The organism is Mycobacterium sp. NGS29 (assembly GCF_059812965.1).
In genome coordinates this window covers 1-109,409 of record NZ_JCALDR010000020.1, presented here as the reverse complement: position 1 = coordinate 109,409, position 109,409 = coordinate 1, and the positions used below count along the sequence as shown (strand labels likewise).

The window sequence follows — 109,409 nt, the reverse complement described above, 5'->3', positions numbered from 1 at the left end:
TTATTCGCTCGACCAGAATTAGCATAGGCAAGGCTGCCCTAATTTCGCAAGCACCGATTGCGTAGTGTTGTCGACGTACCGAGCCGGAAAGATCGTGACGGCCAGGTACGACACTCGGTAGTAAGCCGGAGTACGCTGGTACCAACGCTCAGGAGATGAACTATGGCCAAGCTGACGCGGCTGGGGGATCTGGAACGCGCAGTCATGGATCACTTGTGGTCTATGGCCGAACCCCAGACCGTACGCCAGGTGCACGAGGCATTGTCTGCGCGCCGCGACCTCGCGTACACCACCGTGATGACCGTGTTGCAGCGGTTGGCGAAGAAAAATCTCGTCTCTCAGATTCGCGACGACCGGGCACACCGCTACGCTCCTGTGCACGGCCGCGACGAACTGGTCGCCGGACTGATGGTCGACGCCCTGGCCCAGGCCGAGGACTCCGGCGGCCGCCAGGCCGCCCTGGTGCATTTCGTCGAGCGGGTCGGGGCCGACGAGGCCGATGCGCTGCGGCGCGCCCTGGCCGAACTGGAAGCAAATCACCGCAATTCGCCATCTGCTGGACCTCCGGCCGACGACTAAGGGAGAATTACAGCGTGTCTGCGCTGGCCTTCACCATCCTTGCGGTGCTGCTGGCTGGCCCGACACCGGCTGTGCTGGCCCGTGCGTCCTGGCCGCTGCGCGCTCCCCGGGCCGCCATGGTGCTCTGGCAGGCCGTGGCGCTGGCCGCGGTCCTGTCCACCTTCAGTGCCGGTATCGCGATCGCCAGCCGATTGCTGATGCCCGGCCCGGACGGCCGTCCCACCGCCGGCATCCTGGACGCCGAGGGGCGGCTCGGCTGGCCGCTCTGGGCGGCCTACGTCGCCGTTCTCACGCTGACCGTGCTGGTCGGCGCGCGCTTGATGGTGGCTGTGGTGCGGGTGGCCATTGCAACGCGCCGCCGGCGCGCCCATCACCGGATGGTCGTTGACCTGGTCGGGGTCGGACGTGACTCGGCCCGGTGCACTCAGACCCGCGACCTGCGGGTGCTGGACGTCAAGCAGCCACTGGCCTACTGTCTGCCCGGCGTGCGCAGCCGCGTGGTGGTCAGCGAAGGGGCGTTGAACACCCTCACCGACAGCGAAGTCACCGCCATCCTCACCCACGAGCGGGCCCATCTGCGTGCCCGTCACGACCTGGTCCTGGAGGCATTCACGGCTGTACACGCCGCGTTTCCGCGGCTGGTGCGCAGCGCCAACGCTCTGGGCGCAGTGCAGCTGCTCGTCGAACTGCTGGCCGATGACAGCGCGGTACGCGCCACCGGACGCACTCCCCTGGCGCGGGCGCTGGTCGCCTGCGCATCGGGGCGCGCACCGTCGGGTGCGCTGGCTGCCGGCGGCCCGAGCACCGTGGTCCGTGTGCGGCGGCTCTCCGGCCGGCCGAACAGCCTGCTGTTGTCGGTGACGGCCTACCTGGCCGCCGCGGCGGTGCTGGTGGTACCGACCATCGCGCTGGCCGTACCGTGGCTGACAGAACTACACCGGCTGGTCAGCTTCTGAGCCGAACCCACCCCGGGAGTGCCGCAGGTCCGCTGTGTCACAGTGTGATCCGAATGGCTTGCGGGCGCCCTAGTTCGCCAACCTGGAGAGGCAGGACATGAGTTCATCGGATTCGCCGACCGCGACCGCCCAGATCGGAGTGACCGGCCTGGCGGTGATGGGTTCGAACCTGGCCCGCAACTTCGCCCGGCACGGTTACACCGTGGCGCTGCACAACCGGTCGGTCGCGAAAACCGATGCGCTGCTCAACGAACACGGCTCCGACGGCGAGTTCGTGCGCACCGAGACCATCGCGGAATTCCTTGACGCACTGGAAAAGCCGCGCCGGGTCATCATCATGGTCAAAGCCGGAGAGCCGACCGACGCCGTCATCAACGAACTCGCCGACGCCATGGAAGAAGGCGACATCATCATCGACGGCGGCAACGCCCTCTACACCGACACCATCCGTCGGGAGAAGGCGATTCGCGAACGCGGACTGCACTTCGTCGGCGCCGGCATCTCCGGCGGCGAGGAGGGCGCCCTCAACGGCCCGTCGATCATGCCGGGCGGGCCCGCCGAGTCGTATGAGTCGCTGGGCCCGCTGCTCGAGGAGATTTCCGCCCACGTCGACGGCGTGCCGTGCTGCACGCACATCGGCCCCGACGGCGCCGGTCATTTCGTCAAGATGGTGCACAACGGCATCGAATACTCCGACATGCAGCTGATCGGCGAGGCCTACCAACTGCTGCGCGACGCGCTGGGCAAGTCCGCCGCGGAGATCGCCGACGTCTTCGACGAGTGGAACAAGGGCGATCTGGACAGCTTCCTGGTGGAGATCACCGCCAAGGTGTTGCGCCAGACCGACGCGAAGACCGGCAAGCCGCTGGTCGACGTGATTGTCGACGAGGCCGAGCAGAAAGGTACCGGTCGCTGGACCGTCAAGTCAGCTTTGGACCTCGGGGTACCGGTCACCGGCATCGCCGAGGCGGTGTTCGCCCGGGCGCTGTCCGGGTCGGTGGCCCAGCGCAAGGCGACTACCGGACTGGCTTCGGGGGACCTGGGCGACAAGCCCGGCGACGCAGCGCAATTCATCGAGGACGTCAAGCGGGCCCTGTACGCGTCGAAGATCATCGCCTACGCGCAGGGCTTCAATCAGATCCAGGCCGGCAGCGCCGAGTACGACTGGGACCTCACCCCCGGTGACCTGGCCACCATCTGGCGCGGCGGCTGCATCATCCGGGCCAAGTTTCTCAACCGGATCAAAGACGCCTTCGACGACGACCCCGACCTGCCCACGTTGATCGTGGCGCCGTATTTCCGGGACGCGATCGAGGCCGCCATCGACAGTTGGCGGCGCGTGGTGGTGGCTGCCACGCAACTGGGTATCCCGATTCCGGGGTTCTCTTCGGCACTGTCCTATTACGACGGTCTGCGCACCGAACGGCTGCCGGCCGCGCTCACCCAGGGTCTGCGCGACTTCTTCGGGGCGCACACCTACGGACGGACCGATGAGGAGCCCGGCAAGAAGTTCCACACCCTCTGGAGTGGAGACCGAAGCGAAGTTCCTGCTTAGCGAGTAACTAAACGATGAGATTTCTCGACGGGCACCGTCCGGCGTTCGACCTGACCTACAACGACGTGTTCATCGTGCCCAATCGGTCCGAGGTCGCCTCGCGGTTCGACGTCGACCTGTCCACGGTGGACGGCTCCGGAACCACCATCCCGGTGGTGGTCGCCAACATGACCGCGGTCGCCGGTCGGCGGATGGCCGAGACGGTCGCGCGCCGCGGCGGCATCGTGATTCTGCCGCAGGACCTGCCCATCCCCGCCGTTCAGCAGATGGTGCAGTTCGTCAAGGGCCGTGACCTGGTGCTCGACACCCCGGTGACACTGACGCCCGACGACTCGGTGTCCGACGCGCTGGCGTTGATCCACAAACGTGCCCACGGTGTCGCGGTGGTGGTCTTCGAGGGTCGCCCGATCGGCGTGGTGCGCGAAGCGTCGTGCGCAGGTGTGGACCGGTTCACCCGGGTGCGCGACGTCGCCGTCACCGACTTCGTCACCGCACCGGAGGGCACCGAACCGCGCAAGATCTTCGACCTGCTCGAACACGCCCCCCTCGACGTCGCGGTGGTGACCGCCGCCGACGGCGCGCTGGCCGGCGTGCTGACCCGCACCGGGGCGATCCGCACCGGCATCTACAGCCCGGCCCTGGACAGTGCGGGCCGGCTGCGGATCGGCGCGGCGGTGGGCATCAACGGCGACGCGGCCGCCAAAGCCCGGGCCCTGGCCGAGGCCGGAGTGGACGTGCTGGTCATCGACACCGCGCATGGACATCAGGCCAAGACCATCGAAGCGATCAAGGCGATCGCCGCGCTGGACCTGGGGGTGCCGTTGGCGGCGGGCAATGTGGTGTCCGCACAGGGCACCCGCGACCTGATCGAGGCCGGTGCCGGCATCGTCAAGGTCGGGGTGGGGCCCGGAGCGATGTGCACCACCCGGATGATGACCGGCGTGGGCCGCCCGCAGTTCTCCGCGGTGGTCGAATGTGCCGCTGCGGCAAGACAATTGGGCGGACATGTGTGGGCGGACGGCGGCATCCGGCATCCGCGTGACGTGGCGCTGGCGTTGGCCGCCGGTGCGGCCAACGTGATGATCGGGTCGTGGTTCGCCGGCACGTACGAATCCCCCGGCGACCTGATGCGCGACCGCGACAACCAGCCGTACAAAGAGAGTTACGGCATGGCCTCCAAGCGGGCGGTGGTGGCCCGGACCGGCGCGGACAGCCCGTTCGACCGGGCCCGCAAGGCACTGTTCGAGGAAGGGATCTCGACGTCGCGGATGGGGCTGGACCCGCAGCGCGGCGGGGTCGAGGATCTGATCGACCACATCACCTCCGGCGTACGCAGCACCTGCACCTATGTGGGCGCGGCGAACTTGGAGGAGTTGCACGAGCGAGCCGTGGTCGGCGTGCAATCGGCCGCCGGGTTCGCCGAGGGGCATCCCTTGCCCACCGGCTGGTGATCGGCCTGTGACAAATCCCGGCACTCTGATCAGCGTGCTGGCCATCCTGGGGCTGACCCTGGGGACGGCGATATTCGTCGCGGCGGAATTCTCGTTGACCGCCCTGGACCGCAGCGTCGTCGAGGCCAACGCCCGCAGCGGCGCCACCCGGGACCGCTTCATCCGGCGGGCGCACCGCCGGCTGTCGTTCCAGCTGTCGGGCGCGCAACTGGGCATCTCGGTCACCACGCTGGCCACCGGTTACCTGATCGAGCCGTTGGTGGCCGACCTGCCGCACCCGTGGTTCGACGCGGTGGGAATGCCGGACGAGGTGGCCAACACGGTCACGGTGATCCTGGCGCTGCTGGTGGTCACCTCGGTGTCGATGGTGTTCGGCGAGCTGGTGCCCAAATACCTGGGGGTGGCCCGGCCGCTGCCCACCGCGCGGGCGGTGGTGCTGCCGCAGTGGTTGTTCTCATTCCTGTTCACCCCGGCGATCCGGCTGACCAACGGTGCGGCGAACTGGATCGTGCGTCGACTCGGCATCGAGCCCGCCGAGGAACTACGCTCGGCCCGCACTCCGCAGGAACTGGTCTCGCTGGTGCGCACCTCGGCGCGCAGCGGCTCCCTGGACGACGTCACCGCGGCGTTGATGCACCGCTCGCTGCAGTTCGGTGCCCTGACCGCGGAGGAGCTGATGACACCCCGGTCCAAGATCGTGGCCCTGCAGACCGACGACACCGTTGCCGACCTGGTTGCCGCCGTCGCAGACACCGGCTTCTCCCGATTTCCGGTGGTGCGCGGCGACCTCGACGAGACGGTCGGCATCGTGCACGTCAAACAGGCGTTCGCGGTGCCGGCCGGCAAGCGCGCCCAAACTCTGCTGACCACGGTCGCCAAGCCGGTCCCGGTGGTGCCGTCGACGCTGGACGGCGACGCGGTGATGGCCGAGATACGCGCGAACTCGTTGCAGACTGCGATGGTCGTCGACGAGTACGGCGGCACCGCGGGGATGGTAACCGTGGAGGACCTGATCGAAGAGATCGTCGGCGACGTCCGCGACGAACACGACGACGCCACCCCGGACGTGGTCGCCTCCGGCGACGGCTGGCAGGTCTCCGGCCTGCTGCGCATTGATGAAGTGGAGACGGCCACCGGGTACCGGGCCCCGGAGGGCCCGTACGAGACGATCGGTGGGCTGGTGCTGCGCGAGCTCGGACACATCCCGGAGGCCGGCGAGTCGGTCGAACTGCCCGCGTTGGACCGCGACGGCCTGCCCGATGCCTCGGTGCGCTGGCAGGCCAAGGTGGTCCAACTGGACGGCCGCCGCATCGACCAGGTCAAACTGTGGGAGGTGGGCCAGGTGCCGGATGACCGGCAGGAAGCCGGCTCGCAGCGGGGCACCCTATGAGCTCCCTGCTGGCGGTGCTGCTGGCGATCCTGCTGATCGCCCTCAACGGGTTCTTCGTGGGCGCCGAATTCGCGTTGATCTCGGCCCGCCGCGACCGCCTCGAGGCGCTGGCCGAGCAGGGCCGGGCCAGCGCGGTGACCGTAATCCGGGCCGGTGAACAGTTGCCGGCCATGCTGGCCGGAGCCCAGCTGGGCGTCACAGTGTCCTCACTGCTGCTCGGCCGGATCGCCGAACCGGCGGTCGCTTCGCTGCTGCGCAGCTGGCTGGGGCTGACCGGCATCCCCCCAGCGCTGCTGCACACCCTGGCCTTCGTCATCGCGCTCGCCCTGGTGGTGACCCTGCACGTGTTGCTGGGTGAGATGGTGCCCAAGAACATCGCACTGGCCGGCCCGGAACGCACCGCAATGTTGCTGGTGCCGGCGTATCTGCCTTACGTGCGGCTGGCACGGCCCGTCATCGTGCTCTACAACAAGTGCGCCAACGCGATCCTGCGGCTGTTCGGCGTGGAGCCCAGGGATGAGCTCGACAGCACGGTGTCCACCGTGGAGCTTTCAGAGATGATCGCCGAGTCGCTGTCCGAGGGTCTGCTCGACCAGGAGGAACACGTCCGGCTGACCCGGGCGCTGCGGGTCCGCACCCGGGTGGTCGGGGACGTGGCGGTGCCGCTGGCCAGGGTGCACGCGGTGCCGGTCAGCGCGCCCGGATCCGGACCCACCATCGGCGCGATCGAACGGGCGTTGGGCCAGACCGGTTACTCCCGGTTCCCGGTGGTGGACGGCGACGGCAACTACCTCGGTTACCTGCACATCAAGGACGTGTTGGCACTCGGCAGCGATCATCCGGACACCGTGATCGATCTGGCGCTGGTCCGCGCCCTGCCGCGGCTACCCGGATCGTTGAACGTGCCCGATGCGCTGTCCCGGATGCGGCGCAGCAACAGCCACCTGGCGCTGGTGACCGCCGGCGACGGAGCGGTGGTGGCCATGGTCGCGCTGGAGGATCTGGTGGAGGACCTGGTCGGCAACATGCGCGACGACGCGCCCCGCGACTGAGCGGCCGCGGATCGCTCGCTCAGCGCGCCATCACCTGGTCGCGCAGGTCGCCCAGGCTACGCTCGTCGAGTTACCGCTCGGTAGTCTGACACCAGTGAATTGGGTCCAGAACAAGGCTGCGCGAGGGTGTCGAGGGGCCGGCAGTGGCCAGTACGGAGGAGAACGATGACTGATCGGGTTACCGAAGGCAACCTGCGTGTCGCCCGGGTGCTCTACGACTTCGTCAATAACGAGGCGCTGCCCGGCACCGGCATCGACCCGGACAGCTTTTGGGCCGGCGTCGACAAGGTGGTCACCGACCTCACCCCGCGCAACCAGGAACTGCTGGCCATTCGCGACGAGTTGCAGGCCCAGATCGACCGGTGGCACAAGCAGCGGGTGATCGCGCCGCTCGACGGCGAGGCCTACCGCCAGTTCCTCACCGAGATCGGCTACCTGCAGCCCGAACCGGACGACTTCACCATCACCACCTCCGGTGTCGACGACGAGATCACCAGCACCGCGGGCCCGCAGCTGGTGGTCCCGGTGCTCAACGCGCGCTTCGCACTGAACGCCTCCAACGCGCGCTGGGGCTCGCTGTACGACGCGCTGTACGGCACCGACGTCATCTCCGAAGCGGACGGCGCCGAAAAGGGGACGAGCTACAACAAGGTGCGCGGCGACAAGGTCATCGCCTACGCCCGCCAGTTCCTCGACGTCGCCGCGCCGCTGGCGTCGGGCTCCTGGTCGGAGGTGACGGGCCTGAGCATCGAGGACGGCCGGTTGCAGCTCGCCACCGGTTCGGAATCCACCGCACTGGCCAGTCCGGAGAAGTTTGTCGGATATTCCGGCGAACTCGGCTCCCCCAGCTGGTCGGTGCTGCTGGTGAACAACGGCCTGCACGTCGAGATCCTGATCGACCCCGAGTCGCCGGTCGGCCAGACCGATGCTGCCGGCATCAAGGACGTGGTGCTGGAGTCGGCGATCACCACCATCATGGACTTCGAGGACTCGGTGACCGCGGTCGACGCCGACGACAAGGTGCTCGGCTACCGCAACTGGCTCGGCCTGAACAAGGGTGACCTGTCGGAGAAGGTCAGCAAGGGCGGCGAGACGTTCACCCGGACCCTCAACGCCGACCGCACCTACAGCACCCCGGACGGCTCCGGTGAGCTCACCCTGCCCGGCCGCAGCCTGCTGTTCGTCCGCAATGTCGGGCACCTGATGACCAACGACGCCATCGTCGACACCGACGGCAACGAGATCCCCGAGGGCATCCAGGACGCGTTGTTCACCGGTCTGGCCGCGATCCACGGCCTGCGCACCGGGGACGACAACGGGCCGCTGCAGAACAGCCGGACCGGCTCGGTGTACATCGTCAAGCCCAAGATGCACGGGCCCGACGAGGTCGCGTTCACCTGTGAACTGTTCAGTCGCGTCGAGGACGTCCTCGGACTGCCGCAGGGCACGCTCAAGGTCGGCATCATGGACGAGGAGCGCCGCACCACGGTCAACCTCAAGGCGTGCATCAAAGCGGCCGCCGATCGGGTGGTGTTCATCAACACCGGCTTCCTGGACCGCACCGGCGATGAGATCCACACGTCCATGGAGGCGGGTCCGATGATCCGTAAGGGCGCCATGAAGAACAGCGTGTGGATCAAGGCCTACGAGGACGCCAATGTCGACACCGGCCTGGCCGCGGGCTTCAAGGGCAAGGCCCAGATCGGCAAGGGCATGTGGGCGATGACCGAACTGATGGCCGACATGGTCGAGCAGAAGATCGGCCAGCCCAAAGCCGGCGCCACCACCGCGTGGGTGCCCTCCCCCACGGCCGCCACCCTGCACGCCATGCACTACCACGCGGTGGATGTGTTCGAAGTGCAGAACGAGCTCGAAGGCAAGAAGCGCACCACCATCGACGAGCTGCTGACCATCCCGCTGGCCAAAGAGCTGGCCTGGGCATCCGAGGAGATCCGCGAGGAGGTCGACAACAACTGCCAGTCGATCCTCGGGTACGTGGTGCGCTGGGTCGAACAGGGCGTGGGATGCTCCAAAGTTCCCGACATCCACAACGTGGCCCTGATGGAGGACCGCGCCACCCTGCGCATCTCGAGCCAGTTACTGGCCAATTGGCTGCGCCACGGCGTGATCACCCGCGAGGACGTCCGCGCCAGCCTGGAGCGGATGGCGCCGCTGGTGGACAAGCAGAACGAGGGCGACCGGTCCTACCGGCCGATGGCACCCGACTTCGACGACAGCATCGCCTTCCTGGCCGCCCAGGAGCTGATCTTGTCCGGCGGTCAGCAGCCCAGCGGTTACACCGAGCCGATCCTGCACCGCCGCCGGCGGGAATTTAAGGCCCGCGCGGGTGGGTAGGCACAGCAGACCCGACCCCGAGGATTCGCCGCTCGACGAGGATCCGGCGCCCTTCGACGAGGCCACCGCGGAGGTGGCTGAGGAGACGCCACAGCCCCCGGGATTCGTCGACGACCCGGACGACCGCGGCTACCCGGAGGACGACTACTACGCGCCGTTCTCGGTGCAATCCCAGCCGGAGTTGCGTCCCGAAGATCGTCCAGATCCGCCGTTTCCGCCGGAGACCCCCGCGGACGACTACCCCGACTTCGGCACCCGCCCGACCGATGCGCAGTCGTCGGACTCGGAACTGCCGGCGACGCCCCCGCCGCCGCTGTTCAGCGCCGGCCAGCGGGGCGTCAACGACTGGCAGGGCGGACACCGCAGCAGCGGCGGGCGGCGCGGGGTGAGCGTCGGCGTGATCGTGGCGCTGGTCAGCGTCGTCGTACTGGTCGCCGGCGTGATCTTGTGGCGCTTTTTCGGCGACGCGCTGTCACACCGGTCCCACACGGCCGCCGCCGGGTGTGTAGGCGGTAAGGACTCGGTCGCCGTGCTCGCCGACCCGACGATCGCCGACCCGGTGAAGGAGTTGGCCGACAGGTTCAACGCGCAGGCGGGCCCGATCGGGGACCGCTGTGTCACGGTGACGGTGAAACCGGCCGGATCCGACGCCGTCATCAGCGGGTTCATCGGCAAATGGCCGAGCGAGCTCGGCAACCAGCCGGGCCTGTGGATCCCGGGCAGCTCGGTCTCGGCAGCGCGACTGGCCGGGGCCGCGGGCCAGAAGACGATCAGCGACAGCCGGTCGCTGGTGACCTCTCCGGTCGTGCTGGCCGTCCGTCCCGAATTTCAGCCGGTGCTGGCTAAACAAGACTGGGCGGCCCTGCCCGGCCTGCAGTCCAACCCCAACTCGATGGCCGCCCTCAACCAGGCGCCGTGGGGCTCCCTGCGGCTGGCGATGCCGATCGGCGGCAACGGCGACGCGTCGTTCCTGGCCGGTGAGGCGATAGCCGCTGCGTCGGCCCCCGCGGGTGCGCCCCCGACCGCCGGGACCGCCGCGGTGCGCACTCTGATGGCCGGTCAACCCAAACTGGCCGACGACTCGCTGAACGAGGCGTTCACTGCGCTGCTCAAGTCCGGGGATCCGGCGTCCGCGCCGGTGCACGCAGTGGTCACCACCGAGCAGCAGTTGTTCCAGCGCGGTCAGTCGACCCAGGATGCCAAGAGCAAGCTGGCCTCCTGGACCCCGCCCGGACCGGTCCCGGTGGCCGATTACCCGACGGTGCTGCTCAACGGCACGTGGTTGTCGCAGGTCCAGACGACAGCGGCCAGCGCCTTCGCCCGATTCCTGCACAAGCCCGAGCAGCTGGCCAAGCTGGGTAAGGCCGGTTTCCGCGCGAACGACGTCAAACCGCCCAGCAGCCCCGTCACCAGCTTCGCGGCACTGCCCGGCACCCTGTCGGTCGGCGACGAGGCGACACGCGCCACGCTGGCCGACACCATGGCCACACCGTCGGCCGGACTGGCCGCGACGATCATGCTCGACCAGTCACTGCCGGTCGACGACGGCGGCGGCAAGACGCGGCTGGCCAATGTCGTGGCGGCCCTGAACACCAGGATCAAGGCGCTGCCGCCCACCGCGGTGGTGGGACTGTGGACATTCGACGGTCACGAGGGGCGCTCGGAGGTGGCGGCGGGACCGCTGACCGACCCGGTGAACGGCCAGCCCCGGTCGGCGGCGCTGCAGGCGGCGCTGGACAAGCAATTCTCCTCCAGCGGTGGCGCGGTGTCGTTCACCACGCTGCGCATGATCTATCAGGAAATGCAAGCCAATTACCGCGCCGGGCAACAGAATTCGATCTTGGTAATCACCGCGGGACCGCACACCGACCAGTCCCTGGATGGACCTGGCTTGCAGGAGTTCATCCGGTCCAGCGCCGACCCGGCCCGGCCTATCGCAGTCAACGTCATCGACTTCGGTGGCGACCCGGATCGCGCCACCTGGGAAGCCGTCGCCAAACTCAGCGGCGGCAACTACCAGAATTTGGCCACCTCGGCCGGCCCGGAACTGGCCACCGCGGTCAACGACTTCCTGAGCTGAACGCTTCTCACCGGGTGACCGGCTCCGGTGCCTCGCCGAACCGGGCCAGCACCATCGTCGCGGAGACCGCGACGGCGAAGCCCAGGATGACCACCCAGCCCAGGCCGGGGCGGGCGCTGTCGCCCAGCCATACCACCCCGACGAGTGCGGGCGCGATCGTCTCGCCGACGACCATCGCCGCCACCGTCGTGGTCACGGACCCGCGTTGCAGCGCGGAGGTGAGCAACAGGAACGCGACCAGGCCACCGGCACCCGCCGCGTACAGCGCCGGGTTCGCGTAGAACGCGAGCTTGGTCGGGTTGGTCACCTCGATCAGCCGCACCCCGACCTCGACGACGCCGAACCCGGTGCCGGCGCCGAAGCCGAGCACCAGCGACCGTGCCCGGTCGCCCAACCGGCTGGTCAGCGCGCCCCCGAGCAGCACCACCGCGACCACCACCAGCAGCGCCCAGCCGAGCCCGGCGGGGGCGCGCCGATAGTGCCCCGGCCCGGCCGCGAGCGCCAGCATCGCGAGGCTGACGCAGACCACGCCGATGGCTGTCCACTCGACCGGCGACAGCCGCGCGGACAGCATCCACGCCGCGACGATGCCGGTCACTGCGATCGAGGCGGCCAGTGCCGCGGCCACCACATAGATCGGCACCAGCCGCAGCGCCGCCACCTGCAGCAGAAAGCCCAGACCGTCCAACCCGATACCGGCGAGATAGCGCCACTGCCGCAGGGCGCGAAGCACCAGCATCGCGTCCACCCCGGAGTTGCCGCCGGGTTCGACGGCCCGGGTCGCTGCGGCCTGCAGTACCGTCGCCGAGCCGTAACACACCGAACAACCGAGCGCGAGCAGGAAACCGATCAGCACCCCTCGACACTACGAGGACATACCATCGGTTGCTGACGCAAGGAGGGTGATGACGATCAACTTCACGCCGGATCCAGCGCTGTACCCGTTCGAGTCGCGCTGGTTCGACAGCTCCCGGGGTCGGATCCACTACCTCGACGAAGGGGACGGCCCACCGATCCTGTTCTGCCACGGCAACCCGACCTGGAGCTTTCTCTACCGGGACATCGTGGTGGCGCTGCGGGACCGGTTCCGCTGCATCGCACCGGACTACCTCGGTTTCGGGCTGTCCGAGCGCCCGCCCGGATTCGGCTACCGGATCGAGGAGCATGCCGGGGTGGTCGGCGAACTCGTCGACCATCTCGGCCTGGACGGCTTTGTGACCATGGGTCAGGACTGGGGCGGCCCGATCGGCATGGCGGCCGCGGTCGACCGGGCCGACCGGGTGCGCGGCGTGGTGCTGGGCAATACCTGGTTCTGGCCCACCGACGTGCTCAGCACCAAGATCTTCTCCCGGGTGATGTCGAGTCCGCCGCTGCAGTATGCGATCCTGCAGCGCAACTTCTTCGTCGAGCGGCTCATCCCGGCGGGCACCCAGCGCCGCCCCGACGCCGCGGTGATGCAGCACTATCGCGCCGTGCAGCCCGACGCCGCCGCGCGGGTGGGCGTCGCCCGCATGCCCAAGGAGATCCTGGCCGCCGAACCGCTGCTGCAGCGGCTGGCGCGCGAGGTGCCGGCCCGGCTGGGCGGCAAACCCGCACTGCTGATCTGGGGCATGAAGGACTTCGCCTTCCGGCCGGGGCCGTCGCTGCCCCGGATGACGGCGGCGTTCCCCGATCACGTGCTGGTCGAGCTGCCGGCGGCCAAGCACTACATCCAGGAAGATGCGCCGCAGCGGATCGCGGCGGCCATCGTGGAACGCTTCGGTTAGGCGAACGCCTCGATCGGCGGGCAGGAGCAGACCAGGTTGCGGTCGCCGTAGGCGCCGTCGATGCGCCGCACCGGCGGCCACACCTTGGGCCGGAACGCCTTGCCCAGCGGGTACGCCGCCTCTTCGCGGGTGTAGGGGTGGTCCCAGTCGGAGGCCACCAGGCATTCGGCGGTGTGCGGGGCGCCGCGCAGCGGATTGTCGTCCACCGGCCACTCCCCTCTGCCGACCCGGTCGATCTCCCCGCGGATACCGATCATCGCCTCACAGAACGCGTCGACCTCGGCCAGGCTCTCGCTTTCGGTCGGCTCCACCATCAGGGTGCCGGCCACCGGGAAACTCATGGTCGGTGCGTGAAAACCGTAGTCCGCCAACCGTTTGGCGACGTCGTCGACGGTCACGCCGGTGGCCTTGGTGATGCCGCGCAGGTCCAGGATGCATTCGTGGGCGACCATGCCGTTCTCCCCGGTGTAGAGCACCGGGAAGTACTCGTCGAGCCGGCGGGCGATGTAGTTCGCTGAAGCGATCGCGGTCAATGACGCTGCCCGCAGCCCGTCGCCGCCCATCATCCGGATGTAGGCCCAGCTGATCGGCAGAATCGAGGCCGACCCGTACGGCGCCGACGACACCGGATGCCCCTGGGGAAGTTCCGGAGCGTACGGGTGACCCGGCAGGAAGTCCGCCAGGTGTGCGCGGACCGCGACCGGACCCACGCCGGGACCGCCCCCGCCGTGCGGAATGCAGAACGTCTTGTGCAGGTTCAGATGGCTGACATCACCGCCGAACCTGCCCGGCCGGGCCAGGCCGACCAGCGCGTTGAGGTTGGCGCCGTCGACGTAGACCTGGCCGCCGGCGTCGTGCACGGCCGCGCAGATCTCGGCGATGTCGTGCTCGTAGACGCCGTGCGTGGACGGGTAGGTGATCATCAAAGCCGACAACCGCTCGGCGTGTTCGCTCACCTTGGCGCGCAGATCGTCGAGGTCGACGTCGCCGTTCTCGTGGCAGCCCACCACGACCACCCGCATCCCGGCCAGCGCGGCCGAGGCGGCGTTGGTGCCGTGCGCGCTGGACGGAATCAGACAGATGTCGCGGTGCGGCTCGCCGCGGCTGGCGTGGTAGTCGTGAATGGCCAGCAGGCCGGCGTACTCGCCCTGCGAACCCGCGTTGGGCTGCAGCGACACGGCGTCGTAGCCGGTGATGTCCACCAGCCAGCTCTCCAGGTCGGCGATCAGCCGGCGCAACCCCGGGGTGTCGGAGGCCGGGGCGAAGGGATGCTGACGTCCGAATTCCGGCCAGGTGATCGGCTCCATCTCGGCGGCGGCGTTCAGTTTCATGGTGCATGAGCCGAGCGGGATCATGCTGCGGTCCAGGGCGATGTCCTTGTCCGCCAGGGTGCGCAGGTAGCGCATCATCGACGTCTCGGTGCGGTATTCGCTGAATGCGGGGTGGGTCAGGAAATCCGAGGTGCGCGTGCCGATGTCGGTCCCGGCTGATGGCCGGGCCGACACGCCGAGCGCCGCCAGCACCACGGCCACGTGCGTGTCGGTGGTGGCTTCGTCGCACGCTATCGACACGTGGTCGGCGTCCACCCGCCACAGGTTGATGCCGTCGGCTTTGGCCGCGGCCACCACCTGCTCGGCACGGCCGGGTACCCGGGCCAGCACCGTGTCGAAGTAAGTGTCGTGCACCAGCGCGGCACCCAGGGCCGCGGCGATGGTGTCGGCGTGGGCGTGCACCCGCCGCGCGATTGCGGTCAGGCCCTCGGCGCCGTGGTAGCTGGCGTACATGGCGGCCATCACCGCCAGCAACACCTGTGCGGTACAGATGTTGCTGGTCGCCTTGTCGCGGCGGATGTGCTGTTCGCGGGTCTGCAGCGCCAGGCGGTACGCGACGTCGCCGTCGGCGTCCACCGACACCCCGACCAGCCGTCCGGGCAGCTGCCGGGCGTGCTTGGTGTGCACCGTCAGGTATCCGGCGTGTGGGCCGCCGAATCCCATTGGCACGCCGAACCGTTGGGTGGTGCCGAACGCGACGTCGGCGCCGATCTCGCCGGGCGGCGTCAATAAAGTCAGCGCCAGCAGGTCAGCGCCGACGGCCACCAGCGCTCCGCGGTCATGGGCCTGCGTGACCAGGGCGCTCCAATCGGTGACCCGGCCGCTGGCTCCCGGCAGTTGCGCGATGACGCCGAAGAACTCCCCGTCGGGCAGGCCGTCGCGCAGGTCCGCCGTCACGATCTCGATGCCCAACGGCTTGGCCCGGGTGGCCAGTATCGCCGCGGTCTGGTCGAACACGTCGGTGTCCACGGCCAGGCGGTTGGACTGACCCCGGAAGGCCCGGTGCATCAACGTCATCGCCTCGGCCGCCGCGGTGCCCTCGTCGAGCATCGACGCGTTGGCGATCTCGAGCCCGGTGAGGTCGGTGACCATGGTCTGAAAGTTCAGCAGCGCTTCCAGCCGGCCCTGGCTGATCTCCGGCTGGTACGGCGTATAGGCCGTGTACCAGGCCGGATTCTCCAAGATGTTGCGCAGCAGCACCGGCGGGGTGAACGTGTCGTAATAGCCCTGCCCGATCATCGACACCGCGACGGTGTTGCTGTCTGCCAGCGCTCGCAACTCGGCGAGCGCCTCCGACTCGGAGGCCGCGGCCGGCAGCCGATCCAGTCCCGGCGCAGCGCCCGATTCGCTCAGCTTGTCCAGGATGCCGGACGGGACCGCCTTGGCGGCCAGCTCGTCGAGCGAGTCGACACCGATGATGGCGAGCATGGTGGCGACGGCGTCGCCGTCCGGGCCGATGTGCCGGTCTGCGAAGGTTTGGTGGAGCACAGCGGGAATCTCCTGACATGGGGGACGCGACCAAGGTCCTCCCCCTCTGTCCTCACCCGAGTGCCGGGCGCCTGAGAGATTCGGCGGCTACGCCTTTCCCCATCGGCGGGTGTGGGGGTGGATCCCGCACCGCTTTCCAGAGGCATCGTTGTCTGGCGCGGTCCGGGTGCCTGAGAGGTTGACGGAGAGGTGTTGCTCCTTCGGCGTCTGTAGCTGGCGGCCACAGAGCTCTCCCGCGCGAGAGCGATGCGGGTACCAGTTTACTGCGCGCGGTTTGAGCGCGTCAGCCGATCTTGCGGTCGCGGTGTTTGCGCCGCGAAGCCAGCTCGTCCTCGGGGGCGGCGATCGACTCGCCGCCGTCGGCGCGCTCGCCGGGGAAGTCGGCGATCACACCGGTCAACTCGCGCATCGCACCCGAGACGGCGATCCCGAACACGCCCTGGCCGCCCTGCAGCAGGTCGACGACCTCTTCGGCCGAGGTGCATTCGTAGACGCTGGTGCCGTCGGAGAACAAGGTGATGTTGGCCAGATCCTGCACGCCGCGCTGCCGCAGATGGTCGACCGCGACGCGGATGTTGTGCAGCGAGATCCCGGTGTCCAGCAGACGCTTGACGATCTTGAGGACCAGGATGTCCTTGAACGAATAGAGCCGCTGGCTGCCGGATCCGGCCGCGCTGCGGATCGAGGGCACCACCAGCGAGGTACGTGCCCAGTAGTCCAGCTGGCGGTAGGTGATGCCGGCGATCTGGCAGGCACTCGGCCCACGGTAGCCCACCAACTCGTCCGGCACGGAGTCGTCGGGGAACAGTCCGGGCTGCACCGGTTCGCCGGCCACCACCGGCTTGGATCCGGTAGCCGGGTGATCGGCAAGGTCAAGCTGTCCTTGACGTGGCTGCTCGCTCACGGTGCATCCTCTCGCCGATCGCGCTGGTGGTTCAAAGCTGCGTCACTGACTGCCCCAACAGCCACGTTATTCTCAGGCCCGAGTGTGCTAGAGCATACGCCGTTCGGTGGCTGCCGTGCTGTGGGTCCATCATCAACTCGTCATCAAAGTATGGCGGCCGCCCGAAGGACTGAGTGATATCCGGCAGGCGTGTCGACAATCCGTTGTGTGATATGAGACGCATCCGTGATCTCGGGCGGGTACCCGATCACGTCGCCTTGAAATCGTCGGGCGACACGCTGTCGAGAAACTCTTTGAATTTCTCCACCTCGTCCTCGCGGACGGGGCTGCCGCCCTCTTCGTCGCTTTCATCCGGAATCAGCAGACCGGCTTGGGCGAGCACCGACTCCTCGACATAGATCGGCACGTTGACGCGCAGGGCGATCGCCACCGAGTCCGACGGCCGGGCCGACACCTTGATGTCCCGGTCGAAGATCAAGTCCGCGTAGAAGGTGCCTTCCTGCAGATCGACGATGCGTACCTCTTTGAGCGAATGCCCAAGCGCGGCAATCAAATCCCTGATCAGGTCATGGGTGAGCGGGCGCGGGGGTTCGACACCCTGTTGCTCCAGGGCGATCGCGGCGGCCTCCGACTGACCGATCCAGATCGGCAGGTACCGGTCACCGTTCGTCTCGCGCAGCAGCAGCACCGGCTGATTCTGCGGCTGCTCGACACGAATGCCGACAACACGAACTTCACCCATCTGTGTCTGCCCTCCGCACGCCGCTGCCGTCGAAGGTGAAGTCTAGTCCTCAGCGATGCAGTACGTCGCGAACGGCCGACTTGATCAGCGAGGTGTGCAGCGTGATCGCCAGTGCGGCGACTTCGCGCGCCAGCTCGTCGGCCCGGTCCCGCGCGCCGGCTTTGCCCGCCTTGACCAGCGGCCCGGCGATCTGGGCGATCAGGTCCGATTGCCGGTCCGCCGCGGAGCGGAACGCACGCAAATGCCTTGGCTCCACGCCGTAATCGGCGAGCGCACGCGCACACTGCAGAATCACCACCGCGTGCTCGTCGAAGAATCCGCCTGGGCCGGTGGTGATGACCCCCGCCTTCAGCAGGGCGGTCAGGGTGCCCTCGTCGACGCCCGAACGGTCCAGCAGATCGTCGCGACTGAGCCGGACGGCGGTGGGTGAGACCGCGGCCGGCTCCGGGCCCGAGTCGGTGCCGTCGCCCGCCACCGACACCAATCGCGGTACCGCGTAAGGAGATCCGACCGCCGGCAGCTCCCCGTCGGGCTGGGCGTCGAGCTGTGCCCGGATCACCTTCAGCGGCAGGTAATGGTCGCGCTGGGCGGTCAGGATGAAGCGCAGCCGCGCGCAGTCATAGGCGGTGAATCTCCGATAACCCGACGCCGCGCGTTGCGGCGTCACCAGCCCCTCGGCCTCCAGGAAACGAATCTTGGAGATGGTGACATCGGGGAAGTCCGGTCGCAGCAGGTCCAGGACCGCCCCGATCGACATCCCGGAAAGTGCCGGGCTATCGGGTGCGCTCACTAGCCGCCGGATCCCCCGTCGTCGTCACCCTTGGGTCCGGTCAAGAAGACCAGCCGGAACTTGCCGATCTGAACTTCGTCACCGTTGGCCAGCACCGCGGAATCCACCGGTTCACGATTCACGTAGGTGCCGTTGAGGCTGCCGACGTCGACGACGTTGAATTCCGAGCTTTCCAAGCGAAATTCGGCATGGCGACGGCTCACCGTGACGTCATCGAGAAAGATGTCGCTGTCGGGATGCCGGCCGGCAGACGTGATGGCCTGGTCCAGCAGGAACCGGGACCCGGCGTTGGGCCCGCGTTTGACGACCAGCAACGCCGACCCGGCCGGGAGCCCCTCCACGCCCGACACCGAACTCTCGGTACCCGCCTGCGCGGGTGCGTCCAGTTCGTTGAGGAAGTCGGCGCGGAAGACCGAGGTGGTCTCCACCGTGACTTCGTCACTCTGCTCGTTATCCGTCACCCGCTGCTCCTCACTGGCCGCTGTGGCGTCCATATGCCGGCGTAGTACGGGCCGTAGCTCGGCCCGCTTCCCACTCGCATTTACCGCTTGTACTGCTGTCTACCGCTTCACGTCCGTGCTGCCTTGACCGTACCGCGCACAGGTTGTCGATGTGGCAACCACCTGCAGGATCGTAAGCCCCGCACCCCGGCTTGTTCTACATCCGGCGCGCGACCCGCGATCCGCCCCGAAACTGGGAGGTTAGCAACCGTCATTCGGCCAGCGTGCCGCGGTAGGCCTCAGCGTCGAGCAGACCGGCGATAGCCGAGTCCAGGGCGGCGACGTCGGCGCTGCCCACCTGGAGTTCCAGCAGCCAGCCGGCGCCGTACGGGTCGGAATTCAGCAGCTGCGGCGTGCCGTCCACATCGCCGTTGACCGCAGACACGGTGCCCGACACCGGCGCATACAGATCGGACACGGATTTGGTGGATTCCACCTCACCGAACGAATCTCCGGCGCGCAGTTCGGTGCCCACGTCCGGCAGCTGGACGAAAACCACGTCACCCAGTGCCGACTGCGCGAAATCGGTGATCCCGACCCGCACGGTGTCTTCCCCGCTGCGGCGCACCCATTCGTGTTCGGCGGTGTAGTGCAGATCGGAGGGGATATCGGTCACGGTGATCCTGTTCTGGTCGATGGCCGGGGCTGCTTCACTTGACGGGCTGAGCGTATTGGCGCGTTTTCGGTGGCCGCAAGGTGGTCACCTCGACGTGGTCGGACTGCTGCACCGACATCCGTCCGCCGACGCGTTTGACGCTGTCCTCCGCACCGCCCGGAATGTTCATCGCCGCCGCCAGGGTCGGCGGATCACCAATGGCCAGAAGCGAATACGGCGGGGCGAAAGCTTTGTTGTCGATGGTCAACGAGCCGGCCGAGCCGACCACCCAGGTGTCGACGCCGACTCGCACCGACTGCTGCGCGTCGTTGATCTGGATGGCCTCGGCGCCCGCGGCGCGCAACTCGTTGATCACGTCCAGCATCACCTCCGGCGCCACCCCGGGGCCGGGGTCGTCGATCCTGATGGTGACGCCCGGTCCGGTCGCACCCACCGCGCCGACCAGGATGGACAGCGCGGCCAGGCGTGCCTGGGCGTTCTCGATGGCGGCCTGATCGGTGTTGCCCGACGCCTGCAACCTGTTCAGCGTGTTCTGCAGGTCGGCGACTTCGGTGCTCAGCGTCGCCTCCCGCTGCCGCAGCGAATCCAGCAGCACCAGCAGGTCGGCGGGTCGGGCGGTTTCCAGGGAGTCGCCGGACTCGTTCTGCCGGACCTGGGTGACGATCGCGACACCCAGCACCAGGCACAGCAGCACGGCCAGCGTGCCGAACGCCAGGCGGGACCGGCCGGCCTTCGGGCGCCGCCGGCCGTCCGGGGGCAGCTCGTGCCGCCCGCGGTGCGCAGCCTCGGGCGACTTCGCCTCGTCCTGGCTCACCCACACCTCATCTCAGAGCTCAAGTCACGCCCCGAACAGTCGGCGGCGCAGCGCGGCTGCGTTGCCGAAGATCCGGATGCCCAGTACGACGATGATGGCGGTGGACAGCTGAGTGCCGACGCCCAGTTGGTCGCCGACGTAGACGATCAGCGCCGCCACCAGCACGTTGAACACGAACGAGACGACAAAGACCTTGGGGTCGAAGATGCGTTCCAGGTAGGCACGCAATCCGCCGAAGACCGCGTCCAGCGCGGCGACGACGGCGATCGGCAGGTACGGCTGGATCACCTCGGGAACACTGGGGTGAAACACCAGGCCCAGCACGATGCCGATGGCGACGGCGGCGATTCCGATCATGCCGGCAGATGACTTCTCACTTGACTTTCCTTACGGCCCAATCTGGTTGGCGAACGTGACCTCCCGGACAGCTCCGGCCGGCAGCGCTAGACCGTCCCCCACGTTGACGTTGACGCCCACACCATAGGAGACCTCCAGCAGCCTAAGCCGACGCAGTCCGGGACTGCGATCGAAGGCGTCCCGCATCGCCTTCGGGGGCCCGATCGCCACGATGGTGTACGGGCTGGTGGTCGGGTTGTTGTCGACCAGGATCGCGCCGCCGGCTTGCCGGATGGTCACATTGGGGCCGATCCGGGCGCCGTCGATCGAAATCGCTTCGGCGCCACTGGCCCACAACGAGTTGACGACGAGTTGCAGGTCGCGGTCCAGGATGATCTGTTGCCTGCCGCTCACCCGCTGCTTGGAGGCGTCGGACAGGTTCGGTCCGGCGCCGGGGTCGGTGACGGTGACGGTCACGCCCGGGCCGATCACCGCGGTGCTGGCGGCGGCCAGGCTCAGCGCGTCGAGGCGGGTCAGCAGACGTTGCCCCTCGGCGTCGTCGGTCAATGCGAGCCGCTGCACCTCGTCGACCTTCGCGGCCAGCGCGCTGCGCTGCCGGAACAGCCGGGTCGCGGCGGACTGCGTGGACCGGACATTCGCGGTTAGCAACTGCTGAGCCGTCCGCACCCCGGGCGCAACCGAACGGGCCTGGGCCACGGCGGCGGCGAACACCGCGGCGACCAGGGTCGCTGCCAACGCCTGCCACATCCAGCCGAAAGCTCGGGCGCGGTGGGTTTCCGGCGCGCCGCTGCGCTCGCGTGCGGCGGCCGCAGCCGCGTAACCGGGGTCCAGATGCTCCGACAACAGGGCGCGGAGCAGCGAGGGCACCGGGATACGTTTCGGGCGGGATGTGTGCGCGCTCAGGCCGGCGTTGGGGTCGTAGCCCCCGAGCAGCCGATCGGGCTCAGTCATGCTCCTGCCTTCGGGTCGGCTGCAGCGCGGCTGACCTTCGGCATCGTGCGCAGGACCAGCACCACCTGCACCAGGTACAGCACGAACGCCCACAGGTACATGTACATGCCCCAGATCAGAAACGCCCACCCGCAGTACCCCACGACCCGGCTCCACAGCGCGTCCCACTGACCCAGCAGGACCAGCGGGAAACCGCACATCAGGGCAAAGGTCGCGGCCTTGCCCACATAGGAGACCGGCAGCGCCGACAGGCCGCGGCTGCGCAGCAGTGGCAGGGTGGCGGCCAGCAGCGCGTCGCGGCCCACCAGCGTCAGCACGAACCACCAGGGCGCTATCCCGCTCAGGGCGAACACGATCGGGACGGTGACCATGTAGAGCCGATCGACGGCCGGGTCCAGCAGCGCCCCCAGCCGCGACGACTGGTCCAGCAGCCGGGCGATCTTGCCGTCCGCCCAGTCGGAGAACCCGCTGAACATCAGGATCGCCACCGCCCAGCTGTGGATATGGGCGACCAGCATCAGATAGATGAAGACCGGAATGAGGGCCAGCCGCACGATGCTCAGCACATTGGGCACCGTCAGCACCCGATCCTGTGCCAACCCAGGCTCCATGAGCCGTGACCTTAGCCCGCCGACGATGCCGTCCGCACGCGGAGGGTTGAGGAGGTGGGCGATGCAGCCGGGCCCGCCGACGATGCCGTCCGCACGCGGAGGGTTGAGGAGGTGGGCGATGCAGCCGGGTCCGCCGACGATGCCGTCCGCACGCGGAGGGCGTGTCTAGCCGGAGCTCAGCGGAAGACGCCGGGCAGGCTCAGCGTGGACAGGGTGTCGTCGGACAGCGGGTTGTCGTTGACCATGTAGGTCCACGTCGACGTCGGCCGGGCGAGCTTGGACAGGTCCAGCCCCTGCTCGTCTTCGAGGATGTTCGCTGTCTCGAACGTCTGCTGCGCCGCCTCGATCGCATCGGCGGCCAGCGAGGCGAACGCATCCACTGCCATCCGGTGGAACTCGTCGAGCGGATTCTGCCGACCCAGTGCCCGCAGGTGGATGCTCTCCCGGATATCGGCCAGATACGCGAGGTGATCAGCCCAGCCGCGGTCGAGGTGATAGAGCATGATCAACCGGCAGATCTTCTCCAGTCGCTCCTCGGAGAGATCTTCGGCCAGCTCCTTGTATCGCTTGGGGGCCAGCTCCTCGAGTTCCTCGCGCGCGGTCGCGTCGCGCAGCAGCGTGTTCCGGCGATCGACGATGATCGCCCGCTGCTGGGCGATCAGCTGGTTGTAGCGCCAGGTGTTGGCGTGCACGTCGAGCATCCGGCCCTCGGCGACCCGCTGCGCGTGATCGAGCAGTCCGGCCGCCTTCGGACTGACGATGCGGCCGTCTTCGTCGGTCTGCATCGGCAGCTTGTTGTGGTCGAGGTTGGCCGACACCACGTCGTCCTCCCAGCTGGAGAAGAATACCGACGAGCCCGGGTCACCCTGGCGTCCCGCGCGGCCCCGGAGTTGGTTGTCCAGCCGCTGGGTGTGGTGCCGGCCGGTGCCCACCACGTGCAGGCCGCCCAGTTCCGCGACGCGGTCGTGGTCGGATTCGTCGGATCCGCCCAGCCGGATGTCGGTGCCCCGGCCGGCCATCTGCGTCGACACGGTGACCACGCCGTGCTTGCCGGCCTCGGCGATCACCTGCGCCTCTTCCGCGTCGTTCTTCGCATTCAGCAGCACCGCGGGAACGTCGCGACGCAACAGCCGCTCGTGCAGGTCCTCGGATTCGGCGACGTCGCGGGTGCCTACCAACACCGGCTGCCCGGTCTTGTGCACCTCGGCGATGTGCTCGACGATCGCGTCGTTCTTGGCGGCCGCGGTGATGTAGACCCGATCGGATTCGTCCTCGCGGATATTGGGTGTGTTCGGCGGAATCGGCGACACACCCAGCTTGTAGAACTGACGCAACTGCTCACCGGCGGCCAGCGCGGTGCCGGTCATGCCACACACTGTGGTGTACCGGTTGATCAGCGCCTGCACGGTGATGGTGTCGAGCACCTCACCGGTCTCGGTGGTCTCGATGCCTTCTTTGGCCTCGACGGCGGCCTGCAGACCGTCGGGCCAGCGCTGCAGCTGCGCGATGCGCCCGCGCGAGGAGTTGATCAGGTGCACCGCGTCGTCGCGCACGATGTAGTGCACGTCGCGCTGCAACAAGACGTGCGCATGCAGGGCGACGTTGATTTCGGTCAGCGTGGTGCCGACGTGTTCCTCGGAGTACAGGTCGATTCCGCCGAGCGCCTTCTCGACCTTGCGGGCACCCGATTCGGTGAGATGGACGTTGCGGCTGTCGGAATCGGTGTCGTAATCGGTCTCCGGGTTCAACCGGCCGACCAGGTTGATGATTTCCACCCGCGGGGTCTCGCGGTGGCTGGTGCCGGCCAGGACTAGCGGTACCAGCGCCTCGTCGACCAGTACCGAGTCGGCCTCGTCGATCAGGGCGACGTCCGGATTCGGGGAGACCAGGTCCTCGACGTCGGTCACCAACTGGTCGCGCAGCACGTCGAACCCGATCTCGTTGACCGAGGCGTAGGTGACGTCGCAGTCGTAGGCCGCGCGGCGGTCCGCACTACTGGACTCCGCGGTGATCCAGCCGACCGTCAGGCCCATCGCCTCGATCAGCGGACCCATCCATTCGGCGTCCCGGCGGGCCAGATAGTCATTGATGGTCACCACGTGCACATGTCGGCCGGCCAGCGCGTACCCGGCCGCCGCGATCGCACCGGCCAGCGTCTTGCCCTCACCGGTGGCCATCTCGATGACGTCCCCGGCGAGCATGCGCAGCGCACCCAGCAGCTGGACGTCGAACGGGCGCAACCCGGTTGTCCGCTCACCGGCCTCCCGGGCGATCGCCAGGAACTGGGGGATGTCGTCGGAATCGGCGAGATCGTCGAGGTTGAGCAGTTTGGAGGCCTTGCGCAACTTTTCGTCGCTGAGGTCGGCGGCTTCCTTGTCGTAGTCCTCGGAAGCCGTCACGACCTCCATCGAGCGGCTGCGGTCCTTTTCGGTGCTGGCGCCCAGCAGACGCCAGAAGCGGCCGCTCAGACGGCCGGGTTGGGAACGGGTGGTCTTAGGCACAGCCCAACGGTACGCGGCGGCATTTACGCCAGGTTGGAGCGGCGCGGGTAGGCGACGCTGGGATCGGTCAGGACGTTGACGACCGAAGGCAGCCCGCTGGCGAAGGCGCGGTCCAGCGCAGGGCGAAGCTCGGCCGGTGCCGAGACCAGTTCGCCGTGCGCGCCCAGGGCACGGGCCACCTCGTCGTACCGGGTGCCCGGACGCAGTTCAGCCACTACCGAGTAGCCGTACAGCGCCTCCATCGGGTGTTTCTCCAAACCCCAGATGCCGTTGTTGCCCACCACCGACACCACCGGCACGTTGTGCCGGACCAGGGTGTCCCATTCCATCCCGCTGAACCCGAACGCGCCGTCGCCCTGCAGCAGCACCACCTGCCGGTCCGGGTGAGCGAGCTTGGCCGCCAACGCGTATCCGGGACCCGAGCCCAGGCAGCCGAACGGGCCGCTGTCCAACCAGCAGCCCGGCTGGTAGCTGTCGATCACCCGGCCGGCGTAGGAGCCGAAATCTCCGGCGTCGATGACCACGATCGCGTCGCGATCCAGCAGCGGGGCCAGCTCGGCGTAGACGCGCATCGGGTGCAGCGGGATGCGGTCTTCGGCGAGTTCGGCCTGTTCCAGGTCGCGCGCGGCGGATTCGGCCAGCCGCAGCTCGTCGATCCAACTCTGGTGCCCGGTCGCGCCGCATCCGGCCAGCGTCGACAGGATCGCGTCGAGGTCGCCGTACAGCTCGGCGGCCACCGGGCGCGGATGGCCACGCTCCGGGCGGGCCCGGTCGGCCACCACCAGCTGGGTCTGCTCGCCGAACACCTTGCCGAAGCCCAGCCGGAAGTCCATCGGGACGCCGACGATCAGCGCCACGTCGGCGCCGCCCAACGCTTTCGAACGAGCCCGGGAGAACGCCAGCGGATGGTCGGCGGGCACCGCGCCGCGGGCCATCCCGTTCATCAGCACCGGAATGCCCAGCTGCTCGGCGAGGCGCAGCAGTGCGATCTCCCCGCGACCCCACCAGACATTCGTGCCGGCCATGATGACCGGCCGCTGGGCCTTGGACAGCAGGTCGGCTGCCCGGTCCAGCGCGTCGGTGTCGGCGCTCGACGGTTCCGGCAGGTCGAACAGGGCACCGACGCGCCCGTCGTCGTCGGCCATGGAGAACACGTGATCCATCGGGAAGTCGACGAATCCCACCCCCGACGGTGCGCCCACCGCGGCCCGCAGTGCCTGGTCGACGAGCCGGCCCGCGTCCTCGGCTGACTGGGCGGTGGCAGCGAAACGGGTCAGCGGCGCCACGAAAGGCACATGGTCGATCTCCTGCAGCGAACCCATTCCCCAGCGCAACGCCGGTGCCCGGCCGCCCAGCACCACCAGCGGGGACTGATTCTGCTGCGCGGCCGCCATGGCGCTCATGCCGTTGGTGATACCCGGCCCCGCCGTCAACGCGGCCACACCCGGCACCCGGGTCACCTTCGACCAGCCCTCCGCGGCGAACGTCGCGGTCTGCTCGTGGCGGGTGTCGATCAGCCGCACCCCTTCGTCGCGGCAGCCGTCGTAGATCGAGAACAGATGCCCGCCGGACAGAGTGAACATCGTGTCGATGCCGCTGGCCTTGAGCCGGCGGGCGATGAGCCGGCCGGCGTGGACGGTGGGTGGAGCTGCGGTGCTCATCCCGGCAGCCTAACCGCCGCGCTCGGGTACCTTCGCGGGGAAGTACGCGTCGCGTGCCAGCCTGCTAGGAGGCGTCGAAGTTGGACAAGAAGCCGTTCCAGCCGTCCATCGACTGGTCTGCGGCACCCCTGGACTCCATTGAATGGCTCGCACTTGCGTGGCTGATCAGTGCGGCCTGCATCGTGACAGTGGTGGTCGTGCTGCGATATGCGACCGTGTGGGGCCGGCAGTTCTGGCGGATCACCGGCGACTACTTCACCGGCCCGCACGCCGTCCGCGTGTGGCTGATGCTGGGCGTGCTGCTGATGATGGTGCTGTTCTCGGTGCGGCTGGACGTGTTGTTCAGTTACCAGGGCAAGGATCTGTACGACTCGCTGCAAACCGCGTTCGAAGGCATGGGCGCGGGAAATGCCGCAGTCACCCGTTCCGGCAGGCACGGCTTCTATATGTCATTGCTGCACTTCAGCGTGTTGGCCGCCATCTTCATCGGGCGGATCCTCCTCGACATCTATCTGACCCAGCGGTTCGTCATCGGATGGCGCATCTGGCTGACCGCCCGGCTCACCGACGACTGGCTGGACGGCCGGGCCTACTACCGGGACCTGTTCATCGAGGAGCCCATCGACAACCCCGACCAGCGCATCCAGCAGGACGTCGACGTCTTCACCGCCGGCGTCGGCGGCACCGCGAACGCACCCGGCAACCAGGCGCAGGGGATGTTGCTGTTCGGTGCGGTGCATGCGATCGCCGCGGTGATCTCGTTCGCCTCGATTCTGTGGAACCTGTCCGGACGGCTGGAAATTTTCGGTGTCGGGCTGCCCCGCGCGATGTTCTGGATCGTGCTGGTCTATGTGGTGGTGGCGACCGTGGTGGCCTTCCGGCTCGGCCGGCCGATGATCTGGCTGAGCTTCTCCAACGAGAAGCTCAACGCCGCATTCCGTTATGCCCTGGTGCGGTTGCGCGACGCGGCCGAGGCGGTGGGCTTCTACCGCGGCGAGGGGGTCGAACGTGCGCAGCTGTGGCGGCGCTTCACGCCGATCATCGACAACTACCGTCGGTACGTCCGGCGGACCATCATCTTCGACGGCTGGAACTGGACGATGGGCCAGTCGATCGTCCCGCTGCCCTGGGTGGTGCAGGCACCGCGGTTGTTCTCCCGGCAGATCACCTTGGGCGACGTCGGGCAGACGGCGAGCGCGTTCACCCACATCGAGGGCGGCCTGTCGTTCTTCCGCTACAGCTACGACAGGTTCGCGCCCTACCGCGCCGCGATCATCCGGCTGCACGGACTGGTGGACGCGAACCAGAAGGGTCGCGCGCTGCCGTCGGTGCTGGTGCAGCCGAGCCGGGACGCAGTCGTCGAACTCGCCGACATCGAGGTGCGCAGTCCCGCCGGGGACCGCCTGATCGACCCGGTCGACGTGCAGCTCGATCGGGGTTCGTCGCTGGTGATCGTGGGCCAATCCGGGTCGGGGAAGACGACGCTGCTGCGTAGCCTCGCCGAACTGTGGCCCTACGCTTCGGGCACGTTGCGCTGCCCGGCCGGTGAGAACGAGACGATGTTCCTGTCCCAGTTGCCCTACGTGCCGCTGGGCACCCTACGCACCGTAGTGAGCTACCCGAATGCACCCGACGACGTCGCCGACGACACGCTGCGCGAGACGCTGATCAAGGTCGCGTTGGCGCCCCTGTGCGATCGGCTGGACGAAGAGCGCGACTGGGCCAAGGTGCTCTCCCCCGGTGAGCAGCAGCGCGTCGCGTTCGCCCGCATCCTGCTCACGAAGCCGAAGGCGGTATTCCTCGACGAGAGCACGTCGGCTCTCGACGAAGGGCTGGAATTCGCGCTCTACCAGCTGCTGCGTAGCGAACTGCCGGATTGTGTGGTGGTCAGTGTGAGCCACCACCGGGCCGTCGAGTTGCTGCACGAACGCCGGCTGGAGTTGCTGGGCGGCGGCCGGTGGCGGCTGGGCCCGGTGGATCAGGAGCCCGCGCAGGTCTAGGTCGTCGCCGCCGCGGCCGCGTGCGCTCCGGCGCGGCGCCCGAAGAAGGATCCCTCACCCAACTGCGTCCCGCTGGCGTATCCCTTGCCGTCCTGGGCGATGTTGGAGGCGCTGGCGCCGGCGGCATACAGACCCGGGATGACGCTGCCGTCGGCGCGCTGCACCTGCCCGTCCAGGGTCACCGCCAGGCCACCGATGGTGAAGCCGGAGTACATCGCCCGCCCGAGCGACAGGTCGAACACCGCCCAGGGACTCTTATCTTGTGCCGCAAGGTATTCCGGCTGCTTGTGAAACTCCGGGTCGTCGCCCTTGGCGGCGAATTCGTTGTAGCGCTGCAGCGTCGCGGCGAGGTTGCCGGCGGGGATGCCCAGCGCTTCCTCCATTTCGGCGATCGTCTCGTAGCCGTCCAGGAACTTGATCAGCGGCATCTCGGGCATCTGCATGTGTGCTTCGTCGACCACCAGGTACGCGGTCTGCTCTGGCTGTTCGAGGACGAACGCCGAGGTACGCGAGTGATAGGAGTCCTCGGCGACGAACCGCTTGCCCTCCTTGTTGACGATCACCCCGGTCAGCAGGATCTCCGGTGGATAGGCCGCCGCGGTGATGAACAACTCGTCCATGAATTTGGTCGCGCCGCCTGCCGAGACACCCAATCGGATACCCAGGCCGTCGTCGTTGGGGTTGCCCAGGATGTAGGGCGCGACCATCCCGTGGTGTTTGGTGCGCCGTTGCTGGCCCAGGGCGGGCGTGTGACTGGCGACCATGTCCGGGTTCATCGCGAAACCGCCGGCGGCGATCACCACCGCCTTGGCCCGGACGGCCCCGGTGTCGGCGAAATGCTTCCAGCTCACCCCGACGACCGCACCGCCGTCGTCCACGATCAGATTGGTGGCCCCCGTCTCGTAGCGGATGGCTACGCCGAGCTCGTCAGCGCGCTTGAGCAGCAGGTCGATCACCATCGCCGCACCACCCAACTCGCCGGGCACCGGCACGGAGTGCCCGCGCGGCGCCGGGACGGCCTGCTCGCAGAACGGCCATACCTTCTCGTTGCCGGTGTAGCTGAGACCTTCGGTGCCCGGGGGTACGACCACCTTGCCCGGGTAAAAGCTGCGCTCGAACTGGAACCCCAGCCCCTCCAACCAGTCGAAGTGCTCCACGCTGCCGTCGCAGTAGGCGCGAATCTTGTCCAGTTCGGGCTCGCGCGACACCGCGACCAGGTACTTGTACATCTCCTCCGCAGAGTCGGAGTGCCCGGTGGCCTCCTGGACCGCGGTGCCCCCACCCAGATAGAAGTGCCCGCCGGCCATCGAGGTGGTGCCACCGGCCGCGGCCGCGCGTTCCAGCACCAGCACCCGGGCGCCTTCGGCGGCTGCGCTGACCGCAGCACACCCGCCGGCGATACCGAAACCGAGCACCAGCACGTCGACCTCGTCCGACCAGGACCCGACCGTGTCCACCCGGACCGTTGCTGGGATGTCGGTACTCATCGGGGCCCCTCCTGGTTGTTGCGCACGTCGTCGGAGCGGCTCATCACTGCTCCCGTTTCAGGTAGTCGTAGAACGCTTTGATCTCGTCGGACAGGTAGGCGATCTCCACGAACGGCACGCCCGCCTGCGGCGCCGACACGTAGGCGAAATGCATTCCGCCGGGCATCACGCCCTGTTGCACGACCGTCGCACCCCGGGTCGCGGCATCGGCGAGGGCCGCGTCGAACTTCGCGAGTGTTTCGGCCGCCACGCAGATGTGGTGCAGACCGGGGCCGTGGTCCCGCAGAAAGTCACTATAGATATTCTCCCCGCGGACCGGCTCGATCAGCTCCAGCTGCATGTCTCCGAGGTAGCTCAGGGCGATATTCGCGACGAAATCCGCCGGCTCGCCGCGGTACGTGCACGTCTCGGGACCGAAGTGCACCTCTGGGATCCGCACCCACTTGCGAACACCTAACAGGCCGGTGAGAGCGGTTTCGGTGGTGCCGAGATCCGCCGCCACCCAGGCGATTTGAATGGGCGACTGAACGAGGAGGTTCATCGTCTCGCAGAATATCCCAGTCGCGCGCCGGCCAGGACTGCTGGTGAGCACTTTGCCGTGTCCGCCGCGCCGCGGGCGCGGACACGGCGGTGAACGTGTTCTAGTTGATGCTCAGTGTCGGGCCAGAACCTCGACCAGCAGGCGCACCTGGGTGTCGAAAACCGTCGCAGCATCGCCGAGGGTGTCGGTGCCGTACTTTCCGAACACCTCGAGGCTGATCGCTCCCACCACGCCGGCGAACAGCAGGAAGCACTTGCCGACGACGTGGTCGTCACCGGGGAAGGCGTACACGTCGCGCAGCCGCCGGAAGTCGGAGGATGTCGGTTGCGGCGCGTGGCTGTCGACGAGCACGATGTCACCGGTCGTGATCCCGGCGGCGACGGCATCGAGGAACGACGCCACGATGCGGGTGCCGATCGGTCGGGCACGATCTTCGGGCGCGGGAAAGCCGGGCTCTGGACTGCCGTAGAGCAGTCCCCACCGGGCGGGGTGCGCCACCGCCCACTCGCGCATGGCGTGAGCCATCGCGATCACCTCGTGGCTCCACGATTCGCCGCCGGCCCCGTCTCGTGCCCGGTCCACCTGGTCGGCGAGGTCGGCATAGGCATCGATGACCGCGGCCTCGATGTCCTCCGGCGAGTCCTGGCGTGTGCCCACGGTCAAGTCTGACACGATCGCCCTGCGCCCGCGTTCGGGCCGAGCTCGTGCCGCTAGCTCGCGCCGGCCCCCAGGTCGTGGCGGGCCTGCTCGGAGGCGCTCTGCCAGGACACCGCGGCCGGCAGATCGCCCCAGATACTGTTGAAGATCCCGATGATCTGACCTGCGGAGCCGTTGGTCAGGTACACCGGCCCGCCGGAATCGCCCTGTTGGGTCTGCACACCGTGCGACATGGTGAACCAGCCGTTGTTGACGCTTTCCACGGTGCCGCAGGTTTCGCCGGTGGTCACACCGAAGTGGCAGACGGCCTGTCCCGGGGCCGGTGCCGCGCCGGTGGACACCAGGCCGCGGCCGCCGGGCAGAATGTTGCTCATGGTGACGCCGTTGGCCAGCGCGATCGCCTCGTAGTCGTCGATGGGCTGATCGGTGGCCACCGTCGACCCGGTCGGGGTGTTGTCCCGCGACGCCACCACGTGACCGATCAGGTTGTTGTTGCCGTCGTAAACCGACCCGCCGCCGCGGCAGTGCCCGGCGCTGAACGCCATGCGCCGGGCGATGTCGACGAACCCAAGCGTGCAGACGCGATTGTCCTGATGGATTTCCATTCCCGGGAACACCAGCGGCGGGTCGGCGCTGGCGGTGGCCGGCGACAGCCCGAAGGCCGCTGCCGCGGACATCATCGACGCGAGGACTGCCCGCGCTAGTGTGCGGCCCACGAAGGCCTCCCATCCGTCGTGATCGACACGCCGTCCATCAGGTCACGGCGCTATAACGTCAACATTAAGGCTTTCGCGCGGACGGGCTGCAGCGTTACCGAGCGCTGGCCAGCGGGGTGGCGTCCGCGGTCTGCCGCCTCTCGCGCGGCGTCCAACCGGGCGGGCCGAAAACATATCCCAGGCGGGCGCGCAGCCCCCGCGCCGAGCGCAGGTCCCGAGCGATCGCCACGTATTCGCGGGTCTGCAGTTTCCAGATGTTGAAGGTGCCGACCGGCTTGGTCAGCCCGTAGTGGGGCCGGAACAGTTCCTGCTGGAAGCTGCCGAATAGCCGGTCCCAGACGATGAAGATGCCGCCGTAATTCTTGTCCAGGTACGGCTGGTCCATGCCGTGATGCACCCGGTGGTGCGACGGCGTGTTGAAGATGAACTCGAACCACCGGGGCAGTTTGTCGATGCGCTCGGTGTGCACCCAGAATTGGTAGATCAGGTTCAGCGACCAGCTGAAGAAGATCAGCCACGGCGGCACGCCCAGCAGCGGCAGCGGCACCCACATCAGAATCTCGCCGCTGTTGTTCCACTTCTGGCGCAGCGCGGTGGCGAAGTTGAAGAATTCGCTTGAGTGATGAGCCTGGTGGGTAGCCCAGATCAGCCGAATACGGTGGGCGGCGCGGTGATAGGCGTAGTAGAGCAGGTCGACACCCAGGAACGCGACGACCCACGTGTACCACTTGGTCGCAGGGAGGTGCCATGGTGCGACATAGGCATACAACGCGGCGTATCCGAACAGCGCCAACGCTTTCCAGGCCGCCGTGGTCGCGATCGACACCAGGCCCATCGAGATGCTGGCCATCGAATCGCGAGCGAGGTAGGCACCTGACGCCGGCCTGGCATGCCCCGGGTCCCCGGTGCCGGCCGCCGCGTCAAATTTCTCGAGTTTGCGCGCCGCCGTCCACTCCAGCGTCAGCAGCAGCAGGAAAAACGGAATGGCGAACAGCACCGGATCCCGTAGCTCGGCGGGAAGGCCGGCGAAAAAGTCCGTGACACCATTCACACTGGACAGATTACTGAACCCGTGCCGATTGACGAACCGAAGACGAGATGATCCGCCCGATCCGGAAACCGCACGTCACCCAGCGGCTGCTGCGCGCGTCCGGCGTGCGCAACCGGATGTTTCCGCCGGCCAAACTCGAACACTGGGCCGCGCATCCGCGCCCGCCCTACTGCGGCCGGCCCTCGTCGCTGGTACTGAAGAAGATCGACGTGGTCCGCACCGACCTCAACGGCCGCCCGGTGTATCAAGTCACCCCGCGCCACGTCGACGCCGGCGAACTGACCGGCCACGTGCTCTACCTGCACGGTGGCGCCTACGTGCTGGATCTGCTGCCGCACTTCCACTGGCCCGCCATCGCCCGGCTGGCGCACGTGCTGCGCCGCACCCTGGTGGTGCCGATCTACCCGATCGCCCCCGAACACAGTTACCGCCAGGTCTTTCCGTTCCTGTTGCAGGTCTACCGGCAGGTACTGGACACGCACGATCCGAAATCGATTGCTTTCATGGGCGATTCAGCCGGCGGTGGGATGGCCTTCGCGTTGTGCCACGCGGTGCGCGACGCCGGACTCCCCCAGCCCACCGACGCGCTGCTGCTCTCCCCCTGGATGCACCTCGGACTACCGGACCCCGAGGTGCTCAAGGTCGCCAAGATCGATCCGTTTCTCAATCTCGACGACCTGCGGGCGGCCGGTATCCGCTATGCGGGCGGGGACCCGCTGGACCACCCCTTGCTCAGCCCGAGCATCGGACCCCTGGACGGGCTGCCGCGCCTGACGGTGTTCACCGGCACTCATGACGTGCTCAACCCGGACGCGCGTGCGTTTCGCCGGCGGGCGAGCAGCGAAGGCCTCGACATCGGCTGGTACGAGCTCGAGGGAGGCATGCATACCTGGATGTTGCTGCCGGGACCCAAGGCGAAAGCGACGCTCGGCCAGATTCGTACGGTGTTGTCCGGTTGAGCCGCGTCGTGGTGATCGGCTCCGGGTTCGCGGGGCTGTGGGCCGCACTGGGCGCCGCGCGTCGGCTCGACGAACTCGGCGTCGCGCCGGGAACCGTGGACGTCACGGTGTTGAGCGCCAAGCCGTTTCACGACATCAGGGTGCGTAACTACGAGGCGGACCTGAGCGCCTGTCGGCTGCCGCTTGCCGACTTGCTCGATCCGGTCGGTGTCGGACACGTCACCGCCGAGGTGACCGGGATCGACGCCGACGCCCGCACCGTGACCACCGCGGCCGGCACGACCTATCCCTACGACCGTCTGGTGCTGGCCGCGGGCAGTCGGCTCAGTAGACCCGACCTGCCCGGGCTGCGCCGATTCGGCTTCGACATCGACACCTACGACGCCGCGTTGCGATTGGAACGGCGGTTGCGCGAGGTCGCCGATCGGCTGCCGGCCGCTGGGTCGGCGACGGTGGTCGTAGTCGGGGCGGGACTGACCGGTATCGAGACCGCCTGTGAGTTACCCGAACGGTTGCGTGCGCTGGGGTTGACACCGCGGGTGGTGCTGATCGACCACACGGAGGTCGGCTCGGACATGGGTGCGTCAGCGCGACCGGTGATCCTGGCAGCGCTGTCGGACAACGGGGTTGAGGTGAGGACCGCGGTCAGCGTCGCCGGGGTCGATCCGGACGGGGTGACGTTGTCGTCGGGCGAGCGGATCGACGCCGTCGCCCTGGTGTGGTGTGCGGGCATGCGCGCCAGCCCGCTGACCGAACAGCTACCGGTGGCCCGCGACCGGCTGGGCCGGGTGCCGGTGGATGACCACCTGCGGGTGATCGGCGTGCCGTCGATATTCGCCGCCGGCGACGTGGCGGCCGCGCGGCTGGACGACGAGCATCTGTCGGTCATGTCGTGTCAGCACGGCCGCCCGATGGGCCGTTATGCCGGCTACAACGTGATCAGCGACTTGTTCGGTGCGCCGCTGCTGACGCTGCGGATCCCGTGGTATGTCACTGTGCTCGACCTGGGACCTGCCGGCGCGGTGTACACCGAAGGCTGGGACCGCATGGTGGTGGCTCAAGGCGCGGCGGCCAAAGCGACCAAGCAAACGATCAACGGCCGACGCATCTATCCGCCGCTGTCCGCCGACCGCGCCGATCTGCTGGCCGCCGCCGCACCTGAACTGCAGGCCCGGCCCTGATCAGTCGGACTGCGGGTCGGGCAGGATCGGACTGCTCGGCTCGCCGGCGTACCAGTGCACGGCGTAGACGCCAGGTTGCAGGGACAACTCGCCGACCAGTCGCTCCAGCTTGGCCGGCGAGTGACCGTCGACCAGTACATGCGCGGTGAGCGCGATGTTGTCGTTTCCGTGGTCGAAGCCGGCTTGTCCGGTGTGGATGCCGCGCAGGATGATGTCGTTGCCGCTGGTGTGCTGCACGATCTGGGCGCGGGCGTACTTCGCGGACTTGGGCCGGCAGATCACCTGAACCTGGTAGGGCTCCAGGCTCTCGTCCTCTTCACCGGAATTGTCGTGATCGATGATCCGGCCCAGCGGCCGCCCCAGCAGGTGGATGCCGACGACGGTGCCGGTGGCGATCAGCGCGAACGCCAGGTGTCCGGACGCCGCCAGGACCCCGACCGCCGCAGAACACCACAGGGTGGCTGCGGTGTTGAGCCCACGGACGTTGAAGCCCTCGCGCAGGATGACCCCGCCGCCGAGGAAGCCGATACCGGACACCACATAGGACGCCACCCGGGTGGGGCTGCTGTCCTCGGTGGCGGCGGCGTACAGCACGAACAAGGTGGCACCGGTCGCGACCAGCGCGTTGGTGCGCAGACCCGCCATCCGGGCCCGCCACTGGCGTTCCAGGCCGATGAGCGCGCCGCATCCGACTCCGACGCAGAGGCGCAGTGCGAACTCGGCAGTGCTCAGCGTCTGCACCGCGCCACCCCCTCTCCCTGGACCAACGGGCTACGGCAGCCAATCAGATTCGGGTTAACACCAGGTGGAGGACAGGCTAACGGGCCCTCGCCGGGCGGTCAGATCAGAAATAACCACCCTCGGGTTGCCCCAGGTGCTCGGGGCAGTACGTGTTCGACGCGATCGCGGTGAACAATGCCGCCCCGTCCAGGGTCAATGCGGGATTTTGGTTCTTCACGTCGGTCAGCACCTGCAGACCTGTTTCGCCGTTGCGCATCAACCCGCATACGGCCTGCGCGGAGGCAATCGCCTGACCTGGGTTGGAAACCGTGATGCCGGCGTTGGCCAGCGCGGACAGAAACGCGGCGTCATCACCGCCGGGGTCGCCGTGCGCGGGGACCGCGGGACCGAGCATCGCGACCGCACCCACCGCGGCTGCCAGTACTCGCAGGCGGATCATCGCCGAACCCTACTGCGCATCGGGCAGCATGATTTTCGGCTTGTCGCCGCTGGACACGTGCACGGCGTGGATGCCGGGTTTCTTCGACAGTTTCTCGAGCAGGCCGTCCAGCCCGGCCTTGTCGACGTTCCAGTGTTGGACCGCTTCCGGTTCCTGCTGCAGTTTCGCGATCACACTGTCCAGCTTCACCGGCTCGACCGGGCCTTTCCCGCCGTTGGCGCGGGCGCGGGCACCGCTGCCGCTCAACACTTGGGCGCCGACGGTGCCGGCTGCCCCGCCGGTGAGACTTCCCAAGGCCATTTGGTTGATCAGGTCGGCGGGGATCGCTGCCGCCGGAGCCGCGGCCATGCTGGTGACCGGCAATGCATTGGAGACCATCCGGATCGCCGGGGTAGCCGACGCCCAACTCGGTGGCACCGACAATTTGCCCACCACGTTGGCTTCACCGGTACCCGCCGACACCGCGTTGGTCAGACCCGCCGTCGGCGACATCCCCAACCCGGCTCCCAGCGCGGACTTCGGGATCTCATCGAGCGGCGGCTTCCAGAACAGTTTGAACTCCGTCATGCCCAGGTTGGGCACGCTCATGATGTCGTTGGCCACGGTGCTGAACCGGCCGATGTCGGCGAAGATCCCGAAAGTCAGCTCCCAGGTCGGGCCGGCCAGCGGGGTACCGCCCAGCGCGTTGAGCACCTCACCCATGGCCTGCATGTAGGAGGTGCTGGCCCCGCCGAGGGCCTGCAACGCCTGTAGCACGACGTCGAACGGGAAGACCGGTGCCGCCGTCGGTGCGGCAGTCGCTGCCGCGGTGGCTGCCCTGGTGCCCGCGGCCAAAGCGCCGGCCTGCCCGACGGCGCTCTGTTGAGTGCCCAGCCCGGCCACGTTGGTGACCTGCGGTGGTTCGGTGTAGGGCGTCAGCCTGGCGGCGGCCGCGGACGCCGTGGCGTAGCCGAACATCGCCGCGATGTCCTGCGCCCACATTTCCGCATACTGGGCTTCGAGGGCAGCGATCGCCGCGGTGTTCTGCCCGAATATGTTGGTGGCCAGCAGCAGCGCCAGCTGGCTGCGGTTGAGCGCGATCTCCGCCGGCGGTACCACCGCAGCGAAGGCCGTCTCATACGCGCTCACTGCCGCCTTGGCCTGGTCGCCCGCCTCCTTGGCCTGCGCGGCGGTGGCCGACATCCAGCTCACGTAGGGTGCGGCCGCTGCGGCCATCGCGGCCGCCGAGGGCCCGGTCCAGGTTTCGTTGGCCAGGCCGTCGACGACCAGACCGTAGGAGGATGCCGTGGCCTGCAGTTCGGTGGCCAAGGTGTCCCAGGCCGTGGCTGCGGCGATCATCGGACCCGCGCCCGGTCCGGCATACATCATCGCGGAGATGATCTCCGGTGGTCGTACCGCGAAACTCATCAGTCCCGCCTCTCTCAGTCCGCCGGTATCACGATGATGGTCGCCGTGGTCGCGACGTCTTCGGCCGCGGCCACGCCGCCGGTGGCGCCCGCGGTGCCGCTGCCGACGGTGCGCACGGTGGCCCCGGCCAGGGCGCGTCCGGCCAGGCTGGCCATCGCCATCTCGCCGAACAGGCCGCCTTCGGCCGCCGCCGGGACCGCGGCGAGTGCTTCCGGAGTCGCCCCCGGCAGCACGGACGTCATAGCCCGGAGCACCGGCGCCTCGGTCACCCAGCCTTGCGGCACCGACAACGACCCGACCAGCGTGGAGTTCCCCATCGCGCCGGCCACCCCGCCCGCCGGCGCAGCGGACGCCACGTACCCGGCTCGTAGCGGCGACAGACCGGCCAGCGGCTTGCCGCCGCTGTTCAACAGGGACGCCACCCCGGGTGCGTTCTGCGACAGACCGAGGATCTGCAGGCCGAACAACCACCAGCCGCCACCGAGGACGAAAGGAATGATCGGGCTGTATGCGCCGGTGACGGCAGCAAAGAAGGGGCGGATAGCTGCGGCGTACGGGTAGAGGGCTTCGATGACGTTGCCGACCGGTGTCGTCGCCGCCGGGGCGGCGGCCGTGGTGGTGGCCAAACCCTGCAGCATGTTCGGGAAGAGATTCAACAGCTGCGACAGCTGCGACTGAATGTCCGTGGCGGCTGCGGTGCCCGCGGCTTGCGTGACTGCCGCCGCTTGATCGGCCGTCCCCGCCACGTTGGTGGTCTCGGGCGGCGGCTCGAACGGAGTCAGCACGGTCGCGGCCGCTGAGGACGCCGCATAGGCGTACATGGCGGCGGCGTCCTGCGCCCACATCTCCATATACTGCGCTTCGGTGGCTGCGATGGCGGCTGTGTTCTGTCCGAGAATGTTGGTAGCCACCAGGGTCATCAGCAATGCGCGGTTGGCCTCGATCACCGGTGGCGGCACCGTCGCCGCGAACGCTGTCTCGTAGGCCGCGGCGGCAAGCTTCGCCTGGGTGCCCGCCTGTTCCGCCTGTGTCGCGGTGGCGGCCATCCAGGCCATATACGGTGTCGCCGCTGCCGACATCGACATCGCCGCCGGACCGTGCCAGGAGCCGACGGCCAAACCGTCGATCGTCGATCGGTACGACGCCGCGGTGTAATGCAACTCTGCGGCCAATGCGTCCCAGGCCGCCGCAGCGGCCAGCATCGGCCCGGATCCCGCCCCCGTGTACATTCGTCCAGAGTTGAATTCTGGTGGCAGCGCCCCGAAGTCCATTTCTTCCCCTCCGGTCCCTCTGTCGCCGCCATGGTAGTCACGCCACCAGGGTCCCGTCGGCGAGTCCTGCCGGACTCATACAGAACTCACTAGAAATCCCGATGTGCGTGGCTCCTCGGGTGACCTCGGGTTTAACCCGAGCAACCGGGTGCCGAATATATTCGGGAAAGTTCACACAGATCAGGAAATCGTACGACGATCGATGTCGTACGGCGTGAATGAAAGAGCGACCGGATACGGTCGGCAGCTAATACATTTGCAGCGTCGGTAGCTGTCAGCTCTTGGCCAGTTGCTGCGGACAGTAGAATTTCGCTGAAATGACCGCGAATTCGGCGGCGGCGTCCAACGTAAATCCCGCATTGCGCTTTTTGATGTCGTTCACCAACTCGAAACCAGATTCGCCGTTGTCCAGACAGGTACACACGGCCCGGGCCGACCCGATGGCCTGATCGGAGTTGCTGTAACCGATGTCAGCGGTGCGCAACGCGGCCAGAAAACCTGCGTCGGCGGCATCCGGCCCATTGCCCGGATCGCCGTTCGCCGGTGCGGCGCAACCGATCATGACACCCGCGCAGGTCAGCGTCAGCAGCCATCTGAACATGCAGAATTTCCTCTCCCTCAGCCCAAATGGGCATCCGCCGGAACAACCTGGGGTTTGTCGCCATTGGTGAGGTGCACGGCATGGATGCCGGGTTTCTTCGCCAACTGTTCGAGCAGGCTGTCCAGGCCCTGCTGGTCGACGGTGTGGTGCTGCACGCTGTCGGGCCGGTCCGATATCTGCGCAACCATCCGCTTGAGCAGCTCCGGTGACCTGAGATCCTTCAGGTCTTTGACCGGGGTGAGGCGGCTTCGCGCACCGGTCACCGAGCCGGGGGCACCGGCACCGAGTGCGCTGCCGGCCATGCCCGCTGATGACATCGAACTCAACAGGCCGCCCTGCCCGAGTTCGGCCGCGGGCACCGCTTCGTTGCCGGCTGCCGACAACGCTGCGGCGACAGTCCGGATGGCCGGGGTGTTGGCGGTCCAACTCGGTGGCACGGTGAGCGCACCGACCAGCGTGCCTCGACCCAAATGCGCTGTGGGAGTTGGCGACACCGCGCTGGTCAGCCAGCCGTGACCCCAGTGCGGGGTGAGTCCCCCGCCCAATGCGTCCTTGGGCAGCCCGCCGAGCGCGGACGTCGGCTTCGCGGCGAACTTGAGGAACTGCGATGCGGGGAGGTTGATCAACAGGCCGATGTCGTTGAACTGGGTGGTGAAACCGAGGGGGACCTTGACCGCGGAATACAGGGCGGTGAATGTCGATGCGCCGCTGGACCCGAACAGTCCGTTGAGCAGTCCGGTCACGGTGGCGGTGTAGTCGGTGCTCAAGTTCACCAGGGTCTGCAGCGGCTGCGAGAGCGGTTGCGCCGCCGACAGAATCGTCTGGGTGAGCGCGTTGACCACCTGGGGAGGTTCGGTGAACGGCGTCACCTCGCTTGCGGCTGCCGATGAGGCGGCGTAACTGTCCATCGCGACGGCGTCTTGTGTCCACATTTCGCCGTACTGGGCTTCCAGAGCCGCGATTGCGGCGGAGTTCTGCCCAACGATGTTCGTGGCCACCAGCGACGCCAACTGGCTGCGGTTGGCCGCGATCTGCGCCGGTGGTACGTGCCCGGCGAACGCCGTCTCGTAGGCGGCGACCGCGGCGTTGGCCTGGCTGGCGGCCTGGGCGGCCTGGGCAGCGGTCTCGCTCATCCAGGCCACGTACGGTGTCGCTGCCGCGGTCATCGCCTGGGCCGAGGGTCCTACCCAGGGTGCGCTGGTCAGGCCGGCGATCAGTGCGGCATAGGACGCGGCGGTGGCGTGTAGCTCGCTGGCCAGCCCGTTCCAGGCCGCGGCGGCGGCCAGCAGCGGCCCCGATCCCGCCCCGCTGTACATCCGGCCCGAGTTGACCTCCGGCGGAAACGCTGCGTAGAACACTCTTTCTCCCCCTACCTGGACTAGGCACCCTCGAGCGGTGGAAGCACGAAGATCATCGCTGCGGCCGGGTCGGCCGCGGTGACGACACCGCCCAGCGAACTGCTGCCGCCACCGGCACCCGTGGCGGTGGCACCGAGGGCCCGCCCGGCCAGGCTGGACAGCGCCATCTGGCCGAAAACACCGGCCTCCCCGGCGGACGTGGCAGCCGGTACGGCGGCCACATTGGTGGACAGTGTCGCGGCAACTGTCCGGACGGCCGGAGCCGCCACCGTCCAGCCCTGGGGCACCGACAGGGTGCCCACCAGTGCAGCGCGGCCCATAGTCGCCGTCGCCGCTCCCCCGGACGAAGTCAGATGAGGGGTGAGCGACTCGGCGATCGGGGCCAGTGCGCCGGTCACCGGTGGTGCGGGGGTGGCGAACGCCTGCAGCCCCTGCCCGTTCTGGGCGTAGGCATAAACCTGCCCGAACGACAGGAACGGGCCGCCCGGGATCGACGACCAGCCCTGCAACGAGAACGGTCCGGTCAGGGCTGCCATGGTGGTGTTCCAGTTCGCCACCTCGGTCGCCAGGCCCGACGGCAACGACACGGATGCCAGTTGCGGCAAGGCGAGTCCGGGCAACAACGAGGTCGAGCCTGTCGTCGGTGCAGCCGCAAGAGTTGATGTCATGCCCTGCAACGCATTCGGGACAGATGCGAGCAGCTGGGCGGCCGCCGGCGCGGCTGCGCCCGAGGCGGTCGTGGTCGGCGGTGGTTCGGTGAACGGGGTGAGCTGTGTCGCGGCCGCCGAGGAGCCGGCGTAGGCATACATAGCCACGGCATCCTGAGCCCACATCTCCAGGTACTGGGCTTCCGTGGCGGCGATAGCCGGTGTGTTCTGGCCCAGGATGTTGGTGGCGATCAGCGCCAGCAGCTGCGCCCGATTCGCAGCGATCACCGGCGGCGGAACCGTTGCCACAAAAGCGGTTTCGTAAGCGATCGCCGCCGCCTTGGCCAGTGCGGCCGCCTCATCGGCGCGAGCTGCGGTGGCTGAAATCCAGGACACGTACGGACCGGCCGCGGCGGCCATCGTCATAGCGGTCGGTCCCTGCCACGAGCCCGCTACCAGTCCCTCGATCGCGGACGCGTAAGCGACTGCGGTCGAATACAATTCGGCCCCCAACGTGTCCCATGCCGCTGCCGCTGCCAACATCGGCCCCGCGCCGGGACCGGTATACATGCGCCCAGAGTTGACCTCTGGCGGAAGTGCCCCATAATCCATGCGCGTATACGCCCCTTATCCGCCAGTAGTGATCCTTCGCGTGGTTTTGTTGAGTTGCCGACCATGTGCTCTACCAGAATCGAATCGCATTTCTCCAGCCCCCGCTCGATATGATGAATGTTCGTTGCGGCATATTTTCGCAACGTTCCCGGTAGGTAAGCGCGATGTAAATAACTTATCGCACCACCGTCCGAACTGCTGTGATACAGCGAATTGTCTAAATACTAACAGCAAACTCCAAGGTCAACGGCGTAGCCATGCACAATAGGTTGACAAGTTATCATCTGAATATTTCAAAACAATGGCGCCGGGCATTGTGAATACCGTCGGCGAACTTTGCAATTCACTGAAATGGATGCGCGAAGCAGCAGCATGTGCGCCGCCCGCGAAAGCAGTGGGTCAGGTCGAGTCGACGAAGCGCGGCCGTCTTCGGCGGTGGGGCCCGGCGGCACCGCCGGTCCGACCCGGGGACACCGCCCGGCAGGCTCTCTCTGACTCGAGGAAAAACGTACGCATCACGAGGGCACACGGTACGTCCTGATGCCTGCTACCCGGCTGCCTCGTACCTGACGGTTCGCTGAGAGCGCTGTTTTGCCTGGTCAGGTGGCTGCGCGTGCTATCCGGCCGCGGGCGAGCGGGCCACGACCGTGGGGCGGAACCCGTATTGCGGGACAGCCCGGCCGAAGGGTTGACCCGCGAGGTTGCCCAGCGGCACCCCCGGCATACCGGGCGTGCCGGACGGCGGCGGCGCGACCATCGGGGTGCCACCAAGCGCGGAGTGCAGGGCGCCGGGCGGTGGGGTGGCCGCAGCCCAGGCCGGGGGCACGGACAGTTTGCCGACCACGCCGGAACTGCCAGATCCGAGGGCGGTGAGACCGCGCGTTTCCAGCGGCACGGCGCCCCCGCCCGCGCTCGGTACCAGCACCTGCGCGGCGTCGGCCACGTCGGTCATCGCTGCGCTGCCGAACAAGCTGGAGAGGGTTCCTATCGTGGCGCCCGGGGTGAACAAACCGGTGGAGGTGATCGTGTTCCACACGTTCGCGTTGGGGCCCCATGCGGCCATGAACTCCGACCAGCTCGACGTCCCGGAACCGGTGAGCGCGGTGGTCGCGAGGTCGGCCAGGCCGCTGCCGCCGTCGGCACCGGAAAGCCCCTGCAGTGCGCTCGGCACGGCGGACATCAGCTGCGACAGAGCGCTGTGCTGGCCGAGAGCGGACGCGTCAGCCGCCTGACTGACCGCGGCCGCCTGGGCCGTGAGACCGCTGGGGCTGGTGATCTGCTGCGGCGCGACGAACTGGTCCAGCTCGGTGGCTGCCGCCGAGGCGCCGGCGTAGCCGTACATCGCGGCGGCATCCTGGGCCCACATCTCCAGGTACGCGGCTTCGGTCGCCGCGATCGCCGGGGTGTTCTGGCCCAGGATGTTCGTCGCAATTAGTGCGGCCAACTGGGTGCGGTTGGCCGCGACGAGTGGCGGTGGCACTGTCGCGGCGAATGCCGTCGCGTAGGCGGTCACCGCGGCCTCGGCCTGCGCCCCGGTCTGCTCGGCCTGCACGGCGGTGGCGTTGAGCCACACCACGTACGGCGTGGCGGCGGCAGCCATCGAGGCCGCCGCGGGCCCGAACCATTCGTCACCGGCCAGCGCGGACAGCACAGCTTCGTAGGTCAGCGCGGTGGCGCGCAGCTCGGCGGCCAACCCGTTCCATGCCGAAGCTGCAGCCAGCATCGGCGCGGCACCGGCGCCGGCGTACATGCGTGCGGAGTTGACTTCGGGTGGCAGAGCGGCAAAGTCCAGTGCGGCGGTCATCGGTGGTCCCCCTTGAGTTCACCCCTGCTGGGGCACGAAACCCGGGTCGCCAAGAACGCAATTCCACGCCTTTTTCCGCGCGCAATTAATACGCGCTTCGCGATATCAGCGAGCGCCGTTTGCGGCTATCAGAATGCGATTCAGGCGGCGATGCCAGTGCCCGGGTCGGATCGAAACGAAATGGTCGTCGATTTCGAATACGGACTATCGTCGGGACTCATTCCGCTCTCACCTCCTCAGGGTCGTGGCATGCGGGGATGCCGGGTGCACGACGCATGGGATGAGAGTCCAGCGGGCACGACGGCCCACCAGATCACAGCACCCCTCTCGACAGAGCTTCGGCACCACACGGCGTATCCAGCAGTAATGCTGGAAGCCACTTGGGCTCAACCCTTAAGCCGGGAAGAGCTGTCCTGACCCTGGGCGTCTTTCGACGTTCGAGGTCAGTGGCCTGTGTCCGTGCAGACGCCTCACCTAGCGAGGTGCATGCAGTGGCAATAATGGCACTCGCGACGACCAGAGTCAACTCAGACGTCCCGTCGAATTCGAATTCCGATATTCGAAAGGCGGGAATTGCCGGGACTTTCTTTGGGCGGCGTTATCCCGCAGCCACCGGTCGCGGCATGATTGTCAATCGGGAACCGTAGCGGGGGCCGTTGCCCCAACTCCGTGCGCACGCGTTGGCGGCAGGCAGTGCGGGCATCCCGGGTGCGCCCGCGGCGGATGCCGGAACGGCCGCCGTGCTGCCCGCGCCGGGTACTGCGCCGAACGGCTTCGCTACATCGACGGCGGCCGCCCAGCTCGGCGGAACAGACAGGCGGCCCACCAGGGACGCCTGAGTGCTGCCGGCGGCGACTCCCCCCACGCCGGACGGCGCGGTCGTTGCCGTCATCGCGGCGGCCTCGGCCGAACCGGCGCCGGCGATCTCTGGCTCCGCCCCTTCGACCACCCCGTTGACGTCGGCGACGGCATCGGTCACCGTGGGCACGATCAGTGCCGGCGCCGTATATCCGGCGGAGACGACGCCGTTGAACAGGGAAGAGTTCAAGAAGACCCCGACGGCGTTGCCGTCGTTGCCATCCAGGAAGTTCAGGACATCGACGAGCAGACCTGTCTGCGGAAGTGCGTCAAACGGAGAGGCCGCCGCCGGCGCGGCGAGATCCTGCAGGGTGGCCGGTACCGATGCCATCGCCCGCGCGACCGCGGCGGCTTGGTGGGCCGGACCGGACGGGTCGGCGGTCTGCGCCGGCTCGCCGAACTGTGTCAGCGCGGCAGCCTCAGCCGCGCTGGCGGCGTAGGTGTACATCGCCGTCGCGTCCTGAACCCACATCTCGGCGTACTCGGCTTCGGTGGCCGCAATCGCGGCGGTGTTGATACCCAGAAAGTTGGTGGCCACCAGCGCGAGCAGTCGTGCCCGGTTCGCGGCGACCACGGCGGGGGGAACCGTCATCGAGTACGCGGCCTCGAAGGCCGCCGCAGCTGCTGCGGCGTGACTGGCCGTCTCTTCGGCCTGCGCGCCGGTGCCGCGCAGCCAGTCCAGGAACGGAGCGACCGCGGTCATCATGGCGGTCGATGCCGGACCCAGCCAGCCGTCGTCGACCAATGTGGACAACACCGATTCGTACGCCGTCGCGGTCAACCGCAGCTCGTCGGCCACCGCATCCCAGGCCGTCATGGCGGCCAGCATGGGCGCCGAGCCCGGCCCGGTGTGCATGCGCAGCGAATTGACTTCAGGGGGGAGGGCTCCAAAATCCAATGCCAGCACCTCCTTCAAACCGACCGTCCGTCGGTAACCGCCGGTGTTGCGGAACCGATCAGCGATATCGCGGTTGTCTCCCCCCTGTCATCCAGCGGCCGGTGGGCGTCCCATGATCGTCGGCCGGAATCCGTAGCGCGGCGGACTGCCGAAGTTGTTGCCGGACATGCCGAGTAGCGGCATCCCCGGTGCGCCGGGCAGACCGGCCGCCGCCGCTGGGACCACTGCGTTGCTGGTCCAACCCCCGCCCGGCGCCGCGGTACCGGCGTAATTGGCCACCGCGCTCGCCGCTGTCCAAGTCTGGGGCACCGACAAACGTCCGACCAACGCCGACTGGTTCGTGCCAGCCGTCACGCCGCCCCGGGCAAACGAGACGTCGGCGGCGTCCTGCAGCGGGGGCAGGTTGGCGGGGTTGGCCGGCGACCGCGACGGAATCGGGGACGCGTTGCCCTCACCGGAGCCCATGCCTGGCACGTCGGACTCCGTTGCACCCAGCACCACCGCGTTGATGTCGGCCAGGCCGGCAAACGCCGCGGGGGCCACGATCGCGGGGCTGACATACCCGGCTGAGATGAATCCGTTCGCCAGGCTGGAGTTCAGGAAGGTGCCGTACGGGTTCCCATCGGCTCCGTCCAGGAAGTTCAACAGGTTGACCAGCAGATCCTCACCGGGGAAGGCTTCGGCCGTTGCCGCTGCCGTCGGTGCAGCGAGGCCTTGCAGCGTCGACGGCACCGACGACATCAGTTGCGGCAGCTCGGTCTGCGTGAGGTTGGCTCCGGCACTGGCGGCGGCCTGGGTGACGGCCTCGCCCTGCCGGGCCTGCCCGGCCGGGTTGGTGGTGGGCGCCGGGTGGGTGAACGAGCTCAGCGTGGCCGCCAGCGCGGACCCGACGGCGTAGCCGTACATGGCCGCCGCGTCCTGGGCCCACATCTCGCCGTACGCGGCCTCGACAGCGGCGATCGCGGGCGTGTTCTGACCGAGCAGATTGGTCGCGACCAGCACCGCCAACTGCTGGCGATTGGCCGTGACGACCGCGGGCGGCACGGTTGCGGCAAATGCCGATTCGAACGCGCCCGCGGCCGCCGCCGCCTGAGCACCGGCCTGCTCGGCCTGCAGCCCGGTGAGGCTCATCCAGGTCAGGTACGGGATGACCGCGTCCTGCATGGCTGCCGCCGCCGGACCCCGCCAGCCGTCGCCGGTCAGCACCGAGATCGCCGTCTCGTAGCCGGCCGCGGTGGCACGAAGTTCAGCTGCCAGCCGATCCCAGGCCGCGGCGGCGGCCAGCATCGGTGCCGAACCCGGTCCGGTGTACATGCGCAGGGAATTGATCTCGGGTGGCAACGCTCCGTAATCCATTGCCGTCACCACCCTCGGACTTGCTGAATATTAGCGAAAGACGTTGCTGCACAACCAACTTCCGGCATCATTCGTGGCACAGGATGGGGCATCGGACTTTCTCCTTGTTGAGAATGGTCCGACCCAGCTACGGACGCCGGCCGCTTCGGGTGATGATCGATAGCGCGTGCGACTCGCTGCGCACCGTGTGTCGGGTACTCGCGCCAACGGGAGACTGCGGACGCCGCGACCGGATCGGGGAATGGTCATCGACGGGGAATCAGCATTCGACAGATCAGTGCGGCCCCACCTCCCGTCACTGTCGCGGCAGCAAAGCACCGCTGTGGTGGCCCAGGCCGGGATGACGCCGCCGTCCGAGTTTGCCGGGCGTGCCGAATCCTTCCGTCCCAGCGCGAAATTTCACACAGCGTAGCGGGCTGTGGCGGCCGCGGCGGGCAGTTGCGCACAATCCATATTCCGGCGCGCCGTGCCCCACCGATAGCGGGCGGTTTCGGCGAATCGAGCGGGTCCGGGCCGCGCTGCGGCGGGCACCGGGTCCGATCCGGGCCGGCGCCGAGTCAGCGCGGTAGCTGTCCCTGGCGTCTGCGCCCAGAGGTTAGCTGCAGATGTCGCCGGTCACTTGTTGCGCTTCTCTTCCGCGACGGCCGCGCTGAGACCTTCGGCGAGGTCGTCGCGCGTCAATTCGCGGAACCGTCGCAGCTGCGCTTCGCTGAAATCGGTCAGGTCACTGTTGAGCACCGCGTCCAGATCCTCGTCGTCGAGCCGGAAACTGCGGTGGTCACGGGCCTTCTCGACCACGTTGCGCACAAATCCGGCGTTGCCGAGCATGTCGATGCCCCGGATCAGGTCGCCGTCCTCGGAGTAGGTCTCGTCGAGGTAGAACTTGGTGTAGGAGGGCAACAGAATCGAAGCCTCCTCCTCGGTGATGACGTCCTCGTTCTCCCGGCCCATCAGGACGGTCAACGCCACCAGCTCGTCCGGGGTGTAGCTGAAGAACTCGATCACCGTCGAAAAGCGCCGGCGGAGGCCCTGGTTCACCTCCAGCATCTTCTCCATCGCCTTGGCGTAGCCGGCCCCGAACACCACCAGCTCGTCGCGGTGATTCTCCATGTAGAGCAGCAGGGTGTTGATGATGGCGTTGCCGTAAGGGTCGCCCTGCGAGTAACCCTTTTCGTGCAGGGTGTGCATCTCGTCGAAGAACACGGCGCCGCCGAGTGCCCCTTCGAGCATCTCCTCGCAGTTCTTCTCCGCGTCGGCCATGTAACGACCCAGCAGTTTGGTCCGGCTGGTCTCCACCACCACCGGCTTGCGCAACACCGTCAACCCGCACAGCTGCTTGCTGAAGGCCCGCGCCACCGATGTCTTGCCGGTGCCGGGCGGCCCGAGCAGCAGGGTGTGACGCGAGGTCACCGGAACCGGCAGCCCCATCTTGGCGCGCGCCAGATTCACCTTGGTGGTCGACTTGATGAGCTTGATTTCCTTCTTGGCCTGCTCCATGCCGAGCATCGCGTTCAGCTCGGCGTCGCCTTCGGCCAGGTACCGGGCGGCCTCCTCGGCGTGCCGGGCGGCTTCGGCCTGCGCACGCGACGGCGCGCTGTCCGGATCCCACGGGTCGGTGCGGGCCTCGATGGTCTCCGGATCGGTCAGCACCAGCCGGAAGTTGGGGTTGTCCAGAGCCTCTCGGGCCGGGGTGAATTTCGCGTCGCGGGAATACACGCGGCGCAGCAGTTCGACGGCCTCATCTTCGCGACCGACGTGCCGCAGGCACATGCCCTGGGTGTACAGGGCGATGTTCGCGGCCCCCGGTACCCGGTCCCCCTCGATGGCTTCCTGCCCGCGCCGGAAGGCCTCCTCGAAGACGCCGAGCGACGCCAGCGCCGTGGTGGCCATCGCAGCGCCGGCCGCCTTCAGCTCCGGGTGCCGCCACTGGGTGGCCTCGGGGAACTGCACCAGCACCTCAGGCCACCGTTTGGTGCGGAAATAGAGCACCCCCCGCACATAGCTGACCAGTTCGCTATCGAAGGGATGGCGGGGTTCGGTGGCGTCGAGCAGGGCAGCCGCTTCCTTGTACCGCTTGTTCTCGGCCAGTACGGCGGCGTAGGCGCAGGCCAGGGAATCGACGCTGGTGACGGCGAGCCGCAGGAACAGCCCGTCGGAAACCTCGGGCCGGAACTGCAGGTCGGTGACACCGAGGCGGCGGGTCTCCCAGCCGAATGTCCTTACCGCCGCCCAGGCGCCGGCCAGCACCTCGATGCTCTGGTCACCGGCCAGGATGCGCGCCAACCAGGCATCACACATGCCGGCGTCGAGTTGGGTGGCGGTGGTGAACATCTGCGCTGCCACCGTCGGGTTGTGGCTGGGCTGCAGTCCGTTGACCGAGATGCCCGACGCCAGCAACCCCGCGACCATGGCATTGCGGGCATCTTCAGCGGCAGACTGCGCTCGCGTCATTGTGCTGCTGAGCTGGTCACGTGCTCCGCGTCGTGACCCATTGGCAATTCCAGTTCGTCGTGGTCTCTGAGTTCGCGGCTCGGGACCACCAGCTGTGCCCGCGTCGACGGCGCCGGCAGGCTGGCCCGCACCGCCGCCAACTGCCGACCGGTGAGCCGGTTGAGTCCTGTGGTCAGATCCCTCGGCAACCGGGCTTCACTGTGATAGCGCACCCATGCCGCGAGATGGGGCCGGCCGCCCCGGGTAGTCAGTCGCACAGTAACCACCGTAGCGCCTACTTCCGGCGCCGCCGACAGCCAGAGTGCGTCCAGCGTCTCAGTGTCGATGTCGGACGGCGTCACCCAGAAACTGGTCACAAAGCCGTTGAAGTGTTTGAGGTGCCGCCATCCCGGCCGGCTCCAGGTGGGTTCCAGGTCGGCCAAGACCGCGCTGTCCACTTCGGCCAGTTCATCGGCGGTCAGCGGGCGCGCTGTGCAACTCTGTCCGTCCAGGTCCTGCACCAGTCGCTCGGTGGCCGCGACCAGGGTTGCCGCCAGGGAATCGCGGCATACCACGGCAGCCACGTTGCGCTGCGGGTTCATCCGCAACACCAGCCAGGTGCGCCGTCGGTCGGCGCCGCGCCGCTCGGTCCCCGCCTCGTTCGAGCCCCACCCGTCCGGGCCCCACTCCTCCAGGGAGGCCGACGCGCGGGCAGCTTCGGCGCCGCCCCGCACCTCCACCGAGACGATGTCGATGCCGTCCAGATGAATATCGAACTGGCGCAAGCCGTTTGCGACCGCTGCCACCGGCAGGACGGGCGAGCCCGCGGTCGCGCGGTGATGATGAAGGCCCGGGTGATTGCCGCCGTCGGCATCGATCTCGAGCACACTGACCAACTGGCCCCGGTACTCGCGCACGCCCACCGTGTCACGGCCGAAGCGGCGCTTGAAATCGGTCGCCGGGGTGCAGCCCGCCCCCAGGGCGGCGCCGGGGTCGGCGGACCAGTCCCACAGCCAGTTCGCCACACCCGAGGTCACGGTGATGCCGTGGTAGGTGACGATCGACAGCAGCGTCACGATCACCGCGAGGCCGACGCCCACCCACCACGCCACCCGGTTGTCGCCCTGCCACGACTGCGGCGCGTGACTGGCGAGCACCAAGATGAGCACGACGGCCAGGAACACCGCGGTCAACCGCGGCCAGGTCAACGACAGCCCGAATTTGCGCTGCGCCTTCATCGTTGTTTCCGCGATCGTCGCATCAATGTCGCTGTACCGAACACTGCTCCGCCTATCAGTAGTGCCGCAGCCAAGCCTCCGCTGGCCACCCACACCGGCGCCATGTTGCGCGGCGGGGGGGCTTTCGGCAGCGATAGCGGCGCCGAAAGTTGTTTGGGTGCCTGCGGCGGTCCTTGAGGAACATCCCATGTCAATGCCGCGACCGGGTCGACGACACCGTAGCCGACCTGGTTGTCCACCCCCCGGGCGGGCGGACGGGCCGTGTGGATCAGGCGTTGCATCACCTGGTAAGCCGACAACTCCGGGTATTTGGCGCGCACCAGGGCGGCCACCCCCGACACGATCGCGGTCGCGAAGCTGGTGCCCGCCGGCGTCAGCAAAGTGTTGTCCGGACCGTCGATCGCGTTGATCAGACCGTCGTCGCGGGGCGAAAGCCCCATCACGTCGGTACCCGGCGCGGAGATCGACACCCACGGTCCGGCGATGCTCATCTGCGACAACGGCTGACCACTCGTGTCGACCGCGCCGACGGTGAGGACGAAGTCGCTGAACCAGGACGGCGTCACGACCGTGGTGACGGAGTTCCAGGCACGCGGGTCGTTGGGCGACAACGGGTCGAAGATGGTGTTCTGCTTACAGTCCTTCTTGCTGCTGTCTCCGGCCGCGGCGATGATCAGCGCGTTCTTGTCGACCGCGGCGTAATGCACCGCGGCCCCCAGCGCCCGCTGGTCGATGACGTTGCGGGCGCTCATGCAGGTCACATCAGAGATGTTGATGATCTGAGCACCCATGTTCGCAGCATGGACGATCGCGCGGGCCATCGTCTGAACGTTGTCGATCTTCGCGGCGGTCTGCGGGTCCTCGTCGCCGGTGTAGGCGTCCTTGAGACCGAACGCCTGGCTGGACTGGCGGATCGAGATGATCTCGACCTCCGGCGCGATTCCACTGAACGCGTCCGGCGGAGGTCCGGTCGGCGACGGGGGCGGTGGAGCGGCCGTCGGCGTGGGTGACCCCGGCGCGGAGGTCGGCGGTGCCGTCGAGGTGGAAGCGGACGACGACGACGAGGTAGACGAGGTAGTAGTGGGCGACGTCGACGTCGACGGCGACGGCGAGGTCGTCGTCGGTGCCAGCGGCCGCGGGTGATCGACGGGACGGATCTTTGCACCGCCGCCGTACCCCGGGATGGTCACCGTGCCGCCGCCCCGGTTGGCTGACGGCGCCTGGCCCGGTCCCGGCGGTGCCCCCGGTGGCGCCCCTTCGGACGGCGGGGGCGCTGGAGCGGGGATCATGGTGATGGTCGGCGCCGGCAGCGGCGACAAGGTCACGGTCTGCGGTGGCGGCGGTTTTTCCTGGGTGGGAATGGTGATGGGCCGCCGTGGCGAGGCCGGTGGTGGCGAGGCGCCGTTGGCGGGGGCGCCGCCGATCATCGAGGCCACCAGGGTGCCGTGGGCGTCACAGTCGGATAAGCCGTCACCGCCGGCCATCACGTAGTCGCCACCCGGAATCAGCCGCGGCAACCGGGGATGCGGGGTCACGCCGGTGTCGATGACGGCGACCTTGATGCCTTCACCACGCCCGAACCGCCACGCCTCGGTGAGATTCAGCATGTCCATGTACTTCGGCTGCACCTTGAAGTCGGTGCCGGGCAGCACCCCTACCTCGGTGCAGTAGGAATTCTGCTTCGTCGCGGCGATCGGCCCGGGCGGGCTGTCCGGTGGCAGCGCACCCGGGTCGATCTGCGGCGGAGTGATTGCGTACGCGGGCGGCATGCCGGCCAGCGCACCACCGGTGAGCAGCATCGCGGCCAGGGTCGCGCTGCTCGCACGACCCCGCCACGACCACGTGCTACCGGTAGCGGATCGCTGCATAGACGTTCATCAACCACAATGCCAGCGGGAAGATCGGCATCAGGCAGAGGTATTCGATCCATTCCACGAACTTGCGGAACAGCGGACTGTAGACGGTGTTGGGCACCACCGCGGCAGCGGTGAGGCCCGCGGTCGGCAGGGCAACCAGCACCGCGGCCGCGATCGACACCGACAGCGGCGACGAGAGCACCAGGGCGTAGCGCACCGCCACCACGGCGATGATCAGCACACCGGTGGCGGCCAGCGTAATGGCCTGCCAGCGGTCGACGTACGAGCGGCCACGCAGCACCAGGAACCCGGCGGTGAATCCCGCGAGGATCAGCGGCAGCCACCGCTCGTGGGTGTGCGGGTTGCACAGGGCGGAGAGAGTGACGACTACCAGGACGCCCAGCCCGATCAGCAGACCGCTCAGGAACGACCGAGCCCGCTCGGCCTGCAGCAACACATCGCGTACCGAGGCCGGTCCTTCCAGGGTGGGCGGGCCGCCCTCCGAGCGCACCACGGTCGTGGGCAGGTCGGGCCGGGCCTCGAACACCCACCGGCTGGTCGCCGACGGGAACACCGGCAGCCGGATGCCGGCCAGTCGCCGGGACAGTGCCGGGGCGGCGTGGTACAGCAGGACGCTGGCCAGCAGCAGGCAGGCCAGCAGGGTGACCGCGCTGGTGTTGGCGACCATCCGGGACAGGCTGGCCAGGGTGGCGAGCGCGCTGATGGTCACGATCGCGGTGTAGATCGCCAGCCGGCGACCGGTGAACCGCAATGCCAGCGCCGCACCGACGGCGAGGACGCCGAAGCCCAGCACGGCGTGCGGCGAACCGACCGGTCCGGGTGGTGCCGCGGCAGCCGCCACCGTGACCGGGACAAGTCCGCTCATCAGCAGGATGTCCGCGACGCGGCGGTCGGCGTCGGTCTTGGCGCGCATCAGCAGCATGCCGGCCACTACCAGCACCAGGACGCCGACGATTGCGGCGAAGATCGTGGTCAGCCAGCTGTTGTGGTGCCACCGCCACCAGCCCAGCACGCCGGAGGCCAGCACCACGCCGGTGGCCACCATGGACGCGCCGACCTGAAGGGCCATCACCGGGTCGATCGCGGCGAAGCGCTTGCTGAGGTTGGACGAGACCGCGGTGGAGATGTGCTCGATGACCTGCGAGCGGTGTTCGGTGTCCGCGACGAACCGGATCCACAACCGGTCGCCGTCGAAGACGTCCTGCTCGGTCAGCGACTGGGTGGCGCGCAGTGGCGTGCCGTCCACCAGGCACAGCGCCCAGCGGCCGCGCCCGGTCGCCTCCAGCGGGGTCTCCCCGAGTTCACGCAGGCGGCTGTTGACCACCTTGAGCAGCGGGTCGGTCATCACCGAGACCGGCGCGTTGGCGTCCAGCAACACCCCGATCTGCACCCCCTCGCCGGCCATGATGCCGACGACGACGGCCCTGGGCGACGAAATACCCTCGATGTCAGTCTGTGGCGCGTCAGCTACTGCGGTCATCGTCCTGCACCTCCCGCCGTGGCGAATGAGTTAGCTTCTGGTTTTTGCTGCGTGGTGGGCTTGCTCGGTGTGGTCACCGAGGCGCCGGTGGCTCCGCTGCTCCCGTGGAGCTGCGGCTGGACTGACTCCAAGTTCATGTGCCTCGCCTCGCGCTGATAGTTGTGGTGACGTGCTGCTTTTCCTGGTGCAACCCGTCCAGAGCAGTATGCCGTGTTGACATCCCGCTCGCATTTTATGTTGAAAAATGTTGTCTGACTGCGTGTTTCGTAACGGCGTTGTTAAACCCTGCTGTGCGATTTCCATTCGCCGTACGGCAGCGTGTCCAGCACGGTCTTGACTCCCACCTGCACCAACTGTGGGGTGGCCGGGCAGATAGCCAGCCATGCCTCGCCGGAGCCGGCCGTCCTGGCCTGTTGGTAGAGGGCGATGCGGCCGCCCGAACCGTCCTTCAAAGACAGCACCGACGAGCTCGGTCCTTTGGCGTCGTCCCGGTACTGGCGCGCATACACAGCGACCTCAGCAGCGGGATCGGACAGCGCCTGACCTAGCGCGGCGACGGTGGAGGCGCTGATACCCATGCGCCGCAGATCACCGCCGGAGAACACGTTGAAGCCCGACTCCTGCCACGACTTGGTGGCTTCGAGCATCTCCTCGAGGGGCACGTTGACGGCATTGATCGCCGCCGGGTCGGCGTGGTGGATGGATTCGAGCCCGTCCAGCACCAGCGCGGCAATCGAGGCGCTGTCAGAGACGACGACGTCATCGACGGTGATGTCGTTGCCCACCCGCACCGCGGACACCCAGTGTTGGGCGCGGCGGGCCAGTACCACCCGGAATTCGTTGTCGGGGATCTCACGCGAGCCCGGGGGCTGATTCTCGTCGTCGACGACGCCGTAGAGCAACTTGCCCCGCGACAGCAGCGCAACGACCTCGAGGTCGGGCGCGGCAAGCACCTTCATGCGCGCGGCCACCTGTTCGTTGACGGTGTCGCCCACCACGATGCCCTGCTCGCGCATGACCGCCATGCCCGGATGTTCGTTGAGCCAATCGTTGTTGTCGGTGGAGACATACGGCCGGCACCGCAACTCCGGTGCTACGTGCCGGATGTCCAGCAGTGCCTGCAGCATCCAGAAACCGTCGACATTGACAGTGATGTCCGTGCGGGTGCTCTGTTGATCCATCCCCTACCTCGTTGACTCTGTGTGATGACTACAGGACACGGCAGCACACCGACTTACCTGGTGTGCTGCCGCGTCCGCAGTTTTGGTTATCAGGCCCAGCTGGAGCCGACGGCGCTGTCAGTCTGCGCCATGTTGTTGCCGGCGGACTGAACCTTCTGGCCGTGGGTGTTGGCCTGCTCGTAGATCACCTGGAAGTTGCGGCCCAACTGGGCGATGAACTCCTGGCAAGCCACCGAACCGGCGCCGCCCCAGAAGTCACCGGCAGCCAGCACATCGCGAACGATGGCCTGGTGCTCGGCCTCCAGGTTGGCGGCCTGGGCGCGAATGAGCGCGCCGTGGGCGTCGACGTCGCCGAACTGGTAATTGATGGTCATATCTGTGTTCCTTCTGTGTCGGGTCGGTCGGGCTAGCTGCTGAGGATCTGCTGGGAGGCCTGCTCTTGCTGCTCGTAGTTGTTCGCGTCGCGAACCAACCCGTCGCGCACCCCGTGCAGCATGTTCACGATGTTGCGGAAAGCGGTGTTCATCTGACCCATGGTGTCCAGCGAGGTGGCCGAGGCCAGACCGCTCCAGCCCGCACCCGCGATGTTCTGCGAGGACGCGTACATGCGACGGGCCTCGTCCTCGACGGTCTGGGCGTGGGTCTCGAAACGGCCAGCCATGGCCCGCATTGCGTGCGGGTCGGTCATGAAGCGAGTTGCCACTTGATGTCTCCTTGTTAGTGAATGATCTGGATTTACAACGCGATGGCCGATCAGCGCTACAGGCGTAACCGCCGACCGGGAAAAACTACGGAGAACCCCCTCTTCCGTCAGCCGGCGGCCACCGGGCTGCGTCACGGCCGGAAAGGTGTCGAACCCGAACCACGCTGTTCGAGTCGACGGCGAATGCAGGTGATCCGAAGTGACGGCCTCCGACCAAGCCGCTCAACCCCGAAATCACCGCCTGTCTGCCAGTTCGATCAGCCTGCGGCGGCTGCGTTGGCGGCCTCGGTGGCCGCGTACGAACCCGAACTGGTGGCCAGAGTGTTCACGAACATCTCGTGAATCGCTGCGGCCTGGGCGCTCACGGCTTGGTACATCTGCGCGTGCGCGGCGAACTGGGCGGCGGTCAACGCCGATACCTCGTCGGCGGCCGCCGGAACCACCCCGGTGGTCGGGGCGGCCGCTGCCGCGTTCTGCGCGCTCATCGCGGTACCGATACCCTGCAGGTTTCCGGCCGCCGAGGTCAGCGCCTCCGGCTGTGTGGTCACGAAAGACATGCTTTTTCCTCTCAAATCTTCTCAGTAACCGCTCTCTGCAAGAGAGTAGATGACTGCGTCGGCCACCGGTCGCCTCAAAAGCTACCCGTTGGCAGTTGTTCACTGGACGGTAAACCTTATTCACCTGGTGTAACGACACAGTAACAGCGGTTAACCCGATTTGGCTTGACCTCGCACCAGTCCATGGCAACCTCCCAGCTTCGGACCGCCGGGTTGTGCCGGGCTGCTCCGCCGCGACGGCTACGACACCGGCAACTCGGCCTTGTGCCGAGGGCAGTATGCGTCGATGCTCGCCCCGACGAAGAAGCCGGCATGAAAAGCCGGCATGCTGCTGCTGTTCAGCACGTCGCTGGCCACCTCATTGGGCGACATGCCGCTGTCGAGCCTGTCGCAGACGAAGTGTGCGGCCTCGATCGCATGTGAGTTGGAAATGTGGTCGGTGATGCCTTCGGACCGCAACTCGGCGAGGAATTTGTCGTCGACGGTGTCAGCGTGTGCGGGCGCGCCCGCGCCGAGCAACGCCAGCAGCGCCACCGCGATAAGCCGCCGATACATTCTGATGCTCCTGCAGATCAAGTGGTTGAGCCGGACCGCGAACCATGCCGGCTCCGGCATCCTGGGGTCGATTCTCGCGAGCTCGTCGCGAAGGCTGCGGCTATCCGGCGGGCATCGGGCGCGCCATCACGGTGGGTTTGAACCCGTAACGGGGCCCCGCGCCCGCCCCGCGCGTGCTGCCGCCCCCGCCGACGGGCATGCCGCTGAGCACGTTGCCGCTCTGCGCGCTTTCGCCCGCGATGATCGGCTCGCTGATCATCTGTACGGCCGGACGCACGGTGGGGGCGGCCGATGCGCCGGGCCACGAGGACGGAACCGCCAGGTGCCCGATGTGGGCGCCCTGTCCCAACCCGGCGGCCACCTGGCCGCCGGCCGTTCCCAACGCCCCGCTGATCGGCGGCGCCGCGACAGCTGGTGCGGCCGCGGCCGCGGCGGGAGGGTTCAGCCAACCCGCTGATTTGGCGATCTGGACGCCGAAGTTGCCCATACCCACGCTGAAGTACGGCAGACCCTCGGTGTTGTAGAAGAAGCTCGCGTAATTGGAATAACCCTGCATGAAGGTGCCCAGGTTGTTGGGCAGCGTGGTTTGCCCGGTCAGCAGGAACCAGATTTCGGTGAGGATCGGATAGTCGGTCGCGGCCGCCTGGGCCAGTTGTGACGCTCCACTGGGCGTGGACAGCAACCCCAACCGGCTGGTGATCTGATGGAAGAAGCTCTGCAGCGACTCCTGGATCGAGGCCACCGGTGTTGCCTGTGCGGCGGCGACCGCGGCCACCTGAGAGTTGGTTCCGATCGGGTCGGCGATGGCGGGCGCCGCGTCGAACGGCGACAGGTCGCTGGCCGCCGCCGCGGATCCGGCGTAGGTGTACATGGTCGAAGCGTTCTGGGCCCACATCTGTGCGTAGCCGGCCTCCAACTGTGCGATGACGCCGCTGTTGATGCCGAAGATGTTGGTCTGCAGTGCCTGCTCAAGCTCGGCGCGGTTGGCCGCAACCAGCGGCGGTGGCACGATCGCGGCGAACGCGGCTTCGAAGGCTGCCGCCACCGCCTGCGATTGGACGGCGGCATGCTCGGCTCGGGCGGCGGTAGCCGTCGTCCAATCCACAAAGGGTTGTACGGCTTGCACCATGGTCGCCGAGGCCGGTCCCAGCCACTCTTCGCCGGCAAGCAGGGCCAGCACGGCCTCATAGCCCTGGGCCGTCGACGCCAACTCGGCGGCCAGGGCGTTCCAGGCCGAGGCGGCGGCCAACCAGGAGGCCGCGCCCGGCCCGGAGTACATCATCGCCGAGGTGATCTCGGGCGGCAGGGCAGCCAAATCCGTTGTCATGTACTGACTCCTCACTTGTCCGTGTGGCGTTGACCGGTGTCACCCGGCCGAGGGTGGGCGGGTCAACACGGTGTGCCGCAACCCGTACCGGACACCGAGGTGGCCTGCGCGTTCGCCGTTGCGCGCACCCGGCGGAACACCGCGCAGCGCGGCGTTCATCACGTTGTCGGGGCTTACCTGGGCCGCCGGGGTGGCAAAGTGTGCGCTCGTCAGCTTCGGCACGGTCTGCTGCGCACTCCCGGTCGCGGCGCCCCAGCTCGCCGGCACCGACAGTCCGCCCACGTGCGCGGCGGACGCGGTGCCCGCCGTGACGCCTATGCCGCTGTGAAAATGCCACCCGCCGGCGCCCAGGGCGGCGAATTGCGGTGTCGGATACCAGGCGCCCCCGGCTCCGGCGGTGGTGCCCAGGCCCGGGAACAGTTGTTGCCCGATAGACCAACCGAAGTTCCCCAACCCCACCCCGAAGTACGCCTGCAGTGTTTGCCGCAGCACGTTGTACATGCCGGGATAGAGCCCCGCCCAGTTGTTGTCGGGCGTGGGCAGCCACCCCAGCATCGGTGCCCACCCGATCGGTGTGTCGACGATGTGCACGATGTCCGAGGGAGAGGCGCCCGCGGGTGCCACCGCGAGATCCCGGACTGCGGCGCGGGACAGCAACTGCGGAATCGTGTGCGCCGCCTCGGGGGCGGTGTCGCCGTCGTGCGCGTCGGTGGTGTGGGGAGGCGCGGCGAACCGGCTCAATTCGGTGGCAAGCGCTGCGGAGGCCGCATATCCGTACATTGCCGTGGCGTCCTGAGCCCACATTTCCAGATAATCGGCTTCGGCGGCCGCGATGGCGGGGAAATTCTGTCCGAATACATTGGTGGCGACCAGCGTCATCAATAGGACCCGGTTAGCCGCGATTACCGGCGGCGGCACCGTCATCGAGAATGCGGTTTCGTAGGCGGCCGCGGCGGCGCGGGCATGGTTGGCGGCTTCCTCGGCGCGGACGGCTGACGCACTCAGCCAACTCACGTACGGTCCCACTGCCGCAACCATCGACTCCGCGGCCGGTCCGATCCACAGCGAGGTGGTCAGTTCGGCCACCACAGATGTGTAACCCGTTGCAGTCAAACTCAATTCGACGGCCAGACTGTCCCACGCGGAGGCCGCGGCGAGCAGGGGTCCTGACCCTGGACCGGTGTAGATCCGGCCCGAGTTGATCTCAGGCGGCAATGCCGCGAAGTCGAACACCACCCTCCTAGCCAGCACACAATGGGGGTCGTTTCTGCACAGTCGCGGCCACGCTGCGGCAACCCTCTGAAAACATAGAGGCAACCACCGCGGCACCCGGTTCAGTCCACCAGATATTCATTTTCGCGAATTAGTTGTTAAACCGCAGTTCAGGAAAATGGCGAAAGGGGTAGCGAGCGTTTCAGTCCGACTCGAGCACAAGTGCCATTTCCGGGCAGGAGTCGACACCTTCCCTGGCGAGTTGCTCGTATCGTGCGGCGACCTGATGCTCCTGCAGGATCGAGTAGCCGGCCTCGTCGATCGGGAACAGCTCGGGGTCCACCGCGTAGCACTGTGCGTGCCCGGCACATTTCGACTGTTCGAGACGAATCCTCATCGGAAGTCAGCCTAGCCATCGGCTCGCCGGACGCCCCCGCACGCGACCACGTTGGTAGGTTTCCCGGCGTGAGCCCCCCGGACGCCTACCACGCCGGTGATTTCCACCTGCCCAGGCTGGAATACTCGTCACTGCCACTGGCCGCGGATCGCGGGGTGGGCTGGCGGGTCCTGCGGGGGGCGGGCCCGGTGGTCTTCATGAACGGCCACTATTATTTGACTCGACGCGAGGATGTGCTGGCCGCGCTACGCAATCCCGAGGTCTTTTCGTCGCGGGTGCTGCAGCCGCCGACCAATCCCCTCCCGGTACTCCCGCTCGCGTTCGACCCGCCGCAACACACCCACTACCGCAAGATCCTGCAGCCCTATTTCAGCCCGCACGCGCTGGGCAAATCCTTACCCGTGCTGGCCCGCCATGCAGCCGACATGATCGGCGCGCTCGCCGACCGCGGTGGCTGCGACGCGATGGCCGAGCTGGCACGTCTCTACCCATTCCAGGTGTTTCTCGACCTCTATGGGCTGCCCCTTGAGGACCGGGACCGGTTGATCAACTGGAAAGACGCCATCACCGGCGACCAGGCCTACCTGTCCCTGGCCGAGATGGAAAAGGGGCAGATTAACCTGTTCGGCTATCTCAGCGACGCGATTCAACAGCGCCGGCAACATCCTGGCTCCGACATGTTGTCCCACATCATGACCGACCCGGCCGGCCTCACCGACCTCGAACTGCTGGGCATGAGTCACCTGCTGATCCTCGCCGGTCTGGACACAGTGACGGCGGCCATTGGTTTCGCTCTGCTCGAACTCGCCCGCAGGCCGCTGTTGCGTGCCCAGATCCGTGACGATCCGCGGCAGACCCGACATTTCGTCGAGGAGATCGTCCGGCTCGAGCCTGCGGCACCGGTGGCGCCCCGGATCACCACCACATTCGTCCACGTCGGTGGCATGACCCTGCCACCAGGTGCGCAGGTCCGGTTGTGTATGGCCGCGGTCAACCGCGACGGCAGCGATGTGACGTCCACCGACGAGCTGGTCATGGACGGCAAGCTGCACCGGCACTGGGGTTTCGGCGGCGGACCACATCGCTGTCTGGGCTCCCACCTCGCGCGGATGGAACTGACGGTCGTCGTCGCAGAGTGGCTCAGAAGGATCCCGGACTTCGGCCTACCGGCTGATTATTCGCCGCAGATCGCATTTCCATCGAAGACGTTCGCGCTCATGTCGCTGCCGTTGCAGTGGGACTGAGCGGGGTGGGTTATCCCGGTATCCGGCGTCTCCCCCAGCGACGCTCCTTTCTATGAGCGTTCATAGAAATACTGGAGAGCAGCCTGAAACATAGCGAATACATAGATTGCGGACCGATCCTCGGATCATCGGGCAGCGCCTGCCCCTGCATGGTATTTGCCCAGTTCACAGACCGGCATGGGCAACCACGGGTTGAACGCACGCTGAACATAACTCGGCACCTAGTGAACAGTCGGCGTCTTCGGTTCCTGCAGAGCAGCTGCCAATCTAATGTGGTTCATGTGAGTCAACTGAGATAGCTACCAGATCTTCAGATGACCTGATATAATCCGCGACTTTTGTTAAAGCGGGGGGACGCCGATCGAGGCAGTCGCAGCACATCGGGGTGTTGCGCTCAATCCGAAAATCAAGCCACGCCGGAGGAATCTGATGTCTTTTGTTCGTACCTATCCCGAGCACCTGGTCGCTGCAGCCAGCAATTTGCAGTCGCTGGGTGCGGCGTTCAACGCCGGGACTGCGGCGGCTGCCGGGCCCATCACGACGGTGTTGCCCGCTGCAATCGACGAGGTGTCGGTGCTGACGGCAGCGCAGTTCGCCACGCACGGTCAGCGGTTTGCGGAGTTGAGTGCACAGGCATCGCGGATTCAGGCGCAGTTGGCGGCGACGCTGGCCACCAATGGGGTGTCGTACGCGGACACCGAGGCGGCCAACGTCGCAGCGGGGCTGTAGACGGGTATCAGAGACCAGGGGCAGGGGCATCGTGGTGGATTATGGATTGTTGCCGCCGGAGATCAATTCGGCGCGAATTTTTGCAGGTCCGGGTCCGGCTTCGCTGATTGCCGCGGCGACGGCGTGGCAGGGTTTGGCGGCAGACTTGGCGGCGGCGGCGACGGGTCATCGATCGGTGATCGAGACGTTGACCAGTGGTCCGTGGACCGGTCCAGCCTCAGCACAGGTGGCGGCGGCGGTTTCGCCGTTCATCATGTGGTTGACCAACAGTGCCGAGCAGGCGGGACAGACGGCAGGTCAGGCCGGTGCGGCGGCTAACGCCTACGAGACGGCATTGACGGCGTCGGTGCCGCCACCCATGATCGCGGCGAACCGGGCGTTGGTGCAGGCGTTGACCGCGACGAACATTTTTGGGCAGAACAGCGCCGCTATTGCGCAGTTGGAGGCCCAGTACGGCGAGTTCTGGGCCCAGGACGCCGGGGCGATGTACACCTATGCCGGCAGCACCGCGGCGGCTACCCAGCTCGCCGAACCGGTGGCGCCGGCAGAGGTGACTGATCCGCTGACCGGGCCCGTCGATCAGGCGATCGCCGCGGTCAAGGCCCAGGGTTCGGCCATCCAGACCCAGCTCAACAATGTGGGTGCTTACGTGAATCCCCGGGTCGGCGATGTGCTCAAGACGTTATCGTCGCCGCTCAACGGCAACGGCCCGGCCATCGATGCCTGGCTGATGGCCAACACGCCGCTGGATGACATTGTGCCGCTGTACCAGAAGTACCTGTCGCCGTACATCAACTCGGTAGCGGCTTCGATTCAGGTGGTCCAATCCGTCGGCCAGAACAGCAGTGGTCTTTCGGGCCTCCTCAGTTTCGGCAACACCCTCAGCAAGGACGCCGCCTCTGCGGCTAGCAAGGCTGCCGAGGCTGCGACCGGCGCGGGGCAGGCTGCGGCAGGTGCTGGACAGGCTGCGGCCGGTGCTGCGGGCAAGCTGGGTGGGGTGGCTGCGGGCCTGGGCAAGGCGGTGCCGCTGGGCGGGTTGTCGGCGCCGGCGAGTTGGACGCCGTGGCATGCCACGCTGAATCCGGGGGTGGCCTCGGCAGTTCCGGCGGGTGCTCAGGGCGCCAACAGCTTCCCGATGGCTCCGCCGTTCGGGCAGTTCGTCAACGGTGGCTACGGGCGCAATCAGCCGACATATGGGTTCAAGCCCTCGGTGATGGCCAAGCCCCCGGCCGCCGGCTAGCGGTCATCGGGCATCAGGGGGAACAGACACCGATGTTCGACTTCGGCTTGTTGCCGCCCGAGATCAATTCCGGGCGGATGTATACCGGGGCCGGTTCGGGGCCCATGCTGGCCGCCGCGGCAGCGTGGAGCGTCCTGGCAGCTGAGATGGCCTCCGTCGCGCAAGGCCACCGGTCGGTGATCGTGGAACTGACCGGTGGGCCGTGGGTCGGGCCGGCCGCGGAATCGCTGGTCGCGGCGGTGACACCGTTCATCGCCTGGCTGGACAGCGGCGCGGCGGAAGCCGAGCAGGCCGCCGGTCAGGCATTCACCGCTGCGGCGGCCTACGAAACGGCGTTCACCGCCACGATCCCGCCGCCGGTCATAGCGGCCAACCGGGCGTTGCTGGGGGCGTTGGTGGCCACCAACTTCCTGGGGATCAATACTCCGGCCATCATGGCCACCGAGGCGGCGTACGCGGAGTTCTGGGCCCAGGACGCCGGGGCGATGTACAGCTATGCGGGGAGTTCCGCGGCCGCCACCGAGTTGACCGAGTTGCCCCAGCCCGCCGAGGTCACCGATCCCACCGGACTGGCCAACCAGGCCGTTGCGGCCCTCAAGAGCGCGGGCCAGGCGGTGGAAGGCCAACTCAACAACCTGGGATCGCACATAGCGCCGCGTCTCGGCGATGTGCTGCAGACACTGTCGTCCCCACTCAACGGCCAGGGCGCCGCGATCGACAGCTGGATCGCCGCCAACACTCCCCTCGACGACATCGTCCCGCTCTACACGAAATACCTGTCGCCCTACATCAATTCGTGGGCATTGTTGAACCAGAGCACGCTGTGGTTCGGAGACGACGCAGCGGGCTTCGCGAAGGTCGCCACTGTTGCGAATACGCTGTCTGCCGACGCCGCCAAGGAAGCCGCAAAAGCTACCCAGGCCGCCGGAGCGGCCGCGCGCAGCGGCGTCGGCGGCGTGGCCGCGAGTCTGGGTAAAGCGGTCCCGATCGGCAAGTTGTCGGCCCCGGCCGGCTGGACCACGGCAACCGCACCGAGCACCGCTGGCGCGACAGCGATCAGCAAGGCCACCGCGATTCCCGCTGCGGCCGAAGGCAGTGCCTGCAACGTGCCCGGGACCGGCCCCGTCGGCCAGTTCGTCAACGCCGGCAACGGCCGTAAGACCCCCGCCTACGGACACCGACTCAAATTCATGACCAGACCACCGGCAGCCGGCTAGTTAACCTGGTTGTCGACTTCACGCCACGTTGTCCCCCACGTGGCGTGACCTTTTCGCGAAGACCTCTGCGGCAGTTCGCCGTTCGCTGCACAGTTTCGCAGTAGCCGTGACCGTCCCGGTGCTCGATCGAGCTGTGTGCAGCGCGCTCGTCGCTCTTCGCATTCAACAGATGACAGGGCCAGAAAGGACAATGCCGCTGCGTGGCGCCGGCCGTCAACCGGCGCCGCCGCAGCGGCAGGGCCCGTGTTACTTGCGCACCTCGGTGGCTGCGACCTGCACGAAGGTGCCGGTGTCCTCGGCCATCAGCAGGCCTCGACCGCGGGGCAACGGACCACCCTTCATCTTGCCCCGGATGAAGCCTTCGTCCGGGTCGGCGTCCATCACCAGCAGCGGCGCATTGGCCTGATGCAGACCTCGGAGCATCGGGTCGCTGCCTGCCGACGACCAACCGCCGAAGGTGCGGGTGACGATCACGTGCAGACCGACGTCGGCGGCCCGGTTCACGAACGGCACCACCTTGTGCAGCGGCGAGTCGAAGCCGGGGGGCAGCTGCTGGATGTCGTCGACGATCAGGAAAATCTCCGGACCGCTCCACCATGACCGCGACAACAGCTCCTCGGCGGACAGACCCGGCGGTGGTTCCCGCCCCGCCAATGCCGCCGACAGCTCACCCATCATCGCGACCACGCCGTCGAGGTTGTAGGCGAATTTCTCCACGTAGTCCGAGCCCAGCGTGGTCAGCAGTTGCCGGCGCGGGTCGATCAACCACACCTGCGCGGATTTGCGTCCGGGCGGCGGGGGCGGTGCGCTGGTGGCACCGGGCGCGTACAACCGGCCGATTTCGGACATGATGGTGGCCAGCGTCGTGGTCCGCCCACATTCGCGTCGACCGGTCACCATGAGGTGCGAGTTCTCGGCGAAGTTGAGGTAGACCGGCTGCAGGTCCAATTCGGAAATGGCCCAGGCGATTCCGCCGGCACCGACGCCCTGACGGGTGTCCCGCGCCGCAAGCTCGCGGACCTGTTCCACACCGAACCGCGCCGGCAGTCGCCGCACCGGGGGTGCCACCGCCGTGGTGAGCCGGCTGACCGCGGCGACCACACTGTCGCTCTCGAACACATTGTCGGCGGTGCTGGACAACGACGGGCGGGCCACCAGGGTGTGCAGGCCGGCCTGCGGGTCACTGTCGAGTCGCACGTAGTTGACCGCAACCATGCCGCGCCCCGGCTTGACCGGGACGTCCTTGGCGAACCGGGAACGCACCAGCTTGGCGTCCTCGACGGCGGCCAACCGCAGTTCGACACGCGAGCCGAAACCACTGCGCACCGGGGGCCGCAGCTCCGATTCGCGGTCGGCGGTGACGATCACGTGCACACCGAACGAGGGACCCTGGTTGATGATCACGTTGACCTGGTCGATCAACACCTCGTTTTCCTCGGCCAAGGCACGATAGTTGTCGATGACCAGGTAGACGTCACCGAACCCGTCGTTGGGCACCGGACCGGCTTCCCCGCCGAACTTGCGGCGCCGGAACATCTCCATCGACGCGATGCCGTACTCCAGGAAGCTGCGCTTGCGTTCGCGCACCAACGCCAACAGCTCAGCGACCGTACGGCGGACACCGTAGGGATCGGTGGGACCGGCGACCTCGCCCACGTGCGGCAGCTGGGCCACCGTGGTCAACGCGGTGCTGCTGTAGGCCAGGCAGTAGAACTGCACCTGCTCGGGTGTGTGGGTCAGCGCCGCCGAGCAGATCAACGTCTGCAACGCGGTGGTCTTGCCGGAACCGCCGGCGCCCAGGATCAGGACGTTGGAGCCCGGCCCGGAGGTGTCGACCGTCCACGGCGGCTGGTCGTGCTTGAACGGCCGGTCGATGATCCCGATCGGGAACACCAAATTCCTGGCCGAGCCGTAGTCCTTGTTCCACGGGTGCCCGAGGAAGCGGTTGACCAGTTCGTCGATGGCGATCGGCTGGGTCAGCGGCGGCTGCCACAACCGGTACGGCTCGAACTTGATCTTGCGCAGCTGATCGATGATCACCGTGCCGACCTTCGGCGTACGGATCGCCTCTTCCTCCTCCTCGACGACCTCACCGTTGGTCAGGGCGGGCAGGTCAGGCTCGACGGTCGGACCGCCGACGCTGACTTCCATCGGCGTGAACGAGTTGGTGAACAGTTGCGGGCGCACGTAGTCGATGCTGTGCACCAGCACCGGGGCTTCCTCGCCGTCGACGCTGGAGATGCGGAAGTAGTCGCGCCACAGGAACTCGGCCTGGAACCGGATGATGTCTTCCAGGCTCTTACGGAAGTAGCCCAGCCCGGCCTGCGCCGGCAGGTTCACCGCGTTGGGCACACCTGCCGCCTGCGCGGCGCCGGCGGTACGGGCTTTCAGCACCAGCCGGTAGCCCATGTTCTCCATCAGCTTCTCGGCGCGGCTCTCGATCGTCTGGGACGCCATCATCAGGTGGATCCAGTAGGCGCGGCCCTGCCGGCCGATCGAGTCGAGCACGTCGACGGCGGTCGGCATGATCCGGAACCACTCGTAGAACTCGTCGATGACGACCACCAGCATCGGCAGCGGCGCCATGTCCTGGCCGCGTGCCCGCATCCTGGTCCGCACGGAGTTGTATTCCTTGGCGTCGTCCACTCCGGCGCTGTCACAGATCGCCTTGCGACGCGCGATCTCGCCCCACAGCGCGTCCAGGAAGCGCTCCATCAGCGCCTGGTCTTCTTCCAGGTCGGTGATGATGCGCGACACGTGCGGCACCCCGGCGAACGGCTTCACGGCCGATCCACCCTTGAGGTCGGCCAGCACGAACTGCAGTTCCTCCGGCGGGTGACCGAGCATCAGCGACTCGATCACCGTGCGCACCAGCGTCGACTTACCCGAACCCGTCGTACCCGACATGACGCCGTGCGGGCCGTCGCCGCCTTCGTCCAGCGACTTCATGTCCAGGAACAGCAGCTCGCCGTTGTCGGAGCGGTTGCCGAACGGCGCCCGCAACCTGGAGCGGCCCATCGTGTCCGTGCGGCTGCCCCACAGATCCTCGAAGTCGATCGCGGAAGGATCGTTGATCCCGTAGTAGGACAAGATGTCCCGGGCGCCGATGTGGGCGACCCGCTGGCCGATCTCCTCGTAGGCCTCGGCGAGTCGCCACTGGGCCAGCTTCTGACTGAACTCTTCGGCTTCGGCGGTGCTGATCTGGTCGGTCAGCGCGAAGAACCACGGCTTGTCGTCGATCACCATCCAGGTGTCACGGTCGCGGGGCAGCGCCTCGATCACGCCGATTTCGTCGAACTGCAGCTTGCGCTCAGGAACCCCGGTCCACATCGACGAGCCGGTCAGGTCGAAGAACGTCACGCCGTCGACACCCTCGGCGCTGATCACGTACTCCCACTGCGGGTCGTCGACGTCGGCGATGATCACGTGGTGCGGGGTCGGCGTCTGCGCCGAGGAACTGGCGTGCCGAGGTGTGAAAGACCCACGCCCGGCGAACAATTCGGCCTGCTCGGCGGCGAACTCGCGCACCGAGCTGTACACCATCCGGGCGTTGCCGGCGGCGTCGTGGCGCCGGGAGTCGCCGAAGTGCGGCAGCCACTTGACCCAGTCCCACTCCTCGAGGTCCGAGCTGACCACGATGAACTGCATGTGGTCGGGGCCGTGCGAGAAGGTCAGTTGACAGATGATCGAGCGCATCAGCCCGAGCACCTGCTCGCGGTCCCCGACCAACGCATACCAGGGTTCCACCAGCACCGAGATCATCTTCGGCAGGTTGTAGACCACGCTCTGGTAGCGCCCGAACTCCTGCAGCGCCTTACCGGTCACCGGCTCCAGCTCGATGTCGGTGGGCATGTTCTGCGGCTCACCCCAGGTGACCTCGGGTCGCGTCATACCGACGCCGACGCGGACCACCCCGAAGTTGAGGTCTTTGCCGTCCGGCTTGCGCTCCCACATGCGCGACGTCCCCACCGCGGCGGACAACGTGTTGGGTGCCGGGTGGAACCAGCGGTAGTTGGCGTCCATGCTGTCCGCCGACTCCTGCGCGGTCTCCCGCAGCATGTCCAGCATCAGCATGAACTGGGCGCGCATCGCGTCCAGTTTCGGCCGGCTCATCTGCTGCTGGCCGCCGAACCGGCCGCCGAACATCATCATCATCATTCCGCCGACCATGAAGATCGGGAAGATCGAGCCGACACCGCCGAACACGTGTGAGCCGCTGGCGAAAGTCATGGCGACCATGCCGCCGAGCAGACCGATCACCACCACGCCGACCACGATCAGCCACCAGGGCTTGCCCTCGGGCGGCGGAATGCTCAGCGGGGTCGGCAGAACAATGTTCTCCGGCTTGATGACCGGCGGTCTCTCCGGTGTCGGTCGGGCAAAACCACGTTTCACTTCGGTACCACCAACTCTGCAGGGGTCATGTCCATCGGTAGCGTGTCGTGCTCCACCAGAGCATCCGCGCGCGACAATGTCGGGCCTTGCGGCATCAGCCGCAGCGCCACCCACGGCGCCAGGCTCGGCTGCAGGGTCAGACCCAGCGCTTCGCGCGCTTCCTTGGTGTCGTCCACCCCGAAGCGCGCACCCGCGTTGGTCAGCCACCACAACGACTCGGTGGTCTGGGCGCCGGGATTGTTGCCGGTGACCGCCACGAAATTCGCGTAGTTGGGTCCGAAATAGACCTGGTCGGCCACGCGTCCGGTCATGTCCGCCTTCACCAGGTTGACCACCCGGTTCATCTCGCTGGGCTTGATCGGCAGCGTCGGCCCCGAGACCACCTGGACCCGCGCGCGGTTCTCACCGGTGGTTCGTTCCCACCACCAGCAGGTGGACGGGTTCTCCCGGATGTCCTGCACGTTCAGCGGATCGTTCGGGTAGGAGGACAGGTCCAACCGGTTCACCACCGGCATCTTGGCCAGCGCGGACGGTTCGACCGTCACCGGCTTGGTGTTGCCCGGCCGCTCGGCGTTCTGCAGGATCTGGGCCACCAGCGGCGGCAGGGTTTGCACCCCGTCGGTCAGCACCAGCGAATACTGTTGTGGCCCACTGATTTGCGGGGTGACGAGGATCGTTCCGACCGGACCGGGCGCACCGGGGAAGGTCGGCTGGGCGCCCGCGTTGGGCACCTCGGGGACCAGCAGTTCCGGTCCGACCGGCAGCGCGTCGTAGAGCGCGTGGCTCATCGGCCGCGCCTGCGTCACCTGTTCCGGGGTCAGTCCGAGTGGCAGCAGCACCGACCGGTCGGTGGCGTCGATCTTGGACCGGCGGCCTTCCCGGATCACCCAGGTACTGCCGCCATAGCTGAGCACCACCGCGTCCGATCCGCTGAGAATGCGACGGTGGCCGCTCATGTCCGGCGTTCCGTCGATCACCGTCACGGTCACCCCGCCCGGCGAAGCCATCCCACCCGACGTGCCGCCCACGGTGTCGCACACCAACCACGACGACGCGGGAGGGTTCTTCGGCGCGAACTCGGTGGGAGCGCCGGGAATACCGACCAGCGGTCCGTGCGGCATGCTGGCGATCTGGCTGCTGCGGACCAGGTGCGGGTTGTCCGGGCGCCCGGTGATCAGTCGTGCCGACGCCAGGTTCAGCGCCGGGTAGAGCCGGTCCCCCACTTTGACGTACAGCGCCCCGGAGTCCCGGTCGGCGATGATCGGGGCATCGTTGATCTGGCCCGCCGGGCTGATGAAGGAGTACAGCAGGGCGCCCAGGCAGATGACCAGTGCCGCCGAGACCGACGCGACGACGGCCAGGGTCTGACGCCGACCGGGCTCGATCTCCATGCGCACCCGCCACCGGGTCAACGCCATGGCGGTGCGGCGCGCCAGGAATTGGTAGCCCGTTACCTGGGTCCGCGTCGACAATCCGAGACCGTATCCCGATCCCCGCTGTCCGCGGCTATGTTCAGCCACGTTCGATCACCTTCCGGTTGTCAAAATCCCTGGATATGAGCCCTTGCGGTCAAGTACATCGATAACCGTAGGGCACCCGTAGAGACCTCGCCAGGCGGCAGGAGCCGTCGGCGGCCGCGCTGGATCCCCCACGGTTTCATCGTGTCTTCTCTGGGCATGGTAGCCGCGAATGGCCCAGTCGGCGCGCTAAGTCACACACCGCCGGATTCCCCGGTCCGAGCTGCGGGTAGCAAGATTGCCGGCATGACCGAGCTTGCGCCGTCTCTCGTCGAACTCGCCCGGCGGTACGGCATCGCCACGAGTTATCAGGATTGGACCGGCCGGCAGGTGCTGGTCTCCGAGACCACAGTGGTGTCCGTTCTTGCCGCGCTCGGCGTCGCGGCCGGGACCGAGCAGCAGCGCAACCAGTCCCTCATCTCCAAACGTCGGGCGTACTGGCAACGGCCGCTGCCGCCGACGGTGGTGTCCCGCGCCGGGGCGCAGACGCGATTCTGGGCGCATGTGACCCATGGCGCGCCCGCCGACGTGTGGTTGGAGCTCGAGGACGGCACCCGACGCACCGGTGCGGACAGCGGCATCGTGCAGATCGACAACTTCACGCCGCCGTTCGAGCTGGACGGCCGCTGGGTCGGTGAGGCCAGTTTCCTGCTGCCGGGCGACATTCCGCTGGGCTACCACCGGTTGCAGCTGCGTTCCGGCGACGAATCGGCCGACACCGCCCTGATCGTGACACCGGACTGGGTGGGGCTGCCCGACGCCCTCGGCGGCCGGCGGGCCTGGGGGCTGGCCGTTCAGCTGTATAGCGTGCGGTCCGGACGGTCGTGGGGTGTGGGCGACCTCACCGACCTGGCCGACCTGGCGCTCTGGTCGGCTACCGTGCACGGCGCCGACTACGTGCTGGTCAACCCCATGCACGCGGCGGCGCCGCCACGATCCGCCGCCGAACCCATGGAGCCCTCCCCCTACCTGCCCACGTCGCGGCGCTTCGTCAACCCGCTCTATCTGCGCGTCGAAGCCGTCCCGGAGTTCGTCGACCTGCCCAAGCGCCGCCGGGTGCGCCAATTGCGCGACCGCGTGCAGCAGCGCGCCGATCAGCTCGACCGCATCGACCGCGACACAGCGTGGGCCGCCAAGTGTGAGGTGCTGCGACTGCTGCATGCGGTGCCGAGGTCGGCGGGCCGCGAGTTGTCCTACGCCGCGTTTCGCGCCCGGGAAGGTCAGGCCCTGGACGACTTCGCGACCTGGTGTGCGCTGGCGGAGGTGCACGGCGGGGACTGGCGTCGGTGGCCGAAGTCGCTGCAGCATCCCGACGCCGGCGGTGTTGCCAAGTTCGTCAGGAAGAACCAGCGAGCGGTCGACTTCCACCGGTGGCTGCAGTGGCAATTGGACGAGCAACTCGCGGCCGCCCAGTCGCAGGCCGTGCGTGCGGGGATGGCGCTGGGCGTCATGCATGACCTGGCGGTCGGCGTGCACCCCACCGGTGCCGACGCCTGGGCTCTGCAGGATGTGCTGGCGCTGGGCGTCACCGCGGGCGCGCCGCCGGATGAGTTCAATCAACTCGGCCAGGACTGGTCGCAGCCGCCGTGGCGCCCCGACCGGCTCGAGCAGGCTGAGTACCGGCCGTTCCGTGCGCTGATCCGGGCGGTGTTGCGGCACGCCGGTGGCGTCCGGATCGACCACATCATCGGGCTGTTCCGGTTGTGGTGGATCCCCGACGGTGCGCTGCCCACCGGCGGGGCCTACGTGCGATACGACCACGAGGCGATGATCGGCATCGTCGCGCTGGAAGCTGTCCGGGCCGGCGCGGTCGTGGTCGGCGAGGATCTGGGCACCGTCGAGCCCTGGGTGCGCGACTACTTATTACTGCGCGGCCTGCTGGGCACCTCGATCCTGTGGTTCGAGCAGGACTTCGAGCAGGGAAATGCTTCCGGCGGCCCGCTGCCCGCCGAACGCTGGCGGGAATACTGTCTGTCCGCGGTCACCACCCATGACCTGCCGCCGACCGCCGGTTACCTGGCCGGCGACCACGTGCGGCTGCGGGAGGACCTGGGATTGCTGACCCGGCCGGTGGCGGCCGAGTTGGAGCACGCGGCGACGGAGCGGGCGGCCTGGCTGGCCGAACTGCGCCGCGTCGGTGTCCTCGCCGACGCTGAGGATCGGCCCGAGCAGTTGATCCTGGCCCTGTACCGCTACCTGTGCCGCACTCCGTCACGGCTGCTCGGGGTGGCCCTGACCGACGCGGTCGGTGACCGGCGTACGCAGAACCAGCCGGGCACCACCGACGAGTACCCGAACTGGCGGATTCCGTTGACCGGCCCGGACGGCCGGCCGATGCTATTGGAGGACGTCTTCACCGACGAACGCGCCGCGGCACTGCTTGATGCGGTGCGCGCCGAGATCGGGCCGTGAGTGCTGTGTCCACCGACCGCGCGGCCCTCAGCGACCTGGTGCACCGCTATGCAGCCTATGTCGACGATCGTGAATTCGATTCTGTGACAATGCTTTTCACCGAGAATGCCGAACTGACGGTGCCGGACCCGCCGGGCAATCTGCGGCCGGTCCGCTCGCATCGGGGCCACAGCGCGATCGCGGACGCGGTGGCTGCCGTTGCGCACGTGGCCCGCACCGAGCACGCCATCGTCGGTGAGGTCTACGACCCGGGCCCACGCAGCGGAGCCGCGCGTGGCCGGATCGCGTGCGTGGCGCACCACTGGAGCCGGCGGGCTGAGGAGGTGATCGACGCCGTATGGCATCTGCGCTACGACGACGAATACGAACTCACTGACACCGGTTGGCGGATCAGTAGTCGAGCTCTGACGATCAACGCCATCGAGACCCGCCCGGTACGCCGGTTACTGCCCCGACGGTAGGCCGAACCGTTTGTGCCAGCGGCATTCCGGGTAAATTCCCGACGGGCTCCAACTCGGTCGATCGGGACGACCGCTGCAAGTTGCTGCAGAGGAGATGCTCATGGACGACGCCGCACGCTACGCCGTGGGCGGGCAACCGCACGACTCGATGCGGGCGCTGGATGACTTCGAAGACAACGTGGAACGCGCACCCGGACTGGTGGTCATGACCGGCGCGGTTCTGGCGTCCGTGGGGTCGGTGGCGGCGTTCGCGCTGGGCAAGATCGGTATCGGAATCGGCGCCGCCAGCAGCGGAATGCTGATCCTGAGCGCTGGGTTGTCCTGGCTCAGTATGGAACGGCGCCGGGTACGCGCCGCGGAACGCGAGATGCGGTTCGACGAAGCGCCGCGGCGGGCGGGCTAACGCAGGTCGGCGAGGTTCTGCACCGACTTGCGCACATCGGAGCGCAGCACTCGCGCCACGACTTTGCCGACCGGCCCGCTGAGTACGCCGCCGCTGAGGTCGGCGGTGAGGTCGAAGGTCGAACCCGGATCCTGCGGGGTCACCTTCATCGCGACGGTGATGCGGATCCCGCCGCGGCCGCGGCCTTGCAGTTCAATGGATTTCGGCTCGTCATACTCGGTGACTTCCCAGTGGATGACATTGCGGAAGCCCTTGACCTTGACACACGACGAGACACAGGTGCCCTTCTCGATGTTGTCGGGCACCTTGCCGCGCCAGCCGGCGAAAATCGTCATCCACTCGTCGAAGCGCTGCAGATCGGAAGCGAGCTTCCAGGCTGCCTCGGGGTCCACGTCCGAAGTCGTCGAGACATCTACCTTGGCCACCTGGTTGTGCTCCTCCCGCTGTGAACAGTCCCGCGGTTACATACCCGAGCGCGGCAGGGAGAAAACACCGGCGTCTTCGTCGGCATGAACGGGCTTGCCGGACAACGGGATTGGTCAGATACCGGTCCAGGCGGTGGCCACCTGGGTGGCGACATCGATGATCTGGGCGGCCTGGGACTCCGGCTTGTCGATCTCTTCTTTGACGTACTGGGCGATGAAGCGCCGGATCTCGCCGTCCACACCGGCCAGAATGCGCAGCACTTCGCCGCGGAATGAATTCGATGACACGTTGACGGTGATGTCGGAGGGCCGCGGTTTGGACACGTCGACGATGAGCAGCAGCGGTTCGGCCGCGCGCGCCGTGGCCCGCAGCGCGATATCGCCGGTGACCACGAAACGCTGCTTGTCCAGGCGCAAGTCCAGCAGCAGGTCGATGGTCAGCGGGATGTGGATGACGAACGTGATCAGGTCGCCGAGCTTGCGGGTGACCCGTGGCTCCTGGATCTTGACGTTCGCACTGACCTTGGCAATACCGCCGGGGCCCTGGGCGATCGGGTCCATGGCGAACTCACTGCCTGCAATTTCGGCGAAGGCGGCGGCCACCCGGTCGGGCGTGACCGCGACCTCGAAGAATCTGCGGCCGAACTCTTCGTAACTGAGGAAGTCGTGGTTTTGCATAGATTCCTACCGTCTCATGTCAGCTGCCCGGACAGACGTTGATCCGGTCGCGTCGCCCAATTTGTGTGATCTGGGCCACTTCTATCGAATTTGTGAACAACGCCACAAGCGGGCTGTTCGATTCGGTGTGTCGACTGCGGGCCTGCCACCCTGGAGTGATTGGAGGTGTTGAGTCCCATGCGCGCGCACGAATCATCTGAGCAGCGCCCCGCCGTCACCCGGATCGAAGGACTGCTGACCTGGCTCGGCGGCGGCCACTGGCGAGAACTCGCCGAACGCCACGAACGATCAACCCACGCCGTAGCGGGCGCGGTGGTGGCACTGGGGGCGATCCTGGCCTGGCTGGTTGCGGCCCTGGCCATGCGGTCGTCGATCCAGGCCGCCCCTTGGTGGGCGATCGCCGCCGGCACACTCGCTTTCGGCCTGCTGGTGGGCGCCGTGAGCCGCGGTGTGGCCGGCGGCCCGTCCCGCGGCCGTAGTGGTGTTGCCGGTCGCGCGGCGGTCGCCGTGGCCCTCGGCGTGCTGGTCGGCGAATTGGCCGCGCTGGTGATTTTCTCGGCAGCGATCGACCGCCGGTTGGACGAACGTGCCCTGCGCACCGCGGACTCGACGCCGGCCGTCGCGCAAGCGACCGCGGCCTGGCAGCAGAGCCGGGCGGCACGGTCGGCGCTGGACGCGCCGGTGGAACAGGCGCGCGGCGATCTGGACCGGGCTCTGGTGGTGGCTCGTTGCGAATACCATCCCAGCCCGGGTTGCCCGCAGACCCGCATCACCGGCGACCCCGGCCAGGGACCGGAGACGCGGACCGCCAACGAACTGCTCGCGGATGCACAACGTGCGCTGGACACCGCGACGGCAACTCGGGATCGACGAGCACCCGACCTGGACGCTCGGCTGGCACGCGATGAGCAGGCGGTCTTGGCCGCGCGGCACGGTGTGGTGGCCGACGCGGGCCGCGGGCTGAGTGCGCGATGGGTGGCCATGAACGAGGTGACATTCGGACCGGAGGCCGGCGTCGGTGCGCCGGTGCTGCGGTTACTGGCGGTCGCGTTCTTCGTCCTGCTGTATCTGCTGCCGCTGATTCTGCGGCTGTGGCGCGGCGAGACAACCCACGACCGCCACACGACGGCGCGCGCGGAGCGTGAACGCGCCGAGCTGGACGCGGACACCGCAATCGCGATCAAGCGTGCCGAGGTGCGCCGTGCCGCCGAAATCATGTGGGCCGAGCACCAACTCACCCAGACGCGGCTGGCCATCGAAGCCCAGGCCGAGATCGACCGGGAGCACCAACGCCGCCGAGTCATCGAAGCGATCGAGGCCCCGGTGCACGCGTCGTCGGAACGTACCTTCGAGCCAGTGGAGGATGACATGTACTTGCCGATCGCCGCCGAAGCGGAGGCGGCCAGTCGGGCGGTGGCGCAGCTGCCCGCCGGCGATGCTGCGCCAACAGATGCCCACGTCGACGCGCCGCAGCAGCTGCCGGCCGTGCCCGAACCCGTCCAGCACGTCGTCGAGCACTACGAAGAGCCGCAACCGACCGAACAGGAACGGGGAGCCCCGATGATTCCGTCCCTTCCGGACGCCACCCGAGCTGCTGCCCGTTGGATTCGCCCGCTGGTGCCACCGTTCGTCGCCCGGGTCATCGACAACACCACCCAGCCGTTACGCAGCGCGCGTCAGGTGTTCGAAGAAGTCGAGGAGATCGCGTTCTCGCTGAAGCGCACCCGTAAGGTCACGGTCGATTCGCAGAGTTCCGACGGCGGCAGCCACCGTCCGGCGCACCAGGATCCTGGCCCCGGAGGTTCTCATGAGGACCCGGCCGGGTCCCACCGGATCGAATCCTCGCGGGGCAGCGCGGCCGGGCAGCATCGGGCCGCGGACTACCGCCAGGTCGGCACGGACCCGCAGTACGCGTCCCTGACGCACCCACCCCGGCCCGACCTGGCGGGCCTGTCGGTGGGCGCCCGGGCCGGCGAGGACAGCCAGTACGAACTGGCCCAACGGCAAGGGCCACGCGAGCTGCGCGCGCCCGAGGGTCCACGTCAGCTGCCGCCGGGCAAATAGCGGGCCGTAGTGCCTTAGGGTCGGATGGGTGCCGCAGCGGCGGCGTATCATCGGCCCGGACTCTGGTCGAGGGGGCGCGCCCGGACGCCATGGCAGGGCAGTCGCGAGACGGATTGGGAACATGACGTGGATCAGGCAGTGATCGCGGTGGCAACCGCAGGGTCGTACGGAATGTCGGCCACCGCATGAAGGTCAGTCTTTTCCTCGCCGATGCGGCCCAGGCCGACATCCAGTCCGGGAAGGTGCACACCCTCGGGCTGGGCTGGCGACAGTGTCAAACACCCACGCCGCCTTTCGCTTTAGTCATCTTCCTGGACATCGACTGGGACGAGACCAACAAACAGCACAGGCTGACCTGTCAGCTGCTGAATACCGACGGCCAACCGGTGGTGGTGCCGGGTCCGCAAGGCCCGCAACGGATCCTGTTCGAGGCCGCCGCAGAAGCGGGTCGGCTGCCCGGGGCCATTCACGGCACCGCGGTCCGCATGCCGCTCACCCTGAACATCCCGGGCGGAATCCCGTTGGATCCGGGTATCTACGAGTGGCGGGTAGAGGTGGAAGGCTTCGAACGCGCTACGGCGATCGAAGCGCTGATCGTGTCTGCGGGGGCACTGCCCCCGCAGGGTTAGTGTCGCCCGGGTCACGAACGGCATTGTCGCACCGCTTCATTCACGGCCAGTTCCACGCCCCGAGAAGGACGTGCTGGTTCGCCCACGAAGACAGCAGTTGAGGGCCGCGGCACTTCCCCGTTGCCGCGGAGCGCTCAACCCGTCCCGGCAACGTCCGCCAGCGACCGCAGATGGTCGGCGGCGAACAACTCTCCCCACTCGTCCCGCGCGGCCGACTGCGCTTCGACGAAGCTGGGCGTCCGTTCGCCATCGCCGGCCAGATGCACCAGTGCCCACGCCATCGCGAACACCGGAACCCGGTGACGCTGTGCGGCGCTGTGCAATTCGTCGAATGCGCTGTCCGAACGGCACCGGCGCAAACCGATCAGGATGCCTTGCGCGGTGTCGAGAATGCGTCCCGAACTCGGGCTGTGCGAGCTCTGGGTGGGGGCACAGCTGGCCGTCATAGCTTGGTTCCTTCACGATTCACAACTGGCATACCATGCCATGATTTGCGGGCCGTCGCTCATTGCGCCAGACGCACGTCGACATCGAGACCCTCCCGTGAGCGCGTTGATATCCGCTCGAAGCCGCCGGACTCAGGGGCCGAGCACGCGGCGGGTGTAGTCGTTGAGGAATACGCGGTCGGGGTCGAGGCGGTCGCGAACCGCGATGAACCGATCCCATTCGGGATAACGCCCGCGCAGCGCTGCAGCGGTTTGATAGTGCCGCTTGCCCCAGTGCGGTCGCCCCGCGTACTCGTCCATGATCTCTTCGACTGCGCGGAAATAACTTTCGAACTCCATGCCGGTGAACTGGTGCACCGCTATGTAACAGGTGTCGCGGCCGTGCGCAGTCGACAGGAACGCATCGTCGGGCGCGCTGAAACGCACCTCGAGCGGGAACATGATCGGCAGCCGGCGCCGGCGCACGACGTCGATCACCCGCTCCACCGCCTCCTGTGCATGCATGCGCGGTATGGCGTACTCCATTTCGGTGAACTTGACGTTGCGTGCGCTGGCGTAGACCTTCCAACCGTGATCCTGGACTTTTGCCGGCGACATCAGGCCGGTCAGCAGCCGGTTCAGTTGCGGCGCCGCGCCTGGAAACCGACGTCCGGCGCGGCAGACCAGATTCAATCCGACGTTCTCGAACTCCTCCCCGAACCTCTTCTTCCACAACGGTTCTGGTCTCGGCTGTTGGTAGCTGCGCCGTGAGGTGCGTGTCAGAGCTGTGTCGGCGTGCGGAAAGACGAAGAATTCGAAATGGTCGTTGTCGTCCACGTACTCGTCGAGGTGCTCGAGTGTCGTGGCCAGGGGCCGCAACTCGTCCTCGCGATGCACGGTAAACAACGGCACCACCTTGAAGGTGACCTGCGAGATGACGCCCAGGGCTCCGAGCGACACGCGGGCGGCCAGATAGTCGTCTCCTTCGGACACCTGCAACACTTCCCCGCCGGCAGTGACCAGTCGCGCCGAGACGATCTGGGCCGATACGTTCTGGAACCGGGCTCCGGTGCCGTGCGTTGCGGTAGCCGTAGCGCCGGTGATCGACTGCTTGTCGATGTCGCCCTGGTTTTCGATGCCGAATCCGCGCGCGGCCAACTGCGCGAACAGCGAATGCAGTTGGGCGCCACCCTCGACGGTGGCCAGCCCGCGGGCCGCGTCGACGTCGAGAACGCGTTGCAGGCCCGTCATGTCGATCATCACGCCGTCGGTGCACGCGCAGTCGGTGAACGAATGCCCGGTGCCGACGGCCCGTACCCGCTGACTTTGTCGCGCTGCGCGGGTGACGATGTCGACCAGTTCACCTTCGGAGGTGGGTCGCCTGATCGCCACCGGCGCGCACACCTGGTCGCCGGCCCAGTTGGTCCACGTCGTCGTCATCAAAGCTCCTGCGCACGTTGTGTTGTCGTGGTCGAGCTCAGAGACCCGCTCGTCCCCGAGCTCAGAGAAATGTGCATCCCTCACCCCGATAGGTCGGGACGGTGTCGACGATCGCCGCACCGCGGACCAGATGCAGATGATCGAACCGCTCACACAGTTCGCCGGCCTTGGCATGCCGGAAATACACTCGGTCGCCGATCTTCAGCCGGCGCGCCGCGGCGCCGGTCAGTGGCGTCTGCACTTCGCCGGTACCTTCGGTCGAACTCAACTTCAGGCCAGTCGGCAGATAGGGAGTGGGCATGCGGTCCTTGGCGCCCACCCCGCTGGCCAGGTAACCGCCACCCAGTGCGGTCGCGGTGGTGTCGTCGGGCCGGCGCGACACCGGCAGTGCGAACATGGCCGCGGGTTGCAACGTAAACGCCGAATAGGAGTCGAACAGTGCCGGTGCGTAAAAGCCCGAGCCGGCGGTCGCTTCGGTCATCGCCGGCTCCCGGGCGACCAGTTGCAGGTCTCCGGTACCACCGGCATTGACGATCTCGAGGTCGGCGACCGCACGCACCAAATCAACTGCGCGGGCGCGGCGATCCCGCAACTCCGCGATGGAATGACGCTGTATCCAACCGACAATCGCGTTCTGTACCGGCTTGCCCGGTGCGCGGTCGCCGAGCCCGGCGATGTGCCCTTCGTACGACATCAGCGCGACCAGCCGCAGTCTCGGACGCCGGGCGATCTCCTCGGCCAGCGCGCGGGCTTGCTCGGGAGTGTGCAGCGGTGAGCGTTTGGGGCCGATCTTGACCCGCCCACCCGCGCGCCAGAAGCCGGCGTCCAGGTCCAGGCACAACCGCACGGGACGATCGGTCACGCTCTCGATCAGGTCCAGATGTTCGACGCAATCGACCATCAGGATCGGCGCGCCCGCCGGATTCTCGGCGGAGAGTTCGCCGTACTCACGCAAGGCTGCCCGGTCGGTGGTCGGGTAGGCCAGCAACAGATTCTCGAAACCGTGTCCCGCCAGCCACAGCGTTTCGCGCAGCGTAAACGTCATCAGGCCGTCGAACCGGGCATGTGAATCGAGGATCTCGCGTTGTAACTGCCTGCACCGCAATGACTTCGAGGCGACCCGGATCGGCTTGTCGCCTGCCCGCCGCAGCAGCTGTCCGGCGTTCTCCCACATCGCGTCGAGGTCCACGAAGGCGAAGGGTGCGTCCAGACCGGCGAACGCCTGCTCGTAGCGCTGCAGGCGGCCGGGCGCGTCCAGTCTCGTCTGACCCACGCCGACACACTAGATGAAGCTGCAGCGAGCATTGGTCCAAATGCTTGACACGAACATCGTCATCCTGAGTCTGTTGCGATCATCCGGGTCGTTGCGGTCCGACACCCACTCGGTGGCCGCATGTGACAACGCTTACAGAATTGCTTTGACGTCCTTCGCGCGGGCGATGTCGTCCCAGTCCAGCTCCAGCTCCAGCAGGATCTCTTCGGTGTGCTGGCCGTGTTCGGGCGCCCGCGAGGGATTCGGCGGGGTCTCGTTGAATTGCACTGGTGCGGCGACGGTTCGGTAAGGCTCGCCCCGGTCGTCGACATTGGTGATGACATATCCATTGGGTTCGACCTGCGGATCGTTGAGCGTTTCACGCGGGGTGGCCAGCGCTCCCCACACTCCCGGTTCGTCTTCGAGCACCCGCCGCCAGTGCGCAAGATCCTGGCGGGCAAACGCATTCGCGAAGATCTCGGTGGCTTCGGCTGCGTTGGCGATCAGGTTGCTCGACGGCACGAACCGCGGATCGTCGGCCAGTTCCGCCAATCCCATCCGCGTGCAGAAGCCGGCCCAGAACTTGTCCGGTTGCAGAAAGACCAGCTGAATCCACCTGTCGTCCTTGGTCTTGTACCGCGCCACCAGCGGATTGATCGCCAATCCCGGTGGTGCGCCGGGGATCCCGTCGATGTCGAACAGGTCGGCCACCGAAATCGACGGCGCGATGGCCCACATCGCCTGCGCGAGCAGCGAGGAGTCGACGATACTGGGCTCGCCTGTGCGTTCGCGGTGGAACAGCGCGGCACACACCCCGCCGGCCAACGTCGCGCCGCCCTGCAGGTCGCCGAACGCCGGACCCTGCACTGCCGGATTCTCGGTGCCGAACGGAGTCAGCGTGTAGGCCACTCCGCCGCGCGCCAGGTAGGTGGCGGCGTCGAATCCGCCCCGGTCCCGATCGGGACCGCGCACCCCCAGCCCGGTGCCCCGGGCAATGATGATGTTCGGATTGAACGAGCGGATGTCTGCGACCGTGAGTCGGGCCCGCTCCAGGGCGCCGGGCAACCAGTTGGTGAGGAACACATCGGCCGTCGCCAGCAGGCGACCGAACAGATCTCTGCCCATGCCGGACTTGAGGTCGATTGCGATGCTGCGCTTGCCGCGATTGCTCAACTCCAGGATGAAGTCGGCGTCGGCGCGCGCTGCCTCGCGGGTGAAGCCGCCGACGACCAGCGCGCGGCCGGGGTCGCCGGACGCGACGCCCTCCACTTTGATCACGTCCGCGCCCCAGTCCGCCAATGCGACGCCGGCCGACGGCACGTACGTCCACGATGCCAACTCCACGACTCGAACGCCGCTGAGCACAGCCGCCATTGTCCACCCCCTGAGTGACGCACGTCATTTCTTGCTATTTTAGATATTCTAGCTACTGTAAGGCATATTGATAGCCCAACCGGCGACCGAGCGCATCGGTGCGTGGCCGTCGGCGGACCAGATGCGACGGAGCTGGACATGCACTGCGCCGAGATCGACTGGCGGGGGTCGAATGGCGTTGTGCCGCAGGCTATCTAGCTGGCTCGGACACACCGGGGTGAGGGGCGGATCATGGGCCAATTGACCGGCAGGGTGGCGCTGATCAGCGGCGCGGCGCGGGGCCAGGGCCGATCCCACGCCCGGGCGCTGGCGGCTGAGGGTGCCGACATCATCGCCGTGGACCTGTGTGAAGACATCGAGACCAACGAGTACCCGCTGGCCCGCCCCGAGGATCTCGAAGAAACCGTGCGACTGGTGGAAAAGGAAGGTCAGCGCGTGTTCTCGGCCATCGCCGATGTCCGCGACCGCGCGGCCCTGTTCGCCACGATCGACGACGGCGTCACCGAACTGGGACGGCTGGACATCGTCGTCGCCAACGCCGGGATCTGCCCGCTGACCGCGGGTCTGCCGCCGCAGGCCTTCGCCGATGCGGTGGACGTCGATCTGGGTGGAGTGCTCAACCTGGTGCACGGCAGCCTGAAGTATCTGCAAGCCGGGGCGTCGGTCATTGTGATCGGATCCAACGCCGCCTTCATGTCGTCGATGAACACCACCGGCATCGACGGTGGACCTGGCGGGGCCGGCTACGCATTCGCGAAAATCGCTGCGGCGCATTACGTCAACGATTTCGCACGGGCGTTGGCGCCGTTCTCCATCCGGATGAACGCGGTCCACCCGACCAACGTCAACACCGAGATGCTGCACAGCGCGCCGATGTACCGCGCGTTTCGCCCCGACCTGCCCAACCCCACCCGAGCCGACGCCGAACCGATCTTCCCGCTGGTTCAGGCGATGCCGATCCCCTACGTGGAACCCGAGGACATCAGCGCCGCTGTGCTGTTCCTGGCCTCCGACGCTGCCCGCTACATCACCGGTCAGCAACTGCGGGTCGACGGTGGCGGCTTCCTCAAAGTCAAGCCCTGGTCGGGATCCTGACTCCGCGGATGCAATTGTCCTGCAATGAAGATGGAGAAGCCCGGTGAATGACCGCGACCCGGGGCCGGCGCCCGTGGCACGTCGCCTCTATGAGCTGATGGCGTTGATGAAGGCGGCCGACGACCGTCTATCGAAGGGCATCGCCACCGGCGAGTTCATGTGCGTGTACTGGCCGTCGCGCGGTCAGGAGGCCATCGCCGCCGCCATGGCGGTCGCCCTGCGGTCCGACGATCAGTTGGTGACCACCTACCGGGGACTGCACGACCTCATCGGCAAAGGTGTGCCTCTCGAGGAGATCTACGGCGAGATGATGGGGCGGGTCGTCGGCGCCGGCCGCGGTAAGGGCGGGACCATGCACATCGCCAATCCTGCTGCGGGAGTGATGTTTTCGACCGGTATCGTCGGTGCCGGTCTCCCGGTGGCGGTCGGGCTGGCGATGGCCGGCAAACGCAAGGGGCTGGACCGCGTCACGGTGGTCAGCTTCGGAGACGGGGCCACCAACACCGGCTCGTTCCACGAGGCGGCCAACATGGCCGCACTGTGGGACCTGCCGCTGGTGCTGGTCTGCCAGAACAACCTGTACGCCGAGATGACTCCGACGTCGGACACGATGAAACTCGAACAGGTCGCCGACCGCGCGGCCGGTTACGGCATGCCGGGAGTCCGGGTCGACGGCAACGACCCGCTGGCGGTGAAAGCGGCGCTGGACCAAGCGCTGGACCGGGCGCGCGGCGGCGGCGGGCCCACGTTCATCGAATGCGTGACCTTTCGCTTCCGCGGCCACTATTTCGGCGATCGAATGCCCTACATCCCCAAGGACCAACTCGCCGCGGCAATGGCCGCCGACCCGGTGCCGCGGTTTCGCGAACACCTGGCCCACACCCGGATCTGTAGTGCCGACGCCCTCGACCGCATCGATGCCGACGCCGCGGCACGCGTGGAGGACGCGCTACGCACTGTGCTGGGCGCCGATCCACCGGCCATCGACGAACTCGAACGTGACGTGTACGCGACTCCGATCAAGTTTCCGGTGTGAGGTTCCAGACAGCATGCAAGAGAAAGAGATGACGATGCGCGAGGCGCTCAACCTCGCGCTGGACCAGGCGCTGGAAGCCGATGACCGGGTGTTCCTGCTCGGCGAGGACATCGCCGACCCGGGGGCGTCCGGACCCACTGCCGGATTATCGACGAAGTACGGCCACGACCGGGTGCTGGACACGCCGATCTCCGAGGCGGCGATTGTCGGGGCCGCGATCGGCGCGGCGATCGACGGCCTGCGCCCGGTCGCCGAGATCATGATCATGGACTTCATCGGCATCGCGGCAGACCAGCTGATCAACAGCGCCGCCAAATTGCGGTTCATGACGGCGGGGCGCACCACCGCACCGATCACCATCCGCACCCAGGTCTACGCCGGCCTGGCCACCGGCGCGACGCACTCGCAATCCCTGGAAGCATGGTTCATGCACATCCCGGGAATGAAAGTCATCGTCCCGTCCACCCCTCGCGACGGCAAAGGTCTGCTGACCTCGGCGATCTTCGACGAGGACCCGTGCCTGTTCGTGGAGACGATCCGGTTGCAGGGCCGCAAGGGTCCCGTTCCGCTGGACGCCGACTTCGCAATCCCGTTGGGCCAGGCGGATATCAAGCGTTCCGGCTCCGACGTGACCCTGATCGCCTACGGCCGCGCCGTGCACGATGCGCTCGCGGCCGCGGCCACCCTGGCCGAACAGGGGGTCAGCGCCGAAGTCGTCGACCTGCGCACCCTGGTCCCACTTGATGTCGAGACGATCGTCGAATCCGGGCGTCGCACCAAGCGAATCGTGGTCGTGCACGATGCCGTCCAATTCGCCGGCCCAGGTGCCGAATTGGTGGCGATCCTGCAGGCCGAGTTGTTCGGCGAACTGGCCGCGCCCATCGAGCGCGTGGCCGCGCGTTTCGTGCCCAACCCGGCCGCCCCCGCGCTGGAGGCGCAGATGTATCCGTCGCCGGCGCGAATCGTGGCCGCGGCGCAGCGGACCTTAGCCAGGGCCATCGCGCATGGCTGACTTCATCATTCGGATTCCCCGGGTATCGGTGGCTGTGTCGGAGGCCGAACTCACCGACCTGCTCGTCGACGCCGGCGAGCACGTGGACGAAGGCACCCCGATCTACGTGATCGCCACCGAGAAGGTGGAGCAGGAGATCCAAGCCGGGGCATCGGGCACCGTGCAGTGGACCGGCGAAGTCGGCACCACCTACGACATCGGCGCCCAAATCGGCGTCATCACTTCATAATCCGATCCGACGAAAGGTATGGCAGCCGTATGGACCTCAACGAGACCCGCGAACGCATCATCTACGAAAAGGAAGGTCCGATCGCAAGGGTGATCCTGAACTGGCCTGAGAAAGCCAACGCGCAGGACCAGAAGCTCGCCGAAGAGGTGGACGCCGCCCTGCTGGACGCCGACCGCGACTACGACATCAAAGTGCTGATTCTCAAAGCCAACGGCAAGGGTTTCTGCTCGGGGCATGCGATCGGCAACAACGCCGTCGACTACCCGTCTTTCGTCGAGGCAGCCGGGGTGATGGGCACGCCGTGGAAGCCGCAGACCGACCTGTTCGTCAAGCCGATCCTGAACCTGTGGGAGTTCTCCAAGCCGACCATCGCGCAGGTGCACGGCTACTGCGTGGGCGGCGGCACCCACTACGGGCTGACCACCGACATCGTGATCGCCGCTGAAGACGCCTACTTCTCCTACCCGCCGCTGCAGGGCTTCGGCATGCCCTCCGGTGAATGCTCAATCGAGCCTTGGGTTTTCATGAACTGGCGGCGGGCCGCGTACTACCTGTATCTGGCCGAGGTGATCGACGCCAAGAGAGCCCTCGAAGTTGGTCTGGTCAACGAAGTCGTGCCGCGCGAGGAGCTGGATGCACGCGTAGAGGCCATCGCCCGCCATATCGCGCAGGCACCGATGACGACGCTGCTGGCGACCAAGGCCAATCTCAAGCGCGCCTGGGAGCTGATGGGCATGCGGGTGCACTGGCAGAGTTCCAACGACCTGGTCGCTCTCGCTTCCATCAGCAAGGACGTGCAGCAGCTGATCCAGACCGTGTTCAAGGACAAGGTGCTGCCCTCCGAACAGGCCCGCCGTCAGGCTGCCGCCGCCGCCTCTACCGACGGTGCGCCCACCAGCTGAGTGCGCCGGTGAACATCGCAGACCACGCGATCACAGCGCCGGGCTCGCCGGCTCTGATCGTCGACGGTTGCGCGATCTCGTTCGGCGAGCTGTATGCCCGTAGCCAACGGGTCGCCGCGGCGCTGCACGACGCGGGCCTGCGTCGCGGCGACGGGGTGGCACTGATCCTGCCGAACCGGCCGGAGTTCTTCGAAATCACCTGGGGCTGTCAGCTTTCCGGGCTGTACTACACCGCTGTCAACACCCACTTCACCCCGGATGAGGTGGCCTACGTCGTCGACGATTCCGACGCCCGGGCGGTGTTCGTGGATGCGTCGTACGCCGGTCTCGCCGCCGGATTCGGTGCGGTCAATTCCGCCGTGCGCATGCACGTGGCCGTGGGGGGTGAACTCACCGGCTGGCAGTCGTACGAGGACGTGCTCGCGGGCGCCGGCCCGGCGCCTGCGTTGTCGGACGGTTCGGAAATGCTGTATTCATCGGGCACCACGGGCCGTCCCAAAGCGGTGCGCCGCCCACTGCCCGTCGACGGCAACGGGTCGTGGGCGCAAGCCGTCCTGCAGCTCGCGCTGACCCACAAGTACGGGATGGACCCGTCGTGCGTGTACCTGTCCCCCGCTCCGGCGTATCACGCCGCCGGGGTGAACTACACCATGGCCGTCAACCGGGTGGGCGCCGCGTCGGTCATCGTGCCCAAGTTCGATGCCGAGACGGTGCTGCGGCTGATCCAGACGCATCGGGTCACCCACGCTCAGTTCGTGCCGACCATGTTCGTGCGGATGCTCAAGCTGCCCGAGTCCGTGCGCAACGAGTACGACGTGTCCAGCCTGCGGTGCGTGATCCATGCAGCCGCACCCTGCCCGGTCGACGTCAAGCATCGGATGATGGACTGGTTCGGCCCGATCATCCACGAATATTACGGCGGCACTGAAGGATTCGCGGGCACCACGATCGGGCCCGAGGAGTGGCTGGCCCACCCGGGGTCGGTGGGCATCCCGATGACCACGGTCCACGTGGTGGGCGAGGACGGCCGGGAACTGCCCGTCGGTGAATCCGGTGAGCTGTACTTCGAAGGCGGCCCCGACTTCGAGTACTTCAAGGATCCTGCCAAGACCGCCTCGGTCTCCAACGAACGCGGCTGGCGCACCCTGGGAGACGTGGGCCGGGTCGACGAAGACGGGTATCTCTACCTCACCGACCGTGCCACGTTCATGATCGTCTCCGGCGGGGTCAACATTTATCCGCAGGAGGTGGAGAACGTGTTGGTGATGCACCCCAAGCTCGTCGACGCGGCGGTGTTCGGCGTGCCGAACGACGAGTACGGCGAGGAAGTCAAAGCCGTCGTGCAACCAGCTGACGGCATCCGACGCGGCCCCGACTTGGCGGCCGAGCTGATCGACTACTGCCGGGCGCACCTGGCTGCCTACAAGTGCCCCCGCACCATCGAATTCGACCCGCAGCTACCCCGCGACCCGAACGGCAAGCTCTACAAGCGACGTATCCGGGAACGCTACTGGCACGGACGGATGTCCCGGATCCTATGAATGAAGGAACGTTATGAACGTGAACTGGACGCCGCTTCCGGTGCCGTGGGCGGTGCAGTCCGCCGACCGGATTCCCAAACAGCGTTACTACGACCGGGACTTCTATGCGCTGGAGAACGAGATGTTCTGGCCGCGGGTATGGCAGATGGCCTGCCGGCTCGAGGAGATCCCCAAGACGGGCGATTTCGTGGAGTACGAAATCCTGGATCAGTCGATCATCGTCGTGCGGGTGGACACCGAGAACGTGCGGGCCTACCACAATGCGTGCCGTCACCGCGGAGTGAAACTGGTGGAGGGGAACGGATCCCGGCGCACTTTCGTGTGCCCGTTCCACGGCTGGTGTTGGGGTATCGACGGGCGCAACACCTTCGTGCTGCGGTCCGAGACGTTCGACGAAGAAAATCTGGACCCGCAGGATCTGGCCCTGGTACCGGTGCGATGTGAGCTCTGGGGTGGCTGCGCGTGGATCAACCTCGACGATGACGCACCTGGATTGCGGGACTGCTTCGAACCGTTCGCCACCATTTACGACGCCTGGAAGGTCGAATCGCTGCGCACCGAGTGGTGGCAGTCGTGCCGGCTGCCGGTGAACTGGAAGCTCGCGACGGCCGCGTTCATGGAGGGCTATCACGTCCCGCAGACCCATCCGCAGTTGCTGCCGTCGTCGCAGCCGGCGACCGGCAAACCACCCGGACTCGTACAGACCAGCCTGTATTTCATGCGCACGCTGGGCGAAGGTATGGCCGGGATGACGCACGAGAACGACGTCCGAATCGCCGAGGGCCTGCAGGATATCGAGTTGCCCGCCGACCCCGCCGAGGCGATGGCGGTGTGGAAGCGCACCCTCAATGACGCTGTGGTGCATTGGCATCGGGCCCGCGGCTGCGATATTCCAGACCTCAACGACCTGCAGCGCCGCGGCATCGTGGATGCCATCGGGTTCTGCTTCCCGCATTATTTTCTGCTGCCCCAGTACAGCAGCGCCTCGTCGTACCGCATCCGCCCGCTCGGTCCAGAGGAGACGCTGTTCGAAATCTGGTCGCTCACCCGGATTCCGCCGGACCAGCTCACCGGCAGACCGACCCCACCGGAGCCCATGGCACCCGATGACCCGCGGTGGCCGCCGATCCCGGCCCAGGATTTCGCCAACCTGCCCAGACAACAAAAAGGTCTGCACTCCAAGGGGTTTGAGTTCATGCGGCTGTCCAGTCAGATCGAAGGGCTGATCTCCAACTTCGAACGCGTGATCGACGGATTCCTCGCTGGTCTGCCGTATCAGGCGTTGGTGCCGGCGATTCAGAAGACCAACACCACCATCGACGTCCCGATCGCAGATCTCGGTTTCACAGCCGGTGTCGGCCGATGAGCACCCAGTGGGACCGCTCGGTCGACCTGGTGATCGCGGGCAGTGGCGGTGGCGGGATGGTCGCCGGACTCGCCGCCCTCGATGCCGGGCTGCAACCCCTGATCGTCGAAAAACAGGCCCTGGTGGGCGGTTCGACCGGCCTGTCCGGCGGCATCGTCTGGCTGCCCAACAATCCGCTGATGCGCGCCGACGGCATCGCCGATTCGCACCAGGACGGGCTGGCCTACCTGGCCGACGTGGTCGGTGACATCGGGCCGGCCTCCTCCCCCGCGCGTCGGGAGATGTTTCTCACCGCCGGCTACGAGATGATCAATTTCCTGGTGCGCAAAGGTGTTCGGCTGATCCGCTGCGCCGGCTGGAGCGACTACTACCCGAACCACAAGGGCGGCAACGAGTCCGGCCGGGCGGTGGAGGGAATACCTTTCGACGCCGCCGAATTGGGTCGCTGGCACGACAAAGTGCAGCCGTCGCTGGCCAAGAACTACGGCTACACCGTACTCACCAACGAACTGCGCTCAGTGCAGTACTTCAACCGGTCGCCTCGCGCATTCGCGGTGGCCACCAAGGTTTTCGCGCGCACCCGGGCCGCGAAGATCGCCCGCCGCCAACTCCTCACCAACGGAGCGTCGCTGATCGGCCAGATGCTCAAGGTGCTGATCGACCTGAGCGATGGCGAACCCCCGCTGTGGATCAACGCCGCAATGGACGATCTGATCGTCGAGGACGGCCGCGTCGTCGGCGCACGGATCATCCACGAGGGCACGCCGGTCAATGTCGAAGCGCGCAAAGGCGTTCTGCTGGCCGCCGGAGGCTTCGGCCACAACGCCGACATGCGCCGGCGGTACAGCGGCGATCAGCCCAACGACGGCAAGTGGTCGATCGCCAACGCCGGGGACACCGGCGAAGTGCTGCAAACCGCGATGCGACTGGGCGCCAAGACCGATCTGCTCGACGAAGCATGGTGGCTGCCTTCGGTTTTCATCGCCAACGGCGGCGCGGCCGCGGCGTCGCTGGGCTCCGGGCGTCAGCGCCCCGGCGCCATCTACGTCGACTCCACCGGCCGCCGGTTCTGCAACGAGTCGAATTCGTATGTCGAAGTGGGCAAAGCAATGTACGCCAACAAAGCGGTGCCCTGTTGGATGATCTTCGACGACAGCTACGTGCGCCGCTACGTCGCAGGTACCAACCCGGTCAAGCGTCAGCACCTGCCGCCCGAACTGATCGCCAACGGTGCGGTCAAACGGGCCGATGCCCTCGGTGACCTCGCTCGCCACATCGACCTGCCCGCTGACGAACTCGTCCGAACTGTGCAGCGGTTCAACAAGTTCGCCCGCAAGGGGCTAGACCCCGACTTCGGCAGGGGGCAATCGGCCTACAACGACTGTCTGGGCGATCCCGGCTACCGGCCCAACGCCGCCCTCGGCCCGCTGGACCGGGCGCCCTATTACGCCACCCGGGTGTTGCCGGCCGACGTCGGCACCTGCGGCGGGGTGATCACCAATGAGCACGCCCAGGTACTCGACGAGCAGGACCGGGTGATCGAAGGGCTCTACGCCACCGGGAACACCACTGCGACGGTGATGGGCCGGACGTACCCGGGTGCCGGGGCCAGCATCGCCAGCTCGATGGTGTTCGGCTACGTGGCCGCCCGACACGCGGCGGGCCGCCGGGTGGCCGGCGAGATGACCCGCTGACCCGCGCGAGCAGACGCAAAAGCCCCTTTTTCCCTTTGAAATTAGGGGCTTTTGCGTCTGCTCGCGCTACTCGTCGCGGCCGATGAAGTCGCGGGGCTTCATGCCCGACTGCATCAGCTCGGCCCGCCGGGCCTGCACGTCGGTGGCGGCACCCACCATGTTGGTCAGAATGTGACTGACCTGCAGGTGCACCCGCATGCCCATCAACTCCCAGGCCCGCTTCACGTTGTTCTTCACCGCCATCAGCGTGGTCAGCGGGATCTGGGCGATCCTGGCCGCCATTTCTTCGACGGTGTCCTCCAGGTCATCCCGAGGCACCACCCTGTTGAGCAGACCCCACTCCAGGGCCTGCTCAGCGGACAGCGTCGGGGCCAACAGCAGCCAGTCCATGGTGCGGTGCCAGTTCATCAGCAGCCACGGTTCGATCATGGTGTGCCCGCCCGGCTCACCGAGGCTTTGGGCAAGGGGCATCTGGAAATAGGCGTCGTCGGAGGCGACACAGAAATCCGTCAGCAACCCGAGATAGATCCCACCCCCCATGCAGTAGCCGTGGATCTGCGAGATCGTCGGTTTCGGGAACTCCCACAGGTACAGCGTCGGCCATAAGAACAGGTCGGCGGTGCCCTTGTAGAGGTCCTCGAAGGTGTTTCCGAAATCGGGATACGGGTTTTCATCCGGACCCCAGCGGGCCACATGGCCGCCGCAGAAGCCCTTGCCGTTCGCCTTGATGATGACGACCTTGATCTCACCGTCGCGGTCTGCCTCGTGTAGGCAGGTGTCGACCTCGGTGACCAGCACCGCGTCCTTGGTGTTGGCTTTGTCGACCCGGTTGAGGATGATCCGCGCGATCGGTGGCTCACGTTCATAGATGACCGCTTCAAGGACGCGCCGCTCCATGGTTGTGACCCTACCCGACGCGGTTGCCCCGCACCGCTCACCAGCGGTGTTACTCAATGATTTCGCTTGTGCCGCTGCGAAACCCATCCTGCCGGGAGGCTTCGCGGCGATTGCCCGTCACGCCTGCGCCACCAGCCATGCCCGGCCCTCGCCCTCACCGGCCGCCAGCACCGTCAGTTCAGCGAATGCTGAGGGCAGTTCGCCTGGTGCTGCGCGAAACGGCCCAGGCTCGGCGCCCACCTCGCTCAGCGCGGCGATTGCCAGCAGACCGCGCGGCGCCAGGCGATCGATCAGCGCCCGGTCCAGGCGGCGGTCGCGGAACCTGTGGCAGAGGATGAGGTCGACGGGATCGCCGTCGGGCAGTCCGTCGTCGAGGTCGACGGCATCAAACCGGCACCGCTCACCGACTCCGTTCTGCCGCGCCAGTTTCCGTGCATCCGCGATGGCTACCGCGGACACGTCCCATCCCCACACCTGCAGACCCCGCCGGGCGAGCCAAACCGCGTGTTGGCCTTGGCCGCAGGCAATATCGAGAGCTTGTCCCCCGGTAGGTATCAGATCATCATGCGGCGCAAGGAATTCGGGAGCCACCACCGCCGGTGCCGTTCCCGACTGCAGATAACGCGCGTCCCACTGACGTCGATCTTCCCGGCTCACAGCGCCTACGTTACGGCCGGTCCGTCAGCCCTGCCGGCAGGCCGGCTTTCTACACTGGACGGGTGTCAGGAGATGCAAGGGCGCCGCTGGCAGGTGACGTCGCCACCGGCACCGGGCGCCGGTCCGATCGGCGTCCGGGTCAGACCATTCGCAAGGTGATGGACGCCGGTCTGCAGGAGCTGCGTGAATCCTCCTACGCCAACCTGACCATGCGTGCGGTCGCGCAGCGTGCGGGAGTGTCACCGGCCAGTGCCTACACCTACTTCTCGTCCAAGAGTGCGTTGGTTGCCGCGGTTTATCTGCGTTTCCTGCGCGAACTACCGCTACACACCGACGTTAACGACACCACCAGGACCAGGGTGAGCGCGACGATGCGAGACATGGCCCTTGTCGTTGCCGAAGAACCTGAGCTGACCGCGGGCTGCGGCGCGGCATTGATCGCCGACGATGCCGCCGTGGCGCCGCTGCGGGACGAGATCGCCGAGGAGGTGGCGCGGCGCATCGGTGCCGCACTCGGCCCGGGCTGGCCGCGCGCTGTGAAGTCGACATTGCAGATGACCTTCATCGGAGCGCTGATGAGCGCGCGCTTCGCCACCTACCAGGAGATCGCCGGACAGCTGGACGAAGCGGTCCAGCTCATCCTCGGGGCATCCGTCGAGAGCTCTACACCGGGGTGAGCGGCAATGACTTGCGCGGCTGGAACACAAATGTCGAGCCGCCACTGAACTTTGTCACCGCAACCTCATCGAATTCCTTTGCCGCAGTCTCTGTTTCGATGACGATGGCGGTCCAGTCCGTCGGCGTTCCGCTCACCTCGACACTCAGGTGCGGATCGACAGCGGCGACGATCGCCTGTAACGGTTCGACCGATGCCGCCGACACGAGTGCCGGCCACGCCGCGTCCTCATGGGCCGGCGACGGATGCAGATGCACGCGGTCGTGCTCGAAGTCGGCGTACACGTAGGCGGCGGGGTTGAACAGCGGGTGCAGTTCCAGCACCCGCACCGCGCCCTCGACACCACCGGGTAGCTCAAGTGACCGGTGGATCCGCTCGGCTGCCAGACCCGCCAGGCCGATCAGCTGCTTGGTGGCTATCAAGCGAACTTTCTCCGCATCGCCCTCGGCGCGTTCGCTCACCGCAAGGGCAAACGAGAGGTAGAGCAGGTGCATTTGCAGGCACACTTCGTCGGCCAGGCGAACCAGCGCCGAGTGGGAGAACGCTTCGAAGTCGAAGTCGGAGACCAGCGGACCCGAGTAATCCGCCTGGCCCGGCTCGGTCCCGTCGATGGGATCGAGTTCGGTGGTGGCCGCACGGGTCCGGCCGACGATGTCCAGTGCCGGTATGAATCCGACCTCGGGGTGGGACTCGTCGATGATGACCGTCCAGGCGCAGTGCGGCTGGCGGTCCGCCGGTGTCCGGGGCGGCCGGTGAATAGGCCGAACCTGGGCCCTGCGGTTGGTGGCCAGCGCCGTGGCGTCGAACGTCGGGTCCTCGATGTCGTGGCACATGCCGCGCACGTACTCCTCGCCCATCGGTTCGACATCGAGCAGCGCGCCGCAGTGATCGAGGTGGAACTCGCCGTGCCAGCGATCGTGCACCGTGTACCGGAAGTCCATGAACTGCGGCGGCGCACCGATGTCGAGTTGCAGGCCTTTGAAGATGGTGATCACGTCGTCACCCTCGAAGCGCAGCGCGCGCTGCATGCGCTTGGTGTACAGCGGGCTCGCACCCGCCCATTCGTCGATCGCGATCTGCAGCATTGCCTCACGGCCGAATTGCTGGATGCACCAGGCCATTCCAGACCGGTCGATCATCTGACCGATCAGCAGCAACTCCGGCACCAGGGTGGCGAGCTGCGCACGGGTGAGGGCGGCGTACCTGCTGGTCATGGACGGTCCTTCGAGTGGCGACAACGTCGGACTACGCGGCTGACATGGGCTGCATATGCCGCATTTATGGACACTTGTCTGGTTTCGATTCGAACTTTAGTCGACCGGTCCCACCGGAGCAAGGACGCCATAGTCCGAGCAAGATGAGTTTCAGCGAATCAGGATCCGTCACGGCAACCGTTCCTGAGGCGGGCGTGAGGCCAGCACCTTTACTACATGCTGGACAAGTGTCCAGCATATAGTGGACCGATGCCTCTCGGACGCTCGCCTGGGGCGCGCATCTGGCGCGGGTTGAGTTGGCGGCAGCCCTGCTCGTCATGGCGCGGGACGTGTCCGAGGTGCGACGAACCGGGCCTGCGCCGTGACGCTTACCGCCCGAATTATCCGGTCCCACAACACTTTCTATCGAAATGCGCATATCGTGACTGACCCGCGGCAGCCAACCGCGCGATTCGGCCGGTCCGGAAGCGTTGCCGCACGGCAAGTAACCGGCGGTTGATCCGCTGCCCTGCTTCGGTAATCCTCGTCGAAGTACGACGATCCGAAGGAGGGCCGGACATGGCCGGGATAGGACAACTCGCGCTGAACAGTGCGCCGGTCCTGGGTGGGGTGATGCTGGCGATCGCCGCCGGACAGTTCCGGGGGCCTGACTTTCGCAGCATGATCAAGCAGGATATGGACCTGCTCGACCGGCTGCCGCCGGAAGCCGCCGAACGCCGCGCCGAGTTGCAGCGCACCATTAACGCCCGCATCGACGATCTGGTGGAAGCCTCGGATCGGGGTCGCGCGATGCGCAAGGCGGCGGTGTCCTACCAAGGCAACTGGCGTGACATCGTGCTGTTGCTGTGCGTCTTGCTGTTCACTGTCATCTGGTGGGACGTCAACCACAGCCGCAGCAATTGGATGGTGACGTTCATCCTGCTGATCCTGCTGTCGCTCGTCACGGCTGCCTACGCGCTGCGCGGAGTGCTGCGGGCCGTCACGCACCGGCACGCCAGACCGAAATAACCCATCCGAAGAGGGCATTGCCCACCGCTGGCCGCGGTGCCAGGCTGACACCATGACAGAAGCCCAGGGATTCGTCGACCAGGCTGTGACGGGTCTCGCTGAGCCCCAGCCGATGTATAAGGCACTGCGCGAATCGGCGCCGGTGTTCCGCTCCCCGCAAGCGGTGGTGCTCAGCCGGCTCTCCGATATCGAGATGGCACTCAAACGGACCGATCTGTTCTCGTCGAACATGGACGCGGTCGATCTCGGCAATCTGCGGCCACTGATCCCACTGCAGATCGACCCGCCTGATCATGCCAAGTACCGTCGCATTCTCGATCCGCTGTTCACGCCCCGCGAAATGGCTCGGCGTGAGCCGCAGGTCTCCGCTTTGGTGAACGAGATGATCGACCGTTTCGCCGGCCGGGGCGAGTGTGATTTCCACGCCGAGTTCGCGGTGCCGTTGCCCTGTACCGTGTTTCTGCAATTGCTCGGCTTGCCGTTGGACGATCTCGACACGTTCCTGGAGTGGAAGGACGGCGTGATCCGCCCGGCGGGTGCCACCGATTGGGACGACCGGCACGCGAGCTCGGCGCCGGTGGCGCAGCAGATCTACGACTATTTCGAGCGCGCCATCGACGACCACATCGCAAACCCCCGCGACGACGTGCTTACGGCGATGATCGCGCTGCACCACAAGGGGGATGGTGGCAGCGCGCTCACCCGCGAGGAGTTGCTCGACATCTGCTTCCTATTCTTGATCGCCGGGCTGGACACCGTGACCGACTCGCTGGACTGTTTCTTCGTGTACCTGGCCCGCAATCCCGAGCACCGCCACCAACTGGTCGAGCAGCCGGACATCCTGCCGCACGCCGTCGAAGAATTGTTGCGTTGGGAGACACCGGTTCCCGGCGTGGTGCGGGTCGCCATGCAGGATGTGGAGATCGGGGGTTGCCCGATCAGCAAGGGTGAGCGGGTCAGCCCATTGCTGGGCGCCGCCAACACCGACCCGGCCGAGTTCGCCGATCCCGAGCTGGTGGACTTCAACCGCAACCCGAACCGGCACCGCGCGTTCGGCGGCGGTCCGCACCGCTGCCTCGGCTCTCATCTGGCCCGCATGGAGTTGCGGGTCGCGTTGCGCGAATTCCACCGTCGCATACCCGATTACGAGATCGCGCCGGGCACCGAGTTGAAGTACACCGCGGCGCTCCGCTCGGTCGAAGCCTTACCGCTGACCTTCCCGGTGCCGGTGCGATGACGCACATCGAGCTCGACGCCGACCGGTGTGTGGGTCACGGCCGGTGCTACTCGTTGGCGCCCGACGTGTACGACGCCGATGACGTCGGGCACTCGATACTGCTGCTGGCGGATGTCTCGGGTCCGTTGGAGGTGCAGGCGGCCACCGGTGCCCAGAACTGCCCCGAAGAGGCAATCACCCTCACACCGTGAGCCGACGCTGCCGCCCACCAGGAGAAGGGACGCCCGACCATGGAGCCGATGTCGCTCGATCCGGTCGCCAGCGAGCGACTGTCGCACGCCGGAAAATCCTTCACGTCCGATCTGTCGATCAACGAATTCGCCCTGCTGCACGGCGCCGGTTTCGAGCCGATCGAACTCGTCATGGGTGTGTCGGTCTACCACGTCGGGTTCCAGTTCACCGGCATGCGGCAACAACAGGAGCTAGGTGTGCTCACCGAAGCGACCTACCGGGCGCGCTGGAACGCGATGGCCCGCATGCAAGCCGAGGCCGACGCGCTCCAGGCGGACGGGATCGTCGGGGTACGCCTCAACTGGCGCCACCACGGTGAGGGTGGTGAGCACCTGGAATTCATGGCTGTGGGCACCGCAGTGCGTTACAGCGCGAAGCCCGGCGCCTTCCGGCGTCCCAACGGTCAGGCGTTTTCCAGTCATCTGTCCGGTCAGGACATGGTGACGCTGCTGCGTTCCGGGTTCGCCCCGGTGGCATTCGTGATGGGCAACTGCGTGTTTCACATTGCGGTGCAAGGGTTCATGCAGACATTGCGCCAGATCGGCCGCAATATGGAGATGCCGCAGTGGACACAGGGCAACTATCAGGCGCGTGAGCTGGCGATGACGCGCATGCAGACCGAAGCCGAGCGCGACGGTGCCACCGGTGTGGTGGGGGTGCACTTCGCGGTGTCCAACTACGCCTGGGGACACCACACCGTGGAGTTCTACACCGCGGGAACCGCGGTGCGACGCACCGGAAGTGCAGAGACCATCGAGCCCACCTTCGTGCTGGCGATGGACAACTGATGAGCGACTTCGATCCCGAATGGATCAGTCGCACCATCGCAGGCGCGCTCTCCGGACCGGGCGGTATCGCGTTGGTGGTCAAGGTCTTCGCCGGACTGCCGGGCGTGCGGCACACGCCGGCCCGACGCGGGTTGTTCTCGTCCAACCCGGAACGAGTCCAGATCGGTGACTGGCGTTACGAAGTCGCGCGGGACGGCCGACTGCAGGCCGCACACCTCGTCAACGGTGTCGTGATCGCCGAAGACATCCTGCCGGCCGACGCCGTGGGTCCACACCTCGCGCGCTCGCTCGGTCAGATCGTGACCCGCTACGGCACCTCGGTCGTCCCGAATATCAACGCGGCCGTCGAGGCGCTCGGCGCCGGATACCGGTTTTGAACTCCAAAACCCTTGTGTCCCAGACTCATGTGCTGCACTCCCGGGACATCACGGTAATGTTCAATCGAACCCGGCGCACCCGACTCCCCATCGAGCCCCCACCTCGGGGCCTGCACCGCGTACCCACGTGCGCGCATCGCCAAATCGACCGTGCGGCGCAAATTGCCGGCGGCGATGGTAGACAACTGGCATGACAGTCGCCGCCACCGGGATCACGATCTTTCATCCCCCCGCCGACCCCGAACTGTTCGACCGGTGGCTGGACACTTACCTGGATTCGGCGCGTCGGGCGGCCGGGTTTGTCAGCGCGCGCCGATCCGTCCAGCGCGGCGAACAGCTGGATCACGGTGTCGCGACCTCGTTCGACAGCGCCGCAACGCTGGACGGTTGGCTCGACGGCGCCGACCGCCGGGCCGTACTCGCCGACGGCCACGCGCGGGGCTTTCAGCGGTCCACCGCCGATCTCATGCTCGTGGACGGGGAGCCGGCACCGGCCAACGCCACCATATTCCTGCACCGCGTGGCTGCCGGCAACGATGTCGAATTCGTTGCCGCCCAGGGTGATCTGACGGTGGCTTGCGCCGCGTTCCCCGGCTATGAAGGGACGGCACTGTTCCCCGCTGACGAATCCGGGCAGTGGATGTCGTTGCTGCGCTTCCGCACCGCGGGCCAGCTGTCCGGCTGGATACGCTCGGCGGAGCGCCGGCATGCGTTGCCGCGCCTACGCGACGAATTGACCGACGACTTCGCCGAACTGCCCAGCAGCGCGCCGTTCGGTTCCACCGTCCGCATTGCCGACGGTCAGACGAAGATCACGCCGGCCTGGAAGACCGCCATGCTGGTGGTGCTGTGCCTGTACCCGACCGTGATGCTGCTGACCAAGTGGTTGTCCCCGGCGCTCGCCGGGCTGGGGATCGCGACAGCTCCGGCCATCTTCGTGGGCAACGTCATCAGTGTTGTTCTGCTGCAATGGGTCCTGGTTCCGGCGGCATCGCGACCGTTCCGGCGCTGGCTCGATCCGATCGATGGCGCGTCAGTCCGCACCGGTTTGACGGGGTCGGCGCTGGTGGTCGTCGGCTGCGGCGCGCTGGTGCTGCTGTTCGGTTTGCTCGGGTAGCCGGCCACCGATCATCGTGTGCAACTCCTCGACCGTCCACGGCGGGTTGCCGCTGTGGTCGCGATAGCCCAGCACCTGCGGCGCCGGCCGGCCGTAGCGTCCGACGAAACCCCCTGCGGCAACAAAAATTTGGCCGGTGACGTCGTGGGCCACGTCGCTGGCGAGGTAGCCGTAGAGCGGTGCCACGTACTGCGCGGGGGCAGCGTGCAGCGAAGCGTGCATCGTCATCTCGTCGAGCAGCCCGCGCCGGTGCAGGTCCCTGATATGAGCCTCGTACGCCGGCCCGGTCGATAGGCGGGTCTTCGCACCCGGACAGACCACATTGGCGCGCACCCCGTCAGCCTTCAGCTCCGCCGCGATCGCCATCGTCAGCGCGTTGACGGCACCCTTGCCGGCGGGGTAGCCGGTACCACCGTAGTCGCCGAGAAACGCGGCCGAGCCGGTGTTGACGATGGCGCCGTGGCCTTGGGCCGCCATGATCGGCGCCGCGAGCCGGCAGGTGTGGAACACGGTGCCCAGATGCGAGCCGACCAGCTGATCGAACTCCGCCGGGGTGATCCGCAGAATCGAGGAGTTCGCCGGTTCGGCGATGCCGGCACAGTTGACCAGGACGTCCAATCGCCCGAACGTCGTCGCGCATTCGTCGATCAGTGCGGCAGCGACGTGTTCGTCGTCCGCGGCCCCGGTCACTGCGACGGCGCGTCCTCCCGCAGCCGTGAGCGCATCGACAGTCTGCTGGACGGTGACCGGGTCGCGACCGTTGACTACGACGGAAGCTCCTGCGCTGCAGAGGAATTCGCTCACCGCACGGCCAATGCCGCGGCTGCCGCCGACCACCACCGCGCCCGCCCCCGCCAGCAGATCCGTTGACAGTGCGGGCAATTCAGACCGGGACAGGTTCGAGTTCCTCCTCGTCACTGGCCTGCTGCCGTGGCCACCACAACCAGCGGTCCAGCACCACCATCATGGCCGGCAGGACGAAGGCACGCATCACCAGGGCGTTCAACAACAGACCGAGACCCACCGTGACACCGATCTGCGCCACGCTCACCACCCTGCTCAACGCGAGGGCGATCGTGGTGATCCCGACGACGATGCCACCGGCGGTGACGGTGCCGCCGGTCGCCGCGAACGCCCGGATGATGCTGGTGCGCAGCCCGGCGGCCAGGCCGTCACGAATACGCAGGGCGAAGAGCAGATTGCCGCCCGAGGCCACGCTGACCATGGACACAAACGCGATGGGCGGCACCGACCAGTGCAACTCGTGGTGCAGCAGACGGTGCCAGATCAGCACGCTGGCGCCCAGCGCGCAGACATACGACGTCGCGATGGTGCCCAGCACCACCAAGCCGGCGACCGGACTTCGCAACAGCGCAGCCGAGATGAGCAGGATCACCCCGAGGGTGAGCACCGCCATCAGCACCAGGTCACCGCCGATGATGTCCTGCAGGTCGCGGGTGGCCGGCCCGACGCCGGTGAGTTGCACGCCGGTCGATTTCAGCGCGCCGTCCGTGGTCGCATCCGCCACGGCGACCGAGATGGCCCGCGCGCGTACCGCGCCTTCGTCACCCCACTCGTGACCGTTGCCATAGACGTACAGTCGCGTCGAGTGTCCATTCGGGGAGAAGAATTCGTTCAGTGCGGGACGCATATTCGGGTCGGTGAGGATCTTTCGGGACGCGTAGAGATCGACCCCGGGGCTGCCCTGCGAGATGGAGACCAGACTGCGCAGGTAGGTCGGAAGTTCTTGGGTGGGCACCGGACGAGGGTTCTTCAGCACCTCGCGCAAGCCCGCAGTCATCGCCCGCGTCTGCTCGAGTGGGGCGCTGTGGCTGATCAGGATGTTCGGCAAACCCGACAGCCCGGTTGCCGCGGCGGCGTCGGCGATCTCCTTACTGAGTTGATCGGCGGCATCGGCCAACGTGTTGGAGCTGTCGACGACAGCGGTCGCCCACTGCACCGCCTCCTGGGCGGCCGCACACACCGGCGTCGCCCGGCAGTCCGTCAACGCGCCGACGAACTTACGCAGCGGCTCGAAGATCTCCGAAACCTCCGCGGACCGGGCCCGCACCTTCACGATGGCTTCCTGGGTCAGATGAATGGCCAAACTCACGCCACCGATCGCGTAGTTGCCCGCAAACGAGCCCGACTGAATCAGATCGAGCCCGGTGACCAGCTCACCCGCGGCGGTGTCGAGTTTGGCGAACGTGTCCTCCCGAGCGGTGATCTGGTCAGCGAATTCCTCCAGCCGGTCGCCGACGTTGCCGCCGGTCGCGGTCAGCGCGGCCTGTTTGGAGACCATCCCGCCCGGGTGGCTGGCGGACTGCACCATCCGGACCCCGGAAATCGTCATGATGTTGCTGGTCACCTGCTCGATGGCGGTCAGTGCCGCCGGGTTGCGCAGATCGTGGTCGGTCTCGATCGTGACCACGTCGGGAAGCAACTGGTTCGGCGGGAAGTGCTGATCGACGATCTGGTAACCGCGGCGGGACTCCGAGTTCGCAGAGGTCGTCTGCGTTTCGTCCCACCCGATCGGTACTCCGGGCAGCCCGATGATCAGGATCAGCACCAGGATTCCGCTGGCTACCAGAATCGGCGCCGGCCAGCGTGCCACCTGGGTGCCGATGCGCCGCCACCGGCGCCGCCAATAGTTTCGCTTCGGCGGCTTGACCAGGTCCGCCCGGCTGGCCAGCGCGACGAGGGCGGGTGTCAACGTCAGCGCGGCCAGTCCGGCCGCGAAAACACCAATGCCACAGAGAATTCCGGTGGTCGCGAACATACTGATCTTGGCCAGACTCAGCCAGGCCAAGGCACCCAACGGTGCCACGACGATGAGTATCGAGCCTAAGATCGCCGGCGCCACACCCTGATAGGCGCCGGCAACTGCCGTCGGGGGATCGAAGTTTTGTCGTCGTAGCTCGTGATATCGCCCGATCACGAAGATCGAGAAGCCGGTACCGGCCCCCACTGCCACGGCCACGCTGACCGACAGAGAGAACAGCGACACACTGATGATTTCGCGCGCGGCCAGCGCCGACACCACCGGCTTGGCTACCGCCAGCGCCAAGGTCACCGATACCAGGGGCACCATTGCGGTGATCAGGGATCCGTAGACGACCAACAGCAGCACGAATAACACCACGAACGTCGTCGCCGTGATGACCTGGGTCTGCCGGTCGATCGCATCGAACTCGTCCATCACGGTGGCCCCGGGACCGGTGATGTAGACGTGCAGATTGTCCGGCGGATGCAGTTGGGCGACGATGCCGCGCGCCGCGTTGATCGAATCAACGGCTTCCGTCGAACCCACCACCCCCCCGAGTCGCAACGGGGCGGTCATGACATGGCGATCGGCGCTCATCGCGACCTGCGCGGTCGCCGGCACCAGCCACCAATCGGTCACCTGAAGGACGTGCGTGCTGTCCGCGCGCAGCGCCGTGACCAGTTGGTTGTAGTAGTCCCGATCGTGTTCGTCGAGGGCCCCGATCCGTTCCAGGATCAGGTAACCGACATTGTCGGTGGGCGCCTGCGAGAACGCCGCCGCCGACCTTTGCACCGCCACCGCGGCCCTGGTCCCGGGCGGCAGGAACGGCTGGTCTTCATCGGCGACCACCTGCTCGAGTGGCGGAGTGAGGCTGTTGCCCGCGACCGTCAACATGGCCCAGACCCCGACGATCAGCAGCGCGAAGCGGTAGATGTATCGGCCCGTCACCACGTGAACCTCAGCCGCGCCGCGCGAATGTCACGCGGCGGCTCATAGGAGTTCAACGGGCGCATCACCTTCTCATTCGATACCGAACCCGGGCCCGGACGGAATCGGCTAATTCAACCACCACTGTCCTCAGTTCGACAGCGATTTGCCGCGGCCGCGGTCGCACGGATGGCGCGTCAAGCGAGTGTTTCGCCGTTTCTTGCACGCCGGTGTCGTAACGTTTCCACAGGTCCGGGCAGACCTCGAGAACGTTACGACACCGGCACCGCGCCACGAAGGGGGCACGCGACATGCGGAGGCCAGTCATCGTCGTCGCCGCCTGCGCGGCCCTACTGGTGGCCGGATGCAGCGAGGCGAAGAATCATCACCCGTCCGGGAGCAGCCGGCCGTCGCCAGAAGCGGCGGCGACCTCGCAACCCGGTAACCCGACCGAGCCGCCGGTGGTGGCGAAGATGACGTTGCGCTATGAGGAGGCCACCACCCCCGAGGCGCAACGCGGCCGCCAGCTGATGGTGGACGCAAAGGTGTTGGAGAGCGTCGCGGGCCACGTCAACGACACCTTGAACCTGCCGCATGACGTCGGCGCCGTGGCCAAGCAGTGCGGTGAGGCCAACGACTACTGGGATCCCAACCTCAACGAGATTCAACTGTGCTACGAAGACATTCAGCAAAGCGAAGAGAGATTCGCCCGCGCTGAGAACCCGGATCCGGCGCTGGCCGCGGTCAACGCGACGATCTCCGGCTTCTACCACGAACTCGGCCACGCCACGCTGTCCATCTACGAGCTCGCTTTCACCGGCCGCGAAGAGGATGTTGCCGACCAACTGTCGGCTTTCGAGCTGCTGGACCCCGGCGCCGACGGCAAGCCTTATCCCAATGGGGTACGCATCGCGACCGACACTGCGCAGGATTGGCGGCTGAGCGCCAAAGAGGCGGGCGACGCCAACGAATTGCCGTTCTGGGACGGCCACTCGATGGACATCACCCGGATGTACAACTGGGAATGCTGGATCTACGGGTCGGACACGACGGCCAACGCCGGCATCGTGTCCTCGGGTGACCTACCGGAAGACCGCGCCGGCAACTGCGAAGAGGAATTCCAGAACATGTCCAGGGCGTGGCGCCAGATGTTGGGGCCGCACCTGAAGAAACCCAGCTGAGCCGCCGCAGCGCCCGACGGGATTTCACGCGGTATTCAGGCAGCAGTCGGTCCGCGCTCGTCGACCGCACATGAGCACCGGATTCCCTCAGGCGTATGCGGGTGGTACAGGTCGCCAACTTCTACGGACCCAGATCCGGCGGGCTACGCACGGCGGTCGACCGCCTGGGCGCGGAATACTGCGCCAGGGATCACGAGGTTTTCCTGATCGTCCCCGGTCAACGCGCAGACCGCCGCACTCTGGACAGCGGGGTCGTCCGGATCACGTTGCCCGCCAGACTGCTTCCGCGCACCGGCGGCTACCGGGCGATCATGCCCGGGCCGGTGTGCGCCCTGCTGGAGTCGCTGCGACCGGACGCCCTGGAGGTTTCCGATCGGCTGACGCTGCGCTCGCTGGGCCGGTGGGGCCACGAGCACGGTGCCACCACCGTGATGATCTCCCACGAACGCCTGGATCGCCTTGCCGGGCAAGTGCTTCCGCGTCGCGCCGCGCAGCGGGTGGCTGATTTCGCCAACCGGCGCACCGCCGCCGACTACGACACCGTGGTGTGCACCACCGCGTTCGCCCGCGCCGAATTCGACCGGATCGGCGCGACCAACACCGTCACCGTCCCGCTGGGCGTCGACCTGCACACCTTCCACCCGCGGCAGCGTTGCGCCGAGCTGAGACGCAACTTCGCGGCGCCCGAACAGCTGCTGCTGGTCCACTGCGGCCGGTTGTCGGTGGAGAAACGCGCCGACCGCAGCATCGATGCGCTGGCTTCACTGTGCGACGCCGGCGTCGATGCCCGCCTTGTCGTCGTGGGAACCGGCCCACTGCAGGCCCGGCTGCAGCGTCAGGCCGCCGGGCTACCGGTCGACTTCACCGGGTTCGTCGCCGACCGGCACACCGTCGCCGCCCTGCTGGCCTCCGCCGACGTCGCTCTCGCACCGGGACCGCACGAGACGTTCGGGCTGGCCGCCCTGGAATCGCTGGCATGTGGCACGCCGGCCGTGGTGTCGCGCACCTCGGCCCTGGCCGAGATTGTCACCGCCGACAGCGGCGCGCTCGCCGACAACGATCCGGTGGCCATCGCACACGCGGCCCGCGACATCGTCGGCCGGCCCGAGTCGCAGCGGCGGATGGGCGCGCGGCACCGCGCCGAGATGTTCACCTGGCAGCGGTCGGCCACCGGCATGCTGACATCGCTGGACACCAGGCAGGCGTCCTAGCCCCCGCGCAGGTCAGTCGGCGAGGTCGCACGAATCGATCAACCCCGGCCCGTAGGTGGTGGCGCCGCATTCGCATTCCCACCGGATATGCGGGCCACACGAACACGACACCGTGACTACCGTCATGTGTCCCGGCAACAACCAGTGACCGCGCGGGCAGCGCCGCGGCGGCCGGTCCGCCCAGTTTGCAAGCGAAACGTGCGACCGCTCGCCGACATCAAGACTCACGCGGATCACGGTCGCATCTGAATCGCCGCGAAATCCAGTGCGCTACATCGATTGTGACCCTTCGTTGCCGCTCCTTGACCGTGTCGTTGCACAAATGGCGGAGCCGGCTGCCGAGGTGGACGCCTCATCTACAGTGGATCGGGTGTTCGGGTGCGGTGTCGCGGTGCCGGGGTCAGCGTGACCGCACGACTCGCCGCGCGCGGTTCGGTGATCGATATCCCCGACGAGCCGGACCGGGTGCGGATGCATGCCGAGACGGGTGCCCGGTTGCGCTCGGCGATGACTCAGCACGGAGTCGATGCGCTGATCCTGCTGCTGAACGGCCATGTCGGATACGCCACCGGGGTCAGCTGGCCGTTGCTGGACGCCGGCCTGTCGCACGTCGAGCGACCCGTCGCCGTGGTGTTGGCTGACGACGAGCATCCGCACCTGTTCATGCCGTTCAGCAGCGGCGTCGCCATCCAGAGCCAGGTCCCCGCCGATCACCTGCACGCCCCGGTGTATCTCGAATTCGACCGTGGGGTAGCGCATTTCGCTCAGATTCTGAGCGGATTGATCTCGCCGGGCGCCGCCGTCGCCGTGGACGAGCTGACCGGCGCCATGCGGCGAGCCGGTGCTGCGCTGTTTCCCGCCGGACCACCGTCAGACGCGGCAGTGGTGCTGGCGGCGGCCCAGCTGGTCAAGACCCGTGACGAACTTTCCTGCATCCGTCGCGCCAGTCGGATCACCGAGCAGGCGGTGAGCGACGTGCAGCAGGCCCTGGCCCCGGGGGTGCGCCAGATCGATCTGTCGGCGGCGTTCGTCCGGCGCGCGTTCGAACTGGGTGCCACCGCAAACATGCTGGAAGCAATCTGGCAGGTGATGCCGGCTTCGCGCGCTACGGGGGTCTGGACCACCCACGGCGATCTGGCCCTGCCGCTGTTGACCACCGACCGCGAACTGGCAGCTGGTGACGTGTTGTGGACCGATATCAGCATCAGCTACGCCGGGTACTGCTCGGACTTCGGGCGCACCTGGCTGGTGGGCGAAGAACCCACGCCGCGTCAGCAACAGCAGTTCGCGCAGTGGCGGGCCATCCTGGATGCCGTCCTGGCAGTCACCAGAGCCGGCGCCACGTCGGGCGACCTGGCCCGGGCCGCGATCGCGGCCAACGGCGGGCGCAAGCCGTGGCTACCGCATTTCTACCTGGGGCACGGGATCGGCACCTACCCCGCCGAAAGCCCCATGATCGGAACCGATCTCGGTGCGGAGTTCGACGACAATTTCATGTTCCCGGCCGGCATGGTGCTGGTGTTGGAGCCGGTGGTGTGGGAAGACGGTACCGGCGGATATCGCAGTGAGGAGATCGTGGTGGTCACCGAGAACGGCTACACCCCGATCACCGACTACCCCTACTCTCCGTATGGCGACTGAAGTCTCGCCCGATTCACCGGCGCTGCGGATGGCCCGCCGCGAGCGCGCGCTGGCCCAGATGGCAGCACACGATCTCGACGTCCTGGTCCTCGGGCGGCAGGCCAATATCCGCTACGTCACCGGGGCGCCGCAACTGTGGATCGCCGGGACCCGTCCGTTCGGGCCGCTGTGTGTGGTGGTGCGCGCGGACGGACGGATCTATCTGAACAGCACCGATGACGAGGGCGTCCCGGAGGAGATCAGCCACGACCAGCTCTACGGGCTGGCTTGGAACCCCATGACTCTCATCGAGGTGATCAAAGGAATCGAGGGAGCTGCCACCGCCCGCCGGGTCGGCACCGACGCGATCACCCCCACCTTCGCGGCGTTACTGCCGCTGGCGTTTCCGCATGCCGACATCGTCGACGGTGAACCCGCGTTGACTGCCGCGCGACGCAGCAAGTGCCCCGAGGAGATCACGGCCATGGGACCGGCGCTGCGGGTGGCCGACCGCGGCCTCGCTGCCGCGGTCGGCGAACTGCGACCGGGGGTTGCCGAGCAGACTTTGACCGGCGCGATGCTCGAGGCGATGGCCGCCGGTGGCGTCAGCACGCCGGCCACCCAGGACTGCACCTGGGTGACGTCGCACGAGGACCCGTGGCGTCGCGCCGGGACCGAGATACGCGCGGGAGACTTGGTCGCGTTCTCCGCCGGTGCGCTGGCCGACGGCTACGTGGCCGAGATCGCCCGGACCTGGCCGGCCGGCCAGGCTGCCGGGGAGCCCGTTCGCGATCTCTACCGACGCTCAAATGCCCTGCACGACAAGCTCATTGCAGGCTGTCGTGCCGGCGCTCCGGTGCAGGGGTTGCTCGCGGCTTATCCGGCCGTCGGCGAGCCGCTGCCGCCGATGCCCGTCGCGCACGGACTCGGGCTGGGTTTCGATCCGCCCGTGGTAACCGAAAAACTCTGTCTCGCAACGGACGACGAGTGCCTGGCGACCGGAATGGTGCTGGCGATCACCGGGTACGTGTGGCAGCGGGGGTTGGGCGGGGTATTGCGTCGCGACACAGTGCTGATCACTGACGGTGCCGCAGCGGTACTGTCCGACAGCCCGTCCTGGGCTGCGACGTAGGCCCTCCAGCTTGGCGTCCTGCGCCGATAGCGATAAATCAGCAGGTATGCCGGCTCGGGGTCGGCCGAGCACGTCACCAGCGGCAGCTTCGGATCGTCGTTGCCGGACCTTCGGCACCGCGCCTGCTCACCGCGACGTCGGCGCGATCGTCGACTCGTCGAGGGGCTTGAATCGAGTCAGCGCTGAGCGTCTTCGGCGAGAAGTTCGTCCAGCAACCCGCCGACGCGGTGCTGCTCCCACAGGTTCAGCAGGTTCGACAACATCTGCAGCGGTGCGCGCACGCTTTCGTCGTCCCGGATGCGCGGATCCTTGCGGTTCTCCGGCACATCAGCACCGAAGCGGCGGAGGATCAACGCAGGCACGTCCAACAACCAGGCAACACCCATCACCGCCGCGTACAGCAGCAGGTGCCGGCGCAGCCGGTCCGGGTCCAGCCGTGGGCCTCCGCTGCCGACGAACTCCGCGACGAAGATGTCCAGCAGTTCGCCGAGATGACAGTTCCACACACCGATTTCGGCACCCGATATGGCTCCCCACAGGGCCATGCCCAGATTCATCTGACCGACGCAACCCCAATCCAGCAGACCACAGTTGAGGACACCGTCCGCACCCGTCCAGAACCAGGCGTTGTCCACATTGGCATTCCAGTGACACAGTGCGATGTAGTCGGCGTCGCCGGCCAGTGCACACAGCACGACCGCCTCATGTGCGGCGACCCGCGGCACGTCGTGGTCCAGGCGAGCCAGGAATTGCCGATTGCGGACGTTCGCGGGAAGCAACCCGGGATGGGTCCCGACGAATTCACGCAGTTGGACCAACCGTCGCTCCAGCTGTCCGGCGCGGTGGTCCGCACGCTCCCCCACGGTGGCCGACTGCACGTCCAGCGGGAAGCGTGCGGTCAGTCGGTCCGGTAACCGCCCGGAGCGGTGCGTGCCGGCCAGTCGGGCCAGCGCGGTGACCAGCGCCCGGTAGTGCTCGACAGGTGCGACCATGTCGTAGTCCAGGCATTTGTGGTAATGGCGTTCGATTCCATTGGCGCCGAACGGGATTCGTTCGGTGATCAGTATTCCCGTGCCGGTGGCCTGCTGGTAGTCGGCAAAGAGCACGTCCGGCACGGCGATGGGGAAACCGGGTGTTCGCGATAGTGCGGCGAACCGAACTTCAGGCTCCATCTGGGTTCTGCCGCGGTCGCGAACGGGATTGTCGAGGTCGCGGGAGAACTTCACGAACAACTCGGTGTGCGCGCCCGGTTCGGGCCGGCGGTATTCGACTGAGAGCACCGCCTTACGCCCGGTGCTGCCGCCGCCGATCTCGTTGCAGGCGACGATGCGGGTCACGCAGTTGTCCGGCGACAACGCACCCGAGGCCCGGAAGGCGTCGGTCAGAAAGCGCTGCCCGCCGGCACGCAACGCATCCGGGTGCACGGGGATCGGCAACGCCGAGCCATCGCCAACCACCCACCGGTCGGCTGGCAGGCGGGGGGTCACCACGTCTGCTCGGCGGCCCGCACCAGCATGTGGTTGACGGCCACCCGCCGGTCGCGACTGACCATGTACAGCACCGCGTCAGCGATGTCCTCCGGCACCAGTTTGACCATATCG

The 109,409-nt window shown here is 67.3% G+C and carries 93 protein-coding genes, 2 pseudogenes and 3 riboswitches; of the genes and pseudogenes, 40 read left to right on the top strand and 55 right to left on the bottom strand.

What is annotated here, in order from left to right:
• Positions 1-162 precede the first annotated feature (162 nt).
• From AC5Y5Z_RS22370 to AC5Y5Z_RS22335, 8 genes are all read left to right on the top strand, one after another.
• Positions 163-579: a BlaI/MecI/CopY family transcriptional regulator gene (locus AC5Y5Z_RS22370; protein ID WP_463828983.1), complete on the top strand. Its 417-nt coding sequence runs from the start codon at positions 163-165 to the stop codon at positions 577-579.
• A gap of 14 nt (positions 580-593) precedes the next feature.
• A complete protein-coding gene (locus AC5Y5Z_RS22365) occupies positions 594-1,535 on the top strand; it encodes a M56 family metallopeptidase (RefSeq protein WP_499927596.1) in 942 nt (313 codons plus the stop codon).
• A gap of 97 nt (positions 1,536-1,632) precedes the next feature.
• Positions 1,633-3,090, top strand: coding sequence for an NADP-dependent phosphogluconate dehydrogenase (gene gnd, locus AC5Y5Z_RS22360; protein WP_463828985.1), 1,458 nt, complete (start codon positions 1,633-1,635; stop codon positions 3,088-3,090).
• A gap of 14 nt (positions 3,091-3,104) precedes the next feature.
• Positions 3,105-4,541, top strand: coding sequence for a GuaB1 family IMP dehydrogenase-related protein (locus tag AC5Y5Z_RS22355; RefSeq protein WP_499927594.1), 1,437 nt, complete (start codon positions 3,105-3,107; stop codon positions 4,539-4,541).
• Positions 4,542-4,548: 7 nt separating this feature from the next.
• Positions 4,549-5,931: a hemolysin family protein gene (locus AC5Y5Z_RS22350; protein ID WP_463828987.1), complete on the top strand. Its 1,383-nt coding sequence runs from the start codon at positions 4,549-4,551 to the stop codon at positions 5,929-5,931.
• Positions 5,928-6,983, top strand: coding sequence for a hemolysin family protein (locus AC5Y5Z_RS22345; protein ID WP_463828988.1), 1,056 nt, complete (start codon positions 5,928-5,930; stop codon positions 6,981-6,983). Before AC5Y5Z_RS22350 ends, AC5Y5Z_RS22345 begins: the two co-directional genes overlap by 4 nt.
• Before the next feature lie 165 nt (positions 6,984-7,148).
• Positions 7,149-9,338 carry a malate synthase G gene (locus AC5Y5Z_RS22340; RefSeq protein WP_499927592.1) on the top strand — a complete coding sequence of 730 codons (2,190 nt, stop codon included), beginning with the start codon at positions 7,149-7,151 and terminating at the stop codon, positions 9,336-9,338.
• Positions 9,331-11,418 carry a substrate-binding domain-containing protein gene (locus AC5Y5Z_RS22335; RefSeq protein ID WP_499927590.1) on the top strand — a complete coding sequence of 696 codons (2,088 nt, stop codon included), beginning with the start codon at positions 9,331-9,333 and terminating at the stop codon, positions 11,416-11,418. The genes AC5Y5Z_RS22340 and AC5Y5Z_RS22335 overlap by 8 nt, the downstream gene beginning before the upstream one ends.
• 7 nt (positions 11,419-11,425) lie before the next feature.
• Here the strand turns inward: AC5Y5Z_RS22335 and AC5Y5Z_RS22330 are convergent, their stop codons facing one another.
• Positions 11,426-12,274, bottom strand: a complete 849-nt coding sequence (locus AC5Y5Z_RS22330) for a DMT family transporter (protein WP_499927588.1) — start codon at positions 12,272-12,274, stop codon at positions 11,426-11,428.
• Between the two features lie 49 nt (positions 12,275-12,323).
• Here AC5Y5Z_RS22330 and AC5Y5Z_RS22325 point away from each other — a divergent pair, with 49 nt between their 5' ends.
• Entirely contained in the window at positions 12,324-13,184 is an 861-nt protein-coding gene (locus AC5Y5Z_RS22325; protein WP_463828992.1) for a haloalkane dehalogenase, read from the top strand.
• Here AC5Y5Z_RS22325 and gcvP read toward each other — a convergent pair.
• The 12 genes from gcvP to AC5Y5Z_RS22265 form a co-directional block, all read right to left on the bottom strand.
• A complete protein-coding gene (gcvP, locus tag AC5Y5Z_RS22320; protein WP_499927586.1) occupies positions 13,181-16,003 on the bottom strand; it encodes an aminomethyl-transferring glycine dehydrogenase in 2,823 nt (940 codons plus the stop codon). The two genes, AC5Y5Z_RS22325 and gcvP, sit on opposite strands and share 4 nt — an antisense overlap.
• Positions 16,004-16,039: 36 nt before the next feature.
• Positions 16,040-16,151, bottom strand: a riboswitch (glycine riboswitch).
• Positions 16,152-16,249, bottom strand: a riboswitch (glycine riboswitch). It abuts the riboswitch before it with no gap.
• Positions 16,250-16,286: 37 nt separating this feature from the next.
• On the bottom strand, positions 16,287-16,907 hold the full coding sequence (locus AC5Y5Z_RS22315; protein WP_463828994.1) for a MerR family transcriptional regulator: 621 nt from the start codon (positions 16,905-16,907) through the stop codon (positions 16,287-16,289).
• A 247-nt stretch (positions 16,908-17,154) separates the two neighbouring features.
• Entirely contained in the window at positions 17,155-17,649 is a 495-nt protein-coding gene (locus AC5Y5Z_RS22310; RefSeq protein WP_499918937.1) for a bifunctional nuclease family protein, read from the bottom strand.
• 49 nt (positions 17,650-17,698) lie between these two features.
• Positions 17,699-18,439 (bottom strand): transcriptional regulator FtsR, encoded by a 741-nt coding sequence (gene ftsR / locus AC5Y5Z_RS22305; protein ID WP_463828996.1) that lies wholly within the window; start codon positions 18,437-18,439, stop codon positions 17,699-17,701.
• On the bottom strand, positions 18,439-18,900 hold the full coding sequence (garA, locus tag AC5Y5Z_RS22300) for a glycogen accumulation regulator GarA (RefSeq protein ID WP_463828997.1): 462 nt from the start codon (positions 18,898-18,900) through the stop codon (positions 18,439-18,441). Before garA ends, ftsR begins: the two co-directional genes overlap by 1 nt.
• Positions 18,901-19,150: 250 nt before the next feature.
• Entirely contained in the window at positions 19,151-19,555 is a 405-nt protein-coding gene (gcvH, locus tag AC5Y5Z_RS22295; protein ID WP_463828998.1) for a glycine cleavage system protein GcvH, read from the bottom strand.
• Between the two features lie 34 nt (positions 19,556-19,589).
• A complete protein-coding gene (locus AC5Y5Z_RS22290; protein ID WP_499918932.1) occupies positions 19,590-20,375 on the bottom strand; it encodes a DUF881 domain-containing protein in 786 nt (261 codons plus the stop codon).
• 18 nt (positions 20,376-20,393) lie between these two features.
• The gene (locus tag AC5Y5Z_RS22285; RefSeq protein WP_499927583.1) at positions 20,394-20,726 is read right to left on the bottom strand and encodes a small basic family protein; all 333 of its coding nucleotides are present in this window, start codon (positions 20,724-20,726) and stop codon (positions 20,394-20,396) included.
• A gap of 30 nt (positions 20,727-20,756) precedes the next feature.
• On the bottom strand, positions 20,757-21,677 hold the full coding sequence (locus tag AC5Y5Z_RS22280; RefSeq protein WP_463829000.1) for a DUF881 domain-containing protein: 921 nt from the start codon (positions 21,675-21,677) through the stop codon (positions 20,757-20,759).
• Positions 21,674-22,288: a CDP-alcohol phosphatidyltransferase family protein gene (locus AC5Y5Z_RS22275; RefSeq protein WP_463829002.1), complete on the bottom strand. Its 615-nt coding sequence runs from the start codon at positions 22,286-22,288 to the stop codon at positions 21,674-21,676. The genes AC5Y5Z_RS22280 and AC5Y5Z_RS22275 overlap by 4 nt, the downstream gene beginning before the upstream one ends.
• 176 nt (positions 22,289-22,464) lie before the next feature.
• Positions 22,465-24,789 carry an accessory Sec system translocase SecA2 gene (gene secA2 / locus AC5Y5Z_RS22270; protein WP_463825430.1) on the bottom strand — a complete coding sequence of 775 codons (2,325 nt, stop codon included), beginning with the start codon at positions 24,787-24,789 and terminating at the stop codon, positions 22,465-22,467.
• 23 nt (positions 24,790-24,812) lie between these two features.
• Positions 24,813-26,450: an acetolactate synthase gene (locus tag AC5Y5Z_RS22265; protein ID WP_499918925.1), complete on the bottom strand. Its 1,638-nt coding sequence runs from the start codon at positions 26,448-26,450 to the stop codon at positions 24,813-24,815.
• A gap of 80 nt (positions 26,451-26,530) precedes the next feature.
• Between AC5Y5Z_RS22265 and bacA the strand changes: the two genes are divergently transcribed.
• A complete protein-coding gene (gene bacA / locus AC5Y5Z_RS22260; protein WP_499927580.1) occupies positions 26,531-28,450 on the top strand; it encodes a vitamin B12 ABC transporter pemease/ATP-binding protein BacA in 1,920 nt (639 codons plus the stop codon).
• On the opposite strand, the gene AC5Y5Z_RS22255 is transcribed toward bacA, so the two are convergent.
• From AC5Y5Z_RS22255 to AC5Y5Z_RS22235, 5 genes are all read right to left on the bottom strand, one after another.
• Positions 28,447-29,937 (bottom strand): FAD-binding protein, encoded by a 1,491-nt coding sequence (locus tag AC5Y5Z_RS22255; protein WP_499927578.1) that lies wholly within the window; start codon positions 29,935-29,937, stop codon positions 28,447-28,449. The two genes, bacA and AC5Y5Z_RS22255, sit on opposite strands and share 4 nt — an antisense overlap.
• 43 nt (positions 29,938-29,980) lie before the next feature.
• Positions 29,981-30,478: a VOC family protein gene (locus AC5Y5Z_RS22250; RefSeq protein ID WP_463825426.1), complete on the bottom strand. Its 498-nt coding sequence runs from the start codon at positions 30,476-30,478 to the stop codon at positions 29,981-29,983.
• A 111-nt stretch (positions 30,479-30,589) separates the two neighbouring features.
• A complete protein-coding gene (locus tag AC5Y5Z_RS22245) occupies positions 30,590-31,243 on the bottom strand; it encodes a TetR-like C-terminal domain-containing protein (protein ID WP_463825474.1) in 654 nt (217 codons plus the stop codon).
• Positions 31,189-31,851 (bottom strand): Rv1815 family serine proteinase, encoded by a 663-nt coding sequence (locus AC5Y5Z_RS22240; RefSeq protein WP_499927576.1) that lies wholly within the window; start codon positions 31,849-31,851, stop codon positions 31,189-31,191. The genes AC5Y5Z_RS22245 and AC5Y5Z_RS22240 overlap by 55 nt, the downstream gene beginning before the upstream one ends.
• 94 nt (positions 31,852-31,945) lie before the next feature.
• Positions 31,946-32,902: a sterol desaturase family protein gene (locus AC5Y5Z_RS22235; protein WP_463825424.1), complete on the bottom strand. Its 957-nt coding sequence runs from the start codon at positions 32,900-32,902 to the stop codon at positions 31,946-31,948.
• A gap of 47 nt (positions 32,903-32,949) precedes the next feature.
• Between AC5Y5Z_RS22235 and AC5Y5Z_RS22230 the strand changes: the two genes are divergently transcribed.
• Together AC5Y5Z_RS22230 and AC5Y5Z_RS22225 are read left to right on the top strand one after the other, a co-directional pair.
• Entirely contained in the window at positions 32,950-33,861 is a 912-nt protein-coding gene (locus tag AC5Y5Z_RS22230) for an alpha/beta hydrolase fold domain-containing protein (RefSeq protein ID WP_463825423.1), read from the top strand.
• Entirely contained in the window at positions 33,858-35,042 is a 1,185-nt protein-coding gene (locus tag AC5Y5Z_RS22225; protein WP_499927573.1) for an NAD(P)/FAD-dependent oxidoreductase, read from the top strand. Before AC5Y5Z_RS22230 ends, AC5Y5Z_RS22225 begins: the two co-directional genes overlap by 4 nt.
• On the opposite strand, the gene AC5Y5Z_RS22220 is transcribed toward AC5Y5Z_RS22225, so the two are convergent.
• The 22 genes from AC5Y5Z_RS22220 to AC5Y5Z_RS22115 form a co-directional block, all read right to left on the bottom strand.
• Positions 35,043-35,783 (bottom strand): MgtC/SapB family protein, encoded by a 741-nt coding sequence (locus AC5Y5Z_RS22220; protein ID WP_463825421.1) that lies wholly within the window; start codon positions 35,781-35,783, stop codon positions 35,043-35,045.
• A 103-nt stretch (positions 35,784-35,886) separates the two neighbouring features.
• Complete coding sequence (locus AC5Y5Z_RS22215; RefSeq protein WP_499927571.1) at positions 35,887-36,222, bottom strand: DUF732 domain-containing protein; 336 nt, start codon at positions 36,220-36,222, stop codon at positions 35,887-35,889.
• Positions 36,223-36,231: 9 nt separating this feature from the next.
• Complete coding sequence (locus tag AC5Y5Z_RS22210) at positions 36,232-37,629, bottom strand: PPE family protein (protein ID WP_499927569.1); 1,398 nt, start codon at positions 37,627-37,629, stop codon at positions 36,232-36,234.
• 14 nt (positions 37,630-37,643) lie between these two features.
• Positions 37,644-38,900, bottom strand: coding sequence for a PPE family protein (locus tag AC5Y5Z_RS22205; protein ID WP_463825418.1), 1,257 nt, complete (start codon positions 38,898-38,900; stop codon positions 37,644-37,646).
• A gap of 274 nt (positions 38,901-39,174) precedes the next feature.
• Positions 39,175-39,501: a DUF732 domain-containing protein gene (locus AC5Y5Z_RS22200; protein ID WP_499918916.1), complete on the bottom strand. Its 327-nt coding sequence runs from the start codon at positions 39,499-39,501 to the stop codon at positions 39,175-39,177.
• 17 nt (positions 39,502-39,518) lie between these two features.
• Positions 39,519-40,859: a PPE family protein gene (locus AC5Y5Z_RS22195; protein ID WP_499927566.1), complete on the bottom strand. Its 1,341-nt coding sequence runs from the start codon at positions 40,857-40,859 to the stop codon at positions 39,519-39,521.
• Positions 40,860-40,879: 20 nt separating this feature from the next.
• Positions 40,880-42,118, bottom strand: a complete 1,239-nt coding sequence (locus AC5Y5Z_RS22190; RefSeq protein WP_499927564.1) for a PPE family protein — start codon at positions 42,116-42,118, stop codon at positions 40,880-40,882.
• Between the two features lie 616 nt (positions 42,119-42,734).
• A complete protein-coding gene (locus tag AC5Y5Z_RS22185; protein ID WP_499927562.1) occupies positions 42,735-43,922 on the bottom strand; it encodes a PPE family protein in 1,188 nt (395 codons plus the stop codon).
• 315 nt (positions 43,923-44,237) lie between these two features.
• Positions 44,238-44,411: riboswitch (M-box (ykoK) riboswitch) on the bottom strand.
• Positions 44,412-44,520: 109 nt separating this feature from the next.
• Positions 44,521-45,678: a PPE family protein gene (locus AC5Y5Z_RS22180; RefSeq protein ID WP_499927560.1), complete on the bottom strand. Its 1,158-nt coding sequence runs from the start codon at positions 45,676-45,678 to the stop codon at positions 44,521-44,523.
• An 87-nt stretch (positions 45,679-45,765) separates the two neighbouring features.
• A complete protein-coding gene (locus tag AC5Y5Z_RS22175; protein WP_499918908.1) occupies positions 45,766-47,034 on the bottom strand; it encodes a PPE family protein in 1,269 nt (422 codons plus the stop codon).
• Positions 47,035-47,649: 615 nt separating this feature from the next.
• Entirely contained in the window at positions 47,650-49,485 is a 1,836-nt protein-coding gene (gene eccA, locus AC5Y5Z_RS22170) for a type VII secretion AAA-ATPase EccA (protein ID WP_463825412.1), read from the bottom strand.
• Positions 49,482-50,702 carry a type VII secretion protein EccE gene (gene eccE / locus AC5Y5Z_RS22165; RefSeq protein WP_499927558.1) on the bottom strand — a complete coding sequence of 407 codons (1,221 nt, stop codon included), beginning with the start codon at positions 50,700-50,702 and terminating at the stop codon, positions 49,482-49,484. The genes eccA and eccE overlap by 4 nt, the downstream gene beginning before the upstream one ends.
• Positions 50,699-52,570 (bottom strand): type VII secretion-associated serine protease mycosin, encoded by a 1,872-nt coding sequence (gene mycP, locus AC5Y5Z_RS22160; protein WP_463825410.1) that lies wholly within the window; start codon positions 52,568-52,570, stop codon positions 50,699-50,701. Before mycP ends, eccE begins: the two co-directional genes overlap by 4 nt.
• On the bottom strand, positions 52,548-54,059 hold the full coding sequence (gene eccD / locus AC5Y5Z_RS22155) for a type VII secretion integral membrane protein EccD (RefSeq protein WP_463825409.1): 1,512 nt from the start codon (positions 54,057-54,059) through the stop codon (positions 52,548-52,550). Before eccD ends, mycP begins: the two co-directional genes overlap by 23 nt.
• Positions 54,060-54,337: 278 nt before the next feature.
• Positions 54,338-55,240 (bottom strand): ESX secretion-associated protein EspG, encoded by a 903-nt coding sequence (locus tag AC5Y5Z_RS22150; RefSeq protein ID WP_463825408.1) that lies wholly within the window; start codon positions 55,238-55,240, stop codon positions 54,338-54,340.
• Positions 55,241-55,329: 89 nt separating this feature from the next.
• Positions 55,330-55,614 (bottom strand): WXG100 family type VII secretion target, encoded by a 285-nt coding sequence (locus AC5Y5Z_RS22145; protein ID WP_463824768.1) that lies wholly within the window; start codon positions 55,612-55,614, stop codon positions 55,330-55,332.
• 32 nt (positions 55,615-55,646) lie between these two features.
• A complete protein-coding gene (locus tag AC5Y5Z_RS22140) occupies positions 55,647-55,943 on the bottom strand; it encodes a WXG100 family type VII secretion target (RefSeq protein WP_463824769.1) in 297 nt (98 codons plus the stop codon).
• Between the two features lie 257 nt (positions 55,944-56,200).
• The gene (locus AC5Y5Z_RS22135) at positions 56,201-56,500 is read right to left on the bottom strand and encodes a PE family protein (protein WP_463825407.1); all 300 of its coding nucleotides are present in this window, start codon (positions 56,498-56,500) and stop codon (positions 56,201-56,203) included.
• Positions 56,501-56,740: 240 nt separating this feature from the next.
• Positions 56,741-57,055: a DUF732 domain-containing protein gene (locus AC5Y5Z_RS22130; protein WP_463825406.1), complete on the bottom strand. Its 315-nt coding sequence runs from the start codon at positions 57,053-57,055 to the stop codon at positions 56,741-56,743.
• 100 nt (positions 57,056-57,155) lie between these two features.
• On the bottom strand, positions 57,156-58,382 hold the full coding sequence (locus AC5Y5Z_RS22125; RefSeq protein ID WP_499927554.1) for a PPE family protein, SVP subgroup: 1,227 nt from the start codon (positions 58,380-58,382) through the stop codon (positions 57,156-57,158).
• Positions 58,383-58,421: 39 nt separating this feature from the next.
• The gene (locus AC5Y5Z_RS22120; RefSeq protein WP_463825403.1) at positions 58,422-59,615 is read right to left on the bottom strand and encodes a PPE family protein; all 1,194 of its coding nucleotides are present in this window, start codon (positions 59,613-59,615) and stop codon (positions 58,422-58,424) included.
• A 181-nt stretch (positions 59,616-59,796) separates the two neighbouring features.
• Positions 59,797-59,991 (bottom strand): ferredoxin, encoded by a 195-nt coding sequence (locus tag AC5Y5Z_RS22115; protein WP_499927552.1) that lies wholly within the window; start codon positions 59,989-59,991, stop codon positions 59,797-59,799.
• A 68-nt stretch (positions 59,992-60,059) separates the two neighbouring features.
• On the opposite strand from AC5Y5Z_RS22115, the gene AC5Y5Z_RS22110 reads away from it, so the two are divergent.
• The 4 genes from AC5Y5Z_RS22110 to AC5Y5Z_RS22095 all read left to right on the top strand — a co-directional run bounded on the left by AC5Y5Z_RS22110 (position 60,060) and on the right by AC5Y5Z_RS22095 (position 64,421).
• Positions 60,060-61,235: a cytochrome P450 gene (locus AC5Y5Z_RS22110; RefSeq protein ID WP_463825401.1), complete on the top strand. Its 1,176-nt coding sequence runs from the start codon at positions 60,060-60,062 to the stop codon at positions 61,233-61,235.
• A 429-nt stretch (positions 61,236-61,664) separates the two neighbouring features.
• The gene (locus tag AC5Y5Z_RS22105) at positions 61,665-61,964 is read left to right on the top strand and encodes a PE family protein (RefSeq protein WP_463825400.1); all 300 of its coding nucleotides are present in this window, start codon (positions 61,665-61,667) and stop codon (positions 61,962-61,964) included.
• Positions 61,965-61,998: 34 nt separating this feature from the next.
• Complete coding sequence (locus tag AC5Y5Z_RS22100; RefSeq protein ID WP_463825399.1) at positions 61,999-63,204, top strand: PPE family protein; 1,206 nt, start codon at positions 61,999-62,001, stop codon at positions 63,202-63,204.
• A 32-nt stretch (positions 63,205-63,236) separates the two neighbouring features.
• On the top strand, positions 63,237-64,421 hold the full coding sequence (locus tag AC5Y5Z_RS22095; RefSeq protein ID WP_499927549.1) for a PPE family protein: 1,185 nt from the start codon (positions 63,237-63,239) through the stop codon (positions 64,419-64,421).
• 246 nt (positions 64,422-64,667) lie between these two features.
• Here the strand turns inward: AC5Y5Z_RS22095 and eccCa are convergent, their stop codons facing one another.
• Both eccCa and eccB read right to left on the bottom strand, forming a co-directional pair.
• Positions 64,668-68,816, bottom strand: a complete 4,149-nt coding sequence (gene eccCa, locus AC5Y5Z_RS22090) for a type VII secretion protein EccCa (RefSeq protein ID WP_463825397.1) — start codon at positions 68,814-68,816, stop codon at positions 64,668-64,670.
• Positions 68,813-70,336 (bottom strand): type VII secretion protein EccB, encoded by a 1,524-nt coding sequence (gene eccB, locus AC5Y5Z_RS22085; RefSeq protein WP_463825396.1) that lies wholly within the window; start codon positions 70,334-70,336, stop codon positions 68,813-68,815. The genes eccCa and eccB overlap by 4 nt, the downstream gene beginning before the upstream one ends.
• 243 nt (positions 70,337-70,579) lie before the next feature.
• Between eccB and malQ the strand changes: the two genes are divergently transcribed.
• From malQ to AC5Y5Z_RS22070, 3 genes are all read left to right on the top strand, one after another.
• The gene (malQ, locus tag AC5Y5Z_RS22080) at positions 70,580-72,745 is read left to right on the top strand and encodes a 4-alpha-glucanotransferase (protein WP_499927546.1); all 2,166 of its coding nucleotides are present in this window, start codon (positions 70,580-70,582) and stop codon (positions 72,743-72,745) included.
• On the top strand, positions 72,742-73,206 hold the full coding sequence (locus tag AC5Y5Z_RS22075; protein ID WP_463825394.1) for a nuclear transport factor 2 family protein: 465 nt from the start codon (positions 72,742-72,744) through the stop codon (positions 73,204-73,206). Before malQ ends, AC5Y5Z_RS22075 begins: the two co-directional genes overlap by 4 nt.
• A 100-nt stretch (positions 73,207-73,306) precedes the next feature.
• Positions 73,307-73,609, top strand: a complete 303-nt coding sequence (locus tag AC5Y5Z_RS22070; protein ID WP_499927544.1) for a hypothetical protein — start codon at positions 73,307-73,309, stop codon at positions 73,607-73,609.
• Here AC5Y5Z_RS22070 and AC5Y5Z_RS22065 read toward each other — a convergent pair.
• Together AC5Y5Z_RS22065 and AC5Y5Z_RS22060 are read right to left on the bottom strand one after the other, a co-directional pair.
• Positions 73,606-74,034 (bottom strand): type II toxin-antitoxin system Rv0910 family toxin, encoded by a 429-nt coding sequence (locus AC5Y5Z_RS22065; RefSeq protein ID WP_463825392.1) that lies wholly within the window; start codon positions 74,032-74,034, stop codon positions 73,606-73,608. The two genes, AC5Y5Z_RS22070 and AC5Y5Z_RS22065, sit on opposite strands and share 4 nt — an antisense overlap.
• Before the next feature lie 114 nt (positions 74,035-74,148).
• Complete coding sequence (locus AC5Y5Z_RS22060; RefSeq protein ID WP_463825391.1) at positions 74,149-74,712, bottom strand: hypothetical protein; 564 nt, start codon at positions 74,710-74,712, stop codon at positions 74,149-74,151.
• A gap of 177 nt (positions 74,713-74,889) precedes the next feature.
• Between AC5Y5Z_RS22060 and AC5Y5Z_RS22055 the strand changes: the two genes are divergently transcribed.
• Together AC5Y5Z_RS22055 and AC5Y5Z_RS22050 are read left to right on the top strand one after the other, a co-directional pair.
• Positions 74,890-76,776: a DUF4407 domain-containing protein gene (locus AC5Y5Z_RS22055; protein ID WP_499927541.1), complete on the top strand. Its 1,887-nt coding sequence runs from the start codon at positions 74,890-74,892 to the stop codon at positions 76,774-76,776.
• 185 nt (positions 76,777-76,961) lie between these two features.
• Positions 76,962-77,405, top strand: coding sequence for a DUF6941 family protein (locus AC5Y5Z_RS22050; protein ID WP_463825389.1), 444 nt, complete (start codon positions 76,962-76,964; stop codon positions 77,403-77,405).
• 134 nt (positions 77,406-77,539) lie between these two features.
• Here the strand turns inward: AC5Y5Z_RS22050 and AC5Y5Z_RS22045 are convergent, their stop codons facing one another.
• The 4 genes from AC5Y5Z_RS22045 to AC5Y5Z_RS22030 form a co-directional block, all read right to left on the bottom strand.
• A complete protein-coding gene (locus AC5Y5Z_RS22045; protein ID WP_463825388.1) occupies positions 77,540-77,851 on the bottom strand; it encodes an ANTAR domain-containing protein in 312 nt (103 codons plus the stop codon).
• A gap of 132 nt (positions 77,852-77,983) precedes the next feature.
• Entirely contained in the window at positions 77,984-79,270 is a 1,287-nt protein-coding gene (locus AC5Y5Z_RS22040) for a D-arabinono-1,4-lactone oxidase (RefSeq protein ID WP_499927539.1), read from the bottom strand.
• Positions 79,271-79,331: 61 nt separating this feature from the next.
• A complete protein-coding gene (locus AC5Y5Z_RS22035) occupies positions 79,332-80,543 on the bottom strand; it encodes an amino acid deaminase/aldolase (RefSeq protein ID WP_499927537.1) in 1,212 nt (403 codons plus the stop codon).
• A 132-nt stretch (positions 80,544-80,675) separates the two neighbouring features.
• Positions 80,676-81,896: a CaiB/BaiF CoA transferase family protein gene (locus tag AC5Y5Z_RS22030; protein ID WP_499927535.1), complete on the bottom strand. Its 1,221-nt coding sequence runs from the start codon at positions 81,894-81,896 to the stop codon at positions 80,676-80,678.
• 231 nt (positions 81,897-82,127) lie between these two features.
• Between AC5Y5Z_RS22030 and AC5Y5Z_RS22025 the strand changes: the two genes are divergently transcribed.
• From AC5Y5Z_RS22025 to AC5Y5Z_RS21990, 8 genes are all read left to right on the top strand, one after another.
• Complete coding sequence (locus tag AC5Y5Z_RS22025; RefSeq protein ID WP_463825384.1) at positions 82,128-82,991, top strand: mycofactocin-coupled SDR family oxidoreductase; 864 nt, start codon at positions 82,128-82,130, stop codon at positions 82,989-82,991.
• Positions 82,992-83,088: 97 nt separating this feature from the next.
• Positions 83,089-84,027 carry a thiamine pyrophosphate-dependent dehydrogenase E1 component subunit alpha gene (locus AC5Y5Z_RS22020; RefSeq protein ID WP_499927603.1) on the top strand — a complete coding sequence of 313 codons (939 nt, stop codon included), beginning with the start codon at positions 83,089-83,091 and terminating at the stop codon, positions 84,025-84,027.
• Positions 84,028-84,040: 13 nt separating this feature from the next.
• Positions 84,041-85,039 carry an alpha-ketoacid dehydrogenase subunit beta gene (locus AC5Y5Z_RS22015; RefSeq protein ID WP_499927532.1) on the top strand — a complete coding sequence of 333 codons (999 nt, stop codon included), beginning with the start codon at positions 84,041-84,043 and terminating at the stop codon, positions 85,037-85,039.
• Positions 85,032-85,268, top strand: a complete 237-nt coding sequence (locus AC5Y5Z_RS22010; protein WP_499918881.1) for a lipoyl domain-containing protein — start codon at positions 85,032-85,034, stop codon at positions 85,266-85,268. Before AC5Y5Z_RS22015 ends, AC5Y5Z_RS22010 begins: the two co-directional genes overlap by 8 nt.
• Before the next feature lie 29 nt (positions 85,269-85,297).
• Positions 85,298-86,170, top strand: coding sequence for an enoyl-CoA hydratase-related protein (locus tag AC5Y5Z_RS22005; RefSeq protein ID WP_499927530.1), 873 nt, complete (start codon positions 85,298-85,300; stop codon positions 86,168-86,170).
• An 8-nt stretch (positions 86,171-86,178) separates the two neighbouring features.
• On the top strand, positions 86,179-87,711 hold the full coding sequence (locus AC5Y5Z_RS22000; RefSeq protein WP_499927528.1) for an acyl-CoA synthetase: 1,533 nt from the start codon (positions 86,179-86,181) through the stop codon (positions 87,709-87,711).
• A 13-nt stretch (positions 87,712-87,724) separates the two neighbouring features.
• On the top strand, positions 87,725-89,077 hold the full coding sequence (locus AC5Y5Z_RS21995; RefSeq protein WP_499927526.1) for an aromatic ring-hydroxylating oxygenase subunit alpha: 1,353 nt from the start codon (positions 87,725-87,727) through the stop codon (positions 89,075-89,077).
• Positions 89,074-90,771 carry an FAD-binding protein gene (locus tag AC5Y5Z_RS21990; protein ID WP_499927524.1) on the top strand — a complete coding sequence of 566 codons (1,698 nt, stop codon included), beginning with the start codon at positions 89,074-89,076 and terminating at the stop codon, positions 90,769-90,771. The genes AC5Y5Z_RS21995 and AC5Y5Z_RS21990 overlap by 4 nt, the downstream gene beginning before the upstream one ends.
• 66 nt (positions 90,772-90,837) lie before the next feature.
• Here the strand turns inward: AC5Y5Z_RS21990 and AC5Y5Z_RS21985 are convergent, their stop codons facing one another.
• The gene (locus tag AC5Y5Z_RS21985; RefSeq protein ID WP_463825377.1) at positions 90,838-91,668 is read right to left on the bottom strand and encodes an enoyl-CoA hydratase-related protein; all 831 of its coding nucleotides are present in this window, start codon (positions 91,666-91,668) and stop codon (positions 90,838-90,840) included.
• Between the two features lie 117 nt (positions 91,669-91,785).
• A complete protein-coding gene (locus tag AC5Y5Z_RS21980) occupies positions 91,786-92,325 on the bottom strand; it encodes a class I SAM-dependent methyltransferase (RefSeq protein WP_499927522.1) in 540 nt (179 codons plus the stop codon).
• 158 nt (positions 92,326-92,483) lie between these two features.
• Here AC5Y5Z_RS21980 and AC5Y5Z_RS21975 point away from each other — a divergent pair, with 158 nt between their 5' ends.
• Positions 92,484-93,002, top strand: coding sequence for a TetR/AcrR family transcriptional regulator (locus AC5Y5Z_RS21975; protein ID WP_463825471.1), 519 nt, complete (start codon positions 92,484-92,486; stop codon positions 93,000-93,002).
• Here the strand turns inward: AC5Y5Z_RS21975 and AC5Y5Z_RS21970 are convergent.
• The gene (locus AC5Y5Z_RS21970) at positions 92,989-94,215 is read right to left on the bottom strand and encodes a hypothetical protein (protein ID WP_463825375.1); all 1,227 of its coding nucleotides are present in this window, start codon (positions 94,213-94,215) and stop codon (positions 92,989-92,991) included. The two genes, AC5Y5Z_RS21975 and AC5Y5Z_RS21970, sit on opposite strands and share 14 nt — an antisense overlap.
• A gap of 558 nt (positions 94,216-94,773) precedes the next feature.
• On the opposite strand from AC5Y5Z_RS21970, the gene AC5Y5Z_RS21965 reads away from it, so the two are divergent.
• From AC5Y5Z_RS21965 to AC5Y5Z_RS21940, 6 genes are all read left to right on the top strand, one after another.
• Positions 94,774-95,223 (top strand): hypothetical protein, encoded by a 450-nt coding sequence (locus AC5Y5Z_RS21965; protein WP_499927519.1) that lies wholly within the window; start codon positions 94,774-94,776, stop codon positions 95,221-95,223.
• A gap of 52 nt (positions 95,224-95,275) precedes the next feature.
• Entirely contained in the window at positions 95,276-96,460 is a 1,185-nt protein-coding gene (locus tag AC5Y5Z_RS21960) for a cytochrome P450 (protein WP_463825373.1), read from the top strand.
• On the top strand, positions 96,457-96,651 hold the full coding sequence (locus AC5Y5Z_RS21955) for a ferredoxin (RefSeq protein WP_463825372.1): 195 nt from the start codon (positions 96,457-96,459) through the stop codon (positions 96,649-96,651). Before AC5Y5Z_RS21960 ends, AC5Y5Z_RS21955 begins: the two co-directional genes overlap by 4 nt.
• Before the next feature lie 39 nt (positions 96,652-96,690).
• Positions 96,691-97,479 carry a heavy metal-binding domain-containing protein gene (locus tag AC5Y5Z_RS21950; RefSeq protein ID WP_463825371.1) on the top strand — a complete coding sequence of 263 codons (789 nt, stop codon included), beginning with the start codon at positions 96,691-96,693 and terminating at the stop codon, positions 97,477-97,479.
• Positions 97,479-97,856 carry a DUF5073 family protein gene (locus AC5Y5Z_RS21945; protein WP_499927516.1) on the top strand — a complete coding sequence of 126 codons (378 nt, stop codon included), beginning with the start codon at positions 97,479-97,481 and terminating at the stop codon, positions 97,854-97,856. Before AC5Y5Z_RS21950 ends, AC5Y5Z_RS21945 begins: the two co-directional genes overlap by 1 nt.
• Before the next feature lie 190 nt (positions 97,857-98,046).
• A complete protein-coding gene (locus AC5Y5Z_RS21940; protein ID WP_499927514.1) occupies positions 98,047-98,973 on the top strand; it encodes an antibiotic biosynthesis monooxygenase in 927 nt (308 codons plus the stop codon).
• Between the two features lie 6 nt (positions 98,974-98,979).
• Here AC5Y5Z_RS21940 and AC5Y5Z_RS21935 read toward each other — a convergent pair.
• Positions 98,980-99,855 (bottom strand): annotated as a pseudogene (locus AC5Y5Z_RS21935) (SDR family NAD(P)-dependent oxidoreductase); the annotation flags it as partial.
• 1 nt (position 99,856) lies between these two features.
• Positions 99,857-102,685: an MMPL/RND family transporter gene (locus tag AC5Y5Z_RS21930; RefSeq protein ID WP_463825368.1), complete on the bottom strand. Its 2,829-nt coding sequence runs from the start codon at positions 102,683-102,685 to the stop codon at positions 99,857-99,859.
• Positions 102,686-102,975: 290 nt separating this feature from the next.
• Between AC5Y5Z_RS21930 and AC5Y5Z_RS21925 the strand changes: the two genes are divergently transcribed.
• The 4 genes from AC5Y5Z_RS21925 (at position 102,976) to AC5Y5Z_RS21910 (ending at position 107,808) form a co-directional block, all read left to right on the top strand.
• Positions 102,976-103,845: a DUF4344 domain-containing metallopeptidase gene (locus tag AC5Y5Z_RS21925; RefSeq protein ID WP_463825367.1), complete on the top strand. Its 870-nt coding sequence runs from the start codon at positions 102,976-102,978 to the stop codon at positions 103,843-103,845.
• A gap of 95 nt (positions 103,846-103,940) precedes the next feature.
• Positions 103,941-105,056, top strand: a complete 1,116-nt coding sequence (locus AC5Y5Z_RS21920) for a glycosyltransferase (RefSeq protein WP_499927512.1) — start codon at positions 103,941-103,943, stop codon at positions 105,054-105,056.
• A gap of 471 nt (positions 105,057-105,527) precedes the next feature.
• The gene (locus AC5Y5Z_RS21915; RefSeq protein WP_499927601.1) at positions 105,528-106,697 is read left to right on the top strand and encodes a M24 family metallopeptidase; all 1,170 of its coding nucleotides are present in this window, start codon (positions 105,528-105,530) and stop codon (positions 106,695-106,697) included.
• Entirely contained in the window at positions 106,687-107,808 is a 1,122-nt protein-coding gene (locus tag AC5Y5Z_RS21910; RefSeq protein WP_499927510.1) for a M24 family metallopeptidase, read from the top strand. The genes AC5Y5Z_RS21915 and AC5Y5Z_RS21910 overlap by 11 nt, the downstream gene beginning before the upstream one ends.
• A 176-nt stretch (positions 107,809-107,984) precedes the next feature.
• On the opposite strand, the gene AC5Y5Z_RS21905 is transcribed toward AC5Y5Z_RS21910, so the two are convergent.
• Together AC5Y5Z_RS21905 and AC5Y5Z_RS21900 are read right to left on the bottom strand one after the other, a co-directional pair.
• Complete coding sequence (locus AC5Y5Z_RS21905) at positions 107,985-109,265, bottom strand: hypothetical protein (RefSeq protein ID WP_499927599.1); 1,281 nt, start codon at positions 109,263-109,265, stop codon at positions 107,985-107,987.
• A gap of 26 nt (positions 109,266-109,291) precedes the next feature.
• A pseudogene (locus AC5Y5Z_RS21900) lies at positions 109,292-109,409 on the bottom strand (oxidoreductase); the annotation flags it as partial.

Coding starts and splice junctions, on each gene's coding strand:
- AC5Y5Z_RS22370 (WP_463828983.1), top strand. CDS start 163: ATGGCCAAGCTGACGCGGCTGGGGGATCTGGAACGCGCAGTCATGGAT.
- gnd (WP_463828985.1), top strand. CDS start 1,633: ATGAGTTCATCGGATTCGCCGACCGCGACCGCCCAGATCGGAGTGACC.
- AC5Y5Z_RS22355 (WP_499927594.1), top strand. CDS start 3,105: ATGAGATTTCTCGACGGGCACCGTCCGGCGTTCGACCTGACCTACAAC.
- AC5Y5Z_RS22345 (WP_463828988.1), top strand. CDS start 5,928: ATGAGCTCCCTGCTGGCGGTGCTGCTGGCGATCCTGCTGATCGCCCTC.
- AC5Y5Z_RS22340 (WP_499927592.1), top strand. CDS start 7,149: ATGACTGATCGGGTTACCGAAGGCAACCTGCGTGTCGCCCGGGTGCTC.
- AC5Y5Z_RS22325 (WP_463828992.1), top strand. CDS start 12,324: ATGACGATCAACTTCACGCCGGATCCAGCGCTGTACCCGTTCGAGTCG.
- AC5Y5Z_RS22310 (WP_499918937.1), bottom strand. CDS start 17,649: ATGGGTGAAGTTCGTGTTGTCGGCATTCGTGTCGAGCAGCCGCAGAAT.
- AC5Y5Z_RS22285 (WP_499927583.1), bottom strand. CDS start 20,726: ATGATCGGAATCGCCGCCGTCGCCATCGGCATCGTGCTGGGCCTGGTG.
- AC5Y5Z_RS22280 (WP_463829000.1), bottom strand. CDS start 21,677: ATGACTGAGCCCGATCGGCTGCTCGGGGGCTACGACCCCAACGCCGGC.
- AC5Y5Z_RS22275 (WP_463829002.1), bottom strand. CDS start 22,288: ATGGAGCCTGGGTTGGCACAGGATCGGGTGCTGACGGTGCCCAATGTG.
- AC5Y5Z_RS22265 (WP_499918925.1), bottom strand. CDS start 26,450: ATGAGCACCGCAGCTCCACCCACCGTCCACGCCGGCCGGCTCATCGCC.
- AC5Y5Z_RS22255 (WP_499927578.1), bottom strand. CDS start 29,937: ATGAGTACCGACATCCCAGCAACGGTCCGGGTGGACACGGTCGGGTCC.
- AC5Y5Z_RS22250 (WP_463825426.1), bottom strand. CDS start 30,478: ATGAACCTCCTCGTTCAGTCGCCCATTCAAATCGCCTGGGTGGCGGCG.
- AC5Y5Z_RS22230 (WP_463825423.1), top strand. CDS start 32,950: ATGATCCGCCCGATCCGGAAACCGCACGTCACCCAGCGGCTGCTGCGC.
- AC5Y5Z_RS22215 (WP_499927571.1), bottom strand. CDS start 36,222: ATGATCCGCCTGCGAGTACTGGCAGCCGCGGTGGGTGCGGTCGCGATG.
- AC5Y5Z_RS22210 (WP_499927569.1), bottom strand. CDS start 37,629: ATGAGTTTCGCGGTACGACCACCGGAGATCATCTCCGCGATGATGTAT.
- AC5Y5Z_RS22205 (WP_463825418.1), bottom strand. CDS start 38,900: ATGGACTTCGGGGCGCTGCCACCAGAATTCAACTCTGGACGAATGTAC.
- AC5Y5Z_RS22200 (WP_499918916.1), bottom strand. CDS start 39,501: ATGTTCAGATGGCTGCTGACGCTGACCTGCGCGGGTGTCATGATCGGT.
- AC5Y5Z_RS22190 (WP_499927564.1), bottom strand. CDS start 42,118: ATGGATTATGGGGCACTTCCGCCAGAGGTCAACTCTGGGCGCATGTAT.
- AC5Y5Z_RS22185 (WP_499927562.1), bottom strand. CDS start 43,922: ATGACCGCCGCACTGGACTTTGCCGCTCTGCCACCCGAAGTCAACTCC.
- AC5Y5Z_RS22175 (WP_499918908.1), bottom strand. CDS start 47,034: ATGGATTACGGAGCGTTGCCACCCGAGATCAATTCCCTGCGCATGTAC.
- eccA (WP_463825412.1), bottom strand. CDS start 49,485: ATGACGCGAGCGCAGTCTGCCGCTGAAGATGCCCGCAATGCCATGGTC.
- eccE (WP_499927558.1), bottom strand. CDS start 50,702: ATGAAGGCGCAGCGCAAATTCGGGCTGTCGTTGACCTGGCCGCGGTTG.
- mycP (WP_463825410.1), bottom strand. CDS start 52,570: ATGCAGCGATCCGCTACCGGTAGCACGTGGTCGTGGCGGGGTCGTGCG.
- eccD (WP_463825409.1), bottom strand. CDS start 54,059: ATGACCGCAGTAGCTGACGCGCCACAGACTGACATCGAGGGTATTTCG.
- AC5Y5Z_RS22150 (WP_463825408.1), bottom strand. CDS start 55,240: ATGGATCAACAGAGCACCCGCACGGACATCACTGTCAATGTCGACGGT.
- AC5Y5Z_RS22145 (WP_463824768.1), bottom strand. CDS start 55,614: ATGACCATCAATTACCAGTTCGGCGACGTCGACGCCCACGGCGCGCTC.
- AC5Y5Z_RS22135 (WP_463825407.1), bottom strand. CDS start 56,500: ATGTCTTTCGTGACCACACAGCCGGAGGCGCTGACCTCGGCGGCCGGA.
- AC5Y5Z_RS22130 (WP_463825406.1), bottom strand. CDS start 57,055: ATGTATCGGCGGCTTATCGCGGTGGCGCTGCTGGCGTTGCTCGGCGCG.
- AC5Y5Z_RS22125 (WP_499927554.1), bottom strand. CDS start 58,382: ATGACAACGGATTTGGCTGCCCTGCCGCCCGAGATCACCTCGGCGATG.
- AC5Y5Z_RS22115 (WP_499927552.1), bottom strand. CDS start 59,991: ATGAGGATTCGTCTCGAACAGTCGAAATGTGCCGGGCACGCACAGTGC.
- AC5Y5Z_RS22105 (WP_463825400.1), top strand. CDS start 61,665: ATGTCTTTTGTTCGTACCTATCCCGAGCACCTGGTCGCTGCAGCCAGC.
- AC5Y5Z_RS22095 (WP_499927549.1), top strand. CDS start 63,237: ATGTTCGACTTCGGCTTGTTGCCGCCCGAGATCAATTCCGGGCGGATG.
- malQ (WP_499927546.1), top strand. CDS start 70,580: ATGACCGAGCTTGCGCCGTCTCTCGTCGAACTCGCCCGGCGGTACGGC.
- AC5Y5Z_RS22070 (WP_499927544.1), top strand. CDS start 73,307: ATGGACGACGCCGCACGCTACGCCGTGGGCGGGCAACCGCACGACTCG.
- AC5Y5Z_RS22060 (WP_463825391.1), bottom strand. CDS start 74,712: ATGCAAAACCACGACTTCCTCAGTTACGAAGAGTTCGGCCGCAGATTC.
- AC5Y5Z_RS22055 (WP_499927541.1), top strand. CDS start 74,890: ATGCGCGCGCACGAATCATCTGAGCAGCGCCCCGCCGTCACCCGGATC.
- AC5Y5Z_RS22050 (WP_463825389.1), top strand. CDS start 76,962: ATGAAGGTCAGTCTTTTCCTCGCCGATGCGGCCCAGGCCGACATCCAG.
- AC5Y5Z_RS22045 (WP_463825388.1), bottom strand. CDS start 77,851: ATGACGGCCAGCTGTGCCCCCACCCAGAGCTCGCACAGCCCGAGTTCG.
- AC5Y5Z_RS22040 (WP_499927539.1), bottom strand. CDS start 79,270: ATGACGACGACGTGGACCAACTGGGCCGGCGACCAGGTGTGCGCGCCG.
- AC5Y5Z_RS22030 (WP_499927535.1), bottom strand. CDS start 81,896: ATGGCGGCTGTGCTCAGCGGCGTTCGAGTCGTGGAGTTGGCATCGTGG.
- AC5Y5Z_RS22025 (WP_463825384.1), top strand. CDS start 82,128: ATGGGCCAATTGACCGGCAGGGTGGCGCTGATCAGCGGCGCGGCGCGG.
- AC5Y5Z_RS22020 (WP_499927603.1), top strand. CDS start 83,089: ATGGCGTTGATGAAGGCGGCCGACGACCGTCTATCGAAGGGCATCGCC.
- AC5Y5Z_RS22015 (WP_499927532.1), top strand. CDS start 84,041: ATGCAAGAGAAAGAGATGACGATGCGCGAGGCGCTCAACCTCGCGCTG.
- AC5Y5Z_RS22010 (WP_499918881.1), top strand. CDS start 85,032: ATGGCTGACTTCATCATTCGGATTCCCCGGGTATCGGTGGCTGTGTCG.
- AC5Y5Z_RS22005 (WP_499927530.1), top strand. CDS start 85,298: ATGGACCTCAACGAGACCCGCGAACGCATCATCTACGAAAAGGAAGGT.
- AC5Y5Z_RS21995 (WP_499927526.1), top strand. CDS start 87,725: ATGAACGTGAACTGGACGCCGCTTCCGGTGCCGTGGGCGGTGCAGTCC.
- AC5Y5Z_RS21990 (WP_499927524.1), top strand. CDS start 89,074: ATGAGCACCCAGTGGGACCGCTCGGTCGACCTGGTGATCGCGGGCAGT.
- AC5Y5Z_RS21985 (WP_463825377.1), bottom strand. CDS start 91,668: ATGGAGCGGCGCGTCCTTGAAGCGGTCATCTATGAACGTGAGCCACCG.
- AC5Y5Z_RS21975 (WP_463825471.1), top strand. CDS start 92,484: ATGGACGCCGGTCTGCAGGAGCTGCGTGAATCCTCCTACGCCAACCTG.
- AC5Y5Z_RS21970 (WP_463825375.1), bottom strand. CDS start 94,215: ATGACCAGCAGGTACGCCGCCCTCACCCGTGCGCAGCTCGCCACCCTG.
- AC5Y5Z_RS21965 (WP_499927519.1), top strand. CDS start 94,774: ATGGCCGGGATAGGACAACTCGCGCTGAACAGTGCGCCGGTCCTGGGT.
- AC5Y5Z_RS21960 (WP_463825373.1), top strand. CDS start 95,276: ATGACAGAAGCCCAGGGATTCGTCGACCAGGCTGTGACGGGTCTCGCT.
- AC5Y5Z_RS21955 (WP_463825372.1), top strand. CDS start 96,457: ATGACGCACATCGAGCTCGACGCCGACCGGTGTGTGGGTCACGGCCGG.
- AC5Y5Z_RS21950 (WP_463825371.1), top strand. CDS start 96,691: ATGGAGCCGATGTCGCTCGATCCGGTCGCCAGCGAGCGACTGTCGCAC.
- AC5Y5Z_RS21945 (WP_499927516.1), top strand. CDS start 97,479: ATGAGCGACTTCGATCCCGAATGGATCAGTCGCACCATCGCAGGCGCG.
- AC5Y5Z_RS21940 (WP_499927514.1), top strand. CDS start 98,047: ATGACAGTCGCCGCCACCGGGATCACGATCTTTCATCCCCCCGCCGAC.
- AC5Y5Z_RS21925 (WP_463825367.1), top strand. CDS start 102,976: ATGCGGAGGCCAGTCATCGTCGTCGCCGCCTGCGCGGCCCTACTGGTG.
- AC5Y5Z_RS21920 (WP_499927512.1), top strand. CDS start 103,941: ATGCGGGTGGTACAGGTCGCCAACTTCTACGGACCCAGATCCGGCGGG.
- AC5Y5Z_RS21915 (WP_499927601.1), top strand. CDS start 105,528: ATGCATGCCGAGACGGGTGCCCGGTTGCGCTCGGCGATGACTCAGCAC.
- AC5Y5Z_RS21910 (WP_499927510.1), top strand. CDS start 106,687: ATGGCGACTGAAGTCTCGCCCGATTCACCGGCGCTGCGGATGGCCCGC.